The 108,854-nt window shown below is 59.0% G+C and carries 92 protein-coding genes and 7 pseudogenes; 53 read left to right on the top strand and 46 right to left on the bottom strand.

Annotated features, from left to right (window positions below):
- Positions 1 to 112: 112 nt before the first annotated feature.
- Positions 113 to 454, bottom strand: coding sequence for a hypothetical protein (locus EXE45_RS09235; protein ID WP_199233609.1), 342 nt, complete (start codon positions 452 to 454; stop codon positions 113 to 115).
- Between the two features lie 420 nt (positions 455 to 874).
- On the opposite strand from EXE45_RS09235, the gene EXE45_RS09230 reads away from it, so the two are divergent.
- Together EXE45_RS09230 and EXE45_RS09225 are read left to right on the top strand one after the other, a co-directional pair.
- Complete coding sequence (locus EXE45_RS09230; RefSeq protein WP_095637910.1) at positions 875 to 1,618, top strand: Lrp/AsnC family transcriptional regulator; 744 nt, start codon at positions 875 to 877, stop codon at positions 1,616 to 1,618.
- Positions 1,619 to 1,719: 101 nt separating this feature from the next.
- On the top strand, positions 1,720 to 2,292 hold the full coding sequence (locus EXE45_RS09225; RefSeq protein ID WP_137694142.1) for a hypothetical protein: 573 nt from the start codon (positions 1,720 to 1,722) through the stop codon (positions 2,290 to 2,292).
- 87 nt (positions 2,293 to 2,379) lie between these two features.
- On the opposite strand, the gene EXE45_RS09220 is transcribed toward EXE45_RS09225, so the two are convergent.
- Both EXE45_RS09220 and EXE45_RS09215 read right to left on the bottom strand, forming a co-directional pair.
- Positions 2,380 to 2,721, bottom strand: a complete 342-nt coding sequence (locus EXE45_RS09220; RefSeq protein WP_137694141.1) for a hypothetical protein — start codon at positions 2,719 to 2,721, stop codon at positions 2,380 to 2,382.
- A gap of 350 nt (positions 2,722 to 3,071) precedes the next feature.
- Positions 3,072 to 4,439 (bottom strand): restriction endonuclease, encoded by a 1,368-nt coding sequence (locus tag EXE45_RS09215; RefSeq protein WP_137694140.1) that lies wholly within the window; start codon positions 4,437 to 4,439, stop codon positions 3,072 to 3,074.
- 136 nt (positions 4,440 to 4,575) lie between these two features.
- On the opposite strand from EXE45_RS09215, the gene EXE45_RS09210 reads away from it, so the two are divergent.
- The 8 genes from EXE45_RS09210 to EXE45_RS09180 all read left to right on the top strand — a co-directional run bounded on the left by EXE45_RS09210 (position 4,576) and on the right by EXE45_RS09180 (position 10,436).
- Positions 4,576 to 5,244: a DUF6166 domain-containing protein gene (locus tag EXE45_RS09210; protein WP_369333750.1), complete on the top strand. Its 669-nt coding sequence runs from the start codon at positions 4,576 to 4,578 to the stop codon at positions 5,242 to 5,244.
- Complete coding sequence (locus EXE45_RS21700; protein ID WP_255518340.1) at positions 5,244 to 5,372, top strand: hypothetical protein; 129 nt, start codon at positions 5,244 to 5,246, stop codon at positions 5,370 to 5,372. The genes EXE45_RS09210 and EXE45_RS21700 overlap by 1 nt, the downstream gene beginning before the upstream one ends.
- Positions 5,373 to 5,501: 129 nt before the next feature.
- Positions 5,502 to 6,662: a hypothetical protein gene (locus tag EXE45_RS09205; protein ID WP_137694138.1), complete on the top strand. Its 1,161-nt coding sequence runs from the start codon at positions 5,502 to 5,504 to the stop codon at positions 6,660 to 6,662.
- 66 nt (positions 6,663 to 6,728) lie between these two features.
- Positions 6,729 to 6,947 (top strand): hypothetical protein, encoded by a 219-nt coding sequence (locus EXE45_RS09200; protein WP_137694137.1) that lies wholly within the window; start codon positions 6,729 to 6,731, stop codon positions 6,945 to 6,947.
- Positions 6,948 to 7,074: 127 nt separating this feature from the next.
- Positions 7,075 to 8,076 carry a DUF6610 family protein gene (locus tag EXE45_RS09195; RefSeq protein ID WP_137694136.1) on the top strand — a complete coding sequence of 334 codons (1,002 nt, stop codon included), beginning with the start codon at positions 7,075 to 7,077 and terminating at the stop codon, positions 8,074 to 8,076.
- A 71-nt stretch (positions 8,077 to 8,147) separates the two neighbouring features.
- Positions 8,148 to 8,495 carry a hypothetical protein gene (locus tag EXE45_RS09190; RefSeq protein WP_137694135.1) on the top strand — a complete coding sequence of 116 codons (348 nt, stop codon included), beginning with the start codon at positions 8,148 to 8,150 and terminating at the stop codon, positions 8,493 to 8,495.
- A gap of 87 nt (positions 8,496 to 8,582) precedes the next feature.
- Positions 8,583 to 9,530, top strand: a complete 948-nt coding sequence (locus tag EXE45_RS09185; protein WP_137694134.1) for an ArdC-like ssDNA-binding domain-containing protein — start codon at positions 8,583 to 8,585, stop codon at positions 9,528 to 9,530.
- A gap of 90 nt (positions 9,531 to 9,620) precedes the next feature.
- The gene (locus tag EXE45_RS09180; protein ID WP_137694133.1) at positions 9,621 to 10,436 is read left to right on the top strand and encodes a hypothetical protein; all 816 of its coding nucleotides are present in this window, start codon (positions 9,621 to 9,623) and stop codon (positions 10,434 to 10,436) included.
- 11 nt (positions 10,437 to 10,447) lie between these two features.
- Here the strand turns inward: EXE45_RS09180 and EXE45_RS09175 are convergent, their stop codons facing one another.
- Complete coding sequence (locus tag EXE45_RS09175; RefSeq protein WP_137694132.1) at positions 10,448 to 11,251, bottom strand: DUF6036 family nucleotidyltransferase; 804 nt, start codon at positions 11,249 to 11,251, stop codon at positions 10,448 to 10,450.
- Positions 11,248 to 12,174, bottom strand: a complete 927-nt coding sequence (locus EXE45_RS09170; RefSeq protein WP_137694131.1) for a MarR family transcriptional regulator — start codon at positions 12,172 to 12,174, stop codon at positions 11,248 to 11,250. Before EXE45_RS09170 ends, EXE45_RS09175 begins: the two co-directional genes overlap by 4 nt.
- A 138-nt stretch (positions 12,175 to 12,312) precedes the next feature.
- Here EXE45_RS09170 and EXE45_RS09165 point away from each other — a divergent pair, with 138 nt between their 5' ends.
- Both EXE45_RS09165 and orc4 read left to right on the top strand, forming a co-directional pair.
- A complete protein-coding gene (locus tag EXE45_RS09165; protein WP_137694130.1) occupies positions 12,313 to 12,636 on the top strand; it encodes a hypothetical protein in 324 nt (107 codons plus the stop codon).
- Between the two features lie 630 nt (positions 12,637 to 13,266).
- A complete protein-coding gene (gene orc4 / locus EXE45_RS09160) occupies positions 13,267 to 14,499 on the top strand; it encodes a DNA replication protein Orc4 (protein WP_049908454.1) in 1,233 nt (410 codons plus the stop codon).
- A 139-nt stretch (positions 14,500 to 14,638) separates the two neighbouring features.
- On the opposite strand, the gene EXE45_RS09155 is transcribed toward orc4, so the two are convergent.
- Positions 14,639 to 16,807, bottom strand: coding sequence for a type B DNA-directed DNA polymerase (locus tag EXE45_RS09155; RefSeq protein WP_137694129.1), 2,169 nt, complete (start codon positions 16,805 to 16,807; stop codon positions 14,639 to 14,641).
- Positions 16,808 to 17,153: 346 nt separating this feature from the next.
- Between EXE45_RS09155 and EXE45_RS09150 the strand changes: the two genes are divergently transcribed.
- Positions 17,154 to 18,212, top strand: a complete 1,059-nt coding sequence (locus tag EXE45_RS09150; protein WP_137694128.1) for a hypothetical protein — start codon at positions 17,154 to 17,156, stop codon at positions 18,210 to 18,212.
- A gap of 191 nt (positions 18,213 to 18,403) precedes the next feature.
- Here EXE45_RS09150 and EXE45_RS09145 read toward each other — a convergent pair whose 3' ends face one another.
- From EXE45_RS09145 to EXE45_RS21280, 3 genes are all read right to left on the bottom strand, one after another.
- Entirely contained in the window at positions 18,404 to 18,715 is a 312-nt protein-coding gene (locus EXE45_RS09145; protein ID WP_137694127.1) for a hypothetical protein, read from the bottom strand.
- Between the two features lie 2 nt (positions 18,716 to 18,717).
- A complete protein-coding gene (locus EXE45_RS09140) occupies positions 18,718 to 19,662 on the bottom strand; it encodes a hypothetical protein (protein ID WP_369333749.1) in 945 nt (314 codons plus the stop codon).
- A 273-nt stretch (positions 19,663 to 19,935) separates the two neighbouring features.
- Positions 19,936 to 21,381, bottom strand: a complete 1,446-nt coding sequence (locus EXE45_RS21280; RefSeq protein WP_241989451.1) for a ribonuclease H-like domain-containing protein — start codon at positions 21,379 to 21,381, stop codon at positions 19,936 to 19,938.
- A gap of 182 nt (positions 21,382 to 21,563) precedes the next feature.
- On the opposite strand from EXE45_RS21280, the gene EXE45_RS09125 reads away from it, so the two are divergent.
- Positions 21,564 to 22,250 carry an SOS response-associated peptidase gene (locus EXE45_RS09125; RefSeq protein ID WP_137694126.1) on the top strand — a complete coding sequence of 229 codons (687 nt, stop codon included), beginning with the start codon at positions 21,564 to 21,566 and terminating at the stop codon, positions 22,248 to 22,250.
- Between the two features lie 18 nt (positions 22,251 to 22,268).
- On the opposite strand, the gene EXE45_RS09120 is transcribed toward EXE45_RS09125, so the two are convergent.
- Complete coding sequence (locus EXE45_RS09120; RefSeq protein ID WP_137694125.1) at positions 22,269 to 23,297, bottom strand: Cdc6/Cdc18 family protein; 1,029 nt, start codon at positions 23,295 to 23,297, stop codon at positions 22,269 to 22,271.
- Positions 23,298 to 23,485: 188 nt separating this feature from the next.
- Between EXE45_RS09120 and EXE45_RS21830 the strand changes: the two genes are divergently transcribed.
- The gene (locus EXE45_RS21830; RefSeq protein ID WP_137694124.1) at positions 23,486 to 23,707 is read left to right on the top strand and encodes a hypothetical protein; all 222 of its coding nucleotides are present in this window, start codon (positions 23,486 to 23,488) and stop codon (positions 23,705 to 23,707) included.
- A 7-nt stretch (positions 23,708 to 23,714) separates the two neighbouring features.
- On the opposite strand, the gene EXE45_RS09110 is transcribed toward EXE45_RS21830, so the two are convergent.
- Genes EXE45_RS09110 through EXE45_RS09090 form a run of 5 tightly spaced genes read right to left on the bottom strand, consistent with a single transcriptional unit; the run spans position 23,715 to position 33,522 of the window.
- Positions 23,715 to 25,877, bottom strand: coding sequence for a PglZ domain-containing protein (locus EXE45_RS09110; RefSeq protein ID WP_137694123.1), 2,163 nt, complete (start codon positions 25,875 to 25,877; stop codon positions 23,715 to 23,717).
- Positions 25,878 to 29,753: a hypothetical protein gene (locus tag EXE45_RS09105; protein WP_137694122.1), complete on the bottom strand. Its 3,876-nt coding sequence runs from the start codon at positions 29,751 to 29,753 to the stop codon at positions 25,878 to 25,880.
- Positions 29,750 to 30,268 (bottom strand): hypothetical protein, encoded by a 519-nt coding sequence (locus tag EXE45_RS09100; protein WP_137694121.1) that lies wholly within the window; start codon positions 30,266 to 30,268, stop codon positions 29,750 to 29,752. Before EXE45_RS09100 ends, EXE45_RS09105 begins: the two co-directional genes overlap by 4 nt.
- Before the next feature lie 36 nt (positions 30,269 to 30,304).
- Complete coding sequence (locus EXE45_RS09095; RefSeq protein ID WP_137694120.1) at positions 30,305 to 31,072, bottom strand: hypothetical protein; 768 nt, start codon at positions 31,070 to 31,072, stop codon at positions 30,305 to 30,307.
- Positions 31,072 to 33,522, bottom strand: coding sequence for a DNA methyltransferase (locus EXE45_RS09090; protein WP_137694119.1), 2,451 nt, complete (start codon positions 33,520 to 33,522; stop codon positions 31,072 to 31,074). The genes EXE45_RS09095 and EXE45_RS09090 overlap by 1 nt, the downstream gene beginning before the upstream one ends.
- A 303-nt stretch (positions 33,523 to 33,825) precedes the next feature.
- Here EXE45_RS09090 and EXE45_RS09085 point away from each other — a divergent pair, with 303 nt between their 5' ends.
- Positions 33,826 to 34,506 carry a hypothetical protein gene (locus tag EXE45_RS09085; RefSeq protein ID WP_137694118.1) on the top strand — a complete coding sequence of 227 codons (681 nt, stop codon included), beginning with the start codon at positions 33,826 to 33,828 and terminating at the stop codon, positions 34,504 to 34,506.
- Positions 34,507 to 34,536: 30 nt separating this feature from the next.
- Positions 34,537 to 35,157: pseudogene (locus tag EXE45_RS09080) on the top strand (transposase); the annotation flags it as partial.
- Positions 35,158 to 35,263: 106 nt separating this feature from the next.
- Here the strand turns inward: EXE45_RS09080 and EXE45_RS09075 are convergent.
- The gene (locus EXE45_RS09075) at positions 35,264 to 35,464 is read right to left on the bottom strand and encodes a ribbon-helix-helix protein, CopG family (protein ID WP_158294257.1); all 201 of its coding nucleotides are present in this window, start codon (positions 35,462 to 35,464) and stop codon (positions 35,264 to 35,266) included.
- A gap of 103 nt (positions 35,465 to 35,567) precedes the next feature.
- On the opposite strand from EXE45_RS09075, the pseudogene EXE45_RS09070 reads away from it, so the two are divergent.
- Positions 35,568 to 35,762: pseudogene (locus EXE45_RS09070) on the top strand (transposase); the annotation flags it as partial.
- A gap of 126 nt (positions 35,763 to 35,888) precedes the next feature.
- Here EXE45_RS09070 and EXE45_RS09065 read toward each other — a convergent pair.
- Positions 35,889 to 36,347 carry a hypothetical protein gene (locus tag EXE45_RS09065; protein ID WP_137694116.1) on the bottom strand — a complete coding sequence of 153 codons (459 nt, stop codon included), beginning with the start codon at positions 36,345 to 36,347 and terminating at the stop codon, positions 35,889 to 35,891.
- 12 nt (positions 36,348 to 36,359) lie between these two features.
- On the bottom strand, positions 36,360 to 36,671 hold the full coding sequence (locus tag EXE45_RS09060) for a hypothetical protein (protein ID WP_137694115.1): 312 nt from the start codon (positions 36,669 to 36,671) through the stop codon (positions 36,360 to 36,362).
- Positions 36,672 to 36,791: 120 nt separating this feature from the next.
- Here EXE45_RS09060 and EXE45_RS09055 point away from each other — a divergent pair, with 120 nt between their 5' ends.
- From EXE45_RS09055 to EXE45_RS09030, 6 genes are all read left to right on the top strand, one after another.
- The gene (locus EXE45_RS09055) at positions 36,792 to 37,217 is read left to right on the top strand and encodes a hypothetical protein (RefSeq protein WP_137694114.1); all 426 of its coding nucleotides are present in this window, start codon (positions 36,792 to 36,794) and stop codon (positions 37,215 to 37,217) included.
- Between the two features lie 201 nt (positions 37,218 to 37,418).
- Positions 37,419 to 37,961 carry a ribbon-helix-helix protein, CopG family gene (locus EXE45_RS09050; RefSeq protein WP_137694113.1) on the top strand — a complete coding sequence of 181 codons (543 nt, stop codon included), beginning with the start codon at positions 37,419 to 37,421 and terminating at the stop codon, positions 37,959 to 37,961.
- A 160-nt stretch (positions 37,962 to 38,121) separates the two neighbouring features.
- Positions 38,122 to 40,119 carry a hydantoinase/oxoprolinase family protein gene (locus tag EXE45_RS09045; RefSeq protein ID WP_137694112.1) on the top strand — a complete coding sequence of 666 codons (1,998 nt, stop codon included), beginning with the start codon at positions 38,122 to 38,124 and terminating at the stop codon, positions 40,117 to 40,119.
- Entirely contained in the window at positions 40,116 to 41,756 is a 1,641-nt protein-coding gene (locus EXE45_RS09040; protein ID WP_137694111.1) for a hydantoinase B/oxoprolinase family protein, read from the top strand. The genes EXE45_RS09045 and EXE45_RS09040 overlap by 4 nt, the downstream gene beginning before the upstream one ends.
- The gene (locus EXE45_RS09035) at positions 41,753 to 42,544 is read left to right on the top strand and encodes a creatininase family protein (RefSeq protein WP_137694110.1); all 792 of its coding nucleotides are present in this window, start codon (positions 41,753 to 41,755) and stop codon (positions 42,542 to 42,544) included. Before EXE45_RS09040 ends, EXE45_RS09035 begins: the two co-directional genes overlap by 4 nt.
- Positions 42,541 to 44,496, top strand: coding sequence for a CocE/NonD family hydrolase (locus EXE45_RS09030; protein ID WP_158294256.1), 1,956 nt, complete (start codon positions 42,541 to 42,543; stop codon positions 44,494 to 44,496). The genes EXE45_RS09035 and EXE45_RS09030 overlap by 4 nt, the downstream gene beginning before the upstream one ends.
- A 211-nt stretch (positions 44,497 to 44,707) precedes the next feature.
- Here EXE45_RS09030 and EXE45_RS09025 read toward each other — a convergent pair whose 3' ends face one another.
- Complete coding sequence (locus tag EXE45_RS09025; protein WP_137694108.1) at positions 44,708 to 45,820, bottom strand: transposase; 1,113 nt, start codon at positions 45,818 to 45,820, stop codon at positions 44,708 to 44,710.
- A 125-nt stretch (positions 45,821 to 45,945) separates the two neighbouring features.
- On the opposite strand from EXE45_RS09025, the gene EXE45_RS09020 reads away from it, so the two are divergent.
- Positions 45,946 to 46,395, top strand: a complete 450-nt coding sequence (locus tag EXE45_RS09020) for a hypothetical protein (RefSeq protein WP_241989450.1) — start codon at positions 45,946 to 45,948, stop codon at positions 46,393 to 46,395.
- Between the two features lie 68 nt (positions 46,396 to 46,463).
- On the opposite strand, the gene EXE45_RS09015 is transcribed toward EXE45_RS09020, so the two are convergent.
- The 6 genes from EXE45_RS09015 to EXE45_RS08990 all read right to left on the bottom strand — a co-directional run bounded on the left by EXE45_RS09015 (position 46,464) and on the right by EXE45_RS08990 (position 53,499).
- Positions 46,464 to 47,516 carry an ABC transporter ATP-binding protein gene (locus EXE45_RS09015; RefSeq protein ID WP_137694107.1) on the bottom strand — a complete coding sequence of 351 codons (1,053 nt, stop codon included), beginning with the start codon at positions 47,514 to 47,516 and terminating at the stop codon, positions 46,464 to 46,466.
- Positions 47,513 to 48,526 (bottom strand): ABC transporter ATP-binding protein, encoded by a 1,014-nt coding sequence (locus EXE45_RS09010; RefSeq protein ID WP_137694106.1) that lies wholly within the window; start codon positions 48,524 to 48,526, stop codon positions 47,513 to 47,515. Before EXE45_RS09010 ends, EXE45_RS09015 begins: the two co-directional genes overlap by 4 nt.
- Positions 48,527 to 48,565: 39 nt before the next feature.
- Positions 48,566 to 49,471, bottom strand: a complete 906-nt coding sequence (locus EXE45_RS09005) for an ABC transporter permease (protein WP_137694105.1) — start codon at positions 49,469 to 49,471, stop codon at positions 48,566 to 48,568.
- A gap of 34 nt (positions 49,472 to 49,505) precedes the next feature.
- A complete protein-coding gene (locus EXE45_RS09000) occupies positions 49,506 to 50,492 on the bottom strand; it encodes an ABC transporter permease (protein WP_137694104.1) in 987 nt (328 codons plus the stop codon).
- Positions 50,493 to 50,521: 29 nt separating this feature from the next.
- Positions 50,522 to 52,210 (bottom strand): ABC transporter substrate-binding protein, encoded by a 1,689-nt coding sequence (locus tag EXE45_RS08995; RefSeq protein ID WP_137694103.1) that lies wholly within the window; start codon positions 52,208 to 52,210, stop codon positions 50,522 to 50,524.
- Positions 52,211 to 53,193: 983 nt separating this feature from the next.
- Positions 53,194 to 53,499 carry a helix-turn-helix domain-containing protein gene (locus EXE45_RS08990; RefSeq protein ID WP_137694102.1) on the bottom strand — a complete coding sequence of 102 codons (306 nt, stop codon included), beginning with the start codon at positions 53,497 to 53,499 and terminating at the stop codon, positions 53,194 to 53,196.
- A gap of 95 nt (positions 53,500 to 53,594) precedes the next feature.
- Between EXE45_RS08990 and EXE45_RS08985 the strand changes: the two genes are divergently transcribed.
- From EXE45_RS08985 to EXE45_RS08930, 12 genes are all read left to right on the top strand, one after another.
- A complete protein-coding gene (locus EXE45_RS08985; protein ID WP_137694101.1) occupies positions 53,595 to 54,185 on the top strand; it encodes a protoglobin domain-containing protein in 591 nt (196 codons plus the stop codon).
- An 88-nt stretch (positions 54,186 to 54,273) separates the two neighbouring features.
- On the top strand, positions 54,274 to 54,999 hold the full coding sequence (locus tag EXE45_RS08980; protein ID WP_137694100.1) for a type 1 glutamine amidotransferase: 726 nt from the start codon (positions 54,274 to 54,276) through the stop codon (positions 54,997 to 54,999).
- Positions 54,996 to 56,366, top strand: coding sequence for a glutamate-1-semialdehyde 2,1-aminomutase (locus EXE45_RS08975; RefSeq protein ID WP_274595475.1), 1,371 nt, complete (start codon positions 54,996 to 54,998; stop codon positions 56,364 to 56,366). The genes EXE45_RS08980 and EXE45_RS08975 overlap by 4 nt, the downstream gene beginning before the upstream one ends.
- The gene (glyA, locus tag EXE45_RS08970) at positions 56,363 to 57,667 is read left to right on the top strand and encodes a serine hydroxymethyltransferase (protein WP_137694099.1); all 1,305 of its coding nucleotides are present in this window, start codon (positions 56,363 to 56,365) and stop codon (positions 57,665 to 57,667) included. The genes EXE45_RS08975 and glyA overlap by 4 nt, the downstream gene beginning before the upstream one ends.
- Positions 57,664 to 58,791, top strand: a complete 1,128-nt coding sequence (locus tag EXE45_RS08965; protein WP_137694098.1) for an aspartate aminotransferase family protein — start codon at positions 57,664 to 57,666, stop codon at positions 58,789 to 58,791. Before glyA ends, EXE45_RS08965 begins: the two co-directional genes overlap by 4 nt.
- Positions 58,792 to 58,851: 60 nt before the next feature.
- Positions 58,852 to 59,583, top strand: coding sequence for an MOSC domain-containing protein (locus EXE45_RS08960; RefSeq protein ID WP_137694097.1), 732 nt, complete (start codon positions 58,852 to 58,854; stop codon positions 59,581 to 59,583).
- A gap of 39 nt (positions 59,584 to 59,622) precedes the next feature.
- Positions 59,623 to 60,003, top strand: coding sequence for an aspartate 1-decarboxylase (gene panD, locus EXE45_RS08955; RefSeq protein WP_137694096.1), 381 nt, complete (start codon positions 59,623 to 59,625; stop codon positions 60,001 to 60,003).
- Positions 60,000 to 60,854 carry an MOSC domain-containing protein gene (locus tag EXE45_RS08950; RefSeq protein WP_137694095.1) on the top strand — a complete coding sequence of 285 codons (855 nt, stop codon included), beginning with the start codon at positions 60,000 to 60,002 and terminating at the stop codon, positions 60,852 to 60,854. The genes panD and EXE45_RS08950 overlap by 4 nt, the downstream gene beginning before the upstream one ends.
- 89 nt (positions 60,855 to 60,943) lie before the next feature.
- A complete protein-coding gene (locus EXE45_RS08945) occupies positions 60,944 to 62,566 on the top strand; it encodes a transposase (protein WP_137694094.1) in 1,623 nt (540 codons plus the stop codon).
- A 380-nt stretch (positions 62,567 to 62,946) separates the two neighbouring features.
- Entirely contained in the window at positions 62,947 to 64,176 is a 1,230-nt protein-coding gene (locus EXE45_RS08940) for a site-specific integrase (protein ID WP_158294255.1), read from the top strand.
- A 347-nt stretch (positions 64,177 to 64,523) separates the two neighbouring features.
- Entirely contained in the window at positions 64,524 to 65,039 is a 516-nt protein-coding gene (locus EXE45_RS08935) for an ArsR family transcriptional regulator (RefSeq protein ID WP_137694092.1), read from the top strand.
- A gap of 318 nt (positions 65,040 to 65,357) precedes the next feature.
- Entirely contained in the window at positions 65,358 to 66,701 is a 1,344-nt protein-coding gene (locus tag EXE45_RS08930) for an RNA-guided endonuclease TnpB family protein (protein WP_137694091.1), read from the top strand.
- A 45-nt stretch (positions 66,702 to 66,746) separates the two neighbouring features.
- On the opposite strand, the gene EXE45_RS08925 is transcribed toward EXE45_RS08930, so the two are convergent.
- The gene (locus EXE45_RS08925) at positions 66,747 to 67,181 is read right to left on the bottom strand and encodes a hypothetical protein (RefSeq protein ID WP_137694090.1); all 435 of its coding nucleotides are present in this window, start codon (positions 67,179 to 67,181) and stop codon (positions 66,747 to 66,749) included.
- Positions 67,181 to 68,062, bottom strand: coding sequence for a ParA family protein (locus tag EXE45_RS08920; protein WP_137694089.1), 882 nt, complete (start codon positions 68,060 to 68,062; stop codon positions 67,181 to 67,183). Before EXE45_RS08920 ends, EXE45_RS08925 begins: the two co-directional genes overlap by 1 nt.
- A 177-nt stretch (positions 68,063 to 68,239) precedes the next feature.
- On the opposite strand from EXE45_RS08920, the gene EXE45_RS08915 reads away from it, so the two are divergent.
- From EXE45_RS08915 to EXE45_RS08905, 3 genes are all read left to right on the top strand, one after another.
- The gene (locus EXE45_RS08915; RefSeq protein ID WP_137694088.1) at positions 68,240 to 68,956 is read left to right on the top strand and encodes an SDR family NAD(P)-dependent oxidoreductase; all 717 of its coding nucleotides are present in this window, start codon (positions 68,240 to 68,242) and stop codon (positions 68,954 to 68,956) included.
- Positions 68,957 to 69,201: 245 nt separating this feature from the next.
- Positions 69,202 to 70,584, top strand: a complete 1,383-nt coding sequence (locus EXE45_RS08910; protein ID WP_241989449.1) for a PD-(D/E)XK nuclease family protein — start codon at positions 69,202 to 69,204, stop codon at positions 70,582 to 70,584.
- A 78-nt stretch (positions 70,585 to 70,662) separates the two neighbouring features.
- Positions 70,663 to 70,971: an AbrB/MazE/SpoVT family DNA-binding domain-containing protein gene (locus tag EXE45_RS08905; protein ID WP_137694087.1), complete on the top strand. Its 309-nt coding sequence runs from the start codon at positions 70,663 to 70,665 to the stop codon at positions 70,969 to 70,971.
- Positions 70,972 to 71,782: 811 nt separating this feature from the next.
- Here EXE45_RS08905 and EXE45_RS19610 read toward each other — a convergent pair.
- Positions 71,783 to 71,935, bottom strand: a complete 153-nt coding sequence (locus EXE45_RS19610) for a hypothetical protein (RefSeq protein WP_158294254.1) — start codon at positions 71,933 to 71,935, stop codon at positions 71,783 to 71,785.
- A 348-nt stretch (positions 71,936 to 72,283) separates the two neighbouring features.
- Between EXE45_RS19610 and EXE45_RS08900 the strand changes: the two genes are divergently transcribed.
- On the top strand, positions 72,284 to 72,970 hold the full coding sequence (locus tag EXE45_RS08900; protein WP_137694086.1) for a hypothetical protein: 687 nt from the start codon (positions 72,284 to 72,286) through the stop codon (positions 72,968 to 72,970).
- 205 nt (positions 72,971 to 73,175) lie between these two features.
- Here EXE45_RS08900 and EXE45_RS08895 read toward each other — a convergent pair whose 3' ends face one another.
- From EXE45_RS08895 to EXE45_RS08875, 5 genes are all read right to left on the bottom strand, one after another.
- On the bottom strand, positions 73,176 to 78,110 hold the full coding sequence (locus tag EXE45_RS08895; protein ID WP_137694085.1) for a TraM recognition domain-containing protein: 4,935 nt from the start codon (positions 78,108 to 78,110) through the stop codon (positions 73,176 to 73,178).
- Between the two features lie 34 nt (positions 78,111 to 78,144).
- Entirely contained in the window at positions 78,145 to 79,545 is a 1,401-nt protein-coding gene (locus tag EXE45_RS08890; protein WP_206750467.1) for a hypothetical protein, read from the bottom strand.
- A 436-nt stretch (positions 79,546 to 79,981) separates the two neighbouring features.
- Complete coding sequence (locus EXE45_RS08885; RefSeq protein WP_137694083.1) at positions 79,982 to 80,278, bottom strand: DUF3006 family protein; 297 nt, start codon at positions 80,276 to 80,278, stop codon at positions 79,982 to 79,984.
- On the bottom strand, positions 80,278 to 81,705 hold the full coding sequence (locus tag EXE45_RS08880; protein ID WP_199233606.1) for a lamin tail domain-containing protein: 1,428 nt from the start codon (positions 81,703 to 81,705) through the stop codon (positions 80,278 to 80,280). The genes EXE45_RS08885 and EXE45_RS08880 overlap by 1 nt, the downstream gene beginning before the upstream one ends.
- 112 nt (positions 81,706 to 81,817) lie before the next feature.
- Complete coding sequence (locus tag EXE45_RS08875; RefSeq protein ID WP_137694082.1) at positions 81,818 to 83,611, bottom strand: CARDB domain-containing protein; 1,794 nt, start codon at positions 83,609 to 83,611, stop codon at positions 81,818 to 81,820.
- 207 nt (positions 83,612 to 83,818) lie between these two features.
- Between EXE45_RS08875 and EXE45_RS08870 the strand changes: the two genes are divergently transcribed.
- Positions 83,819 to 84,625: a hypothetical protein gene (locus EXE45_RS08870; RefSeq protein ID WP_137694081.1), complete on the top strand. Its 807-nt coding sequence runs from the start codon at positions 83,819 to 83,821 to the stop codon at positions 84,623 to 84,625.
- Positions 84,626 to 84,718: 93 nt separating this feature from the next.
- Here the strand turns inward: EXE45_RS08870 and EXE45_RS08865 are convergent, their stop codons facing one another.
- Entirely contained in the window at positions 84,719 to 85,303 is a 585-nt protein-coding gene (locus EXE45_RS08865) for a hypothetical protein (RefSeq protein WP_137694080.1), read from the bottom strand.
- Between the two features lie 262 nt (positions 85,304 to 85,565).
- Here EXE45_RS08865 and EXE45_RS20410 point away from each other — a divergent pair, with 262 nt between their 5' ends.
- The 3 genes from EXE45_RS20410 (at position 85,566) to EXE45_RS08850 (ending at position 88,665) form a co-directional block, all read left to right on the top strand.
- On the top strand, positions 85,566 to 86,669 hold the full coding sequence (locus tag EXE45_RS20410; RefSeq protein ID WP_199233605.1) for a hypothetical protein: 1,104 nt from the start codon (positions 85,566 to 85,568) through the stop codon (positions 86,667 to 86,669).
- Between the two features lie 309 nt (positions 86,670 to 86,978).
- A complete protein-coding gene (locus tag EXE45_RS08855) occupies positions 86,979 to 87,818 on the top strand; it encodes a hypothetical protein (protein ID WP_137694079.1) in 840 nt (279 codons plus the stop codon).
- 298 nt (positions 87,819 to 88,116) lie between these two features.
- On the top strand, positions 88,117 to 88,665 hold the full coding sequence (locus tag EXE45_RS08850; protein ID WP_137694078.1) for a hypothetical protein: 549 nt from the start codon (positions 88,117 to 88,119) through the stop codon (positions 88,663 to 88,665).
- 25 nt (positions 88,666 to 88,690) lie between these two features.
- Here the strand turns inward: EXE45_RS08850 and EXE45_RS20405 are convergent, their stop codons facing one another.
- The 7 genes and pseudogenes from EXE45_RS20405 to EXE45_RS08810 form a co-directional block, all read right to left on the bottom strand.
- Positions 88,691 to 88,828, bottom strand: a complete 138-nt coding sequence (locus EXE45_RS20405) for a hypothetical protein (RefSeq protein ID WP_199233604.1) — start codon at positions 88,826 to 88,828, stop codon at positions 88,691 to 88,693.
- A 264-nt stretch (positions 88,829 to 89,092) separates the two neighbouring features.
- A pseudogene (locus EXE45_RS08835) lies at positions 89,093 to 89,520 on the bottom strand (transcription initiation factor IIB family protein); the annotation flags it as partial.
- 325 nt (positions 89,521 to 89,845) lie between these two features.
- Complete coding sequence (locus tag EXE45_RS08830) at positions 89,846 to 90,415, bottom strand: hypothetical protein (RefSeq protein WP_137694077.1); 570 nt, start codon at positions 90,413 to 90,415, stop codon at positions 89,846 to 89,848.
- A complete protein-coding gene (locus EXE45_RS08825) occupies positions 90,412 to 90,780 on the bottom strand; it encodes a hypothetical protein (RefSeq protein ID WP_137694076.1) in 369 nt (122 codons plus the stop codon). Before EXE45_RS08825 ends, EXE45_RS08830 begins: the two co-directional genes overlap by 4 nt.
- A gap of 93 nt (positions 90,781 to 90,873) precedes the next feature.
- A complete protein-coding gene (locus tag EXE45_RS08820) occupies positions 90,874 to 91,203 on the bottom strand; it encodes a hypothetical protein (protein WP_137694075.1) in 330 nt (109 codons plus the stop codon).
- A gap of 6 nt (positions 91,204 to 91,209) precedes the next feature.
- Entirely contained in the window at positions 91,210 to 91,395 is a 186-nt protein-coding gene (locus EXE45_RS08815) for a hypothetical protein (protein WP_137694074.1), read from the bottom strand.
- 409 nt (positions 91,396 to 91,804) lie between these two features.
- Complete coding sequence (locus EXE45_RS08810) at positions 91,805 to 93,025, bottom strand: PD-(D/E)XK nuclease family protein (RefSeq protein ID WP_137694073.1); 1,221 nt, start codon at positions 93,023 to 93,025, stop codon at positions 91,805 to 91,807.
- Positions 93,026 to 93,528: 503 nt separating this feature from the next.
- On the opposite strand from EXE45_RS08810, the gene EXE45_RS08805 reads away from it, so the two are divergent.
- Both EXE45_RS08805 and EXE45_RS08800 read left to right on the top strand, forming a co-directional pair.
- The gene (locus EXE45_RS08805; RefSeq protein ID WP_137694072.1) at positions 93,529 to 93,951 is read left to right on the top strand and encodes a hypothetical protein; all 423 of its coding nucleotides are present in this window, start codon (positions 93,529 to 93,531) and stop codon (positions 93,949 to 93,951) included.
- A 417-nt stretch (positions 93,952 to 94,368) separates the two neighbouring features.
- Entirely contained in the window at positions 94,369 to 94,800 is a 432-nt protein-coding gene (locus tag EXE45_RS08800) for a winged helix-turn-helix domain-containing protein (protein WP_137694071.1), read from the top strand.
- A gap of 524 nt (positions 94,801 to 95,324) precedes the next feature.
- Here the strand turns inward: EXE45_RS08800 and EXE45_RS08795 are convergent.
- Positions 95,325 to 97,577, bottom strand: coding sequence for a hypothetical protein (locus EXE45_RS08795; protein ID WP_241989447.1), 2,253 nt, complete (start codon positions 97,575 to 97,577; stop codon positions 95,325 to 95,327).
- Between the two features lie 212 nt (positions 97,578 to 97,789).
- Between EXE45_RS08795 and EXE45_RS21825 the strand changes: the two are divergent.
- The 5 genes and pseudogenes from EXE45_RS21825 to EXE45_RS21275 all read left to right on the top strand — a co-directional run.
- A pseudogene (locus EXE45_RS21825) lies at positions 97,790 to 98,119 on the top strand (helix-hairpin-helix domain-containing protein); the annotation flags it as partial.
- Between the two features lie 27 nt (positions 98,120 to 98,146).
- On the top strand, positions 98,147 to 100,756 hold the full coding sequence (locus tag EXE45_RS08790) for a RecQ family ATP-dependent DNA helicase (RefSeq protein WP_241989446.1): 2,610 nt from the start codon (positions 98,147 to 98,149) through the stop codon (positions 100,754 to 100,756).
- A 104-nt stretch (positions 100,757 to 100,860) separates the two neighbouring features.
- The gene (locus EXE45_RS08785; RefSeq protein ID WP_137694069.1) at positions 100,861 to 102,234 is read left to right on the top strand and encodes a hypothetical protein; all 1,374 of its coding nucleotides are present in this window, start codon (positions 100,861 to 100,863) and stop codon (positions 102,232 to 102,234) included.
- Positions 102,227 to 102,823 carry a hypothetical protein gene (locus EXE45_RS08780; protein ID WP_241989445.1) on the top strand — a complete coding sequence of 199 codons (597 nt, stop codon included), beginning with the start codon at positions 102,227 to 102,229 and terminating at the stop codon, positions 102,821 to 102,823. The genes EXE45_RS08785 and EXE45_RS08780 overlap by 8 nt, the downstream gene beginning before the upstream one ends.
- A 15-nt stretch (positions 102,824 to 102,838) precedes the next feature.
- Positions 102,839 to 103,048, top strand: a complete 210-nt coding sequence (locus EXE45_RS21275; protein WP_241989444.1) for a hypothetical protein — start codon at positions 102,839 to 102,841, stop codon at positions 103,046 to 103,048.
- 136 nt (positions 103,049 to 103,184) lie between these two features.
- Here EXE45_RS21275 and EXE45_RS08775 read toward each other — a convergent pair.
- Positions 103,185 to 104,609, bottom strand: a pseudogene (locus EXE45_RS08775) (carotenoid oxygenase family protein).
- Positions 104,610 to 105,070: 461 nt separating this feature from the next.
- Between EXE45_RS08775 and EXE45_RS08770 the strand changes: the two are divergent.
- Entirely contained in the window at positions 105,071 to 106,453 is a 1,383-nt protein-coding gene (locus tag EXE45_RS08770) for an ATP-binding protein (RefSeq protein ID WP_137694068.1), read from the top strand.
- A gap of 758 nt (positions 106,454 to 107,211) precedes the next feature.
- Here the strand turns inward: EXE45_RS08770 and EXE45_RS08765 are convergent.
- The 3 genes and pseudogenes from EXE45_RS08765 to EXE45_RS08755 form a co-directional block, all read right to left on the bottom strand.
- Positions 107,212 to 108,198: a hypothetical protein gene (locus tag EXE45_RS08765; protein ID WP_241989443.1), complete on the bottom strand. Its 987-nt coding sequence runs from the start codon at positions 108,196 to 108,198 to the stop codon at positions 107,212 to 107,214.
- 213 nt (positions 108,199 to 108,411) lie between these two features.
- Positions 108,412 to 108,579 (bottom strand): annotated as a pseudogene (locus tag EXE45_RS21695) (DNA-directed RNA polymerase subunit RpoH/Rpb5 C-terminal domain-containing protein); the annotation flags it as partial.
- A gap of 12 nt (positions 108,580 to 108,591) precedes the next feature.
- Positions 108,592 to 108,854 (bottom strand): annotated as a pseudogene (locus tag EXE45_RS08755) (IS5/IS1182 family transposase); the annotation flags it as partial.

The following is a 108,854-nucleotide window of genomic DNA, read 5'->3' as shown; positions in this document are numbered from 1 at the left end:
TTGGACTGGCGGCACAGCGCTTTTGAGCCAGCGACGCGGCTTGCTTAACGAAGCGTAAGAGTAGGGTAGTCACATTCGACTCTTCCGCTTCGCTACTACCTTCAGAGCGACGCTATCCCGCCGCCTTCTGCGGATTCAACAGAGCAGTGCCGTCGATTTGTGGCTCCCGTCGGACGTGATAGAGGGAGGTAATCTCCGTATTCACGCCGTCATCATCCGGATCAGGTGGGTGCTTTCGGACGATGGCGTATGCACCGTGATTCTCGATGTCGAGGACCTCCCCTGCCGCGTTCGCCTCGATTTCTTCTTCGATCGGCGTTCGGAGTGCATCGATGCGCTGCTCAACGTACGACAGGAGGGATTTCAATTCCGGGAGCTCCAGCGCGTCGATCCGCTGAATCAACGCCTCGGAGAGATCGTCCGGTGGCGTGGGCTCTCCATTCGAGTTCCCCATCGTCTTACCTCCGTCTGGGGGGAGCTGCGAAGTCATCCAGTTTGCGTGCCCATTCAGTCGAGGGACCCGACGGAGACCGTTTGAATCCGAATCTCCGACAGGGATTCCGACGGACCGTTCGCTTCCCCGAATCACTCAGCGAATTCACACTGGTTGCTGGCGCGGTGAAGGTGGTTTCTGAAGTCATATACGAAGCCATATTGCGAACCAATAAATAATCTCGGTATTAGCAAACGATAGCGTAGTATCTACGTGATTTATTTTCTATTCGTTTGTTACCGGCCTTAGACCCTCTCCCACAGAATTTTCGTAGTTTAGGGGAAGATACAGAGGAGCGCAATAAGAACATCCACCGAGAACTCAAACAGTCACGTAACGGTAATATAAAAGAGCCTGTGGAGTCAATCGCGTCGTATAAATATGCCCGTTCAAATCGATTCAGTCGACGAGCAAATCCTGTATTATCTGTCCCAGGAGGCGCGTCACACCTCTGCACCAGATATCGCAGAGAAAGTCGATGTCTCGGCACCGACGGTGCGAAACCGAATCCGACGCCTCGAGAAAGAAGGGGTGATTCGAGGCTACCACGCCGACATCGATTATCAAAAGGTCGGTGGGCGGCTAACCAATCACTACGTCTGTAGTACAGGGAATCGGGACCGCGAGGAGATGGCCCAACGCGTTCTCGATATCCCAGGCGTGATCAACGTCCGAGAGATCATGTCCGGAAAAGGCGACCTCCGGATTACGGTCGTCGGGACGGATACCGATGACCTCACGCGTATTGCGCAGGGAATCACGTCACTCGGAATCGAGATCGACGACGAGGACCTAGTTCACAGAGAATACTTCCGCCCGTACGCCCCATTCGGGCCCCGCGACGAAGAAGGAGCATCACCAGTGACCGGCGTCGCGGGGCTTGCGGGCGACGCCGATGTCGTCGAAATCATCGTGCGAGAGGAGGCTCCAATCGCCGGGAAAACACTCCAAGAAGCGAACGAAGAGGAGCTCATCCCCTCCGATGTGCTTGTTGTCCGAATCAACCGTGACGAGGGGACCATCACCCCAACGGGAGAGACGTTGATCAAGGAGGACGATTTCGTCACGATCCATTCACGCTCAGGAGTAACTGAAGAGACACTCGAAGCCTTCACTGGCGACTAAGACAGGATCTGAGGGTTCACGGGCGGGCTCGATGGTTCGCGTCAGTGACTTTTTTCTGGCGCCGGCGATGGGTGCCGGCGCACAGGCGTCGGCGGTGATCGATGTCGACACGAAGTCAACTCCGATTCATCCAACGGAGCGAGACCGCAGGCGACCAGTCCGATACCGACCGCATCGCACAAATCTACCGCCACTCGGACGGGTATCCCGATAGCGTCCTCCATGACCTGGACCAGCTGAAGCAGCTGCTTGACGAGACACGAACAGAGCGCGGGGCTGCGTACGCCGCTGCCCAGTTCCTGTTCCTCGACACGCTCTCGACGATGACCCTCTACGTGGACGAAGGGCGTGACCGGAGCATCCACGCTGACCAACCCTCGGAGCTCCTCGACCCGGACAATATGGAGCACCTCGACCAGCCGATGTTCCTACTCGGACACGGCGTCGAGAATCCGGCCGACGGCATCCACGGCGACGAAGAGTACCTCTACGTCGTCGAACTCCCGACACGGAATCCGTTCGAGGAGCCGTCCGAGTGGACCGTCAGAGTGAGTGGTCACTCCGCCTTCCCGCGCTGGGATGGTCCGACCGAGGAAGCCTCCGATCGGGCTAGCTGGCAGTTTGAAGGACCGCTCTCGGCCGCCGTCGACGAACTACTAGCCCAACCAAGCTAATCGTTAATTGGACACTCCCAAGGATCGAGTTCTGAAGAGAAGGAGCACCCAGTATAGGATTCTTCGGAACGAATGGTTTGCAGATTGCTACTGAAAGTTACGAATCCGTCGTCGAGCTCGAGAATCCAATACCTGCTGTGCATAGAGTGAATCCTCTCGGTCGCTTTCCGCGACCCATTCAAACGCTTGGCGAGAAATTTGTTTCATCAGTAGCTCACCGTTTTCGATTTTCCAGCCAAACGGTTCTTTAGGGTCTAATCCCCGCTCTCGAAGGATTTCGTCGTCGACACGCAGAGCCATAACGAGGTCGTCCCCGTATTCAGCTGCTTGTTCCGGGCTCAGCACCAAGTTATCGAGGTGTTCATCGCTGTTCGGCTTGGGCGTCATCCACTCGACGGTCCACTCATCTCCGACCTGATTGGAAGGCATACCTGTAGAATAGTCGTTGCTCGATAAAATTGACAGGGGGAGCAAAGGGTCGTATCAGAACGAGGTGTTTGCGCTCAGAGCAGACCATTGCCAGGACAACAGAGAACAATACCCGTTTTAATCGATAAGTCCGATTGGTCCAGTATGGATTACGTGGATGAGCCGCCGGAAACAGAAAATCCTGTAATGGTGATTCGGATAACAGCGAAATGTACCCTCTGCGAAACCGCTGAGCGGTGTGATTCACCTGGCGAAACAAAAGAGTGGGCGAGAGATCATCAACATCCTCGAGACTTTATTGAATACCGTCGGACCTGGGCCGAGCGATAACCAATTCGACACCTCGATACTCAGATTACACCTCCAAGTGCGAGGATGCCAAGCAGTAGTAGAACAGCCGTAACTACTCCCCCACCAGCAGTGAGGAGCTTATTCTCCATCACCTTCTCGTGGATCAGCATCGCGGCGTACTCCTCACGGAAGGCCTCGAGATTCTCCTCGTCGTAGAAGTACTTCGTCTTCAATGCGAACCGTTCCGTCACCGCGCAGCCCGTACAGACCGGTTCGCCTTCCAGCCGCTCCGTTTTGGTGTGGCTGGAGCAGGCGATGGCCCCGCAGTTCGGACAGTAGGTGTACGTCTCGGTGACGCCACTCGTGTCACAGTGGACGCACTGATGGATGCCGTCCTCGGCGGTCACTCGTGACGGGCCTGCCGCGTAGTACTCGTAGGGGTAGGTGTACTCCTGGACGTCGGTAGTGTGCCGAACTTCCGGGAGGTACACTGGTTCGATCAACTGGACAGAGATGTCCGAGCGGTTCGGCTCACAGGTCTTGTTGTACGTGACGTTGTTGTCGCCGGTGTAGGTGACCGTCGTCGTGTGATGCTGCTGGAGGCGCTCGATGGCCCACTCCTTGTACTCCGTTTGCGTCTGCCCGAACCGCCGCTCCTCGACGTCGTCGAACACCTCTCCGAACTGCTCGGCGTCGAGATCGACCGTCGCGTGGAGGTTCTCGGTGACCAGCGTCGCGACGTCTTCATCGACGACCTGTGGCTGCCCGCGTTCGGCGTGGGCAACGAATCGGGTCCGGTCGTTGATCCGGTGGACGACGCCCACCGACGTCTCGAAAACGGCGTTCGTGTCCGCGGTGACCGCGACCACCGGGCGGAACGTCACCGATGAGTGTGGGTCTGGGAGGTCGGCGGCCTCGATGTTCTCGATGTCGCGGAACGCCTCCGTGACTGGCGCGTCGACGTCGGCGGCCGGATCGTACGGGCGGAGCGTCTCGTCGCAGAGAATCTCGATGCGCCCGTTGTAGAGGTCGAGGCCGATCTCGTCGGCGACCTCCCGGAGATCTTCGCCGTCGAGCAGCTCGATTGGGTGTGGGTCGTCGTTCTGCTGGAGGCGGTCGGCGTACTCCTGAGCAGGGTTAGTGAACCGGCCGGTCGTGACGACCATTCCGCGTTTCGGGCCGTCGAAGTCGAACGTCGCGATCGCCGAGTGAAGCTTCTGGACGACCGGCCGCCCGACTGTCCCCGTGTGCTTGCACTCGACGATGATCGCGCGCCGCGTGCCGTCGACGACCTCCTCCATAATGACGTCGCGACCCTCGTCAGCCGTGCGGTCGGCCTGGCGGACGTTCTCGTAGCCGAGGTTCCGGAACACGTCCTCCATCACGTCCTCGAACTCGAACCCCGAGATATCGTCCAGTACAGCCATCCTCAATTATGTGGACAGTACGTTGCAACTGCCAAATACGTTGCCGAACGCTACGCCATCCTGTTTGTTGAACCCCTGAGAGGGGGTGCGGGGGTCACCGAACCACCCGCGAGCAACGATGAACGGGAATGTACCTATGGCCAGTTCGGAATCCGTTTCAGTCGCATCGCCAGGTCAGGCTCACCGAGACGCAGTCGAATACGTCGGCTTCCGCGTCGACGGCCAAGCCGTCGTCCTGAACCTCTCGGAACATCGGCGACTCTCCCTCGAGCGCAGTCTGGACCTCGTCAACCACAGTCCGAGCGGGTTCGAGTGGGGGTACAGTGGTAGCGGGCCCGCCCAGCTCGCGTGCGCGCTCCTCCTCGACTACTACGACGATGAGCAGTTCGCCCGTGAGCACTACATCGCGTTCCGGAATCAGGTGGTCTCACAGCTGGAGTGCAACGGTGCCGCGGCGTGCTGGCACCTCCCCGGCGAGGAGATCGACGCCGCGATGGCGACCCTTACCGACGACGTCGTCGCCCTCGCCGACGGCGGACGGCCGTCACCGACGCTCCCCGAGAACTGGCGAGCCGTCTCTCGCCCTGATCGAAGAGTGTTCCAGCGCGCTGATCGCGACCACTACATCGTGCTCGGGGATGGAAGCGACGAGTGGCTGGTCGTGCTCTGCAGCCAGGGTGACCGGGCATATCCTGCCCCGCTCGCACATCGGACAGTTGTCGAGGAGGCTGACGTGGAACGGGTAATCCAAGAACTCGCCGATGAGAGCAACGACCTCATCGAACCCCCGGAGGGGGAGCACTGATGGAGACGCTTCGACTGGCGCGAGCCACCCATCAGCTCCTCGAACGTGGTGTCGAGGCGCTCGAGAAAATCGGGCGTGAACTGGAGCGGTACAACGACCGACAGGAGCGTACCGACGGAGACAGCTGAGGATGTGAGGACACTCTCAAGGTCGAATGGTAGTTCGTGAGACGTTGTTTTTGCGCCCGGGAGAGGGGCGCAGGGCGCGAGACGATGCAGTCGCACGTCGACGAGGATTCCTGAAGTGAGGTGACTGAGATGAAAGATCCAGAGTCCAGAACCATCTTCGCTGGCGTCGATGGACGTACCGACACCGAACTACCCGAGTGGTACCGAGAGCGTCATGGAGATGCAGACCCCGTGACCTTCGCCGAGGCGGTTCGTGATCTTCCGCAGGCCGTCGAAACGACCGTAGCGTACCAGAATCCGTACACCGACGAGTGGGTCGAGACGGAGCGGTTCAACGCGCTCGTCGAGCCGAGTCGGGCTCGGGAGCAGGCCCGAGATGAGGACGCGGAGACGGACCCGTTGTTCCACGTTCCCACTGACAGCTACTCGATCATCAACCCGGTCGACGTCTACGGGCCGCTAGAGGAGGTCCTCCGCGAGGAGACCATCGACGGGACCCCGCTGGGCGAGGTGATGTTCGGCGAGATTCGGCGCTACCGGGGCGGCGGCGAAGTCCATATGGACATCATGTTCGACGGCCTCGAGGTGCGCCTTCCCGGTCGGTCGGACCCAATTACGATGGGCGTCACGTCGGGCTACGACTTCTTCGGCGAGCACGCCGTCTACGTGGAGGGGTTCGCTCAGGATGGCTACTGCTCGAACACGATGCGCTCGCTCACCGACAAGGAGGTCATCAAACACGTCGGCGACGTCCGGAACTTCCGGACCTGGTGGGAGGAACTCCTCGCACAGGTCGAACTCGTCGCCGATGACCTCTTCGAGTTCATCCGAGACGCCCAGGACATCGAACTCGACTTCTCCGAACTCCCGTTCACCGTCACGGAGTTCTACACCCTGCTGGGGTTCCCGGACTATCTGGCCGAGCGTGCCGCCGACGATGCAGAAGCCAATGCGGCGTCCCCCTTCGAGATCGATATGTGGACGCTGCATTCCGGCGCGACGTACGCCCTCACCCACTTCTTCCAAGGGAAAGAGGGGCCATCCCTCGATCAGTACGTCCGCATCGCCAACGACATCCTGTTCAATCCGGAAGGCACGATCGAGCGCGTCGAGCAGGCCTACGAGCAGCAGTTAGAGGCGGACGGCGACGACGGGTCACAGGCGTCGCTAGCTGGCGAACGAGCGCTGGCCAGCATCGAGCGCGTCAGCGACGACCTGCAGGAGAAAGTCGAGCAGTTCGAAGAGCGAGAGGACGCGCTGCGCGAGCGGTTCCAAAAGGCGATGGCCTGACGCCGCGTCGGTGATGTAGTCATCTGTTCTGTTTTTCTCGCCCTGGATGGGTGGAGGGCTACCGAGATGGAACAGTCCACGATTAGCGACGGGAGTGACGACGAATTCCCACCTGAGAAGCGTCTTGAAGCACCGAATTACCGATTGATCAAGGCCGGTATCGCGACGATCCCGGATATGGAAACCCTCCAAGAGTGTGTTGCCTACGAGAACGCCCACCAGAATCGGACGCAAATCCTGCGCCGGCTCAAGTGGAAGGCTGAAGAGCTACGTGAGGACAAATAGTAAGCTCTGGTCTTAACCAACATACTCCGCGTAGGTTCCCCCTTTTGTTGGTTAACAGGCTGTGCCTCGGTTTTTCGGGCCCCTGAAAGGGTGCGGGGCAGCCAGCAGCGGCCTCGCGAGCCTAATCATGTCCCTCGAGCTGAGCTCCAGCGCCAGCACCGCCCGTGAAATCGCCGCCGCCAGACAAGCAGACTATGTGGCGTTTCTGCATCGAGCGCCGTTTGTCGTCGACGCTGTCGAACTCGGCTTCCTTCCCGGGTTTCGCGAGGATTGTGGGTACCAAGAGACGCAGTATCAGAACCTCAGCCTTCCCGTTGGGATGCTCGACAACGATTTCCGAAATCCCGATCTGGAGCGGTTCGTTGACCGCTTCTTCGAGCACGAACCAGAGGTCGGGGTCATCGGGGACATCGACGAAATCGACGACGTCGACGCCCACGTCGCTGCGGCTCGTGAGATCCAAGCGAGCTATCCCGAGGCCGAGCTCATCGTCGTTCCGAAGTCGCGAGCGGTGATCGACGCGATACCCGAGACCCTCGTCCTCGGGTATTCACGGGGATACGCCGACCGACTGGCCCACGATTTCTCCGATCCAGCCGATTGGAGAGGGCGGCGCGTCCACATCCTTGGAGGGAGTCCGCCCAAGCAGCTCGACGCCATTCGACAGCTGACCAGACCGACACTCACGGACGAGCCACCAGCCGACATCGTCGGCGTCGACTGGAACGGGCTGCATCGCGGCGCACAATTCGGTGAGTTCTGGACGGCCGACGGCTGGGACGACAGCGGTCGCGACACCGACCACGTCACCGTGCGAAAGACGGTGCGCCACAGCCTCGCTCGCGTCCGTGAGTTTTGGAGGACCCACGGAATCTGGCCCGAAACGACACCGCAAGTCGAGGGGCTCGACGTCGAGTACGAGGGACCGAGTCCTGCCGATCTCGAGGACGCCGCCTGTACCGAATGCGGGACGAACGTCTGGCGAACTCGCCGCGGCCCGTACGTGGCCGAATACGATACCGGCGCAATCTGTGGATACTGCAGCTACGAGTGCTACTTCAGCCACCGTCATCGAAACAACCTGGAGGAGATCGCCGGCGAACAGAGCGTCTACCTCCCGCCGGCGTGACTTCGCGACCTGTTTTTCGTGCCCCCAGAAAGGGCGAGGGCTCCTTCGAAAGCTCTCAGAGGTGACTTCCAGTGAGTCAACAACAGCGTCCTGACAACGTCTCGATCGACGAGATCCCGGTCGATATCGACAACACGCAATCAGCGGAGGTCGATCCCGCCGACGTCCCCGACGAAATCGAATCTATCACCCGTGGGCTCGCCGGTGAGCAGCCGCCGACGAATCCGTTGGTCGTGCTGAAAGCGGCCCGGTGGTGGTACATTCACGGCAAGGGCGGCACGGATCCCGCCTTCCAGTGGGCCATCGAGTGGGCGCGTCATCTTGCGACCGACACGCCCAGTGACGTCGAGCAGTTCGACGAGTTCCTCGAGTACCTCGTTACGGTCGGCTTTGCAGACGAACGTCACGAGCTCCGCTAACCGACAGAGCGGTTTTTTGGACGCCCCTGAGGGGTGCGGCGCGGTCTGAACAGACGCAGTCGCCGTGAATTCGATTCGGTGGTCACGATGTCTACGACCAGAGACTCGTCGGTCTCCTTCGACCAGACCGACACGCGATCAGACGAGATGAACAGTACCATCGAACAGTGGATCGACGACCTTGTCGCCGGCGTCGACGACGCGCAGGCCAGCGAAGAGTTCCAAGAGTGGCTCGATGTCCAGAGTCGTTTCCACGACTACTCCTACCGGAACACGCTCCTCATCAAGCGACAGTGTCCCGAGGCGAGCCGGGTGGCTGGCTACCGGACGTGGCAGGAGGAGTTCGACCGCCACGTCAAGGAGGGTGAGTCGGCCATCTGGATCTGGGCGCCGATCATCACCAAGCAGTGCCCGGAATGCGAGAACTCGCCGAGCTACCACGAGGACAGTGACTGTGAGTACGACGAGACGCCGCCCGAGGAGTGGTCCGAGGGCCTGGTGGGGTTCAAGCCCGCGCCGGTGTTCGACGTCTCCCAGACCGAAGGTGAGCCGCTTCCCGACCTGGACACGGAAGCGACTGGGGACGCCGGCGACCTCGTCGAACAGTTGACTGGCGCCGCTGACGACATCGGCGTGACGGTGCGGATCGTTCCAGCCGAGGAGTGGACCCACGGCGAGGCGAAGGGCATCTGCGAGCAGCTGAGTCTCGTCGACGTTCAGCCGCTCGTCGAGGTGCGTGATCTGGAGAACGAGGCCGACCTCGCGCGAACGCTGATTCACGAGTACGCTCACGCCCTGCTCCACTTCGACGTCGACGACGACACCGAACGGGCGAAACGCGAGGTCGAGGCCGAAGCCGTCGCCTACGTCGTCGGGCGTTACTGTGGGTTGGACACCAGCGGGTCGGCGTTCTACCTCGCTGCGTGGGAGTCGGATAACCCCGAGGTCGTTCGCGAGCGGCTCGGACGGATCAGTTCCACAGCAGAAGATCTCATCGACTTGCTCGAAAGCGAATCTTCGTCCCAATCCAGTTAACCAACAGAGTGATGGATTCCTTCCGCTCTGTTGGTTAATTTTTTCAGCGCCCGCGGAGGGGCGGAGGCGCGTTCTGACCTCCGTCGAATGATGACTGAACCCTATCTCACGACGGTCCTCGAGGAAGCCGAGCACGTCGCCGAGCAGCACGATCAGGTCGCGCGAACGACAGACAACCAAGCCCACGAGTACCTCCGATACGCCGTTCTTCGGGTGCTTGAAGGCGAGGCGGACCACCTCCCAGCAGACTGGACGCCGATCAACGGCGTGACCGTCGGCTACGGGAGCGACGAGGCGATGTACGACAGCTGGAGCTCCAGCGAAGACTGGTGGGAGACCGTCCCGCCGCAGGAGGCGTGTACCCGCTTCCGGGTGTTCTTCCCGGACGACCACCAGACAGTTCCCCGTGACATCGTCGACGTGATGGCTGCGCTGGGTGCCTGGCGCGTCTGGACTGGGTGCGCAGCCGCGTGCGGCTCCTACGACCATCGCGAGCGCCGCGAGGTCCACTACCTGTGGCCGGAAGGCCATCCGGTGGAGGAAGTGCTCCACGAGCGGCTCAGGGGGCCTGCGGAAGCCGTCGCTCCCGACGGTGGCCGAACGGGCGACGTTCGCGACCGACTGGTCGTCGACGAGAACGCACAGTCGGAGGACGATCTTGAGCCCCGCACGAAGCGTGCCGTCGCCGAAGCGATGGACGTCTCACTCCTCTCGAAGGGTGGCCGCTACGAGGTACAGTCTGCGTCCGGGAACCGGTACGAAGTCGACGTCATCGACGAATCGTGTACCTGTCCCGACTGGCAGCAACGTTCACCCGAAGGCGGCTGCAAGCACCTGCGCCGCGTCGATCACGAGATCAAACGGGGCCGCGTTCCCCGACCAGACGGCCGCCTTCCCTCCCCGTAGTCGTGGCCAGACTACTCCACGGGACGGACTGTGTCGCCATCCCGACGGACCCGGTCGAACGTTGAGAGATACGCGATCCGGTCGTGAACCTCCTCGTCATCCAGCTCCAGTTCCGCGGCCAGTTCGTCGACGGTCATCGGTTCATCGAGTGCCTGGAGGACTTCGAGCCCCCGGTAGTACCTATTCGTGAGCTCTTGGACGCGGGCCTCGATCGGCGTGGTCACTCCGTACCGCTCCTCGAGTTCGACCAGGGCCTCGTTCGCGAACGTGGCGAACTGATCGTCACCCAGGCGTTCGATCTGGGCTTCGAGTTCATTCCGGACGACGTCGTAATCGAGGCCGGCCTGCACGAGCATATTCATGTCCTCGATGTCGTCATCGCGGCCTGCGATTGTCTTGAACAAGAAAATATCCTCGTTGCTGACCAGCCGGACCGTCAGTCGATCCGTGTCGAGGAACTGCTCGCTGCGCTCTTGCATCCCGTCGGTGAGCACGAGCTTGTTCGCGACCTGCTGGTTGAAGATGTCGAGGCGACACCCGTCGTCGTTCTCGACGCAGCTCGTCGCGCCAAGCGCCCGGTAATCTGGATTCAGCGACTGGACCTCCGCATACCCGAGGTCCATCAGGACCGCCCACAGCTGACCGTATGCGTCGCCATCTGGGACGACCAGGTCGATATCTTTCGTCGCCCCCTTGAGGTCGCGCAGCGACATCGCGCCACCACCGATCAGGTAGACCGTGAGCGGGGCTGAGAGGCCATCCCCGATTCGCTGGAATTCGTTCTCGATGTACTCGCGTCCGAATGTTGGTCTCATTGTGGTAGTGGCACCTCGTAGTCAGCCGCCAGTTCCTGAAACTCGTCCCACTCCGGGAGCCGGTCGTCGTCGACCTCGCCGTGCGTCTCGAGGTAGCGGATCAGGGCGTCGATTTCGTCTTCGAGACCATACTTCGCCGCCTGCTCTCGGAGGTCCGCCTCGTCGACGTCGACGTGGCTGAGCAGGAGGAGACAGTATGAGCGGTGGCGGCTGCCGTCGTCGATCAGTAGCGTGTGACAGCAAAGTTCCGCCGGCGAGACTGCGTCGAGATCCTCGGAGTAGACGTAGTAGCGATGGCCGGTGAGCAGGAACTGGAGGTCGAAGGCCGCGAACCGAGCGAGGCCGGTTTCGTGGAACCCCTCTGCCTCGATCTCCGTCTCAACCTGGGCGAGGAATTCGTCGTAGTCCTCCCAGAGAATCGTGCCCTTCGGGGCGACAGATTCGAGGCGTTGACGATGTAGATGGTGTGCGAGTTCACGGGCGAACTCGTGGAGGCGGTCGAAGTCGGCGTTGAAGTCATAGCGGCCGTCGGCCGTCCCGACAAGCCCGCGGTCGCGAAACCGCTTGAGGACCCGGTTGACCGTGTTGCGGTAATTGTCGCTCCGGTCGGCGATCTCGGAGACGGTTCGCGGCTGGTCGAGGTAGTACAGCACCTCGAGTGCCTTCCCGGTCAGCAGCTCGGGGAACTCGATGTGGGAGTGCCGGCGGACGAGGTCCTGATAGAGCTCGACGGCGCGAGCATCCGACGGGACGATGCGTTTTCGACGGCCGTCGCGTTCCGTGTAGACGAGTCCCTTCTCGACGAGGTCGGCGACGGCACGGGAGAGGTAGCTCTCGCTGTGGTCGAGCTTCGTCGCGAGTTCGGAGATCGTGTCGCCGCGGTCAACCGTGGCGAGGACCTCGAGTTCGATGCGCCGGAGCACGGTGTAACATAGTACGAAACTTGTATATAAAGAAGTTTCGAGTAATGTTACAGCCAACAGGCACAAGAGTCGTCTCCATCGTCTTAACCAACAAAACTATGGATTCGTGGGACGTGTTGGTTAACACGAGAGTAGCCGATGTCCTACGAACCCCCGACCCCACCGGCGAACCTCCCGACGGAGATCGTCAACACGCTCAACGAGTCGGACCCGGAGCAGCTCCGAGACGTTGCGACGTACGCTGAAGCGCTCGCCGAGCACAAGGAACGAGAGGCCCGTCTCGAGGAGTCGGCAGATCAAGAAGAGGTCGAAGAGCGACCGGACGATCTCCCGGACGACGTCCCTGTAAAAGCGACGATCACGATCAAGGAAATCAACGACAATCGCTACTACTACTGGCAGTGGCGGGAGGGAGAGAAGATTCGTTCTCAGTACAAGGGTCCGGTCAACCCGGACGAGTAAAACTCGATGATGGAGGACACCCACCCCACGTTTCCGTCGTAACTGGATGTTGGTGGAGGGGGTGACGCTGATTTCGAAGGGACCACACCCCCCGCGTTTCCGTCGTTTCTCCACGACGGCGTAGGGAGAGACTACGATAGTGCAATACAGCCACTAATTCTGTTGACCTAGAACGAATCTAGAGATGAACTAACTTCTACAATACATAGATTAAAGTGGTATAGCTGAGAAACGCTCATTAAGTGTACTTCGACCAAAGAGGGGGCGAAGTACTTCGCCCCCTCAAATGAAACGATCCTTTCTAGCTGCTTCTGTAGACGGCCAGTATTGGACGGCTAGGCCGCTCTCGTCTTTGGTATCTCGTCGTAGATGTCTTCTTCGAGTCCCCTCCCCACCTGTTCGGTGATTACGACGGAAACGTGGGGTGTGTGGGTTCGGGATTCGACATCGAGGCGACGCTTCCGTCTACGGGTTTCCTCTCTCACGTCGGAAACGCGGCTATATTGTCAGCAATCCAATTCCACCGAATTACGGTATTTTCCGGCTGATATCGGACAAGGAACGTCGGAAACGTGGGGTGGCGTTCTCCACTAGATTTATACTCCCCCCGCTCACACCGTGTGATATTCAATGACGCCCGACTCTTCACCCAGTTCTGTCGACGATCCACTCTTTGAATCCGGGCATCGTATCTTCGCGAACAAGGATCTCCTGAAAATCGGCCACGTTCCGGAGGCTGACCGGATCGTCGGTCGCGACGAGGAAATCTCGAAGCTCGCGAAACGTCTCAACGGTGCTGTCCACGGGTACTCCCCGGAAAACGTGATGATCTACGGGAAAACGGGGACCGGTAAATCTCTCGTTTCGAAACACGTCTGCCAACGAGCTCAGAATGCCGCTCAGGATGGCGTCGAGATTGGAACCGCGTATATCGACTGTGCTGAAGACAACACGGAGACTCAAGCAATCTCCTCACTGGCCGCGAAGCTGAACGATGAATCTTCGACTGGAATCTCCGTCCCCCATACCGGCCTCAGTACGTCGAAATACTACAAACTCCTCTGGAAGACGCTCGACGCTCAATTCGATTCTGTGATCATCATCCTCGACGAGATCGATCTGATGAACGACGACAGCGTGCTGATGAAGCTCTCGCGCGCTGAGGAGGCGGGAAAAATCGACTGTAGCGTCGGTGTCATCGCGATCAGCAACAAGATCCAGTACGTCGACAACGTGAACGAGCGCGTGAAAAGCAGCTTCCAGCACAAGGAGCTGTTCTTCAAGCCATACGACGCCAACCAGTTACGGGAGATTATGTTCAACCGTGAGGACGCCTTCCAGGACGGCGTCCTTTCCGAGGACGTGATTCCGCTCTCGGCGGCCTTCGCCGCGCAGGAGCACGGTGACGCTCGGAAGGCGATCGACATTCTTCGCCACGCCGGGGAGGTCGCCTACGAGGCCGGAGCAGAGCAGGTGACGGAGGAACACGTCCGCCAGGCACAGCAGCACGCCGAAAAGGACCGGTTCAGAGAACTCGTGAACGGCGCACCCACGCAGGCGAAGGCGGCGTTGCTGGCGCTCACGGAGCTGAGTGTCAACAGCAACGACGATGCGTTCCTAACGAGTCGGGTGTACGACCAGTACGAACGCATCTGCAACCATCTCGATATGGATATCCTCTCCGTCCGCCGGTTCCGCGACATCCTGAAAGAGCAAGCCTTCCTCGGGGTTGTCGAAATCGAGAAGATCAACAAGGGGAGTGCGGGCGGCATCCACCTCCAGAACCGACTCATCGAAGATCCCCAGGTCGTCCGCGAAACGATCCTCGAGGACAGCCGGATGCAGGATTGGACTCGCGAGTAGTGACCCCCTACTACTGAGTGGGTGCGGACGACGGAAATCCGGGGTGGGGCGTGAGGAAACGACGGAAACGAGGGGGGTCGAAAATTACGTCGGAAACGTGGGGTTGGATCGAAACGACGGAAACCAGGGGTGGGGTCCACTACGACAGTTCGTTGGAGGCTCCGAACGAGGTCAAAACGGCGTCCCTCTCACCGGAGAGCTCTCGGCGAATATCGGTTCGGTCCCACCCGAGCGGTGAAAGCACGCTCTCGACTGCTCTGACCAGCTGCGTCTCGTAGTACGAGGCGTCGTGGGTCTCGATCTCCTCGTGGGCGAGGGCGACCCGGTCTCGCGAGGATTTCTCGTCGTCGACGACCACGTACTCGATATCCTGGCCTGGGTGGACTGCCAGGTCCTGTTCGCGGGCTCGCTTCAAGGCGGCCACGTTCTGGGTATTCTGTGAGTAGCCTTCCAGGGGCTTGGAGACACGGTTCCGCCCGGCGAGCCGCTCTACTGCTACGGTGCCCGCCTGCAGTTTGTCGATTGCTCGTTCGAGACGCCCGAGCACCGCGTCCGGTGACCGCGTGGCATCGAGCCGGTCGAGACAGTCCCGCTGGACATCCTCGATGAACGGCGGGGTTGAGCGCTGCCGGGCTTCGATACCTCTGATCTTGAAGTCGTCGTCACCGGCGACCTTCCCGAAGTACTTCGTCAGCGCGCCGGCGTCGCTCTCGCGCTGCGGGACGAACGCCACCCAGTCGTACTGAGCTTCGTGTTCGAGCCGAATCTCGACTTCTTCCGTGATTGCCGTCGCGAGCGTCTCGAGGTCCTCGCGGTCCTCGTCGTCGACGTCAGGGTCCGGCGTCACCCAGATGGAGTCGACGATGCCGTGGACGACCCGCCAGCCGCCAGCTTCCAGTCGCTGTTTCGCCGTCAGCAGAATTTCACGAGCGAACGCGTTGATCGCCTCGTGGCACTCGATGCGGCCGAACTTCGCGTTGCTGAACCCCTGATAGCCGAAGCAGGCGACGAGGATCCACTTCAACGCTCCCGACCGTCCCTCGAGTTCCGCCAGACGGTCCTCATCGGGATCGTCCCGTTCCTTCTCGCGACGGATGGCCGCCTTGATCTCGTCGCGAGCGTCGATGATCGGCTGTAGCACGTCGACGAGGTAGCCCCGGTCCTCGCAGATCGAGTACTCGAGGCCGGGGACGTCGTCGCGGTCGCGGTGGCAGCTACACCGGATGACGTCCGGCGAGACGTTCCGGGTACAGATGATGTTCGGATAGAGACTCGAGAAGTCGAGTTCGTGGACGTTCTCGTGGAGGCCGACCTCGGGTGCGAAGATGAAGCCGCCGCGGTCGGCGTCGTGGAGCGTCCTCATCGGCTTGTAGAACTCGTGGCGCCAGGAGTTCCACGGGACGAGGACACCGCGGTCGTGGGCCTCGCAGATCTGGATCGCCGTCAGCACGTTCCCGATCGACGCCCACGCGAGCTCCTGGACGGGCTTCTTTGAGCGCGACACGAGGTCGAGGACGCCGTCGAGGTTCGTCTCCCCGTAGAAGAACGTGTTCGACTCGTCGATAATCGCCCGGCCGGGCACGTTGTACCGCGCCGGCGAGTGGCCGACGCGGCCGTAGCTCGAGTACGTCGATCGGCTCGCGAGCTGCTGGTAGTCGATGTCCGGCCACCGACTCAGCGAGAAGTCGTCGACGCCGGCAGCCGTCGCCATTTCGTACAGGGTCGGGACGATCTCGCTGGTTGAGCAGACCAGGACGTCCGGATCGTGCGCTTCGAGTGCCCCTTGGACGGCGGTCAGAATATCCGTCGGCGAGCCGGTGACGGCGTCGCGGGCGACGGACAGTTTCTCGTAGACATCGTTGCTCGTTTCGGTCACCGGAACACTGAGCCGGAGCGTCGACAGCTCGCTCGCCGGCGTCGGATCGGCGCCGGTCTCCAGGCAGTACCGGAACTCTCGCGAAAAGTCCACGTTGAAACAGGCGAGATCCCCGACTGGATGGGCCGACAGCTGGCGCGCTTGACGAGCGAGTGGGGTGACGCGGTCGATGTGGGCGATGTCGACCGCGAGAACGGCCTCCTCGTCTCGTCGAAAGCCCGGCCGTCGCGCAACCATCTCGGTCGCGACGACGTCCGGGTGCTGGTCGTACACCGATTGGAGCGTTGTGAGGTCGAGGTCGGTCTCTGGGTCGCGAGCGGCGACGTAGAAGCGTGGGGTGTAGTCTTGGCGCTCGGTCGCGACGGCGCCGTCGGCGGTTGCCTCCCACTCCAGGACGCGGCCGTCGTCCAAGAAGTCGATACTGAACGGCATCTGTGGCTATTTTGCCTCTGCCGATTTGGACGATTGCGATTCTAATAAGCTGAGGCGTGTCGTTTCCGAGTTTCAACCGAATAGGTTTAATACGTCTCTAATATCCGATCTGGTCTTGTTTGGCGCGTACACTTTCTTTTCCGGATGGCTTTCCGGGAACACAGCCAAGTATTAACCAATAGATCCGGGTGCTGGCGTCATTTGTTGGTTAAGCACCGAATTTGATCGTCGTATATCTCATTTATATGCCAACAGAGCCCTTGGCCACCATCTCCATCCACCAAACCATACTCTGAGTATACACGGACCAAAGACTTATTTAGTATCTGGAGTATGGTATTAGTATATGAGGCCGAATGTTGACATTCCGTGGTCCATCCATGGGAGAATCAAGGAGCACGCAGAGCAGACCGACCAAACAATCGAGGAAGCGTATATTGAAACCCTTGAGAATGGAGTCAGCGATCTTCCCGAACAGCGGGGAGAGGTTACTCTTCCAAGTCCCGATTACAACGATTTTGGGCCACGACTTATTCGAACGCAAGGAACGGACTCACCGGACATTAATGACTCAGTAACGTTCCATCCGTTTTTCCACCTCGGTGAGAACTCAATGGAAATCCGAACACGGATGGATGATATGGATGTCGATGAGTTCACAGACCGATTGGCAAGACTCCACAACGTAGGAAGACTCAGCACGTCTTGGTTCACCGTTCATCAGCTGGGTGGGGCACTCGTCGGTCGGGGGCCTGCTAACCTTGTCACGGCTGTTCGAGAAGCCCACGCCAGGTTCGCTGATGAGGAAATTCCAACGTACAAGAATGGACACCTCATCTATATTGCCAACCTTGCCTACGAAGACGAGTACTTGCTTATCAGGGCAGAGATTCCCCGATCATCCCGTGACAAACAAGTACTTTCGAATGTCGAACTCCGGTTCATCACAGAAGGCGTTCCCGTCACTGGAGCACTCTATCAACGTCTGGCTCGCGCTTTTGGCTTTAATGAACTATTCAATGCCACGGCGTTCGATCTTCCACGAACCGGATTCAACGCACCAGAAGGTAGCACACCAGTTGTTACCGAACAAATCACCACGGAAGAGGAGAACTACGACGACCCAAGTGTTAACGGGCTTATCATCGAGAATCCATTGCAGAATAACGATGATCTCCTGTCTCATCTCAAATCGGAACTTAGTGGACCTGATCGGACCAAATCAGAGGCAGAACACCATATTGAGGTGTTAGCAAATTACGATGAGTTGTACTGTGATCTCACTCACAACCACGGACTGTCTGAGGACCGGGAGTATGAGTTCAAGGGATTATCTGCGACATACATCAAGCCCCTTTTCAACCGAAACAGTACGTGGAATCTTACAGCCAGCGTCAGCTGGTAATTTCAGTACGAAAATCGGTTGTGACGTGTTTCTTCAAATAGGACGCTCAATGTCTATGAGTAGAAATTCCGACTCTCAATCTAAAGATCTAGCCTTAGCAAAACTCTGGAATCGTGGAGATATAGCTCTCACTTGATGAGATCGAACGACTGTACCATGAAGTGGGAGTTTAAGTATCGTTATTGCCCTTCCTATTCGTGATCGTCGCAGCGAGACAGCCTCTCGTGGTCCTCTCCGCTCTTTTTGACCGCGGCTTCAAGCTTCTCAAGACGTTCCTCGTGGTCATCTAGGCGGACTTCTTGTTCGAGATCGATGCTGAGCAGCGCCGGCAGCAGCGGATTCTGGTGGTTCAACAGCCCGCTCGCGTCGGCGTGCTCGCGGGCGTACTCGAACAACCGGTCGAAGCGCGGCTGTTCGCGACGCCGCAGTGCCCGCCGGAACTCTGCCCAGCGCTCTTCGATGGCTCGCAGCGCATCTCGGTAGGTTGGGTTCGTACGCCCCATCGCTATCGGCCTCCTGTACCGCTCGCCGTCCACGCATCGAGCAAGGGATCCGTGGTGGCCGCCACCGCTTCACTGTCAGCGGTGACGCCCGTTCCGACGCCCTCCGGAGTCGGCGTCGACGGCGTCGGCGTTGTCGGTTCCACGCCGACCTGCGTGGCGCGTGCCGCGAGCAGCTGCCGCCAGTACGCGAACGTCGTCTGGTAGTACGCGCCGTCGTCGACGGGATAGACGAGCGTCTCGAAGTCCTCGCTGACGACCCGTGGCCCCATCCGGGTTTGCTCACACTCCAGGTGGTGGTCGGCGACCGTCGCGACTGGCTCGGTGAATTCGTTTCGTTCGTTTCGCGTAACGAGCACCGGGATGTCGTACCCCTCGGCGTAGGTTGCCAACCGAGCGAGAGTTTGAGCCTGGAGGGTTTTCGCGTGAGTCTCGCCAAGGGTATCGTCGGCGCGGTACTGGGCGTCGACGGCCGGCGCGACGATGAGGGCGGGCGTGTGGGGCGACGTGTCCTCGTCACGACTTGGTTCCCCTCGACCGGCCGCCCCAGAACCGGCGGTGGACGACTGGATTACCTTATTCACCGCTGACGGGAGACCACAGACGGCGCCGTAGTGCTGGTAGGCGGTGAATCCGCGTGCCACGTGGATTCGGTTGAGCAATCGTTGACTAGGGGCGATTTGGGCGAGTGTCGTCGTCGTCGCGTGACCATTTGCGTCGATCCAGAAGGCGGGCCCGTCGTGCAGGAGGAGATGGTCGAGTACGAGCGACTGCAGGATCGGGACGCCACGGCCCCCCTCGACATCGAGCAGCGTGATTCCGTCGCCGAGTGACGGCAACAACATCTCGTCCGTAGACGGATCGGCCTGGTCAGCAAGGGACCGATTGCGGTTAGCTCCCCGTGTCGGCTGGTCCACCGCCAATCGGTTCGGCGTTGTGTGTTCTCCCATACTTGACTAGTTGTCTACGTTCCCGATAAGCCGCGGCGTGGCGCTTCCGCGTTTCAGGGAAGGGCTGGAAGGTATGTAGAACCGGACTCAGGCAACGGATTTCTGCCATCGTTCGACCGTTTCCGAGAACGTTTCCAGAGAGGAAGGCAGACAGTATCGTCGGATTAACCAACAGACCGAGGATCCCAACTCGATTGTTGGTTAAGACTCCCTGAACGTATGGTGATCTCGCCCTCACGCAATTCTGTTGACGGCCCCGCATATCCCCCGAGCCTACGATCTGATGTGATCGACGATTGTTCTCAGCGCGGTTACATCGTCGTTATTGTACTGTTTGAGTCGATCCCAGTCTGGTTCTTCGCCGTCGAGGAGATATCGCGTGTACTTGCTCCCGACCACAAACCCGTCGACGGTCGGGTCTTGATATTCAAAGCCGAGTGCGCTCGCTACGACGTCCAATTTATGCCGATTGAAGGGCCCAAAGAGTTCCTGTTGGGCAGTAATCCCGAGGTCGTGTGCTCGCTCCAGATGGTCGATCCCCTCAGTAATGCCGTGTTCGTCGAATCTGCGACTGAGACACTGTTCGTCGAAGTAGTTCCCTCCGTAGTAGATGATCGGCTCGGAGCCATGATCATCAAGGTACTCAGACAGATCCTGAAGAAGTGCTGACTCGTCGTCCGGCTCGAAGAATTGTCGGTACGCATCGTTCTGGTAACTGTAGGTGCCGACCAGCCAGATCCGATCCTGCTGAAGATCCGTTTCTATGTCCAAGAGGAGAGGCTCCGTATCGTGAAGGTCGTCGAAGGCGGACTTGTTTAGAATCACGACCTCATCGTTTTCGAAAGCCTGTCGATGAGCAATCCACCGGTCCACGTGCCATGACGAGGCTCCAGGGAGGGCTTCGAGTTCGGCACGCCGTTCTTCGGTAATCTCATCTGGGCTAGTGATCCCTAACTCACTGAACTGTTCTACTCGGTTTCGCCCGACTTGGACGAGATCAGTCAGTCGACTCCCTAGCAGATGGCGAGTGTCGTAGAACTCGTACTCGATAGACTCGTTCGAGGCGTCGATGGTGATGAGTGCGTACCTTCCTGGGTCGTCTACTCCGTCGTGGGATGCGATGTTGATCACCGTGCCGTACTCGAGGATTTCAGCTCTCCCTCCGAATTGATGGCAATGACCGCAGACGGTAGCTGGGGGCTGGATGTCGTCTATGAAGCTCCTGACGGCCTTCGACCCGATATGTTGTTGCCCGAATCGCTTCCCGATATCGAGAATGCCGAAGGGAGGAGTGTGAGTGACAAGAATCGGAGTTCTGTCTTCACAAGCGGTGCGGTGTTCGGAAAGGTGCCGTTGGACGTCGTCCTCGGTATAGGTGATGAGACCAGGTCCCTGGGTTGATCCTTCCTGGCCGATGAACACGAGATCCTCGTAGATGTATGGTGTCCTGTGGAGGTCGGTGGTAAATTCCTCATCGAATTGCGGACCGGTTGACGGGGGGAAGTCGTCGTTTCCTCGGACATAGAGCGATTGTTGGTGATTCGTGAGGCGAGCAAGTTCTGCAAGATGATCTGTGTCAGTATCGGCGTTTTTGAAACGTGAGAGGTCGTCGCCGGCATACAGTAGTAGATCTGGAGTTGGTTCTACAGTTTCGAGAATGGTGTAGAGATCGTCAATGGGTTGAGAGCGCCAGTCAGATACAGCGAGAATGTGGGTCATTTTGGTTGAGCGTAGTTAGTGTAGCCTCTTCTATCGTTTGTTTAGGTGTACCGTTTGGCATTAGGAGATTCTTCGCCCCGTTGTCGTTAACCAACAACTCAGGCTCATTGGGGCAATCTGTTGGTTAACGATGAGATTCCTGTGCGACCACGTTGAAGATGCTTCCCTCCGAACTCCTCGGTATGTGTGGCCGGAACTCGCTCTTCATCGACCAGGCCGACCTCGAGGCTCGCTTCGACGCCGAGGTCGTCGCGGACGGCGGGTACACCCCCCGATACAACATCGCGCCTGGCGACGACCTCCACATCATCACGAACGAGGCTTCCGACGAGATCGACGCCTACCACTGGGGGCTGATTCCGTTCTGGGCGGACGAACCCGAGGAGGGCATCATCAACGCTCGCTCCGAGACTGCCGACGAGAAACGCGTCTTCGAGCGGGCGTGGAAATCACGTCCCTGCCTCGTCCCCTCGTCAGGGTTCTACGAGTGGAAATCGCCGAACGGCGGGTCGAAGCAGCCCTACCGGATTTACCGGGAGGACGACCCCGCATTCGCGATGGCCGGGCTCTGGGACGTCTGGGAGGGCGACGACGAGACGATCTCGTGCGTCACGATTCTCACGACGGAGCCGAACGACCTGATGAACTCAATCCACGACCGGATGCCGGTCGTCCTCCCGCAGGACGCGGAATCTGACTGGCTCGCCGCAGACCCGGACACCCGCAAGGAACTGTGCCAGCCGTACCCGAAGGACGATCTGGACGCCTACGAGATTTCGACGCGGGTCAACAACCCCGGCAACGACGATCTCCAGGTCATCGAGCCGCTAGACCACGAGCAATCGGGCCTCGGCGAGTTCAGTTCCTGATAGCTGACGGGGTCACGGTCACTGCATCGGCGACGCGGCTGCCGAATCGACGAGCGAGTACTCTCGGTCTCGGCTCGTCCCTTCCGCCTCGAGGAGGTTGTACTGCTCCATCTTCGAGAGGTACGTGCGGATAGTCCGCTTCGTCCGCGGATCATCGACGTCCTCGGAATAGCGCTCGTGAATCTCGCTCGGCCCGACCGGGCCGTGCTCGCGAACGATATCGTAGACGACGCGCTGGTGCGGCGTGAGCGAGTCGAGGCTCTTCTGCTTGATCTGGGCCCGAGCATCCTCGGCGGCGTCCAGGAGAATGTCGTCGGTGATGCGCCCGTGGTTCTCGCGATCGGCCTTGCCGGCGGCCGTTCGGAGGATGCCGATTGCGAGGCGGGCGTCGCCGGCGGCCGCGTCGGCGATGCGGTAGAGTTGGTCGTCGGTGATGACGTCCTCATCGAGCCCCCACTTCGCCCGCGCACTGAGGATGTCGTACAGCTGCTCGTCGTGGTACTTGTCCATCCGGACGTGTTCGCTGGAGCGCAGCCGGCTCACGAGGCGGTCGTCGACGCGGCTGAACAGCTCCTCTTCCTTGTTCGCGATGCAGATGATCGCGAACTGTGGGAGGCTGTGAAGGTCGTAGATGACGCTGGGGTCTTCGAGCTGGTCGACCTCGTCGAGGATGACGACTGTTCGCGGGCCGTCATGTTGTTGGAGGCGATCGACGAGTTCGTCGTGGGGCGTCGACTGCCGGTGGATATCGATGGTGGCGCCGAGATCGTCGAGGATCTGGTAGAGCGTCCGGAATCGGGTGTAGTTGCGCCAGCAGTTGACGTAGGTGGTCTCGACGTCGAGGACCTCTTCGCGGAGCCGTTCGGTGACGAATTGCGAGATACACGTCTTGCCGGCGCCGCTGGGCCCGGTGACGATGGCCGTGTCGGCGGGTTCGCCGTTTGTAATGGGCTCGAGGACGCTGGAGAGGTGGTTGACTTCGGCGTCGCGATGCTCAACTTCCCGAGGGACGAACCCGGCGCGGAGGACGCGAGCATCGCGGATCATCTATATCTGGTAGATTGATTTTCAGGCTAATCATAAAAGCGTGACCGGGCTGTTTCCGGAAACATCTCCGACAGGAATGTGTATCAACCCTCTCCCTTCGTTGTAAAGCGATTACTGTTCTGTTAGATCAAGTACTCTGGAATTTCCGGAATTTAGTTTTGGCTTGGCCCAAGATAGTAAGATAGGGTATGCGGCGATTCAGTACTGGTGACAAGGTTCGAATCGATATACCGGATGAGAGTGACCCTGATCATGAACGACTTCACGATCTTTGTGGGACGGTTGTCGAGGTAATTTCAGACGATGTAGGGGCTGTAACTGGGGATGAACGAGAGGGGTATCTTTTCAGAGTGAAATTAGATGACGGGAGTACGGTCGACGTACGTTGGAGAGATCTTCGACCAGTATAACGATATTTCACCATGAGAGTACCGCGATCGGCGTGACCATCTCCTGCAGGCTAATTCCTCCATGGACATACCGGTCATCGTTGCGCCGCGTTGAGAGAATTGTCCGATGCTTCGCGAACAAGTACTCCTCTGGCGGCAGCCGGTACTCCTCAACCACGCTATCGTTGAAGATGATGTTACACCCATCCGCTTTTTCCATTCGGTTCCCACGGGCATACCGCGTCCCCGACTTCTGCGGGTCGTATTGGGGTGCTCTGACACTCTCATCCGCCCGCGTGGCACCGTGATCACTGACCAGGATCATCCGACCCTCCGAGTTCGGTTCCCGGGACGGGATCTCTTTTAGCTGCTCCGCCAAGTTATCTTTGAACACGGAAACAGGAATATGGCGGAAGCTCCGGTCACCACGCAGATTCGCCGTCTCGAGGCCGTGCGTGATCCAGTCCGAGAAGTGGTAAATAAACGTCTTTAACTGGGCCTCGATCTCCATAATATTCCGGATCCGGTCGGACTTCGTCTTCTTTCCAGCCACGTTCACATACTTCAAATCATTCCCATGCAGCCCCGTCGCGTCCCGCAGCAGTTCCTTCTCGTTCTGGTTGCCGTGGTTGTACAGCTTCACACCGTACTCGTCCTCGATCTCTCGCGGTGACAGCCCCGACATCAGGGAATTCCGTGCATAGGGCGTGGCTGTCGGGAGACAGGAGATATACCCACCGTCCTCCTCAACGGTGAACGTGTCCGACAGTTCATCCCGGACCCCTTGCCAGTGGTCGAACCGAAGTCCGTCACACACTACGTAGTAGACTGTGGTGTCCTCTTCCAGCAGCGGGAGCACGTAGTCGTCGAGGATATCCCAGCTCAAGGTCACCGACTCACTGTTCACCCAGTTCGTGTACCGCTCCTCCACGATATCGCAGAACAGCCGGTCAACCCGACGGCGGATATCTTCTTGGTTCTCATGAAGCCGGGTGATACCCAGCTCATCAGCGATATAATCGAGATCCGTCAACTGTCCCTCGATATCAATCCAGTCGCCGGCATTCGTCGGCTCCGCCTGCGACTGGCTCAGCACCTCCTCTAACTGCTCGAAATACGAGACCGCACTCTGCAGCCGATCCGTGCTGTTCCCGGCGTCCTCCATCTGCTGCTTCACCCGCCGGGCGGACTGCGTGACCTCACCTTCATCCAACATCTCCTCAATCACCTCTGACTCAAAGTACCGAGCTGCACTTGGCAACACGAACTCCTTCGTCCCCTCCACAGGATCGACCCCGTCGAGGTTCTCCTGCAGCGCGTCGGTATCAATCACCCGCTCGGTCCGTTCAATCTGATCGCTGTGTGCAGCAGGCCGCAACCGGGAAGCAAGGTCCTCCAGCTGTTCATTCCCGACATCCGGCGGCTTATCGACGATCGCCTGCAACAAGTCAAGCGGCAGACCGACAGCGTGCAGCGTCTGAATTGTCCACACCGCGGCCACGAAATCCGTTATGTCCTGGCGGTCCCGAAGCTCCTCTTCGAATCCCCGAACCTTCGGAAGCTGATTCAAGAGATGGGCATAGAGGTCGTTCTCGCCACGGTCGGAAATCCCAAAGCACCACTCATAGACCGTGGCAATATCAGCATCTTCAGTTGCCCGGATATACTGCTCTTCCATCGACAACGGGGTCCGCCACCGCTCACCGGTCAGGTACTCCAGCAAGAAATCCAGTGTCTCATTCCGTGTGTAGGACCCGATAGCCACCGACTGGTCGACGAACGCCAGAAAATCATCCAGCTCCGCCGAAATATACGGGTCTGCCACCGAATCCAGTTCGACACCATACTGGTCGATAAGCGTGGTCGGCGTAAGCGACAACGTCTCGTCGTAGCCAGACTGTGCAGCTAACTTCGTGACGTCGCCCAGCTCCTCCTTCACGGCTTGTTCCGGATACTCATTCAGCGCCACTACGACGGTTCCGTCTGCGTCCCGTGCAGCCTCGTACTCAGCGCGGAACTCCAGAAAATCGTGGTGGTTGTACGGGACGATCGTCAGCATGTCCACCTCGACCTCGTCCCTGGTGTTCTTCAAAATGTCATACCGGTCGTCGACCAGCACGGCCTGGCCCGAGAACTGGTTGAGCCACCGTTCAACCACTGCTGCTGTTGAGGTCGGGATATTGACAACCATCTATTCAGAGGACTCGTCTCCTTCGAAGTGGATCCGGACGAGCACGTCCTTGCCCTGGTTCTCCTGCTCGACCGTGGTGATCTCCCGTTCGATCTGCTGCTCTAGCTCATCGGTCTTCCGGGAGAGTTCGTCTCGCGAGACGGGTTCCTCGAACGCGTCGGTCCCGACGGTGATGTCCTCGACGACCGTGTTTAGCGAGGAGATGATGTTGTCGATCTCGGTGATCAGCGTCCGCATCTCGGGCTGTGTCTTCGAGATCAGATCATCAACATCAGCGTCGAGGAACGCCTCCAGCGCGTTCGAGTCAATCTCGACCTCCGTCTCCTCATCCGAGTCTGGCAGGAACTCCTGCAGACTCGTTACCCCCCGTTCCAGGTACTCCCGCGGCTCCAGGTGGCTGAAGTCCGGTTTCTCGTAGGTCTCCCCCAGCTCAAAGCCACAGGCACACGTCAGCGACCCACCTTTCAGCTGGTCGGAAACAGACCGGCGGCAAGGATCCTGCGGCCGTAACGCCTCCAGCTTTTTCCGCAGTTCCTCAGCCCGTTCGTCCGTCGCAAAGTTGTAGTCAGACTGATTGAGGATGCGAAGACGAGTGAACGCCTCCGAGTTCAGCCGCTCATCGATTTCCTCATGGACCGCTTCCAACTGGTTATTATAGTCGATGTGCTCGCTGCGGTACACCTGCTGGTAGGTCTCCTCGAATGAATCGACGGCCGACTTCAGGTCACTGGCCGCGACATCGTTCTCAACGACCTCCGGGAACTCGAGTTTGTCCTCGACGTCTGCAGCAGCCTCGGCGATATCGTCATCCTCCCAGTCACGGAACGCCTGGGACGCCCGATTCACAACCGACTCGTAGTCATTCAGGAAGGACTCCGTGTCACTCACCGTCTCGACAGCCGACACAAAGTCAGCCACCGAATCAGCCTCAATCGTCACCCGGTTGTATAACCGCTCCAGATTCGCAGACGCACTCTGCTCGGCATACGTCTGCGACACCACAGCCTCGACCGTAGACAGCTCATCCGTTAGCTCCGGGTCAACATCGACGCTCGAACACACCCGCTCATACCGGTCAATCAGGTCCGGAATATCATCCTCAAGCGACTCAATCCGGTCTTCGATGTCATTCCAGACCTCGATATAGGTCGTCTGCTTCCGGTCCCGACTGACCCGCTCGCTAAGCAGGGTATCCGCAATCGTGACGATATCATCCCAGTGCTCCGGCCCGGTCGGGATCTGGACCGCGTCGATATCGCTGGCAAGGTCATTCCCTGTGAATTCCGCATCCTCGATATTCGTGCTGGTGACCACCCCGCCCTCGATGATATCCGAATCAACCGTCGCTTCCAGCTCACCCTTCTGGACCAGCGACAGGATGTAGATCGCGATGATTCTGCCGCTCAAACCGTACGGTGTCGTCCGGAACTTGTTGTGGATGCGTTCAACAGGGACCTGCTGGTCCGAATCCGACTCAACGATATCGACGATCTCCTCCGTGTAGGGGTTGTCCGAGAGATCCAGCCGGTTCGGGTTCGCCTGAGTGGTGATCTTCAAGCCCTGGCCGTAGTTGTGAGCTGCACTCTCGAACCTTGAACTCAGCCGGCTGGTCACCCCGCCGTGCTTGACGATTCCGTCGAGGATCTTGTTGGTTTCACCGTCACGCCACGGCGTCTTCTCCCGGAATTCCAGCTCGTTCTCAGGGTACGCTCGGTCCAACGGTTCCTGGACGATATTCCGGATCGTGTTCTCGAGCGTCGGCTGGAACGCGAAGTCGATATCATCGAGTTCGCTGGTGAACACGGTCCCGTTCCGGTAGGCGTTGTTGACGAGGTCATCCAGCTCTGCCTCAAGTTCCTCCTTCCGCGAGACAGCCATCTCGTACTTTTCACCAGCATGCGGGTCGTCACTCTCATCATACGAATCGATGAGCCGGCGCAACGCCCGGCGTTGCTTGAATTTGTTAATCTGCCGGTCCGTCAAGTCTCGCGGAACCCACAGTAATACCCGTTCATCGTCCAGCAGATATTCCACCTCGTCCCGTACATCCTCGGCTGGCCGGGTCTGAATATACACCCAGAACCGCTGATCATCGAAATCCTCCGGCTCGGTCAGGCTCTTCCAGTCACGGAAGTCGTTCGCCGTGAGCAGGCCCCGGACCTCGGTATTCGTCTCCTCCCAGAGGACGTCGACCGAGGTTTCATCTCCCACAGTGGAGAACTGCCCGAACTCACGCATGCTCATATGGAACTCATCGCGGGCTTCGTCCCGGCTGAGGCCATCCACCTCGGTCGCAAGGTCTTGGTCGATCGTGATCTCCTCTTCCTTCTGGAACTGGAACTTCCCGTTCTCGTTGACCACGAAGGGAACGGTGTTCGCAATCTCCTCAAGCAGACTCTGGTAGTAAGCCTCGTTGTGCGACGCTTTCTCGGCGGCGTCGTTCATCAAGGCGTTCGTGACGTCCTCTGCCGTGCATCCCTGCCGCGTGATCGCATAGAGAAGCAGCACCTTGACGACATCCGTGGCGACCGCTTCTTCGTCGAGCCGGGGGAGATAATCTTCGACCGTCTGCTGGTAGTTATTATAGAAATCCGGGAAATTCGTCATCAACGCGTTGGTCGTGACATCCGGATACACCGCGGCAAGCTCATCAAACAGCTCGACTGGGGTGATCAGCGAGGCTTCGTCCCCGTGGTGCTTGACCGCGTTATGGAGCAGCATGATCCCTGTCCGGTTCGTATTGTCGAACACACTCGCCTTGTTGGTGAGATCCAGCGTCTGCTCAGTGTAGGGGAAGATGCTGCGGAACTCCCCGTGAGTATAGCCATCTAACCACGTGAAGCGCCCCTCGTAGTAATCGTAGTACTCCTCGATCGCGAGGTCATCACGGTGCTCCGTAATCGTCCGCCGCACAGCTATCTCACTGAACTGCTGCGGTGTACGGGTGAGCGTCAGGTTCTGCCACCGGTCCTCCGCGATAAGTTTCCCCCGCTGCCCCTTCACGCGGTCCCGCTGCTCATAGGACTGTTGTGCGGCAGCGATCATCGTCAAGGGGAAGTCATCCTTCAGATTCGCCAGCGTGAACAGGACGTCCTCATCGGTCCGCGCCCCCTGGTCGCCACGCCGGTTGAGGAACTCCGAGATCTCGTCGATGATATAGACGACGTGGTCGAAGTCTTCTAGAACTCGTTCGAGGGCGAGTGTGAATGAGGTCTCGAAGTCCTCGTCGATGTCGAGACTGAACCCGGAGTCGTGCAGCCAGGACCGGAGCGAGTCTGCGAACATCGTCTGATCGATCGCCTCCCACTGCTCGGCGTCCCAGTCCTCACCCGTCTGCTCGCTGAGGAAGTCGTAGAAGCTCTCTTTCCGGATTTTATCGTTGCTGTTGAACTCCTCTAGGAGGCGTTCGTCTGCACTCACCGGGAGTTCATCACCGGTCGCCTCACGGTACGCATCCTGCGTGTAGCGGATGATGTTCTTGTGGAGACTGAGCTGGGCGTCCCCTCCGCCAGCCAAGCTGAACGGGACCACGAGGACGTCTTTGGAGTGGATGTCGGTCCCGAGTGTACTGATGGCATCACTTTCGAGCAGGTCGAAACTGTCCTGGTCATCCGCGAGCAGCAAGCTGTAGAGCGTCGCGAGAACGTGCGATTTCCCACTACCGAATTCCCCTTGTAGCCAGTAGGTTCCGCCGCGTTCCTCTTGCAAGTCATTCAGAACGGTGAGAAGGTGCTTTTCGAGATCCTCGGTGAGGATGAATGTCCGAAGGATCTCTTCGGCGTCGGTCTCTGCATCTTCCAGGTCGATTGCGCCATTGATCGTCTCCGGACACGAGATGATGTCCGAGAGGGGTTTGAGTGCCTTATTGCGGGTCATTTTTCTAAGTTGATGATCGTAGTGTACGCGGTGGTTTCAGCCTCTACGTCGTGGATATACAGGTGCTCATTTTCGATATCGCCGTCCGCCAAGACAACGATCTTCTTATCGTTCCGAGCATGCTGTTGGAGCGTCGGCAACAGCGCCACATCGTATCGGAGAGCTATCTCAGGGTGGGACACGAAGATCATATCGTTGTCCTCGAGGTCCTCCCTGACGCAGTCCTCGATCGCGTCTGCGACAGCGCGGGAGAGCGGGTCCGGATTCCCCGCCTTTTCTGCCATTTTCCAGGTTTCGTAGTCATCAGTGGCACGAACCCGCTCAGAGACCTGCTTATTGAGATTAACAACGGGGATGCCTTCGGCATGTGCAAATTGTTGTGCAAGCGTCTTTTCTAACATCTCCGCAGGAGCAAGAACTACCCAAATAGCCTTCCCAGTCGTTTCATCAGCGAACCCTCGAAGGGTGTCCGCTACCTCAGGAAGGCGAAGACTACGGGTCTCAAACCGTGTCACGATAACAGAATGGTTCGCAGACCCCTGCCTAAACGTTTATGACTCACTAGGAGCTGTCAGCCGCTCAGGAAAGTCATAAGGCGTGTCATACAGCTTGACCTGTTCCATGTCGCTGATGAACGAGTACTCCCAGTATTCAGCGTGCCACCCATCATACACCATATCGTGGACGGTCTGCTTCTGCAGGAGGAATGAACGGCGAGTCAGCGATTCCAGTACGTCGTCAATAAAGTACATCTGCGGCTCTCCCAGCTCGTGGTGGATCGCATAGGCGAACGCATTGAGTGACTGCCGCCCCGTGAACGCATACTTGCCAGACTCTTCTTTGTCCAAAATCCCGAATTCGGAGAAGCACCGGAGTAGGTCCTTCTGTGTCCGTTCCGCATTGTCGATATCGTGTTCCTGCAGGAAAGAGTTGAAATCGCGAGCGGTCATGAACCGCTCTTCTTCCGACGCGGGAAACAGGAACTCCACCAAGGTCATCCGCAGCAATTCATTCGACTGTGCGTAATGGTAGAGGATAACCAGCTCCAAGGCCTCCTGTTCTAACCGGTCCGTAGCACGGACCAGAGGTGTATCGAGATCGTCCTCACTGTCCGGATCATAGTAGGGGTCATCCTCGAACAGCCGCTTCGTCAATAGAGAGGCATACCGCCGCCGGACCTGTTCACTGTTCTGCGGCAACAACTCCTCGATTGTATACTCCTTGAGATCATCCAGAGACGCAAACTCCCGTTCACTTGCCAGTCGCAGAAAGTCGACGGCTTCATCGACTAATACGACACCGATATCCTTGCCTTTCATTAGTTCTCCGTACCGTCTTCGAGGTCCTCAAGCTTCTGTTGCTGGCCGTCGTCGTCAGCATCCTCCTGCGTGTTCTGCTCGACTGACGGGTCCTCATCGGCAAGAGTCTGGCAGATCCGCTGCCGTCGACGGACGTCATCACGCATGTCCTCCGGCAACTCGTCGATATCAATGTAGTCGAACAGCAGAAGCGCGTCCGCATGCCGCTCCTCGTTCAACAAGTACCGAGTCCCGTACTCCAGCACCTCGAGTGGCGGTGTCTCATCGATATACTCGTCCTCACGGAGAGTGTGCACGAAGGAATCAATTCGTGACTCCATCTGCCCCTCACGTTGTCGCTCGATCCGAGCACGCTCCTCCGGCGTCTCCGGCATCCGCCATTTGTGCTCACGATCACTGCGATCGTATTCCTTGATGAACGCATCCTCCAGAATATCACCGAGTGAGGTCTCCGGCAGGGACGCCAAGTTATCCGCCAGGTGTTCCTGGATCTCGGTGTAGGTCGCAGCCTCCTCTTCCTCGAGGAACTGCTCGATCTCACGCCGGGCAATCAAGTCCTCACTGTAGTAGTTCAGCGTCGGGTCGATCTCGGTCGTCGTGTCTGGCGGCTGCCACCGGTCACGGCCCATCTGATCCTCGACGCAGACGTATTTCTCTTCGAGAATCGCCTCCCAATCTGGTCGGTACTCCAGCGCGTTATTCTCAGTCAACACCGTCAGCACCGCGTGGAACACCTGATCGGTATAGACGCCTTCTCCCTGGTACCCTTCGCGGACGATGTTGTCAATCGCGGTCTCCACCAGTTCGCGAATATTCTGCGGCGTTTCTTCCGGCGGTGTCTCGAACTCGACCTCCTCGGCTTCAGTCGGCAGCTTGTAGTAATTGACAATAACGTCCTTCTTCTGGGCCTTGCTCTCTGTGAGTTGCTTGTAGGTCTTCTGCGAGATGTCCAACGCGTACCGGCCGTTATACGGGAGGAACCCCGCGTCCTGAATCCGCCGATTGAATTCCTCCCAGGCGTTGAGACTCATATTCCCCGGATTGAACGTGACTGTCACCCACCGCCCAGGTTTCAACACCCGATACAGTTCCTCGAAAGTTTCACTGATTGCGTCCTGCCACTGATGCTCGGACTGTTTCTCCTCACGTTCACTGCTGTCCGTGATCACGATCTCATCATCGAACCGTTCGCTATCCTCCAGCCACGCCGTCCAGACCAAGTTGATCTCGCTGTACGGAACTTGATCCCCATACGGCGGATCGATAAAGATGTAGTCCACACTGCTCTCATCTAACCGCGACAGATCCCGGACATCATCTTGGAACACCCGGGCCGTTTCCCAGACGTCGAAATTGCCCATGACATCCTGTTTCTCCTCTAGACCCCGTCGGATGTAGTTGACTTTCCCCTCGAAAATGTTCCAGACGTTGTTCTCTTTGTACTGTGGCGGCTGATAGAGCGTGCCCTTGGTCACACCCCCGCCGGCTTCACGATCCTGGTACATGATCGTCGTGTTGAAACAGATGCTCGTGAAGCAGAACATCAGCAGTTCTCGAATCGGCGAATCGAACCGCTGGATCTCGTCTCGCAGTAGCGCCATCGCATGGAGGTTCCGCGGGGTGTAGAGATCCGCGACGGTCTGTTTGTTGGTGACACCGATCCGGGAATTGAGTTTCAGTTCCGAGTCCGGGGTCCAGTAGTCGATATCACGCTGGTTCGCTTGCTCGATCAACCGTTTATCGCGGTCTGTGGGTTCTTTCTGGTTGGCACGGCCCGAGCCACAGGAACAGTCATAGCTTATCTCGATCGGCCTACGATCGATTGGTTTCCCATCGTCTCCGATGCTTACGTCAGCCCCACATGAATCACAACTATATGTCGCCTTGCTGACTTTCCGGTCCTTCGTTGCGATAACGTCGTTTCCGCATCGTTTGCATTCGTAGACGTGCCGCCACCGGACATAGTTCGTCGTCCCCTGTGACCCACAGTCCTCACAGCTGACCCGGTAAAGGTCGTTGATCCGGCCTTTGACGGCGGACTCCAGTTCAGAATACGCTTGGTTCAACGTAGTTGGGGTGATCGGCGCGAGAACGTTTTGGGAGAGGAAGACAGCAGCGGGGCTGTGGTCTGTCCCGATGAATTTTCGCCCCTGTGCGATGGAGGCGACGCCCGTCATACCGGATCCCGAGCAGCCATCTAATACGACGTCATCCTCCTCTGATAGCTGTTCGACAAAATGCTCAATCGCTTCATAAGGCTTCTTGCTCCAATATATATGCATATCTGCAATAGGATTTCGCCTTGATACCTCTTTATCGAGAGGTTGTGGTGGTGTAGGGTACCACTCATCGTCGTCGTTCAGGAGGGGAGTGAGATCGTCATCACCAAAATCTTCAAAAAGACTCTCACTTTCTTCAATTCCGGAGAGGGAAGACTGATAATCTGTCATATTTTAAATAGGGTTGTCGTCCGCATTGCTCCCATCATCTGAGGCAAACACATTAAGTATTGTACTTCCGCAGCGGGTTGACTGGTGATTAGAATTACTCGGAAGCATTAGTTCGTTTTGCCGACGGATGCCATATAAATGGAGCGACCGAATTTTTCTGTGGAATTACTGTGGGGCTGGGTATATGGTATCTCGTTATACTGGCCCGAATAATACTGGTCGGACAATTCAGACGGATACTCAAAATGAAGGGATTCAAGAACTGGGACAGTATTATGTCACGGGAATCAGTTTACCTGTTACATGGCTAATGGCTGTGATTTTCTCACCAGTCCCTCCTTCGACGCGCTTCAATCTGAGGTGTTTGAACGGGTTGCTGAACAGGCTGGCGACGAGCCCGGCAGCATCCTCTACATCGAGAACAACGACCATCGCACGGATGAGGTCGCCGACGCGTGGGCCGACAATCACGAACCACTCCGGCTTCGAGTAACCGATTTCAATACTGTCATCGGTGAATGCTACGAGCGAATCGCTGACCCGAGTTCTCTTCTGGATGCGTTGACCCGGCGGCGGTTAATCGACCGAGCGCTTCGAACTGTCGCTGACCGTGGTCTCTTGGACGATGCGCATCTCTATCGAGACCACTTCACCGATCTCATTACAGAACTGGAGGGAGAGGGTTACCACTCACCTGAATCAGTTCGAACTCTCGTCGAGGACTCCCAGTTATCTCCTGGAACCGCTGATTTGGTCGCCAGCGTGTATGAGGAGTTCTACGAGCTCCGACGAGAAGGTGTCGGGGATGACGTGTATACCCTTAGTGAGGCGTACCGGACGGTCCTCGATAGCGGAGCTTCCCTTACGGAGATCTTCCCACACGTCGATGTCGTCGTAATCTCTGGATTCTACGACCTCTCCCACCACGAGAAGAGTTTTTTTGCTCCGTTGAACGCGACCGCCCTCTGCGGATTGTATCGCTGATTTCAGGGGATTTGGACGCCGTCTGGCGATATGGGACGTCTCAGGAACCTTGCACAGACGTTTCACGAGTTTGCCACGACCCACGTAGAAGAGTCAGACGTACCCGCCGTCGCCGCCGGCGACGACGGGTACGACAAGGCCACGAAGATCGGGCTACTCTTGCTCAAAGAGGAGGTCAACAAACCGCTCCGGCAGTTTGAGGACTACCTGAACGAGATGCCGGGGATCCTCGACGTGTTCGGTCTTGAGAAATCGCCCGACTTCACGTCGTTCAGCGTGTGGGACGGTGAATTTCCGATGCAAGAGTTGCGCCGCCTGCTCCGCCGGTCAGCGGAGCAGGCGGGGCTCTCGGGAACTGCCTCGATTGACGCCAGTGGCTTCCAGCGTGATCAAGCCAGCTCACACTACCGCAATCGTGTCGGCTACTCGTTCAATGCGATGAAGACGACGCTGCTCGTTGATATGGACTCGCTGGCCATCATGGACGCTCATTTCACGACAAAGAAGGCTTATGACGGCCATATTGGGCTGCAGGTCTTTCGGCGCAACGCCGAAGACCTGCAGGCCCTGCTGGCTGACAAGATGTACTCGTGGAGTGATCTCCGGGAAGCCTGTCGTGACGCATCCACGCGTCCAGTGATCAAACACTGCGGAGCGTGTCATAGAACTCTTCACACACTATAGTCAGTCTGGTTACTGTTATAGCAGATTATTAGCTTAGAAGTACGTGCACTTAGTGTACGGAGTTCAAAATAAGTTAGAGAGTGCCCTTTCGTTTCCGAATAATGATTTCTCGTACCCGTTCAACGTGGTTCGTCTCGGATTGAACGAATGCTGTGAGGATGGCTTCGACGATCTCGGAGCGGCTGGCTCCGAGATCGTCACACTCATCGACCAGTTCATCCACTTCTCGCACGATTTCCTCGTCAACAGCGACGCCGAACTTCTCTTTCGCCATATCTAAAACCATCTAAAAACAGCGTGCACCAAGTGTACGGCGGTTTCAATTTGTCTAAGCTGATTCACCAAGCCATGTGAACTCTTCTATGACACGCTCCTGCGAGCAAAACGCGCTCAAGAAGGCTCACAACGCCAGAATTGACGATGACGTCTACAACCAGCGGTCGATGAGTGAGACCGTGTTTGCGATGCTGAAGGACGACGGCGATGAGATACGCTCCCGGAGCTGGCATGGCCAGTTCCGGGAGCTCACACGGAAGTGCATCGTACATAACCTAACGCAGGCGGCGAGTTAGGGCTCGCCGCCTGCTCCCCTTCTCTGGACGTATCGAGGAGAGGCATCACCATCGTCCATCTCATACTTCGCACGGTATCTTGTGAAACTGATGTTTTGCTCACCGCGCACGTCGGCTGAAATTGAGTCATCCGATCTGAGAATTCGTCGAGAGAGCGTAGCTACAGGTGGAAAGTTGAGTATCACAATTCCAATACCGACGCTGTCTTGCATTCAACGCTGCATCCTGTGACGAGAGCGATCGCTCATCACCCTGTGGATTACTAACCGATCCGGCCTTCACCCCAAAAACACAGTGGCCCTCTAGCGCGAGGAGCTCACCGCCAACCTCGTAGGTTCGAGAGCTCTGGGCTGGGACCTTGACGCTGCGGCTTTCCTGAATATGCGGCCTAGGGCGGCCTTCGCCGATACCGATACCCCACCGGACTTCGCTTTCTGGGCCGATATCGCCGTCCATCTCGTTGTGGATAGTCCGTTCGAACTTCGGCTTCTCGTCGGTGAAGAAGAGTCGGCTGTCGTGCCCGAGTGGTTCTACCTCTGCATAGACTCCGAGCTGGTGGAGCTGGACTTTCTGAGATGCAGGCATGGTGGTGGATTTCTACAACCCGAGTTGTCGCTTGGCCCACTCACTGCCGGCGGTTTCCTGCATGTTCTCCCAGCCGTCGAAAGTGGTGTTCTCGCGAACGTAATCGTCCCATTCATCCTCAGGGATACCTTCGAAATCATCCGCTGATTCCACGGTCCACGGGCTATCTTCGATGAACTCACCGAAGTCTTCATACTCACTGTACTGCGTCATGAACCTCGGCGGGAATAGGTCCGTAATTGCCATCTCGTTCTCGCCATCCATCTTCTCGGCGCTCGCTCGCAACTCTTCGAGTTCGTCGATAGCTTCGTCAATACCGTCCATACATCCGCCGTAAGGCCGTGAATGTGAAAAGTGTCAGCCGAACCTTGGCTAAAATAGAGCAACCCACATAGTACTAGCCGCCGGAAGAACTACGCCGCCTTAGACCAACACCCTAAGCAAATGCCGAACACCATCAAGTCCACCGGTGCCGACGCCGTGGCGCTCCAGATCACTCGCGAAGCCCGAAGCGCTGGGCTCGTCGACGAACGAGATGGGCAGGCAAAGCGACTGGCGCCGGTATCCATCTTCGGCTTCGACGGGCTGCTGTTGCTCCTCGATCGCGAGCGCGTCGCCGATCGCCAGATTGCCGAGCTGGTGACGGTGGCGGCCGCCGACACCGAGACGGCCTATCCCGGCGGACGGGCCAAGGTCACGATTCGTGGCGAGGGCTATCAGGTGGCGCTTCCCGGCGCCGCCGACGCAGGGTTCGACGTCGGCGACCGCGCGCCGTGTGTGACAGCGCAGTGTATGCTCGTAATCCATCGCGATGGAGACGGGCGACTGGTGGGAGACCTGAAAACCATCCGGCAGCAGCAGGTAGCGTAGGTGGCGTTACTCCCGGGCAAGGCATCATCCACGCGCTGATCGCGCTGGCTGCTGGCCTGCTTGTGGGTCGGCGCCGGAACCACTGAACACCGGTTCCCATCTGCAGAGCGAACCGGGCAGCTCCCTCAACCCGCCGATAGCCGAGAGTGTTGCCGCCACCCCACCAGCGCGTATATCACGACGGACACGCTACAGCCGGGTATGGCTGGAGACAGACTCACTGTTTCGCTGGACGAGCAGTCGAGGGGGGCCCTCGACGAACTCGTCGAGCAGACGGGGGAAGGGCAGAGCGAGACGGTTCGGCGGGCCATCGTGTTCTACGCCGCGAACTTCCAAGTGGCGAACTCCGAGACGAACGTCGATTTAGAGCAGTACCACCGGATGCTCTCGGGGGGAGAACATGTCCTGCTGGATATCGACTTCCTGCACGGACTGCTCGACAACGTCGAACTCGAGAACGGCGAGCCCAGCCCGGGGTTTCAGGAGGTCATCGACCGGGTAGCGGAGTTCCACGCCGAGGAGTACCGGACCCGCTTTACCAGTCTCGCAGACATCCTCGACTGGCTGGCGTTCTGTGGCTTCCTGAGCGCCCGGAAGGCCGACGACGGCACCTACCACGTGGTGTTCCCGACCGAGAAGGTCAAATGGTTCATGACTCGCTTCATCCAGCGCAGCACCGAGAAACTCGACTTCGAGGTGGAGGTCTCAGAGGGCGTCTCAAAGGTCCTTATTTCCGAGGTGTAAGTTCACACAACTGCATACAGCGTACGTGAACCTCTTAATCACCCTTTTCCGGGCCGGCTCATTGGTAGCGAGTATCAATGAAGCACAAACTACGAGCCGGCTGCCGGTTGGCAGACAGCACGAACCGACGGCCCCAAACTAAGCAGCCGGCGGGGCGAGCGTGACGGCGGCTGTCGGCGTCGACGTGGGCGGGACGTTCACCGACGTGGTGCTCGTCGCGGACGGCACGCTCACAACGACGAAAGTGCCGTCGACGGCCGACCAGAGCGAGGGTGTCATCCGCGGCATCGAGAAAGCCTGTGCGGAGGCGGGTATCGAGCCCGCCGAGGTCTCGGAGTTCTCACACGCGATGACCGTCTCGACCAACGCCCTGCTCGAAGGGAACGGGGCCGAGACGGCGCTCGTGACGACCGAAGGGTTCCGCGACGTGCTGGAAATCGGCCGCCAGACCCGGCCGGACCTCTACGACCTCGGCGCCGAGAAACCCGAGCCGCTGGTCCAGCGCCGGAACCGGTTCGAACTGCCCGAGCGTACGACCACGGCAGGCGTTCGCGACGAGCCCGACCCCGACGCACTCGACGACCTCGTCGAGCAGCTCCGGGCCAGCGACGCCGAGAGCGTCGTCGTCTCCTTCCTCCACGCCTACGTCGACGCGAGCAACGAACGGCAGGTGGCCGAGCGGCTCCGCGAGGAACTCGACGCCTCGGTCTCTGCCTCCCACGAAGTGTTGAACGAGTTCCGCGAGTACGAACGCACCTCGACGGCGGCCGTCGACGCCTACGTCACGCCGGCCATCGACTCCTACATCGGCCGGCTGGAGGAGCGGGCGGCCGACCTCGGCCTCCCCCAGCCCCGCATCATGCAGTCCAACGGCGGCATCGCAGCAGCCAGCGAAATCCGGAGTCACGCCGTCCAGACGGTGCTCTCGGGCCCGGCCGCGGGCGTCGTCGGCGCCAACGGGACGGTGACGGCAGGCGAGAACGAGTCCTTCGAGGGGTTCGTCACCTTCGACATGGGCGGCACCTCTAGCGATGTGAGCCTCATCCGCGACGGCAGCGTCGAGCGAACCACGGACAGCGAAATCGAGGGCTATCCCGTCCGGGTGCCGATGGTGGACGTGAACACCGTGGGCGCCGGCGGCGGCTCCATCGCGTGGGTTGACTCAGGCGGCGCGCTCCGAGTAGGCCCAAAATCAGCGGGCTCGGAACCCGGTCCGGCCTGCTACGGCCGCGGGGGTGAGGAGCCCACGGTCACGGACGCGAACCTCGTGCTCGGCTACATCAGCGAGGAGACGCAGTTGGGCGGCGAACTCGGACTCGACGTGGAGGCGGCCGTCGCCGCGCTCGACCGGCTGGCCGACGAGGCCGGGCTCGGTTCGGCGCTCGAAGCCGCACAGGGCGTGTTCCGCATCGCGAACGCGAACATGACCCGGGCCATCCGCTCGGTGACCGTCGAGCGGGGCCACGACCCGCGAGAGTTCGGCCTCGTCGCCTTCGGCGGCGCCGGCCCCATGCACGCGGCCGCGCTCGCGAACGACCTCAATATCGGCACCGTTGTCATTCCGCACGTCGGCGGCGTGCTCTCGGCGTACGGCCTGCTCGACGCTGACGAGACCTACGACGCGGTGCGGACCTACCAGACTCCGCTGTCGGACACCACATCGACGGACCTCGAAACCGTCTACGACCGACTCACAGGCGAACTCCCCGTCGACGCGGCCGGCGAGGACGTGACGGTCCGGCGGTCGGCGGACCTCCGCTACCGCGGCCAGAGCTTCGAACTCGAAGTCGATGCGGGGAGGCCGGTCGACACCGAGGCGCTGCGGGCAGCCTTCGAGGCCACCCACGAGCGAGTCTACGGCTACACGGCCGAGGAGCCCGTCGAGGTGGTGAACCTCCGAGCCGCGGCTGCGGTGCCCCGGAGCGTCCCCGAGACGGACCTCGCGACGGACACCTTCGATGAACTCGGCGAGCATACCGCGGTGTTCGGCGGCGAGGAGTACACCACACCCGTCTATCAGCGACCCATGACCCCCGGAACCACACTGGGCGGCCCGGCCGTCCTCGAACAGGACGAGAGCACAACCGTCGTCCCGCCCGCGTGGGAGGCAACGGTACAGGAAAACGGCTCGATCGTTCTGACGGAGGTGCGGAAATGACGGTCCACAGCCCCGAAACCAGGGGCATCGACTCGGTAACGCTCGAGGTGTTCCGGAACAAGCTCGAGAGCGTCGCCGAGGAGATGGGGCAGGTGCTCATCCAGAGCGCCTACTCGCCCAACATCAAGGAGCGACAGGACTGCTCGACGGCGCTGTTCGACGCCGACGGCCGGATGGTCGCCCAAGCCGAGCACATCCCGGTCCACCTCGGGGCGATGCCGGATGCCGTCGCCGTCGTCGCCGAGAAGAACCCGGAGCCGGGCGACGCCTACATCCTGAACGACCCCTTCGAGGGTGGGACCCACCTCCCGGACGTGACCATCGTCTCGACGCTCGCGCCCGAAAACGAGGTCGTAGGCTACGCCGTGACGCGGGCCCACCACGCCGACATCGGCGGCATGACGCCGGGCAGCATGCCGGCCGGCGCCGCCGAAATCTATCAGGAAGGGCTGCGCCTGCCGGGCGTGCAACTCCGCTCGGGCGGCGAGCTCGACGAGGACCTGCTTTCGGTGATTCTCGCGAACGTCCGGAACCGGACCGAGCGACAGGCCGACCTGCGCGCCCAGATCGCGGCCCACGACCGCGCGGAGGACCGCCTCGAAGAGCTCATCGACGACCACGGTCGCGAGACGGTCGAGCAGGCGTTCGACGCCATCATCGACTACTCCCACGCCCGGATGACCGACGAACTGGAAGCGTTCCCCGACGGCAGCTACGCCGCCACGGACGTGCTGGAGGGCGACGGCGTCACCGACGGCGACATCCCCATTGAGGTGTCCATCACCGTCGATGGAACGGCGGTCAGCGTCGACTTCGACGGCACCGCCGAGCAGTGTGCGGGCAACATGAACGCGCCGCTTGCGGTCGCAAAAAGCGCGGTCTACTTCGTCGTTCGAAGCATCACCGACCCGGAAATCCCGCCGAACCACGGCAGCTACATCGATATCGATGTGACCGCGCCGGAAGGCACCGTCGTGAATCCGACACCGCCGGCGGCCGTCGTCGGCGGCAACGTCGAGACGAGCCAGCGGCTGACCGACGTAGTGTTCGCGGCCTTCGCAGAGGCCGCGCCCGAGCGCGTGCCGGCCCACTCGCAGGGGACCATGAACAACCTCATCATCGGGAACCGCGACCGCGGCGGCTTCACCTACTACGAGACCATCGCCGGCGGGTTCGGCGCCCGCCCCGACAAAGACGGGATGGACGGCGTCCAAGTGGGGATGACCAATACGCTCAACACGCCCATCGAGGCGATGGAGGCCGAATACCCCTTCACCGTCGAGGAGTACGCGTTCCGCGAGGACAGCGGCGGCGACGGCGAGCACCGCGGCGGCCTCGGACTGACCCGCTCGCTCACCGTCGAAACCGACGCCGTAGTCTCGCTGTTGACCGAGCGCCGCCGCCACCGCCCCGCGGGCGCCGAGGGTGGCGAGCCGGGAGCGACGGGCGAGAACCTCGTCGACGGCGAGGAACTGCCCGCCAAGACGACGCGCGACATCGCGGCCGGGAGCACCGTCACGATTCGGACCCCTGGCGGCGGGGGCTACGGCGACCCGGGCGAGCGTGATGAGACAGCTCGGGAAGCGGACCGACTGGACGGGAAAGTGACCGAGGGTGAACCCGAGGAAGAACGATGACTGACACCAACAGACTCGAAGAACTGCGCTGGCCGGAGGTCGAACAGTACCTGACCGAGCACGAATTGCCGACGGTCATCGTACCCATCGGCTCGACCGAACAGCACGGCACGCACCTGCCGCTGGCCGTCGACGCGTTTCAGGCTCGCGACCTCGCCGAGGAAATCGCGGTCGCGGCCGACGCGCTGACCGCGCCGCTGATACCCTACGGCGACGCGAACCATCACCTCGGCTTCCCGGGGACGGTGTCGCTCTCGACGGAGACGGTGGTCTCGGTGCTCTCGGACGTGTACGCCAGCCTCGCGGGCCACGGCTTCGAGAACATCGTCACCGTCAACGGCCACCGCATCGCCAACCTCGAGGCTATCGAGACGGCGATGCAGCGGAGCAAGGAACAGCACCCGGAGGTCTCTTTCGCCGCTATCGACCCGCTCCGGCTGGGGGTTTCGATCCACCAGCGACTGCGGGACGGCGACCCCGAGGACGGGATGCACGGCGGCGAGTTCGAGACCTCGTTTATGCTCGCGCGCTACCCCGAACTGGTCGCCGAAGACGAGTTCGAGAAAGAGAGCCCCGAAACGGGGCCGTATCAGTCCCTTAACCTCGTGGGCAACAACGACCGCGTACTGACCCCGAGCACGGCCCACTCGCCCGAGAACGGCGACCTCGGCCACGTCGGCGACCCGACGCTCGCCAGCGCCGAGAAGGGCGAAGAGCTCTGGGCGACGCTGGTGGCCGACGCCGCCGACTTCATCGAGGCCCTCGAGCGCTCGGGGGCCGAGAGGTGAGCGAGGAAGCGACGGTCCACGACACCGTGGAAATCCCGCTGGCGGACGGCACCGTTCGAGCGACACGTCACGAGCCCGCAGGCGACGGGCCAAGCCCGGTGATTCTGGTCTACACCCCCTATCACAAGGACGATCTCTCGAACACGCGCTCGGACCCGCTCGTTTCGTACTTCGTCGACGCCGGCTACGAGGTTGTCGTCGCCGACGCTGTCGGGACGGGCGCTTCGGACGGCCTCAGTGAGCAGCCGTTCACGGCCGACGAGGGCCGCCACGGCGCCGCCGTCGTGGAGTGGCTCGCCGAGCAGGCGTGGACGAACGGCCGCGTCGGGATTATCGGGAAGTCCTACCCTGGGACCACGGCGCTGGAAATCGCCGCCGAGAACCCTGACGGGCTGGCGACCATCGTCCCGATTCACGCGCCCGCCAAGATATACGACGCCTATTTCGACGGTGGCGCGCTGACGTTCCTGCGGACCTGCGGCCAGTGGGCACCGAACTTCGAGTACCTCCCGCTGCAGCCGCCAGCGAACCGGGGTGTGGACGGTTGGGCGTCCCGATGGGACGACCGCCTCGACGCCTTGGAGGACCGCGAGCCGTACCTGTTCCAGTATCTCTCCCACCAGACTAAGGACGAGTACTGGGCCGAGAAAGACGTGCCTGTCGGCGATATTCGGGTCCCGACGCTGGCGATCGGCGGCTACCGCGACGCCTTCGGCGGCGGCACGCTGGAGTACGCAAAGCGCATCGACGCGCCGACCGAAGTGGTTCTCGGCCCGTGGCGCCACGCCATGCCCGAACAGGGCGAGACTGCCCGCATCGACTTCCTCGGCGAGGTCGAGGGGTGGTTCGACCAGCACCTCCGCAGCGGAGCCGCGGCTGAAACAGAGCGCGAATCCCGACCCGAAATCCGCTACTGGACCGAACGGCCGACCGACCAGGACCGCCTCGCCGGCGAGTGGCGGGGTCGCGAGGCGTGGCCGACGGGTGAGAACGAGAGTTGGGTGACCGAGTTCGGATTCGGCGCCGACAGGCTCCGGACCGACGGCGAGTCGGCGGTCGGAACGGAGCGCTGGACGGTCGACTACAGCGTCGGGACGGCCTCCGTGGGATTCGAAATCCCGGGCGGCACAGATTTGGACACTACACCCGACGACGACCGATCGCTGACCTACGAGACCGAGCGTCTGGAGGACGCCTTCGAACTGACCGGCAGCGGCGAGGTTACGCTCCAGTTCATTCCCGACGGGTCGGCACAACTCCTCGCGGTTCGAGTCGTCGACGTGGCGCCGGACGGCACGGGCCGGCTCGTCACCCACGGCGTACGGCGGGCGGAGTTGGACGGCGAAATCGACCCGTTGGGGGAGCCGGGTGCCGAACCCGAACCCCTCGTACCCGGCGAGTCCCACAGCGTCGACGTGTCGCTGCGGCCGACTTCCCACGTGTTCGAGCCGGGGCACAAACTCCGCGTCGCGGTCAGCGGCGCGTTCTTCCCGTACGTCTCGCCGCCCGAAGACAGCGCCGGCTTCACGCTCAAGACGGCGGGCTCGTGGTGTGTCCTCCCCGGGGAGTTCCACGACGGCAGCGCGACGTTCGACGACAGCTACGAGTTCGACGCGCCACAGGACGTGTACGGCGAACCCACCGTCCCCGACTGGGAGACGACCGTCTCTCACACCGACGGGACCGTGACGGTGGCGCTGGAACTGTCCTACTCGAAGTCGCTAGCGGCAGCGACGTTCGACTACGAGACGGCGACGGAAGCGAGCATCCAGCGCGATAGCCTCGATACCGAGACTGTCGAGCGCGAGACGACGGCAACGCTGCACTACCCGACGGAGTCCGTCTCTGCGCAGGTGCAGAACGCGGTGACGCGGTCATTCGCGACGATGCAGTATCGGCTCACCCGCGATGGGGAGCCGTTCTACGGCGAGCAGAAGCGTTGGTCGGATTGACACCCTCCCCGCCCTGAACAGTAGTTGCCGAATCAAATCTTGCTCCGTACTAACCAAGCCGTTGAGTTCGCATATTTCACTATCGTGGCGGATTTCGCTGTGACAGATCTAGTGAGAGAGCGAGGGAACGCCGCGTCAGCGGCGTTCCCGAGCGATGCTTCTCTGCGATAAGACATACTCACCGATCATCTCGGTCAGATCCGAGGTGGACTCAGCCGTAGTCTGTCGAGAGAACGAATCTACGGAAGATCCGTGTTGAGATCTGCGGTGTTTCTGGAATTGTTTCACTTGAAGCCAACACGTTGGCTAACACCCACAGATTGTACAACGAGACTGCGAACAGAAAGTAGAACAGTCGCACCGAGAACGTCGGCGACGACGTTCTCGGGAGGAAATCGCCGAGCTGGCGATAGGACGTTTCGATCCCCCAGCGGCGGCGGAACGCCGCCGCGTATGCTTTCGCTGTCGATGAGTCTACGTCCAAACTCGTTACGAACCAGACATGCTCATCTTCGCTTGTGCGGTGCGGAACCGCAAAGACTGTGACATCTACCGACGCCGTTGGTTTGCGCTTTCGCTGCATCGTGTACTCGTCAGCAACCGTCTCAGCGCCGGCGCTGAGACGGTCTTTCATTCCACTACTCGGACGCGCACGCACGATGTAATCGACATCCTGCCGTTCTAACTCTGCGACGACGTGGACTTGGTAGAATCCACGATCGAGGTAGACGTGTCGAATGGAGACGTACTGTTTGGCTGTTTCGAGCAAGGAGCGAACGGCGTCGCGCTTGGCGCGAAAACCGTTCGCGTCCATCGGGACCACCGCAAGCGTAAATCGCGTGCGAGGAGCGACGATACACAGTGTTGCGAAACAAAACGCTTTGTTCGTTCCGAGATCTGGATACGTGGTTAGGACGTGATTAGTGTCGGCAGACCCGTAGAAGCGCCACTCGTGGAGATCGATGGCAACATCGACGAACGCAGGAAGTCGCCGCTGAGACCGGAGGACTTCGAACACTCGATTTCGGACGCCATCGAACTGGTCAGTGATTGCCTCTGATGAGAGATTGCGCAAGTGATACAGCAGCGATTTAGCCAGCGAATTTCGCGCCGTAGCGGTGATATCGACGTGCTCGTCACGATCAAGCTGGAGCGTTTTCCCACCAGTATTTGCGAACTCCTGATCAAAAGCGATCCGAGAGAGGATTTCTTGAAAATCCTCTCTCGTGTACTTCCCACACGGTTTCACGCCGAATTCGAGCTCCGGAAACAGCACCGTTGACGCAGCACGGCAAACCTGTTTCGCCTCAGCTGTCTGGACCATCTGTTGACCAACACAGCCCAGCGTGAAGAGCCTCAGCTAGGTTCGGCAACTACTGTGAAGCACGAGGATTCCCGGCTGCATTTGGGATATTGTAATCCGCGCTACGGAACCTCGTCGATATCGGGGTGCTCGCACAGGCGGCGCCGCCGGGGCCGGACGTGTTCGCGATCAGCGAGCGGCTGGACGAAATCGTGAACAGGCAGGTGACAGAAGAGGCGGAAGCGAACCTGGGCGCCCTCATTGTACACATCGACGACGAACTGCAAGCCACCGCTCTATCCGAGAACGCTGCAGAGCGAGGCGCGACGGCGGCCCCTGTTTCCATGCCGTCCGTCGCCGTCGCCGACGGTGCCGGTCGAACCGCCCGGAGCATCTTGGCCGCCGAGTTCGGGGTGGAACCGGAGCAGGTCGTGAGTGTTCTGCGGACTGGGGACCCAGTCGACCGACTCAACACGGCTGTCGAGGCCATCGACTCTTCCGAAGAGGTGTCGAAATCGGAGGAGTACGGCCAGATTGTGTTCGTCCACTCGGCGTACTGCTACCGGCTCACAGAGCAGGTGATGGAACTCGTCTGAGCGGTCGCGCAGGAACGGAAGGAGCCGCCGAACGGGTAGCCATCGGTGGGCTCTCTCCCACAGCGTGCTCAGCCCGACGGCGTCTGCTTCGGCTCGACCTCGTGACATTCGGTCGTCCGCACGGCGTCGTCCTCGGAGGGCACCTCGCGCCACTCTGGGTCGACCTCTTTGCAGTGCTCGGTCGCAATCGGGCAGCGGGGGTGGAACCGGCAGCCGCTGGGGAGGTCGACCGGCTCAGGCACCTCCGAGCCGATGCCCGAACTCTCCAGCGGCTCGCGCGGGTCCGGCGAGGGGATGCTCTCGATGAGCGCCTTCGAGTAGGGGTGTTTCGGGTCGTCGATGAGGCCGTCGGCGGCGCCCATCTCGACGATGCGGCCCAGATACATCACGCCGATGCGGTCGCTGAGGTAGCGGGCGGCGCCGATGTCGTGGGTGATGATGAAAAACGAGATGTCCCGCTCGTTCCGGAGTTCGTCGATGAGGTCGAGCACGCGGGCGCGAACGCTCGCGTCGAGCATGCTCGAAGGCTCGTCGGCCACGATGAACTCCGGGTCGAGCACGAGCGCGCGGGCGAAGAGCACGCGCTGGAGCTGGCCGCCGCTGAGTTCCTCGGGGTAGCGGTCGAGGAAGTCCTCGGCGGGCAGGAGGTTCACGTCCTCCAGCGCACGGTGGATGCGCTCGCGCTGCTCGTCGCTGTCCGTGATGTCGTGAATCTCCATGGGCTGGCGGAGCAGCCCGCGAACCGACCGCTTGGGGTTGAGCGCCTCGAACGGGTCCTGATAGACGATCTGGACGTGCTTGCGCATCTCCTGCATCTCGCTGTCGGACAGCGAGGCGAGGTCGGTTCCCTTGAACTTGATTTGGCCAGCGGTCGGCTCGATGACCCGGAGCAGCGTCTTCCCGAGCGTGGTTTTCCCGCAACCGGACTCGCCGACCACGGAGAAAATTTCGCCCTCGCCGATTGAGAGGTTCACGCCGTCGACGGCTTTGACCCGCTCCTCGTCGGCGAACAGCGACTCGAGCCAGCCCGTGCTCTTGATGTAGTGTTTCTCGAGGTCGCGCACCTCAAGTACCGGTTCGTCGCCGGACTTCGTCGCGTGGGCGGTGAATTGGGAACTCAAAGCTGGGACACCTTCTCGTGGTGGAAGCAGGCGGTTTCGTGGTCGTCGCCCACCGGTTCAAGCGGGGGCGCCTCGGCCCGGCACTGCTCGGTCGCGAGTTCACACCGCTCGGCGAACCGGCAGCCGGTCGGGGGGTTCCGCAAGTCCGGCGGGGTCCCCTCGATGGTCTCGACGCGGTCCGGCGGCCGGCGCGGGTCGATGAGACTCTGGAGGAGCCGTGCCGTGTAGGGATGTTTCGGTTGGTCGTAGAGCGTCTCGGAGGGCGCGGTCTCGACAATCTCCCCGCCGTACATCACGCCGATGCGGTCGGCGAGCTTCATGATGGCCGCGAGATTGTGCGAGATGACGAGCATCCCAAAGTTCAGGTCCTCCTGCAGGCGCTGGAGCATGTTCAGCACCTCGGCCTGTACGATCACGTCGAGCGCCGTCGTCGGCTCGTCGGCGATGAGCAGATCGGGCTCGCAGGCGATGGCCATCGCGATAGCCGCCCGCTGCTTCATCCCCCCGGAGAGTTCGTGGGGGTACTGCTCGGCCACGTCGGGCTGGAGATTCACCTTCTCCAACAGTTCCCGCACCCGGCCCTTGCGCTCGCCCTCGGGGACGATGTCGTGGATGCGTAATGGTTCGGCTATCTGCTTGCCGACGGTCTTGACGGGGTTGAACGCGTTCTGGGCTCCCTGATAGATCATCGAAATTTCGGCCCACTGTAGGTCCTTGATTTCGGATTTGGGTAACTGCCCGATTGCCCGGCCGTTGAACCGTATCTCGCCGTCGCCGATGTCGCCCTGCGGGGGGAGCGCCCGGATAAGACTGAGCCCGAGCGTGGACTTCCCACAGCCGGATTCACCCACAAGCCCGTAGGTCTCCCCGCGGGCGAGTTCGAAATCGACGCCATCGACGGCCCGGACGGGTACGTCGTCCTCACCCTCGCTGTAGTACGTCGAGAGGTTCCGGACTGACAGCAGCGTCTCCGCGGTGTCGGCCGAGCGGGCCTGTGTCTGCTTACTCATGGATATCGTGTGTGTCGTCGGTCTCTGTGAAACGGGACATCAGTCGTCACCCCACGTCCGCCGCTGGAGGCGGGGATTGAGTACCTCGTCGAGCGCGCTGCCGACAAGGATGAAGCTGAACGCCGCGAGCGCGATGCCGAATCCGGGGAGAATCATCCACCACCACGCCCCGCTGCTGAGTGCAGCCTGCTTCTGGGCGAAGTAGAGCATCGTCCCCCACGAGATGCGGGCGGTGTCACCCAGTCCGAGGAAGCCCACCGCGGCCTCCATCAGGATGGTGTAGACCATCTGGAGAATCCCGTTGGCGAACACTACGGGGAGGATGTTGGGAAGCACTTCTTGGCGCATGATGCGGACGTCGGAAGCGCCGAGCGCCTCGGTGGACTCGACGAAGTCGTTCTCCCGGACGCTAAGGGTTTTGGCCTTGATGGTTCGGGCCGGAATCGGCCACGAGAGCAGCGACAGGATGAGAATAATGTTCCAGATGCTGCTGCCGGCGTAGGCCGCGAACACGACCACCAGCACGAACGGCGGGAAGACGAGGCTCATGTCGATGGCCGTCGTGATGTACCGGCCGATACGGCCGCGGTAGTAGCCCGCCGGGACGCCGATGAGCGTCGCCGCCAACGTGGCGACGACGCCGCTGACGACGCCGACGAGCAGCGAGATGCGACCGCCGTAGAGGAACCGCGAGAGCACGTCCCGGCCCAGGTCGTCGGTGCCGAACAGGTGCTCGGCGGAGGGCGGCGCGAGCGCCTTGCCCACGCCGTAGGCCTCGGGGTCGTACGGCGCAATTATCGGCGCCGCGACGCTGACGAAGACGATAGTCCCCAGCAGCAGCGTGCCGGCGAGACCTTTCCGGTTGGTGAGGAAGTCCCGCAGGAAGCCGCGGAAACGGTCGAACCGCCGCGAGGTCCCGTCGGCGCGCTCCTCGGCCGTGCTCATCGGTACACCTCCGTCGTCGTCGTGAGTGCGTGAGTCATTCGCCGCCTCCGATTCGTGGGTCGATGATGGTGTAGAGGATTTCCGCGAGGAACATCGAGCCGAGCACCATGATGGCGAGGAAGAAGAACGTCGCCTGGATGACCGGGTAGTCGCGGGCAAGCACCGACTCGAACATCAGTTGTCCCATGCCAGGGTAGCTGAACACCGTCTCGACCAGCACCGCGCCGCCGGCGAGTCGCCCGATCTGGAACCCCAGTTGGGTCAGCACGGGCGGGAACGCCGGCGGGACCGCGTGGCCGAACAGCACCTGTCGTTCCGAGAGCCCCTTGCTCTCGGCGATTTTGATGTAGTTCTCGGGCAGGATGTCGAGCAGGCTCCCCCGCATCAGGAACGTGTAGCCCGCGAGGAAGTACGCCGACATCGTCACTACCGGCAGGAACGTGTGGTAGGTCAAGTCGAGGAAGTACGCGAAAAACGACGGGTGCGTCGCGCTGCTGGTCGCACCCGAAATCGGGAAGATCGGGATGACGTAGCCGAAGACGAACGCCAGCAGGATGGCGAGCCAGAACGTCGGGATTGAACGGAAAAACAGCGAGGACTGTGTGATGAACAGGTCCTCGCGTTCCCCGAAGTTCCACGCCGCGAACGCGCCGAGCGGGATGCCGACGACGACGCTGATGGTCACGCTCGCGCCCATCAGGTAGAGCGTGCGCGGCAGCCGCTCGACGATGAGGTCCATCACGGGAGTGGGATAGCGAGCGAACGAGACACCGAAATCGCCAGTGAGGGTGTTGGTCAGATAGAGCAGGAACTGCTCCCAGAGGGGCTTGTTCAGCCCGAACTCCCGGAGCAACTCTCGACGAGCCTCCTCGGTGAAGCCGGGGCCGACGAAGCGCGTCGTCGGGTCGCCGGGCATCACCCGCGGGATCGCGAAGTTGACGGCGAGGATGGCGGCGAACGCCGCGAGGTAGTTCCGAACCCGCGTGGCGATGTACGCTTTTTTCGAAGATGTGGTGGCCATTCGTTAGAGAGGGTAAGGTCGGTGAGGCGCTACTTGGGGTCGAGCTGGACCATCGGGCCGGTGCCGGGCTCGAGCCCGTAGGGACTCTGCATCCCGTAGCGGGGGATGGGGTTGAAGTTCTTCCACGCGGACGAGCGCATGCCGTGGAGCAGCTGCGGGTAGTAGAGCACGACCCACGGCAGCTCCTCGGTCAGGATGTCCTGTGCGTCGTAGAGGTAGCCCTGCCGTTTCTGCGGGTCGGTCGCGCGGCGCTGCTGTTGCATCAGCTGGTCGAACTCCGCGTTGTTGTACTGGCTGGTGTTGAGGGTGCCCTTCTCCTCGAACACCGGCGAGAGGAACGGGTCGGGGTCGAACCAGACGCGCCACGTGTTGAGCGTGAGGTCGTAGTCCTGCTCGACGGAGACCTTCTGCGTGTGGGCGTTGGACTCCATGGAGTTGACCTCGACGCTGATTCCGACATCGCCGAGCTGGCGGGAGAGCACCTCCGCGATACGGGGCCAGTTACCCGTGTTCTGAATGGAGATGACGAGTTCGAGCGGCTCGCCGTCGGGGGTGACCCGGCCGTCGCCCTGCTGCTCGTAGCCGGCCTCGTTCAGGATGGTGCGGGCCTGCTCCTGGTTGTGAGCGTAGCTGTTCGTGTCCGGGTTGTGGTAGAACTCCAGTCCTGGGGGCACCGGCGAGTAGCCGGGCGTGGCGTAGCCCGCGTTGACGAGGTTGGCGACGGTTTCGCGGTCAACGGCGTAGGCCATCGCCTTCCGGAGCGCCTTGTCCGAGAGCGGGCTGCGGTTGGTGTTGACGCCGATGTAGGTGACGTACGTCGAGCCGCCTTTGACGACGCTGAGGTTGTCCGCGCTCTCGAACTCCTCGACGTACTGGCCGGGCTGGAGGCGGAGCATGTCCCCGCTGCCCTCCTTCATCGTCAGCACCTGCGAGTCTGTCGAGGAGATGATTTCGATGCTCACGCTGTCGAAGTCAGGCACCTCGCCCCAGTACTCACCGTCAACCGAGAAGTTGAGGAACTGGTCGGGCTCGCGCACCTCAAAGACGAACGGGCCGCTCCCGATGGGGTTCTCGGTGTTCGAGACCTCGGCGGGGTTGTCATACTCCGACCAGATGTGCTTCGGGATAATCATCCCGAGGTCCGCGAGCACCAGCGGTAGCGGCGCGTACGGCTGGGTCAGTGGTGTGGTCACCGTGTACTCGTCTTCGACGGTGATCTCGCTGGGTTCGGCGATGACGCTGGAGAGCGAGCCGAGATACGGCCACTCGTACTCCTTGATGGCCTGGAACGTGAAGGCCACGTCCTCCGCGGTCAGGGGCTCGCCGTCGTGCCAGGTGATGCCCTCCTGAATCGTCCACGTGTAGGAGGCGCCGTCGTCGGAGGTCTCCCAGCTCTTGGCGACGTGACCGATGGCCTGTCCCTCGGCGTCGACGCTGGTCAGCGGCTCGTACATCATCCGGACGGCGTCGTAGTCCGGAATGGTGAGCCAGCCGAGCGGGTTGATGTTGTTGACGCCGCCCGGCCAGATGACCGAGAGCTCGGAGTCTGTGGAGCCACCGCCGCCACCGGCCGCCCCGGTTCCGTCGGTAGTTTCGGTGTCGGTACCTCCCGAATCGCCTGCACAGCCTGCGAGCAGACCGGCCGCGGTGCTCGCACTGGTTGCGCGGAGGAAGCGGCGGCGGTCAAGGCTGATTTTGTCGGTGATGTCGTTGCTCATGGTTTCAGTTGTCGTCGACAGCCGCCACTCCCGCCGGGCCAGATTGCCGTGTGAACGGGAATCGATTGTGACACACTGTCAGTCAGTGGCAGAATACATATCGTATCTGTTAAAGCTGGTTGTGAGTGCTGAATACCTTTGGGTACGGCCCCGCGGTCTGTATGAACCGTTCATACAAGTCGGCCGGTCGGGCGGGTGAGAACAGCACGGTCGTTCGGGGAACAGCCCGCAGCTAGGCGACGGTATCGTATCGGCGAGACCACAAGCTATTTGTCCTGATATCAAAATATCGAGGTAATCCGGCCATCCCTCCGCCGTCTCCACCGTTCGACAACTGTACATGCGCGCGAAACCGCGCCTCCAAGAACTCGAACACGAGAACGGATCGCGGTTCGGGGTGCGAGCAAATGGCGACTGCCGATAATACGCTCACGCTGTTGAAGAAGGAGACCGGAATCGGGTAGTACGGTGCTTTACCCGTGATAGAGGGCCGTCTGAGCGACACGCTACCGAAAGTTACAGAAAATCGTCCATATGGTGGGAACTTCAACAAGAATGGCCGTTTAGCGAGCGTTCTGAAGCAGTCTCCACTTATCGATTCGGTGGAAACCACGCATCACAGACTCGCTAAACCCACTGTAGTCTCAATTTCCCACAACCTCGGAGGATGGAATTGATGCGTGCCTTCTGTTCTCCCGAAGTTACGGTGAATGTGGGGCTTGCTTGCGGTTTTGATTTTCTATCACTCAGAAAACTTTTCTAAGCGACATTCACTGTGAAAGTTTGCTAACCGCCAGACGAAGGACGATTCAGACAATTTTAAACTGGAAATAAGCTGCGCATCAAAACCAAACTCCGAGACTCTGTAATTTCCACAACTTCGGAGGATGGATTTGATGCGTACCTTCTATTCTAATTCAATATAGCTGGAATAATAATGCCCACCAGTCAGTTGGCCTGTTTTTCAAGATTGTGCGACTCCGCTATGAGTACCGTGTTTCGAGCTCCTCAATCTGGGCGATAATCTCCGCGAGTTCGATTCCCTTCTCAGTCAGTGAGTACGTCACTGTCGGTGGCGATGCAGTTTCGTCGACGTCCCGCGCGACGACACCCTCTCGCTGGAGTGCTTTCAGCCGCGTCGACAGCGTACTCGCCGGCAACCCCTCGATCGTGTTCTTGATGTGGTTGAACTGGGCGTCCTCTTGGGCCAGTAACCGGATGATGTGAAACGTCCACTTACAGCCCAGCACTTCCCAGATTCCGCTCCACTCTGTTTCCTCGATTCGCATGAGTTGACCTTGTTCAAAATCTCGGACCTACTGGCTTCAAAATTACTACTTGATTTACAACGCCAACTCTCCTCGATTTAGACAGGCGATTATCAATGAGCAACGAACCGATTCCGGGCTACGACCGCGGCGCCGAAGACCTCCCGGCGCCACCGATCACGATGGACGAGTTCGACCACCTCAAGCAATCAGTGATGTTCACCGACGAGGATGCCGCCCACCTCCAAGCGGCGGGTGACATCCTGGAACCACAGATCGACGAAATCCTGGACCTCTGGTACGGCTTCGTCGGCGATCACGATTTCCTCCTCCAGTACTTCGCCAACGCGGCGGGAACGCCGGACGAGGAATATCTCGACCGCGTGCGGGCTCGTTTCGGGCAGTGGATTCGTGACACCTGCGACGCACCATACGACGAGGAGTGGCTCGCCTACCAGTTCGAGATCGGTCGTCGTCACCACCGGACGGGCAAGAACCAGACCGACGACGCCGACGCAGTCCCGCACATTGACCTCCGGTATATCATCGCCTTCATCTACCCGATTACGGCGACCATCCGGGAGTTCCTCGCGAACGGCGATCATAGCGAAGCGGAGGTCGATGCGATGTACCACGCCTGGTTCAAATCGGTCGTCCTGCAGGTGACGCTCTGGAGCCAGCCGTACGTCCCGGAGGGTGACTGGTGACCGCGGAAATATCCGGGACCGTTGGGTGGATCCATACCGCTCGCGAAGCGAGTGCGTCCTGGGGTGGGTCCCCGACGGAGTAGTGAGGATGCAGATTCACTACCTCCAGCATGTCCCCTTCGAGGGCCCCGGAACGATCCGCGAGTGGGCGACCGACCGGGGTCATGACCTGATGGGGACACACCTCTACGACGGCGAGTCGCTGCCCGACCTCGACACGTTCGACTGGCTGATCGTCATGGGCGGGCCGATGGGCGTCCACGACACCGACGAGTACCCCTGGCTCACGGCAGAGAAAGAGCTCATTCGGGCGGCAGTCGACGCTGACAAGGTCGTCGTCGGGATCTGCCTCGGCGCCCAGCAGGTCGCCGAGGCGCTCGGCGGAGAGGTCTCCGAAGCCAACACTTCGGAAATCGGCTGGTTCCCCGTCGAAGCGACCGCCGACGCAGTCGAATCACCGCTGTTCGCCGACCTGGGCGAGACATACGAGGTGTTCCACTGGCACGGTGACACGTTTGACCTCCCGGAGGGCGCAACCCGCATGGCCCGGACTGACGCGTGTGCGAATCAGGCGTTCGTCTACGGCGACCGGGTCGTCGGCCTCCAGTTCCACCTCGAATCCTCGCCGGCGATCGTCGACGAGATCATCGAACACAGCGGCGACCTGCCCGACGGGCCGTTCGTCCAGAGCGCCGAGACGATGCGGGCAGCGGTCGAAAAGACCGAGACGTTAGAGCAGCGGCTCCGGACGCTGTTCAACAATCTCGAGCGGCAGGTCACGGAGTCCGACACCACGACGGAGGCTGAACCGTGACCGCCTCCGGGAACGAGCGGTTCGACCGTTCGGCATCGGCTCGATTGTATAGCCGGGCGCTCGGATCGTTGGTCGGCGGGGTGAACTCACCGGTCCGGGCCGACCCGCAGCCGCATCCGGCGTTCGTCGACCACGGCGACGGGGCCCACCTCGTCGATGTCGACGGCAATCGGTATCTCGACTACGTGATGGGATACGGGCCGCTGCTACTCGGCCACGATTTGCCGGAGACCGTCCAAGAGGCTATCGCAGCGGCTGTCTCAGACGGTCCGATGTACGGGGCTCCGACCGAGCTGGAGGTCAAACTCGCCGAGTTCGTGATCGATCACGTCGACAGCATCGAGGCGCTCCGGTTCGTCAACTCAGGCACGGAGGCCACCGCTGCAGCAGTCCGACTCGCCCGGGGGTACACTGACCGGGACAAGGTTGTCGTGATGCAGGGCGGCTACCACGGCGGTCACGAGTCGTTCCTCGTCGAGGGCGACGTCAACGAGCGCACGCCCAGCAGCGCGGGCGTCCCCCAATCGTTCGCCAAGGAGACGATCCCGGTCCTGTTCAACGACGAACAAGCCGTCCGCGACGTATTCGAATGTCACGGCGAGGAGATTGCGGCCGTTCTGACCGAGCCGCTACTCGGGAACCGCGGGATCGTCACGCCGGTCGACGGCTATCACGACACCCTCCGCGAGCTGTGCGACGACCACGGAGCCCTGCTGATTTTCGACGAGGTGATCACCGGCTTTCGTGTCGGCGGGTTGGGATGCGCCCAAGGGAAGTACAGTGTCACGCCGGACCTGACGACGTTCGCGAAGATCATCGGTGGAGGCTTCCCAGTGGGGGCGATCGGTGGCCGCGCCGAGGTGATGCAGCGGTTCACGCCGACCAGCGAGGTCTTCGAGTCGGGCACGTTCAACGGCCATCCGGTGACGATGGCCGCCGGGCTAGAGACCCTCAAGTATGCGAAGGCCAACGATGTCTGGGGGCACGTGAACGACCTCGGCGAGCAGCTCCGGACCGGCCTCCAGGACCTCGTTGAGGATTACGCGCCCGAGTACACTGTCGCGGGGACGGACTCGATGTTCAAGTTGCTGTTCACCCGCGAGCGGCCTGACGAACCGAGCGGCCACTGCACGAGCGGCTGTGAACAACGCTCCGACTGCCCCCGGTTCGAGACGTGCCCCAAGACCGGTGCCGATGTCGCCGCGGGCGCGACCGACCGCTGGAAGCGAGTGTTCTGGCCCGCGATGGCCGACCACGGTGTGTTGCTCACGCCGAATCAGTTCGAGAGCCAGTTCCTCAGTAACGCCCACACGGAGACCAATGTCGAGCGGACACTCGACGCCTATCAGGAGGTGCTCACTACATGACCCAGCAGCCAACGACCGACGCCACGCACCGCTATTCGACCGTCGCGGCGCAGGACCCAGCCGCCGCCGAGGCACTGGCTGGCGAGCGCCGTCGCCAGCGGGAGACGCTCACGCTGATCGCCTCGGAGAATCACGTCTCCGAGGCCGTGCTCGAAGCCCAGAGTAGCGAGTTGACCAACAAGTACGCCGAGGGATACCCCGGCGAGCGGTACTACGCCGGCTGCGAACACGCCGACGCGCTGGAGCAACTGGCGATCGACCGGGCCCACGACCTCTGGGGTGCGGACCACGTCAACGTGCAGCCGCACTCGGGCACGCAGGCGAACCAGGCAGTGTACTTGGCGACGTTAGAGCCGGGCGACCGGATTCTCTCGCTCGAACTCAGCCATGGCGGCCACCTCAGCCACGGCCACCCGGCGAATTTCACCGGGCAGCGCTACGAGGTCGAACACTACCACGTCGACGCGGAGACGGGCTACATCGACTACGAGGAGCTGGACGAGAAGGCCGCCCGGTTCGACCCGGATATGGTCGTCTCCGGGTCGTCGGCGTACCCACGGCACATCGAGTACGAACGGATTCAGGCCGCTGCCGACGCAGAAGACGCGCTGCACCTCGCCGCCGTCGCGCACACGACCGGGCTGATCGCTGCAGGCGAACATCCCTCGCCAGTGGGGGTTGCCGACTTCGTCACGGGGTCGACCCAGAAGACGATCCGCGCTGGCCGTGGCGGGATTATCATGTGCCGCGAGGAGTGGGCTGACGATATCGACACGGCGGTGTTCCCCGGAGCCCAGGGCGGGCCACTGATGCACAATATCGCGGGCAAGGCCGTCGGTTTCGGTGAGGCGCTGGAGCCCGCGTTCGAAGCGTACGCTGCCGATATCGTCCGGAACGCGGAGGTGCTGGCTGACCGATTCCGGGACCACGGCCTCTCGCTGGTCTCCGGCGGGACGGACAAACATCTCGTTCTGGTCGATCTTCGTGAGTCACATCCCGACGTGACCGGGGCGGACGCACAGGACGCCCTCGAGCAGGCAGGGATCATACTGAACAAGAACACTGTGCCGGGTGAGACGCGCTCGCCGTTCGTCGCGAGCGGGATTCGCGTCGGGACGCCCGCCCTCACGACCCGTGGGTTCGACCCGGAGGCCATCAAGGCCGTCGCTGACGCGATCGTTTGGGTGCTTGACTCGCCCGAAGACGATGCCACGCTCGGGACAGTTGCCGAGGAGGTCCGGAGGCTCTGCGAGCAGTTCCCAGTGTACGACAGCCCCACAACAGGTCAGGAACCGGAATGACCGGGTTCGTATTCAACGAGAAGCCGATCGATATCGCCGCCGGTGACGGTGTCTTCCTCTACGACAGCGACGGGACCGAATATCTCGATTTCGGCGCCGCATACGCCTGTACACCGGTCGGCCACTGCCACCCGCGGGTTGTCAAGGCCGTCACCGACCAGACCCGCGACCTACTGTTCGTCCAGGCGTCGTATCCGCAGACAGCCCGGACTACCGCATACGAGATGCTCGCGGATGTCGGGACTGGTGACCTCGACAACGTATGGCTGTGTAACTCCGGGACCGAGGCCAACGAGGCGGCGATCAAGTTCGCCCGCAGTGCAACCGGCCGTGAGAAGATCGTCGCCACGCGCAACGCCTTCCACGGCCGGACGCTCGGAGCGCTGGCCGCGACGTGGAAGCCAAAGTACCGCGAACCGTTCGAACCACTCGCCGGTGGAGTCGAGTTCGTCGACTATGGCGATGCAGCTGCGATGGCCGGTGCGATCGACGACGACACCGCTGCGGTAATCGTCGAGCCGATCCAGGGAGAGGGCGGTATCAATCCGGGCGGTCGGGAGTTTTTCCAAACCATCCGTGTTCACACCGCTCAGCACGGCGCCGCGATGATCGCCGACGAAATCCAGACCGGGCTTGGGCGAACCGGGTCGATGTGGGCGTCCGAGCGCTACGAGGTTGTTCCCGATATCCTGACGACGGCGAAGGGGCTCGCGAGCGGACTTCCGATGGGGGCGACGCTCTGTCGGGATTGGATCGCGGACGGCGCCGGAAATCACGGATCGACGTTCAGCGGCGGACCTGTCGTGAGCGCCGCCGCCGCTGCGACGCTCCGAACAATTGTCGACGACGACCTCCCAACACACGCCGCGGATCTCGGGGGCTACTTCCTCGAAGAACTCCGGCAAACCCTCGGTGAGGCGGTGCGAGCAATCCGCGGCGAGGGCCTCATGATCGGCGTTGAGGTGAAGCGTGGCGCAAACCGAGTGCTTCGCGACCTCGCGCTTGACCACGGGATCCTCGCACTTCCCGCTGGCCGGACCGTCGTACGGATGCTCCCACCGCTCGTGATCGAGCAGCAGCACGTCGACCGCGCCGTAACGGCACTGAACGAGGTGCTGAACTAAGATGGACGAACTCCTCCCAGATACCGAACGACGACTCCCATCCGATAGCTCGAACCACACATGACCGACGCGAAACTGCGCTCGATTCAGGTCGGCACCCCGAAAACATACGGGACACACGGCGCCGAAGAGCCGATGGATAGACCGTGGGAGACGGCCTTCTACAAGCAACCGGTTGAGGGCGAGGTGTTCCTCGGTGAGACGAACCTCGACGGCGACCAGCAGGCCGACCTGCGACATCACGGTGGGCCGGAGAAGGCCGTCTGCGTCTATCCGGTCGAACACTACTCCTACTGGGATCAGGAGTTAGGGCTGACACTCGGTCCAGCGGCGTTTGGTGAGAACTTCACCATTGAGGGTCTCACCGAACGTGAGGCGTGTATTGGCGATATCTTCGAGGTGGGTGAGGCGACTGTCCAGATAACCCAACCCCGGTCACCGTGCTGGAAGTTGGCCCGGCGATGGCGTGTTCCAGACCTCGCCGTCCAATTCGAACAGACAGGATACACGGGTTGGTATTTCAGAGTGATCGAAACTGGCCTTGTGGCGTCCGGACAGCAAATGAAACTGGTAGAGCGACCACACCCAGACTGGTCAGTTGCTCGGGCAACAAAGGTCCGATACCGAATGCCTCAGGACCGGAAGCTGGCCAGGGAATTGGCCAATCTCGAATCACTTGGGGAAAGCTGGACAGGGAAGCTCGCGGACCGAGCAGAAACAGGAACCCAGCCAGATTCTACCCCCCGAGTGTACGGACCGAATCTACCAGACGACAATGTCGATGAGGCATAGACTAACAGAAAATCCACACCAGTACATAAATAAAACATCATGCAACGGAACTATCTCCAAGCTAAAATTCATCGAGCTACGATTAGAGGTACAAACATCGACTACGAAGGCAGTATCACAATAGGAGCTGACCTCTTAGAGGCTGCTGACATCTGCCCCCACCAAAGAGTACAGGTCGTTAACTGTACGAATGGAGAACGTTTAGAAACGTATGTGATTCCTGGTGAGCCGACAGTGGTTCGTTTAAACGGTGCAGCAGGGCGATTGGCTGAACAGGGAGACACAGTCATAATCCTATCATACGGGCTATGCGAACATGACGATCAACCTGAGCCAACAATAGTCCGTGTGAACGAAAATGATGAGATCACCGACGTAGACACGGAGCATAGCTACGAACGGGAGAGCTACCGATCATGAGTGACACGACCTCCCCACATCTCACTCGTATCGCAGTTCATCCGATCAAGTCACTGGAACCGGTCACGTTGCAAACCGCAGAAATCGCCGAAAACGGCGGCTTGCGACACGACCGCGAATACGCAATGTTTGATGACGATGAGAAGTACGTCAACGGAAAACGAACTGCTGACGTACACCGTATTAGGACATCGTTCGATGACGGTCTTGAGCACGTGACACTCCGCATAGAAGAGGAGTCAGAAGAATCCGCATGTCGATTCAGTTTGTCCAACGACTGGAGCGAACTCGCTGACTGGCTCACTGAATATTTCGGCTATCCCGTTCATCTGAAACGGGACTCGAAAGGTGGGTTCCCGGACGATACAGTTCTCTCGGGGCCTACAGTGATCAGTACGGCCACCCTCCGCGAGGTCGCTTCTTGGTTCGACGGGTTGGACGAACACCAAATGCGTCTCCGTCTCCGAGCGAATCTCGAAATCGACGGGGTGCCTCCGTTCTGGGAAGACCGATTATATTCCGATCATGACCATGAAGTCGTGTTCCGAATCGGCGATGTGACGTTTCGCGGCGCAAATCCGTGCCAGCGTTGTATCGTCCCAGTCCGTGACCCCCATACCGGCGAAGAGTATCCAGAGTTTCAGCGGATCTTCATCGAGAATCGTAAACGGACACTTCCAGAGTGGGCGGACCGCGCACGATTTGATCACTACTTCTGTTTGATGGTCAACACAAAGGTTCCTGAATCCGAGTGGAAGTCTGGTGTAGCGGTGGGTGATGAGCTAGAGGTACTGGGGGAAGTTCCTATGGAAGGGCCAATTAATAAAACAGGGAGTGACCAGCTCGGTTAGCCAATAATTCTTCCCAGTCACTTTTTGAAACCTAATTGAGAGAATATTGAGGAAGGGACTGTTCATTACCGCGTTAGAATCAAAATCAGATGGAAAATTGCCAAGACCCGCTCTCAGACCGTTCTTGCCGGATGACTCACGCCTACAAAACTGGAATCGAACTCAGGGAAGCACTACGAGATGGAGTGTGTCTCCGGGCAGCTGTGAGCGAGGTCACCATCTACATGGAGCATCTCGAGGACGGCTATCCGAGCTGGCACCCCGCACCAGATTCGTTCCAGGGGGTACTCCGGCTGTTCATCTATCGGGAAATCACGGGCGACAGTTACCGGACCCTCGAAGCGTACCAGGAACTCGCTGACCCGTTAGGGCTAGACCACGTTCCCGACGAGGCCGTCCTCTCTCGCGCTTGGCGGAACCGATTCGATGACGGGGTTCGAGAGTACGTGACCGTCGCCGCTCACTACGTGGTCAAAGAGATCCACGACTACGGTCCCTCAGTATCCGCCGTGCGCCCAAAAGAGGAAGTCACTGATTCGAAGCCTGAGTCGACCGACGACGATGAGCAGGACAACTCCGGGGGCGCTAATTTTTCCGATGAGCAGATCCACCGGACGACACGCCTCGCACGAAATCACGGCTTCGACGGATTCGATTCTGGCCGAGCGCAGAACGCCTCCTACGAAGATACGCAGTTCTTCGAGCTCCAGACGTTCATGGGGATGGTCGGCTGTGGTACCGCGCAGGGTGCTGCACGGTTTCAGTTCAGACAGGGCAAGGAGTACGGTCCGCATGGAGACACGCATCTGCGGGCAGTCAAACAATTCGAGCCCAAAGCGCTGATCGAGGGCTTCGATAAGGCGAGTGACCGGTTGCTCTCGGCTATCGCCTCGGAGGCATCGTTTCGGCGTCCGGTCACTGCAGCAATCGACATCACGACGATCCCGTACTACGGCGACCTAGAGGGAATGTCGATGGTCAGTGGGATGAGGGGGGAAGAAGAGCGGGCGTTCAAATTTGCGACACTCTCAATCGTCGGCGAGAACATTCCGCTGGTGCTCGCCGTGGAGCCGGTTCGGGAGAGCTCACCGTGGGATAGGAATCCGCCGAATCAGGTTCACCGTATTGTCCGGCGACTCGTGACACGAGCGAAACAACACGTCCCTGTAGAGACCGTGCTGTGTGATCGGGAGTTCGATTCCAAGAACGTCTACCAGACGCTCTCGAATCTCGGGGTGAACTATCTCATCCCAAAGCGGGTTACCAGCACTGAGCGGGAGGCCATCGAGACGATGGATGCCGATGGACAAAACGTGGCGGTCGAATCGGCGTCTGTTCACGTCGAATCAGGAAGTCACTCGATGCAGTTCCTGTACGTGCCGTCGACGAGTGGTGAGGGGACGGCCGTCTTCGCGACGAATCTCCGGGTCGGTCCGGAGGAAGCCGAGTCGTTCTGTCAGCGCTACAGCCGTCGTTGGCAGATCGAAAACGAGTACAAGAGCATCAAGAACGACTTTCTCGCGAAGACCTCCTCGAAGGATTATCGTGTGCGGCTGTTCTACTTCGTGTTTGCGGTCTTGCTCTACAACATCTGGCGGCTCACGGACTTTCTGCTGAAAGCTGGCGTTGATGGCGAGATGGACTATGCGCCCGTGTTAACCGCGGGTGAATGTGTCGAAGTCGTCGTTTCGGCGCTGATCCCACCCGACTGACCGGTCGCTTCCCTCCCGGGTTCGCCACCTGAGAGTGGTAACGCTGTTCAGCAGCGCCAGAATCCGCGAAATTTTGGACGCTCTCTTGGCAGATTGGAGCGGGATTGTTCAAAATAGGTGCTCGATTGGTGAATAGAACACGAATAGACGGCGGCCAAGCCCAAAACTGGCCTATCCTCCGAAACTGTGGAACTTCCAACCTGTTCAGATTTCGTATAGCAAAATACACTTTACGAACCAGAGTAGACCGTCTAAACGTACGAAAACAGCCCCTAGAAGGCTATTTGAGGCTATATTGGATGCTGTGCTCCCTACTTTGGATTAGTCAAGTAGTCACAAGTAGATTTTTGTGGGTCCCCGCTGTCGGTGAAGCTGAATCGATGGCACCGCCAGCTGACGGCCCGCAACCCGGGGAAACAAGCGGCAATACACCACTCGACGAGCCACTGCCTGATTTTCTCGACGCCAAGGCGAAGACGATCGAAGAGGCGGACTCCGACGGCAACACGACGCAGCGATCGGGCAACTACGTTCAGGCGCTCGAACGCGTCGTCCCGGACTGGGTCGAGTGGATGGACAGTCGCGGGGTGACCACCCTCGAAGAACTCGACAGCCGCAATCTCGCACGCTATGCTGGCCATCTCGCCCGACGCGTGAACGCTCGGCGGGCGAATGGTGACACCGAGGGGATCACAGCCGCTACGGCGTGGAACTACTACTCGCTCGTCTCCGCGTACCTCCATTATTGCCAGCAGTGGGAGTACATCGCGGAGAATCCAGCAGATACTGACCGAGCGAAAGACGAAATGCCTGACCGACCCACGACGGATTCCGGGCAACAACAGTTCTGGTCGCAACAGCAGCGTGAGACAATCGTCTCACACGTCGACGAGCGAGCGCACGAGGCCATTGATGCCGACCCCCAGAGCCAAGAGGCACTCACCGCTGCCCGTGACCGGGCTCTCGTCTACGTCATCGGGTTTTCAGGCGTGCGTGGTGCTGAGGTCTTGGCAGCCAATCTCGATGACCGGCGGACGGGGATCACTTGGGCAGACGTCGACACCGACCAGGAGGTCCTGACAGTACTCGGCAAAAGCCAGAAAATCGAGAAGGCACCGCTGACGGACCGTCCCGTCGGGGCTCTCACACGCTGGCAGACGCTCTTAGACCCGCCCGATGATACCTGGCCCGTGTTTCCCTCGTTCCATCTCGCCTCACTGCGAGACGCCGCACGGAGTCCGCTTCGGGACCGTGGAGTCGATCATGAGACGATCGATGAGATCACCAGTCTCGGCACAGCTGGGCTCGTCGAGGCCTTCCGGGAACGGGAACTTACCCCACCGGCGCTAACCACTGAGGGCGGCCGATACACGCTCAAGAAGCTCTCTCAAGCAGCTGCTGTGGATTGTTCAGACGATTCGAAGGGCTATCTCACCCTCCATGGCGCTCGCCGAGGTGTTGGGGAAGCGTACTACGACGAAGCGGGATTCAGTGACGCGCAACGCGTGCTTCGACACGAGGATCCGTCGACGACGTCGAAGATGTACGCGCACAAGGAGGCGAGTGAGCTGTCCGACGTGGGTAGCGATATTTTCTCATCAGAGGAGTAGCCGCTGTCAGCTCGCTGTCTGGGGTCTTCTGAGCGCTCGAATAAACCGTTTACTGCGATATTCTATCGATAGTTATCACCGTCACACACAACCTCGGAGGATGGAATTGATGCGTGCCTTCTGTTCTCCCGAAGTTACGGTGAATGTGGGGCTTGCTTGCGGTTTTGATTTTCTATCACTCAGAAAACTTTTCTAAGCGACATTCACTGTGAAAGTTTGCTAACCGCCAGACGAAGGACGATTCAGACAATTTTAAACTGGAAATAAGCTGCGCATCAAAACCAAACTCCGAGACTCTGCACCGTGCGTACCCCGGTTTTACCTGGATACACCAACGATAGACAGCTATGGTGGGCTCTAACCCTAATCTCGAAACGTGGATTGAGCGCACGAGCCCCTTTGAGAGGGTGTGGTCGGTCATTCAACCCGTCTCGGAACCACGATCAGCGAACTGGGTCGCCTCCGAAGCTGCTGTCGCTGATGAAACTGCTCGAACACACCTCGACCAACTTGTGGAGGTTGGTGTCTTGGTCGCAGATACCGATACGGATCCGAAAACGTACGCCCCCGACCCCATCTACCAACGTTTCCAAACGATTCGTGAGCTCTTAGCTGAACACGACCGGGATGGTCTTGAACAGCTCAAAGCGAATCTTCAGGGTCAGATCGCGACGTGGCAAGCAGACTATGAGGCTGAATCACCAGCCGCTCTCCGCGAGCGTGCTACCGCTGAGGCTAATCCTGAGAAAATGACCTCACTCCGTCGTACTGCGGCTGATTGGGACCTTGCTGAATACCGGCTGAAAGTTATCGGCCAGGTTCTGAGGAACTATGATACGTACAGGTCTGCTGCTCCGTCGTAGTGTCTGAGCACAAGGCGAGTCCAATCCAACCAGTCGCTGGAGTGCCGTACCCTACAAATAAGCAAGGAGAGGGCCCACGGCGTTAGCCGTGGGGTGAATCCGACAACTGCGGTAACACGTGCGAACTATCCTATTGCTGGATATTCAATGCTCTAATTCATCCAATCCTGCCTCTAGCACTTCGGTATATGCCTCTGAGAGCTCCAGATCATTCGCTTCAGCGTAGTCTTTGATTCGGCCACCCAGCGTATGCGAAATGTCTATGTTTGGGCGCATGACAAAAAGACTTTAAGACTAAAAGTATAACAATCTATCGTCGTGAAGCGTACCAACACGTTCGCAGTACGTCCGCTTTCCGAGGACGGAGAGCGGCTGCTACGGGATCTGTTGGACGCTTCCGCCGCTCTCTGGAACGAAGTCACTTACCAGCGCCTCATGCGGTACAACGACGAAGACGGGTTCGAAGGCGGCGTGTGGGACGCCGATACAGGCCACCTCGAAGGCAAATACAAAGGCGTTCTCGGTGCGTCCACCGCCCAACAGGTGATCCGGAAGAACAGCGAGGCGTGGCGAGCGTTCTTCCGGCTGAAAGAGCAGTACCACGACGCCTCGAACACGTCGATCACGGATCATCCCGAACCGCCGGGCTTCCGTGGCAACGAGGACGACGGGCGCCAACTCAAGACCGTCATTCGCAACACGTCGTACACCGTCGAATGGAGCGACCGCTCCCGACTCGAGATACTGGTCGGGAGCGAATTGAAAGACAGATACGACCACACCGGGCGCCTTCGGCTCGAAGTCGCTGGCGACCCCAATTGGCCCGACTACGAGAAACAAGGTCGATTGGACCTGTGGTACGACGAGACCGACGGCACCTTCCGAGCTTCGCAGCCCGTGACTGTTTCTGACGAGACGCGGGCAACTCCATTGGCTGATGAAACGGCTGCTCTGGATATCGGTGCGAACAATCTCGTCGCCTGTACCACGACGACCGGCGAACAGTATCTGTACGAGGGTCACGACCTGTTCACTCGCTTCCGCGAGACGACTCGGGAGATCGCCCGGTTACAGGCCAAACTCGAAGCGGGCCGACACAGCAGCGAGCGCATCCGGCGGCTGTATCGCAAGCGCACTCGGCGCCGCGATCACGCCCAAGAAGCGCTGTGTCGCGACGTGATCGAACGCCTGTACACCGACGGTGTCGACACAGTGTATGTGGGTGATTTGACCGGCGTGTTAGAAACACATTGGTCCGTTGAGGCAAACGCCAAGACGCACAATTTCTGGGCGTTCAGGAGATTCGTGGACCGACTTGCTTGTACCGCTGAAGAGTACGGGATCTCGGTGGTAGTGCGGTCGGAAGCGTGGACGAGTCAGGAATGTCCGCAGTGCGGGTCGACGGATCGAACCACGCGGCATCAGGAGACGCTGACGTGTGTGTGTGGGTTCGAGGGACACGCGGATCTCACGGCGTCGAAGACGTTTCTCGAGCGGCAGACAGAGCAAGAAGTCAGGCCGATGGCACGGCCCGTGCGATTCGAGTGGGACGACCACGAGTGGTCGGGGCAACCACACCCTCACGACAGTCCCAAAGAAGCGCGCACAGACCGGAGTACCGTCGATAGTGAAGGGAAAATTGCCTCCGGGGAGACGGCCTAGCCAATATCCCGCGAGAGGAATCCCGGCTTCAGCCGTGGGAGGATGTCAATCGAGAGCGTACCCCCACTCTTTGAGGACGTCAACGACATCGTCTGTGTGCTGAAGGCCCACCAATAACGCAGCCTCCCGGAGATCGGCTTTTCGAACGCTCTCCCCAAGTCGCGCCTCGATGAGCGACTTCTGTTTCCGCTGGACGTTCATTGTCTCTTCTTGGAGGTGAAGTTGGACTGTCTGATCGCGTCCGTCAGTGATACTATTTCGTCGGAGAACCCAGGGGATATCACCCGCTGAGGCGTTGTTTACACCTGTTTCGACGGTATCCCCCGCCCCGGTTTCTATCTCCACTTCGGTAGATTGCTCCTCTTGGCCACTGCTGTCCTCATTGGCCGAGGCATCTCCTTCGAAGTCCGCTTTGCTGTTGCTGTCTTCCTCTTCCTCGTCGTCCCACCCGTTGACGGTCCCTTCTTTGAATCCCGCCATCAGACGGTCACCTCCTCAGGATTGTCTAACGCCCCTGGTTCAGGCGACGAGGGCGCAGTAATTCCGCTCTGGGTTTCGAGGAATCGAGCAATTCGATCGAACTTCGCCAGTGTCTCAACCTCGTAATCCCGACGTCGACTCCGATGAGATCGCACGAACTCGAACGCACTACACTGGTGTCGCCAACAGCCCTCCATCATCGACGTCCGGTCGCCGATTACCTCAGGCACCTCGAAGGGCACCTCATCGACGATCTCGTTCTGGTCTTTCGTTCCCTTGAACTCAATCGGGACGGCGCCGAGGACGCCGACATCGATGGTCAACTCGTCCGCAAAGTTCGTCGCAAGCTCTTCTAAGCCTTCAACAGACGCTTCGCCCTTTGCGGATGGCTCAAACGGAATGAGGAGATTCCGCGTCGCGTAAATCGCATTATAGAGGTGATCTGACTCCGTTGCCGGCGGATCACAGATGAGAACGTCGTACCGGTCCGGCACATCGTTTTCAGCGAGGACCCGACGAAGTTGCGCGTAGATGTTGTACGCCTCACCAAAGTCCTCTGCGCGGCTTTTTTCGCGTGCGAGGTGGTCAGAGAGATCCGAGAGTGTGTTGTGTTCCGGAATGATGTCGATGCCCTCAGCCGTTCGAATTAGGTCATCGAACTCGCCACCAGGGTTATCGACGAGATGTCGAACGAGACTATCTGCGGACGAATCACTCCGATCGTCGTCGACGTCGAACAACCGGCTTAGATTCCCGTCCTGTGGATCCAGTGGGATCACAAGGACATCAAGCCCTGCTCGCGCGTGAGCGCAAGCAATGTTCGCTGTTAACGACGTCTTGCCGACGCCGCCGGCCTCGCTGTAAACCGTGTACGAGAGCATACAGTATGATTAGAGACTAATCACATAAACGTATGTCAGACACATATCTCTGTTAGGTGTCTAAGTTAGTTAGAGAAGTAAGATACATGTCTTAGGTATCTTAGACTGGTGTGTAAGACACATATCTAAGATTCACTTGTGAGTTATATCCCGGTGGAATCCGTCTAATACGCTGGCATGGCAGATACGCCTTCCAACGTGGATCTCAAATCCGATTTGACAGACGATGTTGCCCTCGTGACTGGGGCAAACCGCGGAATCGGAGCCAAGATCGCTACCAAGCTCGCCGACTTAGGCGCAATAGTATACGCAGGCGCCCGAGATCCAACCGACGTTACCGCACCCAACCAGCATGCGATCACACTGGATGTGACTGCCGAGGAGGAGATCCACTCGGCAGTCGACACAATCGAACAGGAGGAGGGGTCGCTTGATATCCTGGTGAATAACGCCGGGATCTTCCCTCGGTCGGGTCCACTCCACGAGATGGAACGCGCAGACTTCGACCGCACAATGGCTGTGAACCTTCGTGGCCCGGTGTTGCTGACGAAGCAGGCGTTACCACTACTGTTAGACAGCCCAGGCAGTCGTGTTGTCTCGATGTCTTCGGGACTTGGACAGTTCACTGAGGGCCAGATGGACGGGCAATATCCCGCTTATCGGCTCTCGAAGGTGGGTATTGGCGGATTAACAGCCTACCTAGATGGTGAATACGGTGATCAAGGTCTCATAGCCAATGCCGTCTCACCCGGCTGGGTTCAGACCGACATGGGCGGCGATCGTGCGCCTCGGTCTCCATCGAAAGGAGCCGAAACGCCGGTCTGGCTCTCTCAATTTGCGCGAGGGAGTCCAGCGGGTAAACTCTGGAAAGACAAAGAACAGATTCCTTGGTAGATTTCCGACAAGGCGTGCCGATCAACTGTCTGGACTCTCTCCTGTGGGGTGAGGCCCTCGACTAACAACTAGGCAAACGATGAACCACGGTCGTAAGCTTCGGTGAGCGGCTCCACACGCGGTCCTTCTCGGGCTTCGACCGTGCGGTTGGTGCTGTCCATCGACCGTTCGGAATGGTTTGCCGAGTACCGCAGGTGCTGACGGGACACAATTAACACAATTGCCAGCAATGCTGTTCGGTAGCAGTGACCACCAACGACGACACTGGGTTGGCAGCAGATCTCCAGACCCTCGACCGCGAGTGGCGGTCAATCATCTCCAGTCCTGACGAGCCACGCTCAACGATGAACGTCATCGAGTATGGGCTTGGAGAGCAGCGGCGGGCCGAAGTATACGTGAATCGGCTCCTCCGGTATCTCCTCGATCCAGCGGAACCGCACGGGATGGGTGCTGACTTCTTGGAGGCGTTTCTTCAGGGACTGCCAGCCACAGCTAAGTTCGACGAGGATACCCTCGACCTCTCAGACGTACGGGTCAAAGAACAGGTCCCATTCGATGACCGTAGGGATCCGGACGCGTCGACCGGGTATGCTGATCTCGTGCTCGATATCCCCAACGAGTGGTTCCTCCTGGTCGAATTGAAGTTCTCGGCCAAAGAAACGGGGACAGAATTCTACAGCCGAGCGACGCATGTTGATGGCGTCGCTGTCGACGAATACGGGTCGGGCCAGTACTACCTCTTTCTCCATCAGCACGACCGCCCACAGGCCAGCAGCGACACGTTCGCCAACCAAAGCTGGCGGACATTCGTGAGTGAGGTACTGGATGGCTTCCTCACTGAGAACGCGCTCCGCTATCCGCAACGAACGACGACCCAACTTCACGACCTCAGAGACGACCTTCAGTCCATCACGAATATGACCACCAACTCAGCTTCAGACCAAGAGAAGATCGCACTGTATCTTGAGCATGTAGACGCAATCGAAGACGTCCAAGCCGTCTTCGACGACGCGTGGGAATCGTACGCGACAGTCTGGGGCCGTGATGTGGTCCAGCTGTTGACCGATACTGAACCCGAGGTCCATCGGTTAGAGGGAGAGCACTATCCGGAGGTCAGCGTCTCCAGAACCGATCGCGATGAGGAACGCTGGATATTCCGGGCTAACGGCGGCGACTGGCAACATGTGTTCAAGTATGGCTGGTACAGACACGAAACGTCGTTGGAGAAGCTGGCCGATCGCGCGGAGGACAGCAATGACCTCCGAATTGGATTCTACCACCGGATGGAACGGAACCGAGACCTCGCAACGCGGGAGCAGAAGTTGAAATTCAGCTTCCGGAATATGGGTTCGAATCCGGCTACGTTCCGTGATATCTATGCGGAGCAGTTCTACGACTGCCGGAGGGAATTTGAAGAGTTGCTTGCGGACACTGAGGGCCTCGTGACCGGGAACAAACTGACACTGATCGAAGCGACGTACGATATCCCGGTCGACAGTCACGAGGACTATTTCGATGCCTACACCGCCGCCCTCCACGAGGCGTTTGTTGACCTCATTTGTACTGAGCCGGAGTTGATCGAGCTGATGGGGGCGATTTACGAGGAGGCTGTTGCGGAGTTCTCGTAATTATCCCCTGAGTTTGAGTGTCCCACGTATCGCTCTAAACGGGACTGTATTGAAGTACATCACCTGTACATATCCTGTATGGACGAAGGTGAATCGACTGGGACGACAGGCTTCGACCCCGACAACGCCGAGTTACTCGAGACGGCCCCTGTCTCTGCGTCGGGGGATGTGACGATCCCCGACCGAGTTTGCGATACGCTTGGACTCACCCCTCCAGGACTGGTGGCGTTCTACGAGTCAGACACTGGGGAAGTATTCATGAAACGCGTTCCATCAGCGTCGGAGATGAGGGGCTTTGCTGCGCGAAACGCGGAGGCAACGACGGACACTCCGGCGTCTGAACTCCTTCGTGCGAAGCGCAATTCGGATCAGTGCGATCTGGAATAGGGCTGGTTGTCGTTGTCTCTTTTTGTGTTGGAACCCCTGCCCCACGTACGGATTATTGATTAGTGATCTGCTCTGAGAGGAACCCCAGATTCACGACGTGATAGGCGACGGTCCACGGGGCTCATCTCACTCGGCTCCTCCTCGATCATACTCTACTCTACACTCCGCGATCACTCCTCTCCACGTTCCACGTTCACGACTCTCTCATCGAGGGGTCAGGCTCACAACGCGGGCGACGATCCACGCTGTCGACGACGATCGACGGTGCGGCTCATGCGCGACTCCACGCGCTCAACGTGCGGTGCGAACGCGACGCGATCGACGGTCGTCTCTCTCGCGAGCAACGCGAGCACTCCACGGTCAACGCGATCAACGTGGGTCGTCTCGCGTCGCTGTTGCGGCGTCGATCGGCGGTGTCGATCTGTGGAAAGTCGAGTTGTGAGCGCGCACCCCACGTGCGGAAAGTTGCTGTGCTGTAACACGCGCAAGGAAATGTGGTCAACGTCGTCGAGACGCGGTCAACGTGCGACGCGATCAACTGGCGAACTGCGTCGAGATGTGACGCGGTCAACGTGGATCAGCGTCGTCGAGTCTCACGCGATAGCGTGAGCTCGCACTCGATGTGCGGTCATCGTCTGCGTCGTCGACGGCGACGATCCACGCGACTCATCTGGGGTTCAACTCTGCGCTGTGCGCTGCCTCGTTCCACGGTGTCGACGTCGTCGATCGTCTCATCTGTCATCCGAGATCGTGGCGTCGTTGCGACGGTCCACGTCTCTTTTCTCTCTGCTTTCTGATATAGTGCGCGAGCTCAACTTCTGGTGTCGACGACGACGATCGTGTCGTTGCTTCGAGCGCGTTCAGCGCACGATCTCATGTCGGGCTTCGCGTCGTCGTCTCCACGGTCCACGGTCCTCATCTCATCGTGGATCTCATTCTGTTGTGGGGCGAGGGACCCCTCCATCTCTCACTCCCCCCCCTTGTTGGAGGGGGGTATCGCCCCTATTAGTGCGGGAAGGGTGGGGGGTGGGTAAAATATAGGGGTGAAAACCCCTCTATAACTCAGGGGGTTGGGTAAAATATACGCTATATATGGGGGGATATAGTACCCCTCTATAATTTATAGGGGTGATTATAGACTGGAATATCCATTTTTCTTGTAGGAGGGGTCCGTTATACGCTATAATCCAGTCTATAAATTATACAGGGGTAGAGTTAGAGCCTATATTATACCCCTATAATTCACCCTTCATAACAATTATAGGGGTGCGCTACGTGCGATTAACAGACGAAATAAAATCCGACCATGAGTGTGCTCACAGACTACGGTCTGAAGGATCCGGACGTGGAATTTTTGTTAGCGGTCCATCAAATTGAGCAGAATCCTACGGAATATGATAATACGGATGTGGGGGAGACAGTCGCGAACGTGACTTCCATCCGGGAGGCGTCTGACCTCACGCGTTCTCAGATTGACTACCGAGTTTCCCCGGGAGATGGTGGGCGTGGGTTCGGGGAGAGTGGGATGAATTTTCTCCGGACCTACGAGGCGACAATCGAGGGTCGGAACATGGGCCCCCGCTCGGTGGAGTTGACTGAGAAGGGTGAGCGGGTGGTCGCTGAAATCAAGGAAATGCGTTCGGGCGGGAGCAGTCAATCGGCTGGCTCTGGGGGTGCGTCTTCGGAGCGGATCGCGGAGCTTGAGGCCCGAATTTCTGAGCTTGAGTCTGAATCTGAAAATTTCTCGGAGGTAGCAGAGACGGTCGCCGCAATCGAGCAGAATGAGATGGGGGGTGTGAGCAGCAACATGACGACTCAAATCCGGGCAGCTTCTAACGCGATCCCGCACCACCAGTTCGTGTTTAGCGAGGTGTTCGGGATCGGGATCGAGGATATGCGTGAGGTTGACGAAGACGATGAGGAAGGGATCAGGCAGCTTCAGGTGACGGCCTACAACCATCTCCAACAGGCGCTCGACGAATCTGGATCAGGGGAGTAGGCTGGCGTGGTATCCCATCGTTGTTCTCTCAAATCATAGGCTGATCCCCGCCCGAACCACCGTCTTATTGAGTCGTTCTGACGGCAAGAACTTGTCTGCGAAAGCGGGTGGTTGAACGGCGAATATCGCCTCACTTTGTCTCTACTTTATTGGGGTGAAAACAACATAGCCGGGTGGGCCAGTTCGCGCCCCGATCTTGGCCCGGTTACTCGTCGGTTTCCTCCCGGTCGGTCTCACCTGCTGGACCGGATCCACTTTCGGCTGTGGCGCCTGATTGTGACTCCTCCGGTACGGTTGGCTCGTCGCCGGCGAAGCCTTCTATCATGCCTGACCGGCTCCCCGCGGATTGGGGCTCAACGCTCGAATTGTCGGACTGGGATTCTGCGTCGGTTATGCTTGCCCACGACTCCATGACCTCGGGGGTATCTGTCTCGTTCTCGTCGTCACGGTCGGTTGTTTCGCTGGCCTCTCCCTCCGACCGCTGCTCATCGCTACTGGTATCTTCCCGTCCGGGGTCGGGGGGCTCGGGGCGCTCGTGGGTATCCGCTTCGATCGCATCTCGAACATCGCCGCGTGTTTGGAACTCTCCGAGTTCATCGTCTGAGAGGGAATGTACCGCTGACTCGATGCTACTGACCTCCTCGGCTCCCGGGACAAAGTCACCGGCAGCGAACGCACGCATCGCTTCGGGAGAGAGTTCAACGTGTTCGACGGCCGCAACCTCCTCGGCCGTGATCGGTCCGGGAGTCGGTTCTACGCCCTCTGCCGTCTCGTTCTCGTCCGCTTCACTCTCTCCTTCCTTGCCCGATTCTGTGCGCCCATCTCCGGGGCGATCGCCGTTTCTGTTTTCCTCGTCGTCGGTGGTCTCCCTGCTCTCCCCGGCCCCGCTGGCGGCGGTGTCTTCACGCTCCGCCGTGTCGGTGTCCGATTCTTCGGTCGCGTAAGCGCCGACGCCATCGACAGGGATGATGATCTCCTCGCGGACCTCGTCAGGGGTATATTCGGGAGCACCTTCTGCGTACTCCCTGAGAACCAGCGAGAGCAGCATCATCTCGTCACTCGATGCTTCCCGCTCGTCCCGGGCGATCGCGGCGACCTCCTCGGCCGTGAGCTCTAACCGCTCGTCTTTCACGATCTGCGTCGGTGTTGGTGCGGTGCGGTATCCCGGGTGCGAGAGGCCGGGGTTCTCGGGTGATACTCCGAATGCCTCGTCAATCTCATAGCCTGCTGTGTCGCGCTCCTCGGCGCGCTCATCGGCTTCTGGTGACTCCTCGGGGGCTTCCATGCCCTCGTCTTCGCCGGGCGTCTCGGCCAACTCCTTACCTTCGCCCTCCTCGCTAATCTCCTCGGGGAGTACGATCTGATTGACCGCCTCGTCGGGCGTTGGCGCCATGTAGTCGGGGTCAGTCGCAAGGGAGTTCACGATCGTCTGAATCGTGAGTCGGTGTTGCTTCTCTGGTCTGAAATTCCCCTTGGCGGCGTCTCTGACCTTCTCGACGCTTAGGTCTAACCGCTCGTCGCTCACAACACGCGCCGGCGTGGGCGCCTCCTCGAAGCCCTCTACGGTCGGGGCGTGGCTGGCGGGAGAGTCGGCACTCGGCTCGCCCTCCGACGCGCTCTCGGCGTCCTCGGCGGTCTCATCTTCATCGACAGGTTCGTCGGCGGTCGCCTCCTCGACCTCGCCGGGCCCTTCGATCTCACCGGCGTCGACGTCGTCGACGGACTCAACACCGAGATGGTCGAACAGGGGCTTACACTCGCCGCGGTGGTACAACTGGGGCTGGTCGTACTCCTCGTTGTCCCCGTCCGGGAAGATGATGATCTCGAAGTCGTCGTGATCGGGCCACTCGGGGAACCGAGCCTCGGGGATGAACGGCCCTCGGAAGGGCACCCAGCTGTCCTCAAGCTCCTCTTTGCTCGGGTAGTGTAGCTTCTCGCCGTCGTGGTAGACGACGTACTCGCCTTCGCTCTGGTCGTACTCGTAGTAGGCTGGCACCGCGTTCTTGTCGCCTTCGTGGGCGGCTTCCGGACCCTCGAACCGGGCGACTTCCCCGTCCGGCTTCGGTTCCTTATCACCGACCGCGGCGACGACCTCGCCGGTGCCGGTGTCGCGGTACCAGATCATGCTCATCGTCCCCTGTCCCTCGTCGTCTTCGTCGCGCCGCTCGCGCAGGGCGACCTTCTCGTCGCCAACACGGTAATCGCCACCGCCGTCGTTGTAGTAGCGTAGGTTCCCGTCTTTCCCGGGCGATTTCCGGAAGGCGATCTCGTCGCTGACGACCTCCGTGTTCTGTCGCTGGCCTTCGGTCTCGTAGATGACCTTCTCGGCGCGCTCGCCCCAATAGGTGAAACTGCCGTGGTTGGCGGACCCGTCCTTCACCGCGAAGACGCACTTCTCGCCTTTCTCCATCGCTTTCCGGAGGTTGGTGAATGTCTGGAACGGGTACTTGATCGTCGACGTTTCCGCTTCGATCGATACGTCGTCGGCGCCGGCGAAGTTCCACACGCCGGGGTACTCCTCGCGAAGCTGCTCGCGACGCTCGTCGATCGCGTCCAGCATCTCCGAGCGTGACTGGCCGCTGTCCACGTCGGTCACGTCGATTGGCGCCTCTGCGACGCCGTCCGGCATCTCCTCGCCCTCCTGCTCGGGGAGCCACGACACGTAGCCGATCTGCGTGAACGCGACGTAGCATTGACCGAGAATCCAGCGGTGGTCGTCCCCGCCACCGGACCCGGCACTCCCCGTGTCCTGTTGGAGTACGACCCCGCGCCCTTCGGGGGTGAGCCTGATCGATGGTGTCCCGTCCTTCCGATCTCGATCGACGTAGCTGCCGTTGACCCGCTCGTAGATGTTCGACAGTTCGGAGAGGCTGTCGATCGTCGAATCCTCAAGCCGGGCCACGAGTTCGTCTTTCGCGTCGTCGGTCGGCACGTACTCGTCGGCCTGCTTACCCGCTCGGAGTCGGGCGGCAAAGACGCTCTCCAAGACTGTATCGAGATGCCGCTCGACGACGCTCTCGGCGTCGTCTGCCGTCGACGCCCCGAACGCCCCGGGCGTCTCGCCGGCGCTCCCAGCGCCGCCCTCGCTGTCGGACATGGGCGTCGTCGATGCCGCGGTGGTGTCCCCACCTCCCCCGGTGTCGATGGTGGGATCCTCCGGCCCCGGAACGGCCTGTTGGAGCTCGCGGGCGTAGAACAGCTTTTCCTCCTTCTCGTCGACCATCGCCATTTTCCGCCCGATACCGGTCTCCCACCGGCCTCCGCCCTCGTTGAACAGGAGGTTCTGGTAGACTTCTTCGTCCGACCGGCGCTCGCGACCGACTTTCCGGAGACTCGCCTCGATCGCGGCGTCCCGGGCCTCGGCGTCACGAACGGGCGGGAACGGCGGGTGGGCGTAGACGCGGAACGCCTCCGACCGCTCCATGTTCTCGGAAATCGTCGTCCTCATCCAGTAGTGATAGTTGACCTCCTCGGTCAGATCCTCCGGGTCCAGCCCCAACTGCGTACAGTACGTCCGGGCGGATTTCTTGTCGCCCGGGTTGAACGACATGATGGTGTCGCAGTTGGTCGTGATCGCATCGACGACGTTGCTCGGCAGTTGGGCCGGATACTGGTTGGCGAGCGTCATGGCGAGCCGATACGACCGGCTCTCGGAGATCATCGACGGGATCGTGTCGTCCGCGAGCGCGAGGTTGTCAAACTCGTCCGCGAACAGGTAGAACGGCGACCGCTGGTGTTCGGACTCGGTGGCCCGCCCCCGGATGTGCGACCACACCCGGCGGATGACCGCCATCCCGAGCATCTGCTTGAGCTCACGCGGCTCGGAGCCCATCCGCACGATAATGATCTTGTCGTTGTCGATCGCGTCGGGGATGCTCACCCCGCCCGACCGGAAGCCGATCATCCGGCGGGCGACGGGGTTCTGTATCCACGGGAGGAACCGGCCGAGTAGGGGCTCAAGATCGTCCTCGGGCATCTCCGCGACTGTCTCCATGTGTGGGGTGATAAACCGCATCCCGGCCTCCTTCAGCCGCGCCGTAAACTCATGGCGCGACGCCTCCGACTTGAGGACGTAGTACATATCGACGAAGTTCATCTCGGGGGCGCTGTCCGGCGTCCGGGAGTTGTAGAGGTTCATCCCCGTGATGATCGACTGGGCGACACGGTCCATCCGCGGCCCCCAGTAGTCGTCGTTCGCCGCGAGCATCTTCTTCAGGTCCTCGACGAGCGACGCGAGCGCGGCGTTGTACGCGTCGTCGTCAGGGTCCATGTTGAGCGAGATGAAATTGAACCCCGAGAGGTAGTCGCCGGTCGCGCCGGGCTCGATCCACACCACGTCGTCAAGCCGGTGTTCCGGCATGATCTTCATCAAGCGCCGGGCGTCGTCGCCCTTCGGGTCGATGAAGCACAGGCCGGCGCCGGACTCGATCAGCTGGCGGGCGTCGTTGGTGAGCAACGTGGACTTCCCGTAGCCGGTGACGCCGAACACCGCCCGGTGGCGGAACAGGTGGTCTTTGTCGATCGACGCGTCGCGACCGTTCCGTGTCCCTTTCCCAACGAACAGAGCTGCTTCGGGGTGTTCACGCGGGACTTCTTCAAGGACTTCTCGGGCGCTCCCAGCGGCGTAGACCTCGCGACCGTCGTCTCCGGCGTTCAATTCGTCTGGGTCGACCTCGTCGGGGATCCCGATGGACTGGATCTCCTCGCCGTGTATCGTGTTTCGGTCCTTCTCGGTGTAGGCGTAGGGAAACTCTGGGAGTTGTGAGAGAGCGTTTTCGACCCGGACGAGTTCGCGCTGGATCGATTGGAGTTGGGATCTGGTCGTGTTCTTGGGGAGCCGGTCAAGCGTGACAAAGTCCTTGAGCCGGCGCAGATCGTGGGCGATACGGTCGGTCGTTGGATTCTCGTCCGGCGGTGTCCACGTCGGGGATTTACCGTCGACCGTCACGTCGTCGACGGCGCTGAGTACGGTGGCGACGTACTCGATCAACTCCTGCCGGTTGTCGATGCTGAGGCGGCGACTCTCCACTTGCCCCGCGGTCTCCTCGACCTTGCGGCGGAAAGTCACCAAATGGTCTTCACTCACGTACTCCGCGTTCTCGTCGTTGTCGTCGTCTGAACCGAGTATTCTGTCGAACATGGGTGGTCGGTGTCTGCTCTAAAATGTGGTGAGATCAGAAGTCGCTTCGACGGGCGTCTCCCCACAGGTCTTCGTCGTCGTCGTCCTCATCGTCTTCGTCGTCGCCACTCTCACCGGTGTCCTCGGTGGCGTCGGTGTCGGCCCAGCCTGCCTCGCCGTCGGCCCCCCCGAATATGGGATCGGAGTCACCTCTCCCGTCCGGGTCTGGGTCTGGGTCTCCAACTGTGGCGTCCTTGCGCCGGTCTCCGGCAGGGTCGGGTGAACGACCCTCTGCCGATGGGGTACTGTGAGTCCCGGTAGGGGCTTCACCGCCACTTCCGGGGTCCGGTGACGGACTGGGACCGCTGTCCGGCGTACTGGATCGGTAACTTCCAGAACCGCCGAAGGTCGCCTCGCTGTATCCAGTATCCTCGTTCTCGTCTGCCTGTTCGACGTCGTCCTGTTGTTCGGATTCGGCGGGGATCCCCGGGCCGGTCTGCTGTTTCGCCCAATCGACGACGGGGGTGTTGATGCTGTCGTTGGGGATGTGGGCGATCGACCCGAGCGCGCTCACCGTTTGGAGTACCGCGGGCTGTCCGGGGCCGAGTTTGAGCCGCTGGCTCCACGGGACTGAGTGGGTCCGCTCGGCCATCTCCCGGAGGTGATGGGGGATCTCGTCGGGGCCGATCGCGACGGGGTCAAGCCCCTGCTCGGTGAACGAGTTGTAATACTTCTCGAAGTCGCTCGCGACGGTGTTACACCGGCGCTCGGCAATCTCCTTGTGCGGCGAGATCGCCAGCACGCGGACAGTGAAATAGTAGCCTTTGGCGCCGTGGAGCTTGTCGATGATCTTCGCGGTCCGACTCCGCTTGGCACCGGGGTCGCGCAGGTCGTAGCCTTCGACCATGTTGCCGACGACCTCACCCTCTTTGATCTTGGCGGCGGCGTCGGTGACGTTGAGGCCGTAGGGGCGGCGCTTGGTCCATACGTCGCGTGCGGGCTCGAAGACGGTCTGGACCATGACGCGACAGTCCTCTGCGAGCACGCGCTGGCCGTCGCTGGTCTGGTCTTCCTCGACGACCATGTCGGAGGTAATGTCGCCGTAGGGGTCAACCTCGAAGTCCTCCTCTGCGATTTTACACTTGATGGGGTAGTAGAACGGCTGCTTGAGCCGCATCTTCGCCATCGCGATGTGGTCGCCGCGATCGAGGGTGGGGAACTGCTTGTTGGCCTCGGTGATCTGGGCGTCGGGGTAGTTTTTCCGAAGCTGGCGCTCGAACTGGTTGGCGTCGACGCGGGTGTCGGGCTTGAAGAAGAATTGGAGCTTCCCACCGTCGTAGACCATCTCGTGACTGTGGATGTGCGAGTCGGTGGAGACGAACTTGAAGCGCCCGACGCCGATCCCTGTCTCGTGCGGGTCGTGGATGGTCTCGTAGAGGTTGATACTGGCGTCCATCCCGGTGTTTTCCCGCGGCGGCCGGACGCGAAGGCGGGGCCCGGAGTCGGATTCTGCCGCTTCTAAGCCGGACTGAACTTTTGAGTGGAGATTATCGTCGACCTTGACTGCCGGGTAGGTGCTGGTATCGGTGAAAATAAAATTTCTGAGATAATCGCCCACACTAGTCATTTGAACCCTCTCCCAGAGATTTGGCCGTATACCTGATTCCGTAATTTGTCTATGTCTCCCCCTTGGTCGACATAGTCTTGGAATCGTATTTTCCAATGCTTTCCGCGGTCAGTCACATTTTTAGTAGCTCGCATTCTACTTGACTCCAGAATCCGGTTTTGAAAACCCAGATATAACTTTCCGCATCCAGTTTTCAACCAAATCCAATTGGAAAACAATATCTCCCTAATTATTCAATCTTTTCCATTAATCGCTATAGGCTATTTTACGAATCTGTATCAGATGGCGGCCGCTCCGAGAGGCGGTCAAAACGGTCTTGAGCCGTGTTAGAGCGCGATTCTGACTGATCAGGATCGTACTCCGACGAAGAAATAGTGCCTTCGAGAACTTCCACAGTTAGAATCGCATCAGCATGACGTCCATCCGTAGGCAACTCCGCGGGATCGATGACCGCATTCCCCACTTCGTCACCGTCCTGCTCAAAGAACACCGTTGCGAGGCCATCCTCGATTGAATCGACAACCGCGGTGTACTCGCCGTCCGGAAGGTCAATTGTAGCCATCAGTAGGACTCCTCCAACACTCGGTCGTCCTCAGTTGTAGTTACGATCACCGTATCACCGTCATTATTCCAGATTGGCGACCCCGACCCCCAGTACAGCTCGCTGTCGGTTGCGGTGCCACTCCCGGTGTACAGCGTCACGCTCTCACCAGGCCCAAGCGTGAATCCATCCGGAATCGTGTACGTGTGGTCGGCGTCGTCTGCGACTGTCCAGCCCGACATATCGAGTGGTTCACTGCCTGTGTTCTCAAAGACGACGTACTCGTTGTTGAGGTTCTCCCGGTCACTTCCTTCAGCGTCCGCGTTGATGTCTGCGACAGCAAGCGCACTGGTGTTCGAATCCGTCTCCGAGTCGGACTCTGAATCCGTCTCGTCTGGCTCATCACCAGTGTCGATCGCGCCGGTTCCCTCACCACCAATCCGCTCACGCTCAGTGACACCACCGGCTGTCCCCGGCTCAACGGCATCCCCATCGCGAAGATTGAGTGGATCGGTGGGTGCATCCTGTTGGGTCTGAACAGAGACTGCCTGGCCATCACTCACGAGCACGATGTCCCCGTGTGTGGCGGTCCAGAAAGCTGGAATCGATCGATCTGAGAGCCGCTGGAGTACCTCCTCGTTCGGGTGGCCGTACTGGGAGTCGTACGCACTTGAGATGATAACTGCTTCTGGCTGGACAGCATCCAGGAACGGCCCACTCGAGGAACTGGCCGAGCCGTGGTGGCCCGCCTTGAGAATCGTCGATTCGAGCTGGCTCCCGTACGTGTCGATGAGATACTCTTCTTGATCGTCTTCGGCGTCACCGGAGAGGAGGAAGCTCGTCTCGCCGTGGGTGAGTTTGAGGACGATGCTATTCTCGTTGCGGGCTTCGCTTTCGAGATACGGCTCTGGTGGGCCCAGAACATCGACATCGACGGCACCGAAATCAATCGTGTCACCCTCACGAGTTTCGTACAGCGTCACGTCGTGCTCTTCGATGGCGTCGAGGTACTTGGCGTAGGTTTGCGTGCTCGCTGCGATCCCGGGATCGTAGACGGCGCCGATGCCGTCGGCCTGTGTCTCGTAGTACTCGATGATCGCAGCGTTGCCGCCGATGTGGTCGGCGTCGTTGTGAGAGGTGACGAGGTGATCGATCCGTGTGATGTCGTGCGCTTGGAGATATTCGAGGACGTGTTCGCCATCATCATTGTAGTGGCCAGTATCGACGAGCATGGTGTCGCCCTCGGGCCCAACGATGAGCGTACTCACTGACTGACCGACGTTGATGTAATGAACTTCGACGGTTCCGTTCGCGGGCGTGGGTGTCGACTCGTTGCCGGTGTCTGGGGTACCTGCGGACGGGTCGCCAGGAACTGCCCCTGAACAGCCCGCGAGGAGGATGATCCCCACGATAATGAGGAGTCGACCGTGACTCCCGATTGAGCTCATGGTTGAGGACTCTTCTCAACGGGTAAAGCACTCGGGGTGTACAGGGTGATCCCGTGCTGAGGAGTGTAGAACTGGTGGGTACGAATTCCCTGCCTCATCTGAGGCACGCGTCTCAGTTGAGTGACAGTGAATATGTATCGGACTGCTCCGTAATCTCAATCGTATCTTGCTGCGTACCGTCGATCTCAAGGGTAAGATCCATCTCACCTGCGCCGCGCCCGGTGAGTTCGATGCGACCACCTTCTGGAAGCGATGGAACACTCACCACCGTCTCACTCTCGCCGCCGAGCCACCGCCAGCTGTCGCCGTCGGCCTGTCCCGGGCCGTACGACCCCAGAATGAAGGCGACTTCGTCGACACCAGGCCCGATATCGATGTCTAGTACGGTCTCGCCAGCGCCATCGTAGATGATGAGTCGGTTTAGCAGAAACGTGAGTTGGCGACCATTCTCGATGTCCGGGTTCAATGTCGACTCTGAAATTGTTCGTTCGAAGGCGAGTGTGAACATTTCGCTGTTATACGTTGGATCCTCCCTCTCACCAGTGGCGAGCGTGTCTGCTGTCCGCTCCAAGTACGCGGTTCCGTGTTCTTCACTGGGTTCGACTTGGGTGTCCTCGTACCACTCATTGAACGAGGTGATGAGGATTGGGCCGTCGGCGTAGCGACGGGCAGCCGTCGCTGTCTGCTCGTAGATATCAGGGGTAGGGGGGACTGGCTCATTGTTCCGTTCGACATGTGTGATCTCCGTATCGTCGAAACCAGGCACTGCGGTCGGGATCACGTCGACGTCGACGTACTCTACGGCCCGGTACCACGTTCGGTACGAAGAACGGGCGGTTTCGATGAATGCGTCTTTTGTTGGATTATCTGGGTCGTAGACGCTGTAGGTGGAGACCGCATCTGCGACATCCACAATCGGGTGGGTGTCGAGTCCGGACCCGGCAGGGATATCGACGATGAGGTACGGACGCTCACCCGCGGCCTCCACCGCAGCCTGGTAGGCTTCTTGGACGTCTCCCCGGAGGTTCTGCGCGACCCAGATGTACAATACTGGGCGACCGTCGATGCGCTTGTAGTTGTCCCGGTGGAAGTAGGTCTCCGCAAGATACCTGAGGTCATTCGTCAATTGACTCTGGGCAGAATTGGTATCGAGCTCAACGGGGTCGTCGCCGAACTGGCCGACGGTCTCGTAGAGTATCGACCACTCCAGCTCGTCGGCGCGGGGGTGGGCCAGAACATCTTCTCTGAGACGTCTGTCGTGGCCACTGTTTGGCCCCCACCACGAGACGTTGAGCCAGGAGATACCGGCCCGGCGACACCAATCGATGTGTTGTTCGATGACGGCCGGCTCCACAGAGTTGTAGTTCCCGAGAACAGGTGTCGACGGGGATTCCTTGGCCCATTCTCCGTCGTTATAATCGTGGAGCGGTGCCCCGTACCATGGGTAGTAATGCGCACCGATCTCGCGAACGGCAGCAGGTTTCGATGCCCGAACGACAACTGTCCCAACCTCTTCTGTGCCAACCGTAACGGCCTGCGTGCCTGTCTCAGATGGTTCCCCTGATAAGTCGAGTTCTGTTGACTCGCCGGGAGCGATGGTCACCATTTGGGATGCGACACGCTCTCCGCCAACGGACAACGGCACTGACCGAGAGATTTCGTCTGCTCCCGTATTCTCTAGGGTTACGGTCACAGTAACCGAGTTCCCATGCGACAGGGTGCTCGGGTCAAGCGTCGACTCCCCGATGGTGAGTGGGTCCTCTGCGGTTTCAGACTGATCGGATGCCGTCCCCGATTCCGACTCAGTTTCGTCATCTTGTTCTTGTTGGCCACACCCCGCCAGCAGGCCCAGCCCCAGAATCGTCGACGTCGATAATAATGACCGACGGGACGGTTCGTCATCCATATTCTGAGTCAATATGGCATAGGGGGTAAAAGTTCAGTCCTTAGTCAGAACGGTGTCGTATTCTGGTGAACAGAGTTCATCGTGATTCCATTGAAGCGCTTCCACCGCTCACCCCGTACAACTGGTGGCTTCGATTACCTATTCTCTATCAGTTAGGAATATCAGTAGAGACACAATTATATATCGCAATGAGGGAAGTTGGATCTAATGCCAACGATGCCTGAATACATTGGGAAGGCACACGAAAAGCTCACTCGCGATATTCTGAATGGAGTTGATCCGCAGCCCGATACAGTAGAGCAACTCGATCACCTTCCGAGCAACCAGCAGGACCGGGTCCAGCTCGGTAGTGAGAAAACAGCCGCATTCATTCGTGACGATGTCTCATTTACAATCGAGTCCGCGACAGAGGTCGGCGATGAGTTGCGGGGTGTATCTGGTGACGACACTGATCTCGTTGTGGCTGGGACTGCTGAAGAGAAGCGATACTCACTCAAGATGGTCGGGAGTGGAAAGGTGAATGTCCGGAATCCGACGCTAAACACAATCTGTGAAAATCTCCTCGACCAGTCTCGCGACGCCCTTCTTGATGAGCTTGACCGTGATGACTATGACGAGATTGCGGAACGCTATGCCGAAGATGAGATCGAGTCGAATGAGTTAGCTGCTGTCGTCCTCCCCGCATTAGCAGAAGCACTGCGTGACGCCCGGGACCTGGATGAAGTAACTTTCCGGGAGCGCCTCGCAGATGAACTCCAATTAGACTCGAATACAATCGCGTGTAAGGTCACCGACGCCGGCTACTACCACGGGATTGTTTCGACAACTCAAGGAACACTCAGCAGGGTTAGCGATCCGAACACGACGCTTGATATCTACACCACTGACAACAGCTCAACATCGATTTTCTTTGATATCGATGGTGACCGAGCATTCCAGATTTCCGTCTACGGCCAGAACAGTGGTGGTCAGGCTCGGGCAGGCCTCCGAGCAGCATACTGGGTTCCAGTCTGATGACATTGTTCCAATTTATTTATAATAAACGAACAGTAGGTCATGGGCAAATATGAGACAATATGATGTCTGAAATAGAAATGTAGATTTTCTCTACTCTTGACTAAGTTCTTCGACGAGTTCCTCGATCTGCTGTTCATATTCTGATACTGTTTCCCACTCGTAGAGCTGGTCGTAGTACTCGAAGATCTCGAAGACGCCGAAGGTCTGCATCCAACTGTACTGCTCTTTCTCGCGCTCGGGTGAATAGGTACGTTTCAGGATATGGGTTTTATCGATATATGACCGCGATTCGATCAGGAGCCCGTGTTCAATGAGTGCGCCGCCCTGGTCGTGTTCACAGGTGCCGAGGATGTGGTGTGAGTCGTCGGCGATGAGCTTGAATTTGAGAATTGGATGGAGGACGAGATCGGTATCGGGGAGAAAGTCGTCCATTCGATAGGCGACGGCGTCGTCGCCCGTCCGTTGGTTGATGCGATCTTTGAGCTGATTCACACGATCGACGTCGCCCTCGGCGAAGCTCCCTAAAATAAAAAATCGGTTATCGGTCTCTGCGGCGAGATCCGCCCAGTCAGCTCGAAAGTGATTGAGGCCTTCGTACTCCTCCGGCGTTAACGACCGGTAGTGATGCCGTTGAGCTCGGGCCTCAAGGTCGCTCTCTGAGGAGCCGTCCGGCATTACCATCTGGTTCGCGCGCCCGAATTAAAACCCTTTCGACCATATTGGTTTAAACCAATGTGGTTGTCGCCGAAGCATTTATAGCGCCGGCGACTATACACTAGCGTGAACACAAGCAACACAACCAGCACCGAACGATACCGGTCGGCTACCCTGTCCCAGACCGGTATTTCGTCGCTCACATGCTCCGTCACAAACGGGAGTAGACACCACAGCGATAGCTACAGCGGGTGCCAATCGACTGTAGCTGTCCCTCACAATCATGGCCCATAACACGACGCATCGGGATCAGCCCGATACGACCGATGCAATCGACAGTACGGTTGAGAACCAGCGACAGCGTCTGAACGTCGTTACGCAAGAGACGCGGTTTGTTCTGATTCAGAATATTCTCTCCCATCCGCAGCAGCTTCCCACGCTCAAAGAGCTCGACTACGTGAATCCGAGCAAGAGCAAGAGCACCATCCGCGAACATCTTGAGGTGCTGATCGAGCATGGGATCGTGGCGGAGCGGACGCTTCCGAAGGATCAGCGCAAGCGTGATCTGCCGTGGCGCTTCTACGGCCTCACCGACGTCGGTCGCGACCTATTGGAGGAGATGGGTCTGCTTGGGGCTGAGGGCACGTTACGGGATATGTACGAGATGCTGGAAACGACGGATAATATCGAAAAATACGCGCAGGCTCCCCGCCCAGACGATGAAAGTCAGGACGAGGAACTGACTGGCAGCGATGCGCTTGCTGCCTACATTCGAGACCAGAAGAGGGATCTCCCCAGCGTTGATGATCAGATCTCTATTGTGACTGCCTTGTATGAAGAGGAAATCGGACCAGAGTCGGAGGGTTTGACTCGAAACGAGATCGCGGAACGGTTGACATTCGAGCACTCCTTTAGTACCGCAATTAACCATCTTGTTGATCTGGATGTCCTTGAGGAGTTCCAACCTCCGGGTCTATCGACGTATGCGATCAGTGAACGGCGAGATCAGATCATCAATGGTGAAGTAGAGAAGACGGTTCAAGAGGAGATTGAACGTCTCATTGATGATATGGTGGATCGGCTTGATAGCCCAATGCGACCTGGTGACGGCGAGTATGCTGGTGATACTGTAATCCGTGCTGATGGCGGTCGTCGAACTCTTCGATTTATTCTTGCTGAAGAGTTCGATATCCGGCCAGACAAGGTTGAATCCTATCTTCGCGAAGGGGATCAGTTGTCGAAATTGAATAGCGCGGTTGACGCGATTGAGGAGAGCGAAGTGGACAAAGGTGCTGACTACGGTCGGGTCATCTTCCGTCACGCTCCCTACCGCTATCGACTCTCCGAGTTTGCGATGTCTCTCGCAGAAGAAGGCCTGAGTTCGTGAAGTATAGCCTCTTTCTTCCACGATTTGATCTCCTATAGCCTGTCCTCACGGAAGTTCCAAACACGTCAATAACTGGGCTCCGAATCTCTTCTGCGACCATCTGGTTTCTCTAACTGGCTATAGCAATTTCTATAGGAAGTTTGTCTTTGTAGAAGTGGTCAGGTACTGATAGAAATCCCCTCTCGGGACGTGCGCTGTAGTTAGCAACTCGATAGGGGGAGTCACGAGCTACAGGTTTTTCTACAGACAATTGAGTCGGATACAGTAGCCTCTTGAGGGACCCACCGTGAATCGGATATCCAAGTAGCGATGTCTGCGTTAGAGAGGCAGTTTCAGACCTCACGAAACCAGAGCCACTACCGTGATGTATCGGCACTTCTCAGCGTTGTTGGCGCGCTTATCGGGGTTCACCTCTGGCTCCCAAACAGGCTGCTATCGGAGTTCGTATTCATATACGGTGAGCCCAGCCTGAGGACTGCCTGGACGGCAGCGACGATTCACGATAGTACCGCTCATCTCGTCTCGAATCTGGCTTGGTACGGGATCGTGATCGGGCCGGCATACTCCCTGTACGCCATCTGGGGCCGACGTCGACTGTTCTGGCTGCTGTACGGGAGTCTCCTTGTTGTCACTCCACTCAGTACGGTCGCTGTCGACTATTGGCTACTGTACCAGCAATGGGGGCTTGTCGGCCCTGACTCGATTGCGTTCGGATTTTCGGGTGTCGTGAGCGCATTCGGCGGTTTGCTGGCTGTTGGTCTCGCCGGAGTTGTTGCTGAGTGGTACTCTTGGCCGATTTCGATTGTAACAACGGTCGGGTTCGTGGCGAGCGGATTGGGTATCGCACTCTACCAGTCGCCATTGGTTGCGATTCCGACTACCGGTGTGCTAACCGTCGGTATTGTGGTCGCGGTGGGACTCGGTTCGTTTTGGTGGCGATTGAGAGGGCTCTCGATCCGCCAATGGCTGTCGGCTCATCAGGAAGCGATTCTACTCTTTGGTGCGTGTGGCATCGTTATCACCGCGCTTGTGGCAGGGATGTTCTCTGTTGAGACTGTTTTGAGCGGTCGGGTTCCGAATGTGGTTGCCCACGGTACTGGATTCGTGACTGGCGTCAGTCTCGCAGCCACTGGGCTGAGCCTGTTGTGAGGAGTTTCATTCTCTGAGAGGCGTAGTGCGATTGATCTCGTGGTGACGTTTAGAAGCGAGCCGTTGTTTTGAAATATTAACCAACATAGAGTGGACTATTCCGGGTTCTGTTGGTTAAGACTACCCTTCGTACTCGTCGATCCTGTCGGTACAGAGGCGGGCGAGGTTGGCTTATAGTTTCTGTCGATTTCGTATTTCAACGTCCGGACCCCTTTTTCGCAATAGGCTCTTGATTAAGCGAGAGGGTACAAATATATATGAGAGTTCAGCACCAACACTGTCGTAAGAGGTGCCAAGCATGTCTGAATCCTCGCGAGATGTGGTCCAATCGTGGAGTGAGTCGATGAGCGCCCGTGACCGTATTCGAGCGGTCGCCGAGACGCTTCGCGAACCGCGGTCGGTCAACTGGATTAGCGAGCAGGCCGACGCCGCCTGGAGCACGACCAACGAGGAGCTCCAGGATCTCGTCGACCGGGGCCAGCTGCGCCGCGTTGAGGCCGGCGAAACCACGCGCTACCAGCCGGACTACACGCAACTGCTCTTCGAGGAGATCCGTACGCTCATCGAGGAAAACACGCGCGAGGAGTTGCGGAGCGAATTGGCCGCGATCACAGAGGAGATCGAGGAATGGCAGGCGACCTACGACGTCGAGACGTGGGAGGAGCTCGAACAGTCGCTCGCTGACGGCGAGCTCGGAAGTGACGAACTCCGTGATCGCCGAGAGGCGATTGCGGGCTGGGAGGAGAACTTGGAAGATCGCCGCCTAATCAAGCATGCGTTGGCGCTCTACTCTGATGTTGAAGCTGCTCGCGAACGACTGAATGAGTATAGCAATTCCCGTCAGTAGTAGAACCCGCAGCTAAGAGATAGTCCTACTCAGTCGCGAGCTCGTCGTAGATTTCCTCGTGCTCGTCGAGGTCTTGGCGTCCGAGAAACCTGATGAGATACCGCCGTGCCTCCTCGGGGGACAGCTCATCGGGAATCTCCGGTTGCTCACTTTCAGCGGCCATCCTTACTTCCCACCATGGGGGTCATCGTCATAATCGTTCGGTTCGTATTGTTCATCGTCGCCTGTGTCGAGCTTGGGATCTCTGGGTAGCTGATCTGTGCCTTCGATACGTGATACCCACAGGCTGATGGTTGCCTCGTACTCCGGGGCGAGCGGCTCTGTGTGGGCCCTGAGATACTCGATCACGTCGTCCTCATTGACACTGCTCTCATCTGTCGCGAGCGCTTTCAGGATTCCTTTGATCTCCCGATTGTAGTCAAAGCGGCACCCATCGGCTTTCTTCGCGACCGGCCTTGTAGAGACAGGCCGCTGCGAACCCGACTGAATGGACGCCCGTCGTCACGCCCCGCTTCTCGGCCTGCTCAGCGAGCGTTCGGGCCCGCTGTCGGATTTCGTCCGGACACTCAAATCCGAAGCGAGGCGCGGCACGAACATGCTGGGGGAGACGGGCTCAGCGGGGAGGCCCAGCTCTTCGTTCAGCGTTTTGTACGCATTCGTGACTCGTGACTCCGCGACGCGGGCCATCTCGCTGACGTCATACACTAACCGCGAGCGGCCGTTGTACCGGCAGGCTCCGTAGACGCTGGCCGCGGCGATGGCCTCGATGGATCTGCCACGAAGCAGATCCTCGTTCTGGGCGCTCCGGAAGATCTGACACGCCTGGTCGCAGACCGAATCGGAGAGCTCGAGGGCACATGTACTTTAGCCCGGAACGGGCGCAGGCGGTGCGGAGAGCGCCCGCACGCCCGGAATGGTCGGTCGCGAGCGACGCGGAGGGCGGCAGCGGCGAGCGGGGCGGGCCGCTACGTACACACCTTTTCAGCCGGCCACATCGCTCGGTGAGCCATCTACCGTCTTGGTGGACTCAGAAAGAGCGAGGCCGCCGCGGCCGTCCCCCGGACCCCGCAAGCACCGCAGGGACGAGGAGAGCAGCGGTGGTCGCGGGACGTCGAGCGGCCGAGGGCTTTCGGATGTCGTCGCCGGCGCTGGGTGTTCGGCGTCGGCACTCGGAGGCCAGTTACTCTTCGAGACGCTGGAGCAACTGCGTGACGTAGGGACTATTCTCCCAGCTTCGATGCGGGCTAATCGTCGTGATCAGCGTTCGAGCTTCCTCGTGACTCAGATGCCCGTTCCGAGCGTAGTCGACGATGAGCCGCGGCGTCGGGACGATCCGCGGGCCCTGTAGCACGGCGTGAATCAGTGGGAAGTTCGTTCCGCCGAACTCGTCGGTGAGAAACCCACCGACATCGAGCGCGTTCGCAAGGACAATCCCGTCGGTTTCGCCGTCGTCGAGCCCGAACGTCGGCCGGGAGTCCGGTGTCTCTTCGCGCTCGTAGGGGTCCGCGACCGTGTAGTAGCTGCGGGCTGCGAGGACGTTACTCGCGGCTGCCCCGTGGATATCTTGATACTGCGTGATGTCACGGAGCTCTGAAACGACTTCCGACGGCACGAACACGTCACACGACGTGAGCAGATACTGAAACGGGTCGGGGGCATCGGTACCGACAGTTGCATCCGCACGAGGTACGGCGAGACTGACGAGCGCACTAGTGTCGGCGACGACCGTACGCAGTCGCCGGCCGCTCATTGCTCGTCGTCGGCTGCGGTATCGACCGCCGTCGCGTCGCCATCGTAGACGTCCACGTCATCGGGGGCAGCAAGATCGAGTGGTTCATCCTCGAGATCCGCTTTGAGAAGCCGGAGACGCTGGGCAGTCTCGGTGCCGACCAACTGCTTGACCGTCTCGAACTCAAGCTGGTCATCGTAGTACTTCGTCGCGACCAACTCCTGGAACGTCTCGCTGTCGGCCGTATCTTCGATGTACTCACGAATCGCCTCGACAAGCAGATCCGTCCGATCCTTGTCGAAGAGCTCCGCGATCGCATCCAGCCGGTCGACGAGGTACTCCGGGGACTGGAAATGGACCCGTCGCGGATCGTCGCTTGCGCTCATTCTATGTGTACGTTCTGCACATAGAGTGATAACCGTTTCGGCGTTTGCACAGAGCTTGCACATTGGGGCTCTGACCGGATCGTCCCGCCAGTCTCAGCCGTCGTCCTGTGCGTTCAGCTCCTCGAGGACCCAGCTGGCTGCGGTCCCGATCCGGACGCCGCCGACGTTGCGCATCTCAAGGCCGTTCGTGGCGGTCCGAAACGGCTCGTCGTCGACGAGGATGCGGTGGATGACTGTCCGGACCGACTCCGGTCCGTACCTGTCGACGAGCGCCGCGACCGTCGTATCGAAATGCGCATCCTTGTGCTCGGTTCGCGGGTTCTGCGCCCGGTGGATCACGAGGTCGACCACATCGTCGACCGATGCGTGGTCGGGGTTCCCGGTTTGCTCACGAACGTCATAGTTGGCCTCTGTCTCAGGCATTGCGAGTCATTCCGTGGCGTCGTCCGTATCGGTCATCGCCGGGTCGGTTGCTCGTTGCTCGCGGATTGCAGCCAGCGTCTCCTCAAGCGTACCCACACTCTCGATCGCCGCGAGCTCGTGGGTAATTTCGTCGATGAGTGCGGCTCGCTCGACGGGCCTGTTGAAGATAGCGGAGCGACGGGACAGCGACACAACCAGCGCTGCTGAGGCCGTGGAGTGGGACAGCTACGGGCAACTGTGGGCCTCCCCCCTGGTCGCCGTTCAATTTGTGTCGACGGCCGCTCGGCGGATCAGTCAGAGACGACGTGCGCGTTGAGGTCGCGCGTCCAGTACGTCGCGAGCCCACCCGGACTACAGCTGGCGCACAGCTGTAACGGGCCCTCTCAACCCGTGTTTGGCGTCACAGGCACGGATTTCCTCTTGTTCGTGAAAGGCGCTTGTGAGCAATCCTTGATGATGTTTCCATGGTTGGTTCTACCTTTGTCTACTTGTTCTGTCAGATTGTCGCGCAAAACTCCGAGGTTGTCGGTGTCTTCAGATAACGTTCGCTAACGCTTATTTGCGACCCGTTCAGTTGACTATGCCCCGCTCGGATGAGTGGTCAAGATTCGAAGCGATCGAGAGACTGTTCAAGCTTTAGTAGTGACGTTAAGCCTTGCCGAATCCCGGCAACTGTTTGTTCTGGGTCCGAGAAATCGATTGGCACTTGCTTCGAATACACATGATAATCGTTGAATTGTGGTCCGTCCTCCGGCAGTATTTCGCGTATTAGGTCGAAACCACTGTTGCGGAGCAATTCATCGTTATCCCTTGCCAAGTGAGAGAGGAGCTGGTCCCGTTCCTGCTTGTCGCTACCTGAATACGTGAGTGTCACCTCAATGTGGGGCATTCGAGTACGATAGGCGTTCTTCGGGCCCGAATGATTGTCACCGGCCGTCAATCGCTGTTCTGTCGCCTGGATCTCGAAGCGCAGACCCGATGGCCATCCGTTTTTCGAGAAGCGGACATATTTTGTGCCGGGATCAATTCGCGACCGCGATGTGTCCCAGCCTTTCTTGCCATCAGTTACTGCCGGGTGGGCCTCCGAGAGCGATTGCCAGATTGATGAGAGTAGCTGTTGCCGGTCACTCCGAACGGTAGCAAAATCAAGATTGACGTCGTGCTGGTCAACCAGTGTGGGGAACGCGAGCTGTAGTTCGGTTGCCGGTGAGAGTTGCTCCGACTCCAGGAGGTGGGCCCTCCCGAACCGGATCCATTCTCGAATTCGAACCGCATCAGTATCCCGAGTAACAGCACCGACCTGAGCGGCGACGAGATCAAATAGCGCATCCCAGGTGACCTGGTGGTCAACATAAGCCGGGGTGTGGCTCGGATCGGCAGAGAGGTAGATGTACTCCCACGTCTCGAAAGGACCACCTGAGCGTTGTTCGTCACCAGCGACGACGGACTCCAAGTAATCGACCTGTCGGTCGCGCTGGTCGGGGCCCAGTTGCCCTTGCGTCTTGATCTCGATGACGATGAGTGTGCTTCCACTCTCGATGACGACATCCAATTCGGTCTGTGATGGCTGCTGGTCAAATGTTGAGATGGAGGCAGTATCAATCCCCGCTGGCAGTTGAATTGCGGCCTCCGACAGCAAGTCCGAGAGAATAGTCGTTCCTACACCGTGACTCCCAGTCGGCCTGAGTAGCCACGCTAAAATCCGTGTATGAGCGCGTTCATCCTTCCCGATTCCAAGGATATCGAACGTCCCGGTAGCGTCGTCGCCAATTTGGTCGACAAGGTCGATGAATCGCTTGATATTGTCACGCGAGTCCGACATGTCTGATGCGCTAGCTCACTCTGGACTGAGGCATAAAATGGCGGGTCAAAACAGGTGCTAAGACTAGGATCGTTGTGGTTTTAGCTCAGGTCTTCACCCGGCGGTCTGGTAGTTCTAGAACAAATGAAGCCGTCCTACTCGGTTCCCGACCCCCCAATCGCCCAAACATGAGACACGAAGCGGCGTTTTCGTGAGGCCCACGAATGACGGACCGTCAAACGGCGTCTCACGCAGTCGCAGGATTACGCATGGCCAAGCGCTTCGCTTGCTGTCGGCAGCGCTGAGTGTCCGGTGTCGCCACGCAGAGGCTAGATACACTTCGAGGTCAAGCAGGTTTGTGAGGGCGGTCCCGTCAGGCTCTCCGTCGTCAATCCCGACCGTGGCCGCGAGTCTGGTGTCTTCTGGGGTTCGTCGGGGTTCTCGACCGTTCACTGGCAATGGGCCGGAAGTACGATATTCGCGGCACCGGTGGACTCATCTTGACACTAACACACACGAGAAGCATGAGACGGACTGATGACGAACAAATCGATGTGGAGTATCCGAGTACACTCCGTGTTGAGATTGGCTCAACCGAGGATATGTTCACAGATGCGGTCGCGGCTGCGGAGACCTTTGAAAACGATTCAAGACAGGATGAGGAAGCTGCTGAGGCGGTGGTAACGTACGATAGTATTGAACAACTCCGAGACGCGTTGACCACCGAGCGGATCGAACTGCTGGAGAGCTTGATGGCCACGCCAGCGAAGAATCACTCACAGTTGGCGACCAGGCTCAACCGATCAAGCGCTCGTGTTCGTGCTGATGTTGACGTCTTGGTGAACGCAGGTCTCATCCTACGTCAAGAGGGCCCTCCAAACCTGACTGTCCCGTATGACCGTATCGCGATCGAATACTCCATCCAAGCGGATCCATCGCCTGAGTAGTGCGCGGCGATCCTTTCTACTCCGGCTTCACAACCTTCTCACAGGACGGGCACTCCGCGAAGATCCCCGTGTTCCCGTCTGCTCGTTCATACTCAATGAGCTTCCAGGCCGCTGAGATCTCGCGTTCGCAGCTCGGACAGTGTCCAAGTGAGGCCGGGGTGTCGGTCATAGGGGGGAAGGGGAGCGTGTAACTCTCCTTCCATCCGGCAGTTTGGTTTCAGCCGTGTTAAACACTCGGCGGGAATGTGTGGTGAGTGCTGGCCGGTAATCACGACAGATGATTCATTTTCCGCTGTAGAAATTTAACCAACAATTCACAATATACCCTATCACTGTTGGTTAAGACTGGGATCTGTTGACCACACGATTACAGTTTACGGCAGCACACTTTTACAGTAGCACAGAGTAACAGTAACCATGCCAATGGAAATCGATGAGTTCGAAGAAGAGGCAAATGGGGAAGAACTCACCACTGGAGAAGCTATTGTCGAATTCCTCCTTGAAAACGATGGGAAGGCGTGGAAGCGGAGTGAGATCGCTGAGGCCATTGACCGCGATCCGAACACTGTCGCGACAAACCTCAGTCGATTAAAGGATCGCGGCCTTGTCCGCCACCGGAAGAATCACTGGGCGATTACGAATGACCGTGAGCGCCTTGAGGAAGCGATTCGCTTCTCTAATGCCCTTAGTAGCCTGAGTGAGGCGTTTGGTCCGATAATCGAAAGCGAAGATGACGCACAGGCGTGGAGTGAGTCGCAGCCTGATGAGCCCCATCCGTCTGTTGTTGGCGACGAGGAAGAAGCTGAAACGCAGAACATTGAGATTACAGAACTGAATCCTGACGAATGACGGTCTCTCAGGCCGGTAGGGACTATGGGGTTGGTGACTTTGTCTGGACGGTCGATCCATTCAAAATCGGCGGTGATGTCTCCCGGATGTTCGCCTATTGTGACTACAGACACACCCGTTTCAGGGCAAGCAATTCGTGGGCGTATCGCTCACGACAACGGACCATTTGATTGGCCACCCGTTATCCGATGAACACTGGGAACTGGGTGGTACACCAAAACCCTCGCGAATTTTACCCCTCTCTATCCATTCACCCCGGACGTCGCAGATCCAAGCCCCGCCAGAGTACGACAGCATCTCTGACCCATGGCAAGGGCGCCTCACAGATGAGTTTATAAAGAAAGTTGTTGAGGAGATACTCTTCGCGTTCAACAAAGACGTTGCTCGGGTATAGCTCCAATCTGGGGTTTTGAAGATCTGTTACGCTTCATGCGGGGACCCAGGATCTGGCATCAGCCCGTATTGTGTGCGAATCACCTGATATACTTTCTGACGGAGGGGGTCTTATCGTCCGAGCAATCGGGTTAGGAACCCACTGGAGCCGTTTTTTTTTTCTTTGGTAGTCTCCTCAATTCGGAATCATCACCGTCCATCTTGGCTGCTGTCTCGCCGCTCAGCAACTCTTCAACTGAGAATCCGACCCACTCCGCAAACCCTTCTGGGCCCCCAATATACACACTTGTCGCCGACTTTTCCGACATGAATCGCTTTGGAAGCCGTTTTTCGTAGTCGTACACCTCGTACCCCTCCCGATCGAAATTCGCTGTGATGGCCCCCGGTTCAGATTCGAAGGTGACGCGACCACCCTGGATATCCCGCTGCCACATCAACCGACCCGTGTTGTACTCTTTCTCTGCTGGCTCATCAGCTGGGAAGTAGTCCGGCTCCTTTCGGCCAGCCTTCTCGTAAAAGTCACACATGATCTGGCGGACATCCTCAATTGTCCCACCTCCGTCGGTCCAGGGTTTCTCAGTCACCATCCGGCGGGCCACGTAACTGAAGATCGGGTTTTGACGTTCCAACACCTCAGACAGATCTTCTTGTGCTTCCCGGAAGCCAGGGTCCTCTGGATTTGATGGGAACGAGACGTCCATGCTGAGAATCTTCATCCGATTCCGGAACTCCGACTTGGGAAGCGCATCGTTTGTGGTAAAGATGAGACACGGCTGGTCGACACTTGTGGGGGTCCAATCACTCCAATAGTTCCGAATCGGACTCCAACGCTGGATCTTTTCTTTTTCAGCGTCGATAATAGCGTACGGGAAACACGTGTCCCACTCGCGAATCCCACGGACTTCCTTGACGCCAATTTCGTCGGCGTCGACACCAGAGATCACCGTGTTGTCAGAAATGAGTCGCAGAATATACTCGGTGAGTTTGTCTTTGCCTGCGTCGCTTTTGCCCTCGATGTACAGGTGCTGGAGGACGTTATCAAGCGTCCGAGACGGTGACGATAATGCCTCTGCGTACTGGTTTGCGAACGGTGCCCAGAATCCGTAGAGGAACGCCTCGTACATCTGTGCCATTACCGCCTCTTCAGACTGCGTATGGCCGTGGTCTTCGACTGTCTCGATATAGTCCTCGATTGTTTCGAGACAGTGATCGAGGACTTCGGGTGTTGGTTCTTCAGTGGCGACGAGAATCATCTCATCATCCTCGCCGATCACAACCTGCTCGGCTTCCGGGAGAACAGACATCGTTGGAATCGATGTCGACTCCTTGACTTCGCGGGTGTACGCGCTCATCGGAGCTGTGATACTGTGGTCTTCAACAGTGGCCCCGCTATCGCGAAGTCTTGATCCGAACTTGTCTGCGGTGTCTTTGTCGACTTTGCTGGTCCCCATTCGGATCTGCTCATCTGGGGTCCGAACACGTGGTCGGTCAAGCCCGTCAGTCTGCCTTGTTTCATGCTCTGACTCGACGAGACCGGCATCTGGTGTTTCATCGGCTGTGTCATCACGTTCCTCCTCTGGTTCGTCGGCATTATTTGGCTCCACGACACTGCGGTCGGCTTTTTCAGGTTCCTCGACGAATGCGACAGTCTCGTCTGCTTCATTTGGATCGTCGACAACAGCTGTGACTTGGTCAGCGGCTTCTTTTAGATCCTCGACGGCGTCCTGATTGAGCGCTGCGGTGTCACTCACATCAAGATCGCCGGCCCCGACCCAGTACTCAATTCGATTCTCCCGCTCTTCCGGCGAATCAGCTTCCTCTAGCGCTCCAACCAGCCCTTCCAAGAGTGTCTGATCGCTGTACCCCTCCCGGTATTCGTCGATGAAGCGCTTGAATTCTGAATCCAGTTCAGTACCCACCTCGGTTGTCAGCACAGCGATCTGGTTGGTGTGATATTCCCAGGAGTTCCGGGAGAGATTCGCTGACCCGTGGACGAGTTTGACCGTCTCATCCGGCATGACAATACGGTAAATCTTCGAGTGGACGGTCTTCTGGTTCTTCAATCGGATCGTCAAGCGATCGTCCTGACGGAGTTGAACGAGCGATTTCGCAGTCGCAACCTCATTCACCCGCTCCGCATAGTCATCAGAATTACCGATGAGTACATCTAATGAGCCGATGTCATACTCAGTCAGCATTTTCACCATCAGATCCGGCGTTTCTGCGTATGTGACCGCATCCACGTGACGAGCACCTTCGAACAAGTCCAGAAAGTCACTCCGGTCTTTCACCATCGCTAAGCGATATTTTGCCGCACCTGATCCGTAGAATTCCGGCATATCGGGGTACTTGTCGAATGAGATGTTCGCCGTTACTTCGTCCATATTTAGTGGCAATCGGCTAATGTGAATAAAAACTGTGCTAAGGGTGGTGAAAGTGGAGGCTACTCGATCCGCTACATCTGTGATAGCATACTTAAGACTCTCTCGCTCGATTCGACCTCAGAAATCAAATCGGAACAATTCGAATATTGAAACATTCTCTCTGTACAACAAGACATAAGCCAGTCTGCTCACATCAGACAGTAGAGATATCGATGGCAGACTTAGTTTCGTGTCCAGTTTCTGGCTGCGGGTTTGAGAACACACTAAGTCAAGTCATCCACCACGTCAGTAGTGAGAGTGATCCGGAGCACTCGTGGTCTGCCGTCGGGTACCAGCACTCCTACGAGTTCCGTTCAGTGATGCGTGATAATGACTCTGCGGCAATCAATACTGACGACTCGACAGATCAATCTACGGAGTTGACGGACCTCCCTGGCGTTGGTCCTACTCGTGCTACAGCACTTTCCGATGCTGGCTATGAGCGCGTACACGAGATCGCTGAAGAGTCCTTACTTACCCTGACACGGTCGACCGAACTTGGAGAACGAACCTGTCGTTGTATCTGGGCAGTGGCCAATGAAGCCTGCAAGAGCGAGGACACGCTACTCGCAAATCTCGCAGACGGGCTGGATGTGCCCCGTAGTGAGGTTGCTTCAGCGTATGGTGACCTCGCACCTATGGGAGTACCACCAGAGGAGGCCGCCGGATCGCTCATTGAATGGTTCACGCCGTCACCGCTTGCTGAAGCGCTTCAACAGGGTGGCTACTCGATCAGGTACTACCATGTGCTAGGTGAGGAAGGCTTCGAGACACCAGATGATGTCACCGTCGCATCTGTTGGCGCGCTGACCGCGGCCCAGTATGTTGGGGAGAGTGTGGCACTATCTCTTCGAGAGGCTGTCGAAGACTGGACTAAAACGGGCGAACCGGCGGGTCAAGGGCAGAAAATTACGACGGAAGAGACTGCCGAGACGCCGACGAACGAACCTGATGACGGGACCACCGAGGAGGCGGAGCGCCGTGAAGCGCCTGCCACTGACCCGGATCCTGACACCCAACCAGCTGATTCCACAGGACACCACGGTGAGGACCCAGCTACCCAGCAAACACAGGAAGATGACACGGATCGGGTGCCAAAGGCCCGGGCACAGGAACTGCTGGAACGAAGTATCGGTCCTGACGCGGAGTTTCGCCCACAACAGTGGGAGGCAATTGACCGCCTCGTCAATGACAACGATCGGCTGCTGTTAGTCCAGCGAACGGGATGGGGCAAGAGTACGGTCTACTTCACGGCCACCAAGCTCCGCCGACAGCAAGGTGCTGGTCCAACACTCATCGTGAGCCCGCTGTTGTCGTTGATGTACAACCAAGTCCAAGACGCGGAGAATCAGCTGGGACTCTCTGCGTGGACAATCAACTCCAACAACACCGACGACTGGGACGAGGCAAAGAGCGCGGTCGTCGAGGGTGAGTGTGACGTCCTCCTCATCTCACCAGAGCGACTCGCAAATTCGCAGTTCCAAGAGGAGATCCTCTTAGAGATGGACGAGGAGTTCGGCCTGCTCGTCGTCGACGAGGCTCACTGTATCTCTGATTGGGGCCATGATTTTCGGCCTGACTACCGTCGCATCCAGCGGATTCTCAACGAACTGCCGGCACATATTCCGGTGGCGGCGACGACGGCCACCGCTAACGACCGCGTTGTCGATGATATTACAACGCAGGTGCCGGATCTCGATGCGATTCGCGGGGAGCTGGTTCGCGACTCACTCCAGATCCAGACCATCCAGATGGATTCAAAGGCTGAGCGACTCGCGTGGCTCGCTGAAAATCTTGTCTCCTTCGATGGCTCGGGCATCATCTACTGCCTGACAACTGATGAGGTCGAACTCGTGACTGAGTGGCTCCAGAAATTCGGTCACAACGTGGAGTCATACTATGGCCGCCTCGACGGCGACCGCCGTCGAGAGCTTGAATCCCAGTTGATGGCAAATGACGTCGACGCGCTCGTCGCCACGAACGCACTCGGGATGGGATTCAACAAGCCCGATCTAGGGTGGGTAATCCACTTCCAACGGCCACCGAATCTCATTCGGTACTACCAGGAGATCGGACGGGCTGGGCGTGCGCTCGACGAAGCAGAGGCAATCATGCTGAGCGGCGAGAGTGACGATGAGGTGGCCGAGTACTTCATCGAACAGGCCTTCCCCGAACCGGAGGCCTTCCAAGCGGTGCTTGATACGATTGAGGCCATCGACACGCAACTCCACAAATATGAACTCCTCAAACACGTCAACGTCGGCTGGGGCGCTGCAGACACCTGTCTCAACATCTTGCGAGTCGAGAATGCCATCTACAAAGGCGAGAACGGGTACGAGCGGACAAGCAAAGACTGGTCGTATGATCACGAGCGCATTGAGTCAGTCACGCAGCATCGATGGGACGAGTTGGAGCGAATCCAATCGTTTGCGGCGACCGATGCGTGCCTGACGCGGTTCATCGACGATGAGTTAGACGGATCGCTTGAGGAGGACTGCGGGCACTGCGCTAACTGTGTTGGTAAATTTGTTCCATCGACTGTCGAGAAGCAGGAACTGATCGAGGTGGCAGTTGACCACTACAAGGGTAGCTCGACCGGTGAGATCTCCTCGCGATACTACTTGCCGAAGCAAGATGGTGGACGGTCTGTGATCGATGATGACCGCAACATGGAGGACGGCCGTGTGTTGGCGGCTCTGGATGACCCTGGGTGGGGAGCACGTGTCCGAGAGCAACGCGATACCGGCCAGTACAGTACAGAGCTTGTCTCGGCTGCCGTTGACCTGTTCGACGAGTGGGAGCCGTCGCCTGCGCCAACGTGGGTGACGTCGATTCCGCTGTGGGACGATACTGGGCAAGTCACAGCGCTTGCCGAGCAGATCGCAGCGGCCCTCGAGCTCCCGTATGTTGAGGCGCTCGAACAAACTGATACGGTACAACCCCGCGAAGAGTTGGCCAACTCGTATCAAAAGCGGTGGAATGTCGAAGATACGATGACAGCTACTGATGACGTTCGGGCTGGTCCGGTGTTGGTTATCAACGATCTCGTCGACTCACGCTGGGCATTTACCGAAGCATCGTTTGTGCTTCGTGACGCCGGGAGTGGGCCAGTGTATCCGTTTGCGTTGGCTGAGGTCTAATCCTGAACTTTCGCTCTGTATTTCCGAAGGCTAACAGGGTACTTCGCTACGTGAGCAGGCAACTAACGAAAGTTGCTGCGATTTATGTACCGGACCCCCATCTGATGGAGCAGACGCTACGACGCGCTGTCGCTTGGACCACTATGGACAGAACTGACGTGACGCCGGATCCAGATGAGCTGCTTGAGACGGCGCTCACGGACCCGGAATCGTTCGACGCTGCGCGAACCACCCGGTTAGTCGCGCAGTTGGAACACGCCGACGCTGAGGTTCAACGGGCGGCATCCTGGGCACTCCGGTTTGTCGCCTCGGAAACGCCCTCGCTCGTCGACGCCTGCGCTGGTCGGTTCCGGCGGGCGCTTCGTGAACCTGAGGCCCGGGCCGTTGTCCTTCGAACCCTCGCCGTACTTGCTGAACACAATCAGGAGGCGGTCGCCGACATCATCGATGGGGCTGTCGAAGCGGAACTGATTGACGAGCTCGTCGGCCAACGGATTGTTGCTGGCTACCAGCCGCCCGAACTGGACGCTGGTGGATCGGTCATCGCTGATGACGGCGATGAAACAGTTCCATCGACCGAGACAGCCGCGGTTGAGGAGGGTAGAGAGCAGGCTGAGCCTGCCCCCGATGAGGACTCATTGCCGACCCCTGGACACCCCCCGGATGAGCCCCCGACGAAGCCACCTCGACTCGATCGGTGGCTCTCCGACTACGAGTCAACCACCTCTGCCGGAGACCATGGTGGATCAGCAACCGAGAGTATCCAGTTCACTGAGGGTGGCCGTGAGTTCACGGCAACTCGTCGTCGGGCACCACGTGCCGGCAGTGTCGATGAAACTGCCTTTCAGAACGCGGTCGACCGATGGTCCCGAATTGACGATCACGACGCCGTGGCTCGGATTGTCGACTATGGTACCCGGCCCGTGCCGTGGCTCGTCTCTGAACAGGGTGCGCCGGGGTCGCTCGTCGAGCGAGACACCCCGGTATCGCCGACAGAGGCGCGATGGGTCTTATCGCAGATTGCTGACGCCCTCCATTACGCGCATGCGGCGGGCGTACTCCACGGTGGAATCTGGCCGGGCGCGATCACCTTCGTGAACGCCGTCGAGGACCCTGATGCGTGGCCATCCCCGCGGGTTGCTGACTGGGGTATTCGGATGGCCTTCGGGCCAGAAACTGCGCTTTTCGACATGCCCCGCTCATACGCAGCGCCGGAACACATTGCTCCCGAGCGGTTTGGTGCCGTCGACGCTGCGACTGATATCTACGGGCTTGGCGTGATCGGGTACGAGCTTTTGACTGGGAGCCCACCGGACCGAGACGATGGGACTGTCCGCCCTGCGCAGGCGGTTGGGAGTGGTGTCCCCGACGGGTTGTCCACAGTCTTGACGAAGTCACTCAAACCGGCCAAGATGGAGCGATACGCGTCCGCAGCAGCGTTCAAACGAGATTTAGAGGCAGAGGGCAACCATGTCTGAAATCTTCGACGAACCCGGCTGGGGAGCTCTCTTGGATCCTGGTTCTACATTGAGTCTACGTGATTCGATACCGACGGTGGTCGGTGCGACTCCGGCCGCGTCAGGGACCGGTGTCACTCGGTTCGTCGCGGCGGTCCTCGTGCTGGCCGCCTGTCTCGGAACGACGTGGTACGCGTTGGTGACGGCGAGACACGAACCGCATGATACCCTCGTCTGGCGGTACATCGCGTTGTCGACGGCCGTCGGTGGCGTGTTTTCGGCGTTGTTGCTTATCGAGACGATTGTCCCAGAGGTAGGGACTGTTGTTGTCGCGTTCAGGCTCCTGGCACAGCTGTTCTTTGCTGTCTTTTTCGCCTTATCGCTCCGGGAGCTGTACTACGCACAGCCAGCGACATCTGGTGAAGGGGACCGAATCTCGCTATCGACTGCTCGACGGATCGAGACCGGATTCATGCTCGTTGCGCTGATCCAGTTCCCGATTGTTGTGTGGGTAGGACCGACAGTGATTGCGCAGGTTATTCTTGCGCTCGCGGCCGGCGCGTTCACTATCTACGGCGTGTCGTTTGGCCAGGCTATCCGGGCTCGTTGATTGACACGAGGGACAGTGCTTGATGCCACTGTCACCTACACGATTGCTGTGCTGCTTTGTGTGGGCGCGGTGAGTATCACCGAGGGAGCGGTCATCGTGCCGATTCCGCAACCGGCCATTGGTGGCGCGGTCAACGTGCTCTTGGTGATGATCGGGACTTTTCTGATCAGTCTGATTATCCGACTGAAACGGAGTGCGGACGCGGCCGGTGGTGGCGCACGATGACGCACCCAGCGGTACTGATAGTTACATTGCCGACTAACAGCGGACAAGTCCTGGTCTAGTCGGCGGTTGTTTTCATGGAGCAACCGTTCGTCCTGCTTTCAGCCACCGCAACAATAACTCGCACCGTTTATCGTTTCTATTCGTTTGAATCCGCTCTGAGTTCTGGGAAGTACCGGCCGTGGAAGTCGAACGGCACGGCATGGGGCAGCGTGACCCGAGCACGCTCCGTGAATGACTTCCCGTCGAGCACGATAAGTCGCGAACGCTCTGCCCCGACGTCGAGGGCGACGGTGACGACGACACCTTCGTCTTCACGGTCACCAGACGGGGCTGGAATGAACAGCGGCCCGCCGAAGTAATCGCCCCCAGCATCGAACGTCTCTGTCGTCTCTGATTCGACGTCAACTTTCACGATTCGGCGGCCCCACTCTGTGACCGGCGTGTCCATCCCCATTGCGTACACGTACTGGTGAGGCTGACACCACTGTGCTGGCGACGATGTCGGGAGTGCCGTCCCTTCATCGGATACTGTCTGGCGTTCGACGCTCACGTCGGCTGTCGTGTACCGACTGGCCCCGGTTGTGGATCCGAGATTGAGAGTGAAGCGGTCGATCTGCCCGACGATGGCGCCCATCTCGCCAGCCCGCACGTTCTCCAGATAGAGGGAGTCAATCGTCGTCGCATCTGGAACCGTCTCCAAATCGAAGACGATCTCCGTTTCGCCGTCCCGCTCGAAGGCGTTCACATGGTGAAAGCCAAACACGGGGTCAGTTACTGGATCGGCCACCACTGCTCCCGTGGTTCGGTCGATGACGACGATTCGAGTGCCTCGGTCAGGTTCTCATTCGAACTGCTCGATGAACGCGGGTTGGCGCCCTGGTTTGAGGAATCGGCGTGGATCCAGTCGGAGCGGGAATTCGGTTAAGATGACGTAGCGGGGCGTCAGCGCGAAGCTGTGCATATACGCTGGCTTCTCTGTCGGAACGGTGGCGACGTGGTGTCGGTCCCCGTCAGGAGTCCAGGCGCTGACGTGGTAGCGGCTGGTTCGCCCAAACTCTGTATCGACTGTAAGCAACGTGCCTGTCGCAGGATCCCGCTTGAAATGCGCACAGGAGAGCTGCCCGCTGGGCGCGTCTCCGTCCCGGCCGACACGTCCTGTTGTGGCGAGCGTGTTCGGGTCAAACGGAACCCCTCGGGGCGATTCCGTGAGGGCAACGTACTGGTCGCCGATACGTTCTGCGATGATGTTCGTGTTGTCGTACGGCGCCGTCAGGAACCCAGCCAGCCGTGAGCGAAGTGTGGTCTCGCCGGTCGCAAACCCGCCTTCGAACTCGCCAGCCCGTGCGGTTTCATAGGCGTCTGTTTGGAGGAACCGGTTCCGGTAGTGAATCGCGTCGCCATCCGTTCGACCCGCTTGTCCCCCTGGGTCGAACGTGAAGCGGTAGAGCATCGCCAACCCGTCGAACCAATGGTCGACGGCGCTCCCGTCTGGAAATGAGAATGCGCCTGGCCCGTTTCGGATGAGACTTCCTTGAAGCCACGCTGGCAGGTCACCGGTTATGGGGAGTGAGGCTGTGGTTTCCTCGTGGAGCGAGTGAAACCCTGCTGTGCGATTCCATACGCGTGTGTGGGAGTGAAACGGGTTAAGATCTGGCGGGGAATGTCGTGTTTGGGAGCTACCACGCACCTCCGACAATTCTATAATAAGCCTACAAGGCGAACATCCCTACCTTCAGGCGGGTAATCGGTTGAAACGGAGTGCGGAGGCGGCCCGTAGCGGGCAACGCTAAACGTGGCTCTGGCGAGGGTCTGAGAGACCCCATCGAGAGGCAAGCCCTCTCACCGAAGCACGGGGAGAGCTTTAACCAACACAATATCAACTAACCGACTTTGTGTTGGTTAAGAGTGAATTGGTCGTCTCGAATTGGGTGTCTCTCCCGTGCGAAAAGTAGAAATCTAGATTTCTGAAATCGTAGTTTCCAAAATCGGGACTTCTATTTGGATGGAACTGTGATCGGGTGTATGGAACAATTCGTGGATCGGGGCGTCGAACGTGATCAACTCAGGGACTGCTACGAGTCCGAGACCGCAGACTTTGTTGTCATCTATGGCCGTCGGCGCCTCGGCAAAAGCGAACTCGTCCGCCAGTCCATCGCTGATCGGGAAGACGCTGTATACTACCAAGCAGTCGAGTCTACGGCACAGAATCAACTCGAACAGTTCGTCGAAACTGCCACAGCACAATTCCCCTCGTTACAGAACGTCCGCCGTGACTGGGAAGCGATTCTTGAAACACTCGGTGAAGAGAACGCAATTGTGGTAATCGATGAGTTCCCATTCCTTATTCAGGAGGATGACTCGCTCCCGTCACGAATCCAGCGAGTCTGGGACACCAAGCTCAAAGAAACGGGAATGACGCTTGTCCTGGTCGGCTCTTCGATCAGTGTCATGGAAAATAAGGTGCTCTCAGGAAGCGCGCCACTGTACGGGCGACGGACAGCAACGATCGATCTCAAACCTCTCGATGTCGCTGACGCACGCAAGTTCTTCCCAGGCTATGACCCGGAGACAGCTATCACTACGTGGGCAGTCTATGGGGGTACACCCTACTATCTCCAAACGATAGACCCAGATGAGGCGTTAGCAACGAACGTCCAGCAGGGGATCCTTTCAGAACAGTCTATCCTTTACTCAGAACCGGAATTTCTCCTTCGAATCGAACTGCGACAGCCAAATACGTACTTCAGTATTCTCCGTGCCTTAGCTCACGGACGACGGACCCCGAACGAAATCGCGGGCATGGCCGGGATCGAATCTGGATCACTCAGCACGTACCTACAGAAGCTTCGTCGACTACGTCTTGTTGAGCGCCACATCCCAGTCACTGCGTCACCAACAGCTTCGAAACGTGGCCGATATCGTATCGCAGCGCCGTTGTTCCGGTTCTGGTTCCGGTTCGTCTACGGCAATCAGGATCAGCTTCGGATACTTGATGACACTGCGTACGACGAAGTGGTTGCTCCAGAGTTAGCTGATTATGTGAGTCCGCTGTTTGAACGACTCTGCCAACGGGCACTCCCACATCTCGTTGACCGACGGATCAGTGATGTCGGTCAGTGGTGGTTCAAAGAACACGAACTAGATGTACTCGGTCTCACTGAGTCGGGGCTTGTCGCTGGTGAGTGTAAGTTCACCTCCCAGCCTGTGAGTGAGGGTGTGCTCGCTAATCTTGAACGAACAGCGTCGGAAGTCCGATGGTCAGAAGAACCAGCAGACGGGGAGACGCTGTACGTCCTGTTCAGCCGGTCCGGGTACACTGACGATCTCAAAAATACCGCTGACGCCCGTAATGATGTTCGACTGTTTGAGTTGTCCGACCTGATACACGCTGAACCGAACGCGTAGCAGAGTGTTCTGGGTGCCTTCCGGAGTTCAATTAAGATGAGGTAGCGTGGCGTCAGCACGGAGCCGAGTTTGACATCCTCCTCCGCGTGAACACGAAGGAATCCTGAGCGGTGGGAGTTTTAGGTTCGCAGTACACTCACCAGACTCCCAGTTCTTTCGGGCACGGGTGGTCCCACAGTGTTGAACTGGTAGACTGCTGGCCATGCCGGCTGGCCGTTAAATCCTATTCTCGGCCGTGTACGGCGATTTAGTGTTGTTTTTGCCACGAGGCCGCTGGCAGGCATTGGCGGAATTGAAGGTATCCTGTCGCGTTTTTTAAACAGTCGGCAGAGACACACCCTTCGAGGATGCGGCGTTCACCGACTGCCCTTTCGGACTTCCTCGTTACGCGAGCCGACAGGCCGCCTCCGAAGGACGGTTCCAAATCCGCTCCGTTCCGACCGATTTCTAGTTCTGTATAGAGCGACTTGTCAATTAAATCTCCGTCTGTGAAACTCGGTACAGACGATCGGCTAGTGGATCGCTTCCCACCATGTCGGCTTAATTACCCGCCTAAACGCGGGTGTATTCGCCTCCTAGTTTTCATTAGTAACCTCTCTTTGAGCGATTGTTTGGCTAACGTCATAGTTGGTCCAGACACAATTTTGAAAACTTCACCACCTGGGAAGAGACTCCGTAGAGGCTACACGTCCTCATCGAGATCGTACCACGCTCGTGGGTGCTCAAAACACCCACTCAATTCTCCGCGGTGTCTGTCGTTAGTTCGGGCTCGCTGAATCTTCTAGTGTGTACTGCTCGAGGTAATCGAGATACGCGCGGAACGCAGGAGACCGATCCTCGAGGAACGTCTCCACGGCCTTCTCTGAGCCACCGGCACTTTCGATTGCTAACGTATACTCCCGGTCGCGCTGCGATTCCAGAGCCTCCGTTTCAATATCCATCACACGACGTGAGAACTTGATAAGATCCTGTTTGCTCGGACTCTCTAATCGGATTCTATTCTGAGTCGTTAGTTCATACAGGGGAGAATGTAGTTCCTTGATTGCGTTTCCTTCTTTTTCACCTTCGACGAGCTCTGGAGTCCCTGTAACAAAGAGCGAGATATTCTCCGGGAGATCTTGAACGAACTCTTCGATGGCCTCAAAGTGGTCTTCGGTGCGAATGGATTTTTCTAACTCGTCTACGCCGAGCAAGACGCGGTAGCCATTGATTCGAGCAAGTTGCCCGATCAATCTCAGTACATCACGTGGATCCTCTGAACTGACTTCGTCGAGTAGAGATTGGCTGAGACTCTGTCGGCTATCGTCGAAATATGTGCCTGCCGTTGTAGCGACTTCGTCGACAATAACCTCTGGCAGATCCGCCTCAGAGAGAATATCCTCTGCGGCGAATTGTAAGGACTTCTTCATTCGGTCTTCTCGAACTTCGAATCCCTGTCGTTCGTAGTGAGACGCACATAAGTCAGCAATCTTCCGGAGCGTTGTATCCCAGAGCTCATCTAGGCCGTTCGCGTACTCGTCGTGGTCCAACGAGCGTGGGGTTTCCAAGTTAACTCGGAAGCTCTCAATGAGACTGTCGGGGTTGAGGAAGTTGGTCCGATCGTCAAGATCAATGATACTCACTGCTGTGGCGGGCAGGACCTCGTCGCGAATCCAGTAGAGGAAGAATGACTTCCCGAACCCGAGCTCTCCTTCAATAAATGTGTATGAACTCGCCGAATCAACCCGCTGTTTAGCGGTTTCCATCTCGGATTGTCGATCGATGGCTATCTGCCGACAGGCGCCGGGCTGCGAGGGCGGAATGTGTGCCCGGAGGTTCTCAATGATATGGAGCGCCTGAGAGGCACCGAGACTGCCGTCACCTGAGTAGGTGTCCGCTGCCGGTCCTGCTGGATTTCGCCATTCGGATGTTTCCCGACTTTCTCCGCGTCCACTACTTGGGGAGACGACAAGCCGATAGGTTCGAGCGGTATCTGTTGTCCTGCTGTCTCGGATGATCTCAATAACATCGCCTGCTCCGCATGCTAGATGCTGAATCGCTGGGTCTGTTGCTTTAATAAATGGGAGATCGGTGGGCGTGATCGAGTACTCTCTACAGAGCTGTTTAATCTGCTGTGTTGAATAGATGCTGAGTCACGGTTACAGCGGCTCACACAGTGGTTCTATGTTGGTAATGGCGAACATCAAGACGATTTCACGGAACTGCCGATACCAGCCAAGCGCTCGCACGGCATCGCCGAGCGAGCGCTTGGTTGTCGAGTAGGATGTTTCGGCCATCCACCGCTGAGAGTAGCCCTTTGCCCGGTTCAGAGCGTTTTTCGCGGCTGAGTTCGCTGACGAGCCGCGGTAATGAACGAGGTAATCGATGTCGTGTGCGGCGATTTCGTACTCGGTGTGCCAGT

Source organism: Halorubrum sp. SP9, assembly GCF_005435015.1.
Taxonomy (GTDB): Archaea; Halobacteriota; Halobacteria; order Halobacteriales; family Haloferacaceae; genus Halorubrum; species Halorubrum sodomense.
This window is presented reverse-complemented; position numbering and strand designations above follow the sequence as displayed.

Coding starts and splice junctions, on each gene's coding strand:
- EXE45_RS09235 (WP_199233609.1), bottom strand. CDS start 454: ATGGGGAACTCGAATGGAGAGCCCACGCCACCGGACGATCTCTCCGAG.
- EXE45_RS09230 (WP_095637910.1), top strand. CDS start 875: ATGCCCGTTCAAATCGATTCAGTCGACGAGCAAATCCTGTATTATCTG.
- EXE45_RS09225 (WP_137694142.1), top strand. CDS start 1,720: ATGTCGACACGAAGTCAACTCCGATTCATCCAACGGAGCGAGACCGCA.
- EXE45_RS09220 (WP_137694141.1), bottom strand. CDS start 2,721: ATGCCTTCCAATCAGGTCGGAGATGAGTGGACCGTCGAGTGGATGACG.
- EXE45_RS09215 (WP_137694140.1), bottom strand. CDS start 4,439: ATGGCTGTACTGGACGATATCTCGGGGTTCGAGTTCGAGGACGTGATG.
- EXE45_RS09210 (WP_369333750.1), top strand. CDS start 4,576: ATGGCCAGTTCGGAATCCGTTTCAGTCGCATCGCCAGGTCAGGCTCAC.
- EXE45_RS21700 (WP_255518340.1), top strand. CDS start 5,244: ATGGAGACGCTTCGACTGGCGCGAGCCACCCATCAGCTCCTCGAACGT.
- EXE45_RS09205 (WP_137694138.1), top strand. CDS start 5,502: ATGAAAGATCCAGAGTCCAGAACCATCTTCGCTGGCGTCGATGGACGT.
- EXE45_RS09200 (WP_137694137.1), top strand. CDS start 6,729: ATGGAACAGTCCACGATTAGCGACGGGAGTGACGACGAATTCCCACCT.
- EXE45_RS09195 (WP_137694136.1), top strand. CDS start 7,075: ATGTCCCTCGAGCTGAGCTCCAGCGCCAGCACCGCCCGTGAAATCGCC.
- EXE45_RS09185 (WP_137694134.1), top strand. CDS start 8,583: ATGTCTACGACCAGAGACTCGTCGGTCTCCTTCGACCAGACCGACACG.
- EXE45_RS09180 (WP_137694133.1), top strand. CDS start 9,621: ATGACTGAACCCTATCTCACGACGGTCCTCGAGGAAGCCGAGCACGTC.
- EXE45_RS09175 (WP_137694132.1), bottom strand. CDS start 11,251: ATGAGACCAACATTCGGACGCGAGTACATCGAGAACGAATTCCAGCGA.
- EXE45_RS09165 (WP_137694130.1), top strand. CDS start 12,313: ATGTCCTACGAACCCCCGACCCCACCGGCGAACCTCCCGACGGAGATC.
- orc4 (WP_049908454.1), top strand. CDS start 13,267: ATGACGCCCGACTCTTCACCCAGTTCTGTCGACGATCCACTCTTTGAA.
- EXE45_RS09155 (WP_137694129.1), bottom strand. CDS start 16,807: ATGCCGTTCAGTATCGACTTCTTGGACGACGGCCGCGTCCTGGAGTGG.
- EXE45_RS09150 (WP_137694128.1), top strand. CDS start 17,154: ATGAGGCCGAATGTTGACATTCCGTGGTCCATCCATGGGAGAATCAAG.
- EXE45_RS09145 (WP_137694127.1), bottom strand. CDS start 18,715: ATGGGGCGTACGAACCCAACCTACCGAGATGCGCTGCGAGCCATCGAA.
- EXE45_RS09140 (WP_369333749.1), bottom strand. CDS start 19,662: ATGGGAGAACACACAACGCCGAACCGATTGGCGGTGGACCAGCCGACA.
- EXE45_RS21280 (WP_241989451.1), bottom strand. CDS start 21,381: ATGACCCACATTCTCGCTGTATCTGACTGGCGCTCTCAACCCATTGAC.
- EXE45_RS09125 (WP_137694126.1), top strand. CDS start 21,564: ATGTGTGGCCGGAACTCGCTCTTCATCGACCAGGCCGACCTCGAGGCT.
- EXE45_RS09120 (WP_137694125.1), bottom strand. CDS start 23,297: ATGATCCGCGATGCTCGCGTCCTCCGCGCCGGGTTCGTCCCTCGGGAA.
- EXE45_RS21830 (WP_137694124.1), top strand. CDS start 23,486: ATGCGGCGATTCAGTACTGGTGACAAGGTTCGAATCGATATACCGGAT.
- EXE45_RS09110 (WP_137694123.1), bottom strand. CDS start 25,877: ATGGTTGTCAATATCCCGACCTCAACAGCAGCAGTGGTTGAACGGTGG.
- EXE45_RS09105 (WP_137694122.1), bottom strand. CDS start 29,753: ATGACCCGCAATAAGGCACTCAAACCCCTCTCGGACATCATCTCGTGT.
- EXE45_RS09095 (WP_137694120.1), bottom strand. CDS start 31,072: ATGAAAGGCAAGGATATCGGTGTCGTATTAGTCGATGAAGCCGTCGAC.
- EXE45_RS09090 (WP_137694119.1), bottom strand. CDS start 33,522: ATGACAGATTATCAGTCTTCCCTCTCCGGAATTGAAGAAAGTGAGAGT.
- EXE45_RS09085 (WP_137694118.1), top strand. CDS start 33,826: ATGGCTAATGGCTGTGATTTTCTCACCAGTCCCTCCTTCGACGCGCTT.
- EXE45_RS09075 (WP_158294257.1), bottom strand. CDS start 35,464: ATGGCGAAAGAGAAGTTCGGCGTCGCTGTTGACGAGGAAATCGTGCGA.
- EXE45_RS09065 (WP_137694116.1), bottom strand. CDS start 36,347: ATGCCTGCATCTCAGAAAGTCCAGCTCCACCAGCTCGGAGTCTATGCA.
- EXE45_RS09060 (WP_137694115.1), bottom strand. CDS start 36,671: ATGGACGGTATTGACGAAGCTATCGACGAACTCGAAGAGTTGCGAGCG.
- EXE45_RS09055 (WP_137694114.1), top strand. CDS start 36,792: ATGCCGAACACCATCAAGTCCACCGGTGCCGACGCCGTGGCGCTCCAG.
- EXE45_RS09050 (WP_137694113.1), top strand. CDS start 37,419: ATGGCTGGAGACAGACTCACTGTTTCGCTGGACGAGCAGTCGAGGGGG.
- EXE45_RS09040 (WP_137694111.1), top strand. CDS start 40,116: ATGACGGTCCACAGCCCCGAAACCAGGGGCATCGACTCGGTAACGCTC.
- EXE45_RS09035 (WP_137694110.1), top strand. CDS start 41,753: ATGACTGACACCAACAGACTCGAAGAACTGCGCTGGCCGGAGGTCGAA.
- EXE45_RS09025 (WP_137694108.1), bottom strand. CDS start 45,820: ATGGTCCAGACAGCTGAGGCGAAACAGGTTTGCCGTGCTGCGTCAACG.
- EXE45_RS09010 (WP_137694106.1), bottom strand. CDS start 48,526: ATGAGTAAGCAGACACAGGCCCGCTCGGCCGACACCGCGGAGACGCTG.
- EXE45_RS09005 (WP_137694105.1), bottom strand. CDS start 49,471: ATGAGCACGGCCGAGGAGCGCGCCGACGGGACCTCGCGGCGGTTCGAC.
- EXE45_RS09000 (WP_137694104.1), bottom strand. CDS start 50,492: ATGGCCACCACATCTTCGAAAAAAGCGTACATCGCCACGCGGGTTCGG.
- EXE45_RS08995 (WP_137694103.1), bottom strand. CDS start 52,210: ATGAGCAACGACATCACCGACAAAATCAGCCTTGACCGCCGCCGCTTC.
- EXE45_RS08990 (WP_137694102.1), bottom strand. CDS start 53,499: ATGCGAATCGAGGAAACAGAGTGGAGCGGAATCTGGGAAGTGCTGGGC.
- EXE45_RS08985 (WP_137694101.1), top strand. CDS start 53,595: ATGAGCAACGAACCGATTCCGGGCTACGACCGCGGCGCCGAAGACCTC.
- EXE45_RS08980 (WP_137694100.1), top strand. CDS start 54,274: ATGCAGATTCACTACCTCCAGCATGTCCCCTTCGAGGGCCCCGGAACG.
- glyA (WP_137694099.1), top strand. CDS start 56,363: ATGACCCAGCAGCCAACGACCGACGCCACGCACCGCTATTCGACCGTC.
- EXE45_RS08965 (WP_137694098.1), top strand. CDS start 57,664: ATGACCGGGTTCGTATTCAACGAGAAGCCGATCGATATCGCCGCCGGT.
- EXE45_RS08960 (WP_137694097.1), top strand. CDS start 58,852: ATGACCGACGCGAAACTGCGCTCGATTCAGGTCGGCACCCCGAAAACA.
- panD (WP_137694096.1), top strand. CDS start 59,623: ATGCAACGGAACTATCTCCAAGCTAAAATTCATCGAGCTACGATTAGA.
- EXE45_RS08950 (WP_137694095.1), top strand. CDS start 60,000: ATGAGTGACACGACCTCCCCACATCTCACTCGTATCGCAGTTCATCCG.
- EXE45_RS08945 (WP_137694094.1), top strand. CDS start 60,944: ATGGAAAATTGCCAAGACCCGCTCTCAGACCGTTCTTGCCGGATGACT.
- EXE45_RS08940 (WP_158294255.1), top strand. CDS start 62,947: ATGGCACCGCCAGCTGACGGCCCGCAACCCGGGGAAACAAGCGGCAAT.
- EXE45_RS08935 (WP_137694092.1), top strand. CDS start 64,524: ATGGTGGGCTCTAACCCTAATCTCGAAACGTGGATTGAGCGCACGAGC.
- EXE45_RS08925 (WP_137694090.1), bottom strand. CDS start 67,181: ATGGCGGGATTCAAAGAAGGGACCGTCAACGGGTGGGACGACGAGGAA.
- EXE45_RS08920 (WP_137694089.1), bottom strand. CDS start 68,062: ATGCTCTCGTACACGGTTTACAGCGAGGCCGGCGGCGTCGGCAAGACG.
- EXE45_RS08915 (WP_137694088.1), top strand. CDS start 68,240: ATGGCAGATACGCCTTCCAACGTGGATCTCAAATCCGATTTGACAGAC.
- EXE45_RS08905 (WP_137694087.1), top strand. CDS start 70,663: ATGGACGAAGGTGAATCGACTGGGACGACAGGCTTCGACCCCGACAAC.
- EXE45_RS19610 (WP_158294254.1), bottom strand. CDS start 71,935: ATGGAGGGGTCCCTCGCCCCACAACAGAATGAGATCCACGATGAGATG.
- EXE45_RS08895 (WP_137694085.1), bottom strand. CDS start 78,110: ATGTTCGACAGAATACTCGGTTCAGACGACGACAACGACGAGAACGCG.
- EXE45_RS08890 (WP_206750467.1), bottom strand. CDS start 79,545: ATGGACGCCAGTATCAACCTCTACGAGACCATCCACGACCCGCACGAG.
- EXE45_RS08885 (WP_137694083.1), bottom strand. CDS start 80,278: ATGGCTACAATTGACCTTCCGGACGGCGAGTACACCGCGGTTGTCGAT.
- EXE45_RS08880 (WP_199233606.1), bottom strand. CDS start 81,705: ATGAGCTCAATCGGGAGTCACGGTCGACTCCTCATTATCGTGGGGATC.
- EXE45_RS08875 (WP_137694082.1), bottom strand. CDS start 83,611: ATGGATGACGAACCGTCCCGTCGGTCATTATTATCGACGTCGACGATT.
- EXE45_RS08870 (WP_137694081.1), top strand. CDS start 83,819: ATGCCAACGATGCCTGAATACATTGGGAAGGCACACGAAAAGCTCACT.
- EXE45_RS08865 (WP_137694080.1), bottom strand. CDS start 85,303: ATGCCGGACGGCTCCTCAGAGAGCGACCTTGAGGCCCGAGCTCAACGG.
- EXE45_RS20410 (WP_199233605.1), top strand. CDS start 85,566: ATGGCCCATAACACGACGCATCGGGATCAGCCCGATACGACCGATGCA.
- EXE45_RS08855 (WP_137694079.1), top strand. CDS start 86,979: ATGTCTGCGTTAGAGAGGCAGTTTCAGACCTCACGAAACCAGAGCCAC.
- EXE45_RS08850 (WP_137694078.1), top strand. CDS start 88,117: ATGTCTGAATCCTCGCGAGATGTGGTCCAATCGTGGAGTGAGTCGATG.
- EXE45_RS20405 (WP_199233604.1), bottom strand. CDS start 88,828: ATGGCCGCTGAAAGTGAGCAACCGGAGATTCCCGATGAGCTGTCCCCC.
- EXE45_RS08830 (WP_137694077.1), bottom strand. CDS start 90,415: ATGAGCGGCCGGCGACTGCGTACGGTCGTCGCCGACACTAGTGCGCTC.
- EXE45_RS08825 (WP_137694076.1), bottom strand. CDS start 90,780: ATGAGCGCAAGCGACGATCCGCGACGGGTCCATTTCCAGTCCCCGGAG.
- EXE45_RS08820 (WP_137694075.1), bottom strand. CDS start 91,203: ATGCCTGAGACAGAGGCCAACTATGACGTTCGTGAGCAAACCGGGAAC.
- EXE45_RS08810 (WP_137694073.1), bottom strand. CDS start 93,025: ATGTCGGACTCGCGTGACAATATCAAGCGATTCATCGACCTTGTCGAC.
- EXE45_RS08805 (WP_137694072.1), top strand. CDS start 93,529: ATGAGACGGACTGATGACGAACAAATCGATGTGGAGTATCCGAGTACA.
- EXE45_RS08800 (WP_137694071.1), top strand. CDS start 94,369: ATGCCAATGGAAATCGATGAGTTCGAAGAAGAGGCAAATGGGGAAGAA.
- EXE45_RS08795 (WP_241989447.1), bottom strand. CDS start 97,577: ATGGACGAAGTAACGGCGAACATCTCATTCGACAAGTACCCCGATATG.
- EXE45_RS08785 (WP_137694069.1), top strand. CDS start 100,861: ATGGAGCAGACGCTACGACGCGCTGTCGCTTGGACCACTATGGACAGA.
- EXE45_RS08780 (WP_241989445.1), top strand. CDS start 102,227: ATGTCTGAAATCTTCGACGAACCCGGCTGGGGAGCTCTCTTGGATCCT.
- EXE45_RS08770 (WP_137694068.1), top strand. CDS start 105,071: ATGGAACAATTCGTGGATCGGGGCGTCGAACGTGATCAACTCAGGGAC.
- EXE45_RS08765 (WP_241989443.1), bottom strand. CDS start 108,198: ATGGAAACCGCTAAACAGCGGGTTGATTCGGCGAGTTCATACACATTT.